Source organism: Propionispira raffinosivorans DSM 20765 (assembly GCF_000381065.1).
In the GTDB taxonomy this organism is placed as follows: domain Bacteria; phylum Bacillota; class Negativicutes; order Selenomonadales; family Selenomonadaceae; genus Propionispira; species Propionispira raffinosivorans.
In genome coordinates, this window is sequence record NZ_KB905853.1 from 1 (window position 1) to 99,457 (window position 99,457).

Genomic DNA, 99,457 nt, shown 5'->3' on the forward strand with positions numbered 1-99,457 from the left:
GATAAAGACCTCCCTGTTATTTTTTATGCGGTTGGCTAGACCTGCATTTATTGTAACAGGGATTTTTTTTCGACTAAAGTCAAAACCGTCGATTCCGCCGGCTAAGCCGGTGGTTTATTTCGAACAGTTAAAAGAAAAAGAAATGTGCCTGTGCAATTTATATACAGACACATTTCTTACTTGATTTCAATGTAAATCCATATTGATTTCAATGAGATTTCCATCAATATCCATTTCTATGACAAGGTATTGTATATCACTTATTTTCACCGAGAAATTGTCACCTAATGTTAAGCTTGGTGTAGAAATATCAACTTCAAAATCCATTGACGCCAAATTGGTTGCTGCATTGGCTGTAACCATGTTGGACAATTCAGAAATAGCACTTTGAGCCATTTCATCAAATGTTGCAACAGGCAGCCCCATCATCATGGTCGATGCTATTTTGCAGGCAGCTTCTGTCGTCATATTATAAGCAACATTACCACGAACACTTTTGGTAAAACCAACTAACACGGTAACACCCAGGCTCGGCATTGCTTTTTCTCTAGTAGATAATTTACCGCGTGTGATTGTTAGGAAACCAAGCTGCGGCAATACTGTTGTAATGGCATTGATAAAAGGGTTTACGAATTTCACATCCATTCGTCTTGCCTCCCTGCAAATCCAATACTCATTTCCAGATCACCAATCCGTGTTTTGGCGGTGATTTTAAACGATTTCAGCTTTGTATTTAAAATACGGATTTTATTGCCGCTTATCATCCCTGGGGGAGCAATTCGAATTTCGTTATCTTTTAATAAATCATTCAATTTTGAAATATAATTTCCCATAAGAATGTTAGCGGCTTCCTCGAAGGCATCTTGAGCCTCCTCATCAGATAAGTCTTCCTCATCACTAAGATTTAATACCAAACGAGCAAATTCAATCATTGTTATATCCGTGGCATAGATAATCATACGACCGGAAGGATTCCCCGTTAAACCAATGATAATTCCAGTTCCAGTAACGTCAAAGTCGACATCTCGAGTTTCTTCAAACATCATTTTACCCTGCAAACCAGATAATTTAAAAAGTTCGCGTTGGAAAATCTTCACCAGCGGTTTGATATAAGATTCTTCTAAAATAGTATGTAGGTTCATTTCATTTTGATAGAGCAATAATAATGTATCAATGAACTCATTAGGATCGACTGGCTTTTGCAAAAAAGAACGGATACCAGCAGCACGCCCTTTTATCATAAGAGAAACATCTTTCATCGCACTAATCATGAGTATTTTAGCGTTGGGGTCGAGTTTTAAAATATGACGACTCGTTTCGATACCATCTCTATCTGGTAAATTCATATCCATTGTAATGATGTCGGGTTTGTGTATCTGGTATTTTTCAACAGCTTCTTTACTATCTTTTGCATAGCCGCAAACCTTAAAATTGGTTTTTTCTAGCATTTTTGTTAACATCATATAACTAACTTTTGAATCATCAACAATTAAAACACGAACTTCTTTCAAAATTAAGCACCTCTCTTATCTTACTGTTTTATAATGAATTATTATCCTTTTTGTAAAGAAAAACCTGCCTGTTTGCAAAAAATATTCTTATTGTTTAAAAAATTATAGAAAAAAATAGTATGATATATTCTACCATTAAGCAGCAAAAAGAGCGACAAGATTTATCAAATCCTATCGCTCTTTTTATTTTTTTAAATGCTCAGTACTATTCATGAGTTCAATGCTTCGCTCTAAACCATTGTAAGTAAGGATATTAACCGCTGTATTATCTTGCCGAATTGACCATATGTAACGCAGAGGCATATGTAACGCTTCAGCGAGAATTGTACGGTTTACTGCCCCATGTGCAGCAATCACAATCGTTTGATCGGGGTGATCCTCACAAATAGAAAGGACTGCCTTGGTCGCGCGTTGCTGAAGCTGAGCAAAAGATTCTCCTCCTGGTATTTGAGCTGTATCGGGATTTGCAAAAAAGTGCTGCATCATGCCGCCCCATTTGGCGTTGATTTGATCATAGTTCAAACCTTCCCAATCACCAAAATTCATCTCACGCAATGCCGTTTTGCTTTGAACGGGTAGCTTAAATTGTGCAGCAATGCACGTAGCTGTTTTATGGGCACGTTTTAAATCACTTGAATAAATGGCATCAATTTTAGCTAAAGGAAAATTTTGGGCGAGACGCTCCGCCTGCTCAATCCCCGTTTCAGATAATTCTATATCAGACTGCCCCTGGTATTTGCCTAATGCATTCCATATCGTTTGTCCATGGCGGATTAAAATAAGTTTTGTCAAAATACATCACCTTTTCTTATTATTTGTTGCAGCGCATTCAGTAAAATACAATTATCCTGATGTGTTTTTACCGCAATACGAATATACTGATTCGTAAGCCCTGGATAATTGCTGCAATCGCGAATTAAAATATGATTTTCTAACAATTTTGCCCGTAAGGTCGCTGCTGTAAAATTTGTGCTTGCCAAATTGAGCAAAATAAAATTCACGCTTGGTCGATAAACTTGTAAAAATTTAATTTTACAAAGTTCTTCATACAGAAAACAAATTTCTTTATCTAAAAATTCTTGTGTATCTTTTTTATACGAAAGATTTGCTAGTCCCGCTACTCCCGCTTTTTGGGCTAGATGATTAACATTCCATGGGTCTTTCCCCAAATCAATTTGCGCGACAAGCTGAGGGTTTGTTATCGCAAAACCAAGCCGTAGCCCCGGAATCGCATAAAACTTTGTCAAAGACTGCAAAACCAACAAATTATCATATTTTTGGACAAGATGCCGACAGGTATAAAGTTCGACATCACTACGAAAATCAATAAAGGATTCATCGATAACCACAAAACAATGTTCTTTTTTTGCCGCAGCAATACATCGTTCAAGTTCATCAACCAATAAAAGATTCCCCGTTGGATTATTGGGATTACCTAAAAACAGAAGATCGACATCTTTTAGTTTTGCTAAAAGCAAGTTCCAATCTAACGTAAAGTTCAGCGCTGGACTTAAATAAAAATAAGAAATAGCCGCGCCACTAGCAACGGCTGCACGTTCATATTCGCTAAAAGATGGCACTGGCAGCAGTACTTTTTGGGGCTTAAGAATGTGGCTTAAAACATAGAGCAGTTCTACGGCACCATTTCCTAGCGTGATGGTATCAATCGCAATTTGATATTCTTTCGCAATCGCTGTTTTTAATTCCCGCCCATTGGGATCTGGGTAATGGATCAGCTGTTTAATCTGTGATTGGATTGTCCTAATTGTTGCTTCAGACATACCTAAAGGATTGATGTTTGCACTAAAATCAATAATTTGCTTCGTTTCTCCATCAGCCGCAAAATCATGAATATTGCCACCATGTTCAAATTTCTTTAAAGAATCCATTCTGCTCCTCCTCAATCAGACAGCCACCTGAGATCAAGTGGACCGTTTTTAAATAACATGCATTTGGTACCGCTTTTTGAATTTCTTCAAGAATGGCTTGCAGCGGCACGATTGTTTCTGTTTTAAATAAAAGACCGATTACAGTTCCGCTATGGGCGGTATTAACACCAATCGCCCCAAATTGTAGAGAAATTCGAATAATTTCCGACAACTGACTTTTACATAAAATCATCTGATTTGCCAACGCGCTGATTGTGGCAGCCTGACCAATTAAGTCAACTTTGCGATTATGCAGACCTTCTAATAATAAGGCTAAGGCTTCCTTTATTTGTGGTTCATTGTGGGCATTTAGTTTTAATAAATCTTTCCGCTGATGGAAAAATAACGTATCGACTAAACCGCCCGTATCGAACATAAGAATCGAAATAGGTGGTATCCACTTAAATTGTTCATGACAAAAACCAGTGACTTGATTCATTTGGACAAGACCCTTAAAAAAAATGCCATCTGTTGGCTCAATGGATACGGCAATGCTTGCAATTTCACGTTCCGTAAGTTTCTTTCCTAAAGACACAGCCGCCCCTTGACATACAGCAGCAATATCCGCACTGCTTGAGGCCATCCCTTTACTAGGAATTAAATCTGAATGCAAGGTCATTTGATACGGATATGACTTTACATGAAATTTTTGCAATACTTTCACTAAAGCGAGCTGCGATTTTTCCCCGAGCCCTATAAGCGGCCCATTCTGCTCTTCGATAAGAACCGTCGAATATTGATTGATTGGACATGTAATTAAAAAAGGTTTGCCGCTTTTTGTTCCTTGAAGCAGTTCCCCACAGGATCCGGGGACTTTTACACGTATTACCATACATATCTCCTACTATAAAATCTGTACCACAAGTACAAAAATACATAAAACTAATAATTCACTAAGTTCCGTAAGTGCCCCGTAAACATCGCCCGTTAGACCACCAAGAATTTTGGTACAATACCGACCAAATAAAAGGGCAAAGATAAAAACACCTACCATACTAATTATAGCAGAAAAACCACATGGAAGAATAAAAACAAATGTAAAAATAGCGGCATAAAACAGGGATTTCTTATTTGCATAGACAGCAAAGGCTTTACCCATTCCTTCCGGACGAGCATAGGGAAACAATGTAATGCCGATTACCATTGCCATACGAGCGATAATCGGCATTACAAATAATGCAACAATTAACTGACCACCAGACATATCCAAAAGCAGAGACCATTTCGTAAGCATAAATAACACAAAAGCCATCACTGCATTTGAGCCGACACAACTATCTTTCATGATTTCCAGCATCCGCTCACGTTCTCGTCCCGAAAAAATACCATCCATTGTATCCATGAACCCATCACAATGCAGACCGCCTGTTAATATAACAGATAAAATCAATAACAGTGAAGCTGTCAGGTGCGCTGGCAGATAGATATTAAAAACGGGTAATAAAACCAAGAAAACATAGGCGGCGGCAGCTAAAATCAAACCTAAAACAGCACCAATCAACGGGAAAAATTTAACACTTTTGCCAAAATATTCGGCACTCCATTCACTTTGCTGTCGAAGCTTTATTCGTGTTAAAAATTGCAAGCCAATAAAAAATGCATTCATAAAATCTGTCCTCCAATCATCCATACAACAAATGCTAAAAGAAGAAATAATATACTAACTCCATACATCATTTGAATTGTTTTTGTTATGTGTTTTGGTTGTAATTCCTCTTGCTTATTTCCCATATAGGCACGAAAAGATGCACTGCCAAAATAATAATTCAAACCACCCAAACGAATGTTCAGGGCACCAGCTACCGTTGCTTCACTGTAGCCTCCATTCGGGCTCGGATGTTTTTTCGCATCACGGCGCATCATCTGAAATGCATTTTTCCAATTCATCTGCAAAATATATGCAACTATAATCAATAAAATCGCGGTGATTCGCGCGGGAATAAAATTCAATACATCATCCAGACGTGCTGCCGCACAGCCAAAATGTAAATATTTTTCATTTTTATACCCAAGCATAGAGTCCATAGTATTTACGGTCCGATATAAAATTGCGAATGGTAGACCACCTAATAAAAAATAAAAAAAGGGAGAAATAATACCATCAACAATATTTTCTGCCACTGTTTCCACCGTCGCACGCGTAATATCAGGTACATTTAAATTTTGTGTATCACGACCTACGATCCAGCCAACTTTGAATCGGGCATTTTTTAAATCTTCCGCCAACAAATAATTTCGAATTTCAAGGCCAGCTTCCGCCAAACTACGCGGTGAAATCGTAAAACTGAGTAAAAGAGCATTTATTCCCATGAGAACTAAGCTATATGGACCAAATAGAAAACCAGCAGCGGTAAGTAAAAGATCACTTACCATATAAACAATTCCTAAACTACACACAACCATTACGATACCATTATAGAATTGTTTTTTTGCGCAATGGTTGTGCTTCAGTAAAAACTTTTCTAAAAACGAAATTAAGCTGCCAATTAGAACGACTGGATGAAACTTGGAGCGTGGATCGCCAAAAATACTATCGATAAAAAAAGCTGACCAAGCTATTAATAAGGTATTCATTGTTTTGTCGCCATAATTTCTTTCAGTAAATCCATGTTTAAATTCTTGCGTACGGTATCGGCTAAGCGATCATAGCTATCTTGCTTGGCACGGGCGGTATTGACTGTATTTTCTATAGGAGTAAGACCTTTGCGGACACGGATGGCATTTAAAATAGAACGGCGGTATAAATCATTATCAAAAATTCCGTGAATATAACTGCCCATGACCAGACCATCAGAGCGAACATATCCATCTAAATCATGTGCTTTTGTCTCAGAACGTTCTGTAATGATAAAAGGATTCGTAAAACCCTCCTGCAAAAATTCGGTACGTCCCATATGGATTTCATAGCCATGGAGATCGCTTGCGACAATGGTCGTATCGAGAAATTGAAACCCAGGACACTCAGCTACGACCTGTGTAGTCAGTTTTTCCGGAATAAATGTCGTTTCAATAGGCAATAAATCAAGTCCGACAATAGAATCCAAAGTAGATTCGGTATGATGTGGATCATAAATTGCCTTTCCGAGCATTTGATAACCACCACAAATACCAATGAGTGGTGTACCCTGGGCAATCAACATTTTTATGTTTGCTTCAATACCACTTTGACGCAGATATAATAAATCTTCTGTTGTATTTTTGCTGCCCGGTAACAAGATCAAATCTGGATTTCCTAAAGAATCCCCGGCTTGCACATAATAAAGTGAGACATCCGCTTCTTTTTCCAGACAGTCAAAATCGGTGAAGTTTGAAATTTTTGGCGTGCGGATAACAGCAATCTTAAGTTCACCATTTGAAGCCGTATGTATTTTCTCTTCGAGTGATACAGAGTCTTCATCATCAATTCCTAAATGATCGAGATATGGTATGACACCTAATACTGGTTTACCCGTTTTCTGTTCGAGAAAATCAATCGCTGGCTCTAGCAGTGTAATATCACCGCGAAATTTATTAATGATAAGTCCTTTCACAAGGGCCCGTTCTTCTTCATCAAGTAATTCTAATGTGCCAACAAGTGATGCCAGCGCGCCGCCACGATCAATATCAGCAATAAGTAAGACCGGTGCATTTAAAAGTTTAGCTACCCGCATGTTGACAATGTCATTGGCTTTTAGATTGACTTCAGCCGGACTTCCTGCCCCTTCAATGACAATCGTTTCATATTCCTTGCTAAGTTCTTTTAAAGCTTCTTTAACTACTGAAAATGCTTTTAAAGAATAACCGGTATGATATTCTTTGGCGGACATATTCCCAATCGGTTTGCCCATGAGAACAACCTGCGAACAAGAGTTCCCCGTGGGCTTTAAAAGCACTGGATTCATATTGACGATTGGTTCGAGACCAGCAGCTTCGGCTTGCGCAACTTGAGCGCGCCCCATTTCTTCACCCGTTTTTGTTACATAAGAATTTAAAGCCATATTTTGTGCTTTAAAAGGAACCACTTTAATGCCATCTTGATAAAAAATTCGGCACAAAGCTGTCGTTAAAATACTTTTCCCAACGTGAGAGCTGGTTCCTTGCAGCATAATGTGATTTGTCATATTCGTTCCTCCAACTTTACTGCGAGTTTTTTTATATCAACGGGAATTCCGCTAACTACAAGATATACACAGTCCGCAGCTTTTGCCATCATTTGATTACTTAGACCCGCAAGATCGCGATAAGCTCTGGCTAGAACATTTTCCGGTACAATTCCCATCCCCACTTCATTTGTAACAAAAATCACTTGCGCTGCACTTTTTTTGCTATAGTGAATGAGTTTTTCTATGTATTCTTTTACATAAGTAAATTGATCCTCCATCTTTTGCGGGCAATCTTTCGCGCATAAAAGATTGCTCAGATATAAGGTTAGGCAATCAAACAAAATCAGATCAGACTGCAGGGAGGCTTGTTCGATGGCTTGTTCGGCATCATAAGGTGCTTCATAGGTTACCCAATTTGCTGGACGACGCTCGCGATGCAGTTTTATCCGATATTTCATTTCTGAATCATAAATTTGGGCGGTGGCGATATATGATATTTTTTTGCCATAGGTCATAGCATATTTTTCAGCGAAAGAACTTTTCCCGCTTCTGGCACCACCCGTTACTAAAATAATCTTCCCCACCTACAAAACCTCCCGATGCGTTCTAGAAATTTTAAAGTCGAGACATTTTTTTATAAAACACGCCGCGGCTTTTGTATTGCCGGCAAAATGAATATGCAAATATGACCCTGTGATATTATCTTTTGCATAACCTGATTTGTAGGTCATATTATTGCGTGTTTTCGTAAATTCAAATGCCCACGGAAAATCCACGACCTTGTTTTCTGGCAATACCATCGAAGAAAAATGAAATTCATGACCTTGTAAGATACTGTTTTTCTCACAAATCATGGTATCTTGCAGTGCTTTTGCCTCGATATAACCAACCGTCTGTAATTTATCGTTCATTTTGCAGCTTGCTGGAATAAGACCCAGCATGGCAAACGATTTACCTGTAAAATCGATGATCTCTTTTGTCAAATACATAAAACCACCGCATTCAGCATAAATTGGCAGCCCCTGCTTTGCTGCGTGAATCAGTGACTGCTGCATGGACGAATTTGCTATCAATTGATCCACAAACATTTCAGGAAAGCCCCCACCGATGATTAAACCATCCGCTGGGGGTATTTCTTTATCTTGCAGTGGGCTAAAAAAGATAATTTGTGCTCCCATACTTTCCAGTACCGCCAAACTCTCTGGATAATAAAATGAAAAAGCCTCATCTTTGGCTACGGCAATCCGTAAAGAATATGGTGCACTACGAACCGTGTCTTCAATTTTCTTTAAACTGGGTGCTTTTTGGGCAATTTCATACAAACGTTTTACATCAACTTGTTCGGCAATGGTCTCGCCAATTATTTTCACCGTGGCCACGGCATTTGTTTCACCAATCGGCGTTAAACCTAAATGACGTTCCGGCATTTTCATTTCTTCCTTGCGATAAATGGCACCGAGTACGGGAATATCGAGTCGCTGTAATGCATCTGTAATCATTCTTTTATGGTTTTCGGAACCGAGTCGATTTAAAATAACACCAGCAAAATCAACATCAGGATCGTACAATTTAAATCCCAGGGCAATTGCTGCTGCACTATCGCCCATGGACTTCACATCAATAACTAAAACCACTGGTGCCTGCAGCTGTTTGGCGAGTGCTGCGGTTGAACTGATTCCTTTGCGCCCACCGTCATAAAGCCCCATAACACCTTCAATAATAGCAATGTCCGACTTTTGGGCCGTTTTATAAAAAATAGAATTTATTTTCCCGGTTGGTACAAGCCATGTATCAAGATTATGACCTGACTTACCGCTGGCTAGTTCATGATAGCCAGGATCAATATAGTCAGGACCGATTTTATAAGATTGGACATCATAGCCAAGTTTCGCTAAAGCAAATAAAACACCGGTAACAATGGTTGTTTTGCCAGAGCCGCTTTGTGTAGCAGCAATGACAATACGCGGAATTTTTTTCTCTGCCATAAAAACGCCTTCTTTATCGTTTGTTATCTAATATATACATAATTGCATTCACGACAGATACAGCAATTGGACTGCCGCCCTTTGTGCCAGCAACGGTAATATAAGGTACCAGAGAACGTTTCATTAGCTGTTCTTTGGATTCTGCTGCCCCGACAAAACCAACGGGAATACCGATAATAACAGCTGGACGAATGGAAGTTGTTTCCATTAGATGCAGTACTTCATAAAGTGCTGTTGGTGCATTGCCAATTGCGACAATGGCACCATCGAGTTTTTCACCAAACTGACGCATTGCTGCCATGGACCGCGTAATACCTTCTGTTTTGGCAGTTTTAGCAACTTCGGGACTCGCAATCAAGCATTCTACCATACCGCCAAAGGAAGCCAGCTTTTTTTTATTAATACCAGTCCGAACCATTTCGACATCGGTATAAATATTGCAGCCTTTTTTTAAGGCGTTTTTTGCCATTTCAATTGCTTGTGGATGAATTCGAATAACCGAGGAATACTCTACATCTCCGGCTGCATGAATCATCCGAGAATAGACTTTGATTGCCTCTTCATTTAAATTCAAGTTTTTTAAATAGGGAGCAATGATTTCCATACTACGTGTTTCAATCCCCATTGGGTCTGTCATAAATTCCATTTCATCATCCCTCATTCTATATCATCTTTTTTATTAAGTTTAAGACTTCATCATAGGTTGCAGCCGAAGTCTTATAGTCAATCGCGGGGCGGTCAATCATGACAATTGGCAGATCCATTTTGATAGCTGCTGTTATTTTTGTATCTGTGCCACCGATTTTTCCACTATTTTTTGTTACAATGACTTCAGCTCGATATTTTTTATATAGTTCGATATTTAGTTCATGGGAAAAGGGCCCCTGCATTGCGATAATATCTTTTGCCAAAAAGCCAAGTTCCATGCACTCCGTTAAGACTTGTGCATCTGGCAATACACGAGCAATTAAATGATGTTTTTCTAAGTAAGGACTTTGTTTGAATGTCTTCAAATTACGGCTGCCTGTTGTCAGAAAAATAGTTGCACCTAGCAAAGCCGACTGTTTGGCGGCTGCTTGATAATCATCGACTAAATGTAACTTATCATAAACGGGCATTGATAAAGCTGGTCGCTCATAACGGATATAGGGTATGTTCATTTTTTGGCAACCAAGAATTGCATTTTTGGTAACATTCACAGCATAAGGATGACTGGCGTCGACAAGAAGATTAATTTTCTTGTCGATGATGAATTGCTCCAGCTCTAGCAAATCAAGTGGTTTATCATTGATTTGTAGTTGTGTTTCAGCGAGAAGCTGTTTTCCGTATTCGCTTACGACGGAAGCAATCACAGGATACTTTGCTTGGATTAGTTCCTGTACCAGTTCTCTGCCATCTTGCGTGCCAGCTAAAACGAAAATCATAGGTGATAGCCTCTTGGTGTAATCATAAAGTTATCCGCCACATAGGTATTACTATTGCCAATGACGACTAAGGAAAACATATTAATTTCTTCTTTTGTGAAATTTTCCAAAGTAGAAATAACAGCATTTTCTTCTAGACGAGAAGCACTGTTGACAATTCCGACTGGTGTTTGTGGTGATTTATATTTCAGCATGATTTCACGAATTTCTTCAATGTTTTGCACGCGTTTTTTACTTTTGGGATTATACAGGGCAATTACAAAATCTCCCTGGGCCGCAAGGTCGGCGCGTTTTTTAATTAAATCCCAAGGTGTGAGCAAATCACTCAAACTAATGACAACAAAATCATGCATCAGCGGCGCACCTAAAATAGCGGCAGAGGCATTGACGGCACTAATCCCTGGAATGATTTTAACTTCCGGTCTTTGCTCTTTCGGCAGTTTTAGCAAAAGTTCCAAAACAAGTCCAGCCATGCCATAAATTCCCGCATCACCACTGGATACAACGGCTACAGTTTTCCCCGCTGCCGCATGATCAACAGCGATTTGGCAGCGATCGATTTCTTGCATCATAGCTGTTCCAATAACCTGTTTGTCTTTGATAAGATCTTCAATTAACTTAATATATGTATTATACCCCACCACAATATCAGCTTTTTGAATTGTTTCCAAGGCTTTTGGCGTCATATCCTCTAAACTTCCTGGTCCAATACCGACTACACTTATTTTTCCCATGCAATTGCCACCGTCACTTTCGTTAATTTTGTTTTATGAAGCAGAATTTTTTTTGATTGACTGGCAATGAGTACGGCTGCTTCACATACATTACCAATGCCAATTTGTTTTGTTACAAATGGAGAAATATCTAAGTTATATAGATCGATCATATGCTGCATCGGCACGTTTTCATAAAAATATAAAGGTACCGATAATGTTTTACTGGCAGCGATAAGACCTTGTTCATCTTTTTTAACTACCGTACTGGCAATACAAGCAATATCATGCATAGATTTTCCTATTTTCTCACAAGCACTCTGTATAGCTTGCAAAATTTCCGTTTGGGTTGTATCACGTCTGCAGCCAATACCAATCACTAGTTTCCGTGGTTTCAAAAACAACAGCCCCGCACCACTCGGAATATTAACTTGTTCGGTTAGGATAACACTTGATCTGCTAAAGCAAGTAGCTGCTTTTAGTTCCATTAATTTTGCATCTATTTGGCAGGCTTGGAGTTTTTTTATATAATAGGGTGCATTCGTCAGGGCCTGGTCGATAAAAAAGTCCACGGGATTCCCTTGAACGATTTCCGCATTGATATATTTTAAATGATCAAATGGTTCCATGCTCAAATTTAAGCTTTCTGCCAACAAATCAACCGCTATTTTTTCATTGACGTCGGTTGCTGTCGTAATAACTGGATCTGCACCTAAAAACAAAGCTAAATTTTTCGTTAAAGCATTTGCCCCACCAATATGACCCGATAATAAACTAATTACATGCTGTGCCTTTTCATCGAGTACAAGCACTGCTGGATCGGAACGTTTATCGATGATAAATGGTGCAAGTGTTCGTACGACAATTCCTGTAGCCATAATAAAAATCAAAGCATCATAAGAATGAAATGTATCCTTTAAACAGTTTGATAAAGAGTCATAGTCATGAAAATTCAACCTAGACAGTGTGTCATAGCGTCCTTTTTTCACAAAAAGGTCATAGTCAAATTGGCAGGCAATTTGATCCGCAAGTTTGGCACCACTTTGTGTAACAGCGAAGACGGCGGTTTTCATTTTGCATCACGATACATATGGCTAAATTCCGGCGCATATAATCTGGACAATTCATAATCCGTATCCAGACAGCGGCTGACTACGATCATTGCTGTGCGTGTTATATCTTGATCTTTTAATTCTTCCACAATGGTCGCTAAGGTGGCACGAATGATTTTCTCTTCCGGCCAGGAAGCTTTTTGTACTATAGCAATTGGTGTTGTTGAGTCATACCCACCGGCAATCAGTTCCTTCACGACATCATCTAACATGTGAACGCTTAAAAAAATACACATTGTTGCCCCATGCGCTGCGAGACTTGCCAATTTCTCCTTTTCCGGTACAGGCGTTCGTCCTTCATTACGGGTAATGATAACGGTCTGTGAAATCCCCGGCAGCGTGTATTCTTGTTTAAGTGCGGCTGCGGTAGCCAAAAAAGAACTGACACCAGGAATCACGGTATATTCAATTTGGCGGCGCTTTAACTCATCCATTTGTTCTTGGATTGCACCATAAATACTCGGGTCACCTGTATGTAGTCGTACCACCATTGCACCGATTTTAACCGCTTGTTCAATGGTTTCAATAACTTCCGGCAAGGTCATCGAAGCACTATTATATATTTTTGCCCCTTGTTTTGCTAAAGCCAATAAGGCAGGATTGACTAAAGAGCCAGCATAGATGATCACATCTGCCGTCTGTAATAATTTCTGACCTTTTACCGTAATGAGCTCAGGGTCTCCTGGACCTGCGCCAACAATAAATACTTGCATGCTATAATCCTCCTAAAATTTGCTGTTTTTTTGACATGTAATAATATGTATCGGATTCAAGGCCTGCGCCATATCATATGGGCCGACTTTGTTCAGTCTTGTTACCTGAACTTGAATTGCATCATAGGTATAGGAACTGCGTTGCTTCATATATGCGATGCTTTCATAAAGTGTTTGGATTGTAATACAATTTAAAATCAACCGTCCGTCTGGTTTCAAAAGGCTGTCACAACGATTTAAAATTTCAACTAAATACTTGCCGCTTCCACCAATAAAGATGACATCACAAGGGGGAATTTCACTCAATGCTTGTGGTGCAGCTCCTTCAATTGCGGTGAGATTTTCTACCGCAAATTTAGTCGCGTTTTTATGAATGAGTTCGATTCCTTCGGCCTTTTGTTCAACCGCAAAAACTTTACCTTGCTCTGCCAATAAAGCCGCTTCTATCGAAAGTGACCCCGTACCGGCACCAATGTCCAAAATCGTATCGGTTCTTTTAATCTTAGCTTTCGTTAAGGTTAATATTCGTATTTCTTGTTTTGTCATGGGAATATTCCCGCGAATAAATTCATCATCCGCTATACCAATCATATGTGTCATGCTGTCACCACCATAATGCAGTGTGAAAATTCTTTTGTTTGCACTGCGTTTTCTAATGTTGTTTCAATGATTTCTTCATTTTCATAGGATAATCTGGCACATAAATAGGCTTTTGTTGTCCGCGGCCAATTATGTCGTAATAAAAGTTCAGCAATCGTTTTTGAGGTATAGATTGTATCAGTTAAAATGCCTAAAATAGCACCTTCCGTAAAGTACAGCGAGTGTTCATCGGGCTTCCTCCCATGTAAACTTAAAAGCCGAGCGGCTTGCCATGGCAGAGCCAACCGGGCAAAAGCTAGCTGCATGGAACTGATTCCCGGGATCACTTGCAGCTTTTTTAAGGGGAAAGATCGTCTGAGTGCTGCCAACAGTGAATAATAACCAGGATCACCGGATACCATTACCACCACATCCTGTTTATAAAGCTGGGCCTGTATAAAAGAAATTACGGAGGGAATATCCCCTGTAATAATTTTGCTGGTAATGTCAGGAGCAGCTAATGTTTCTAAAGCACGTTTACTGCCAACTAGAACCTTAGCGTTATCAATGTGTTGTTTGGCTATCGGCACAATATATTCAGGTGCACCAGGACCGATACCAACAATAATTATTTTATAGTCCATCCTAAATCCTTTCCAATCTCCTTAGCCATAGCATCCATACCAAGAAGTTCACCATTTAATGTAATCAGAACCGTACCAACCGCCACCTCATTAAAAAGATACCGTTGGGCTCTCAAACTAGCTCGCTGTGCTAAAATATCGTAGAGCCCTTTTACATTGTAATTTTCAATGATCGAAATCGCAGCTTCGGTGGTCGTACTGGCCAAAACTTCGGCAATACCAACCGCCGGCAGTCCTAAAGCACCGGCATAGGCAGCAAGTGTTTCCAGTCTGGCATCGGCAATGCGATTATGGGTGTAAAAAATACCAGCGGCAACTTTGATTAATTTACCTAAATGACCAAATAGTAAAACGTGTTTTATTTTTTGTTGTGCAGCCACTTCCAGCATATGACCAATAAAATTACTGGTTTGAATCAGTGCTTCAGCGGGCAGATGACAATTTTCCAGAGCGATCTTTTCGCCTATTTTTCCTGGAACAAACACAAGACTGTCATAACCTAATGCTTTCGCGACACTGATCTGAGGTGATAAAGAGTTTTTGAAGCCATCTTCTGACATTGGCCGAACAATACCGGTTGTTCCAATAATGGATAAACCACCTTCAATACCTAGAACGGGATTCAATGTTCGCTTTGCCAGCTCTATACCATCTGGTATAGAAATTGTAATATCACAGCCTGTCTGCTCCCCTAAAATCTCACGGACCACCATTTGAATCATTTCCCGTGGCCCAAGATTAATCGATGGTTCCCCTACTGGTATTGATAAACCTGGTTTGGTCACGGTGCCAATACCCAATCCGGCAAAAAACCGTATCGTTGAGGATTCTCGGTTTATCTGAACTTGTGTAAAAACAGAAGCCCCATGCGTGATATCCGGATCATCACCAGCATCTTTGATGACTTCTGCTTTCGCGCCGCCAACCGTAAATTCAACAGTGGCAATCGGAACATGGATTGTTTCACCACTCAATGCCATAATGGTAACGTTTGATACAGTTTCACCCTGCAAGGCCAGCAAGGCCGCTTTTGTACCAGCGGCTGCACAAGCTCCTGTAGTAAAACCATTTTTCATTCTTTTTTCCAAAATAAAAACCCCCTGTCAAAAGGCAGAGGGTAACAAACTATATTTAATTAGTATTATTACCACCTGCCCATCGTCCGTAGGTCATATAGAATACATTACTGTATTCTTCATAACGGTGTTGCTGAACAGGCAGGTCTCCTGGCTAAAATCATTATGCTTTAAATCCTTCCCAAGGAAAGTTCCTCAGTGGCATTTATCAAAGCACTCCTTAATACAGTGGCGGGACCGCACCAGTATCACACTGGATTTCCCTATTAAGTAAAAATACACCTGTTCCATTATTATTCAATATTTTTAAATTACGAACCCAATACTTATTTATTCCCTGTAAAGGACATAAATCCTGCTTTTTATTCAGGGTTTATCGTTGTTTCTTCTTTACTTTTCAAAATGATTTGATTGTTTATTGTTTTTAACAGAATAAATTGAGTTTTTATGGATTCTGGGATTTTTTTATAATCAATATCACGAAGCACAAAATATGCCTGAGGATCTTTTTGCAAAATCATATTGAAATCTGGAATAGATGTCGGTGAAAAATATAATTCATTTCCATATACATTGCCATAAAAAGCAAAACCAGGTCTCAAAAATTTTGATATATATATGGGACTGTAAGAGTCATAAACCGGCATAAATTCTTTCACGGTTTCTGCGGATGAAAATTTCGGTGCAACCGCCGGAAAAACATAACCAAAAATGACAGCTGAAATACCAATCATACCTAAAATATGAATGCAAAAAGCATTTTTAATTTGATGATTCCATAAGAAATATGCCGTAAAGATCCCCATAAAACCAAGCACAAAACTAAGTAGAAACACTCCCATCGACAATTCTGGTAAGGTTTCCAACCCCTGGAATGCACCATATATGGCACCAGCTGTTAAGATAAAAATAATACTACCCCAAATATATTGGCGTTTTGCATAATAATACCCATCCCAAATCTGATCAATATGCCAGGCAACTAATATAGCAATGGCCGGATACATTGGTAAAATATAAGAAACTAGTTTTGTTTGAGCAACCGAAAAAAACAGAAACACAAAACCAGCCCATATATTCAAAAAAATAATTTCTTGAGACTGTTTATGCCCATTCACTATAGAATGATATACCGATTGTACAAGCAAAGCACTCCAAGGGAAAAATCCAATAAGCAGTACAGGAATATAATACCACCACCAAGTTTGGGTTGGATGTTCCGGCGAGGCAAAGCGCGTAAGATTATGGAAACCGAAAAATGTGTCGATAAAATCATTTCCATGCAAGTGGTACATCATACCATACCACGGTAAACAAACAAGAAAAATTAGTAATAAACCAGAAAACACTTTCATGTTACGTAAAACCGATAAATTACGGGTAATAACAAGATAGATCGCGGCAATGACCGCTGGCATAAAGCCAATAGGACCTTTTGTTAAAATAGCGAGTCCCATGAAAAGGTAAAAGATATAATATCGCCTTGTCATAAAACTAAGCAGCGATACAGTCATACAAAGTGTCAATGTAATATCCGTTACAGCCGCTTTACTCAAATAAAAATATTCGATACTTGTAGCTAAAATAAGCGCACTCAGCATAGCGGTACGATTATTGAATAATTTTCGAACAAAAAGATAAACGGAACTTAAACATACAATTGACAGCAAGGCGGACGGCAAGCGTGCGGCAAATTCACCACTGCCAAATATATGTGAAGCCGCAGCCACCAGCCAATAATACATTGGTGGTTTATCATACCAAAATTCACCATAAATACGAGGTGAAATAAAGTCATGATTCAAAAACATTTCTTTCGCAGTTTCTGCATAAACAGGTTCATCTGGATCTAATAAAGGAATGCCCCCCAAATTAAAAAAAATAATGATACTGGAAATTACAAGCAAAATAAAAAAGTCACAATATCCATTTTTAGTCATTTTTTCCTCCCAAAACACGTAAAATGTTTAAATACTTCGCTTTCCTATCGTGTAAGTTTACTGCTCAGAAAATCACGACCGAAAACTTTAATCATATAATAGAACCCGATCACAAAAGGAATATATTCCGCAATGATCCGCCAGGAAACAGCAACGATACCAACCGTTCCCGAGGGAACAAGATCGCCAAAGAGCAATATAAAACCACCTTCTGCAATACCAGATCCTCCCGGAGTAGGAGAAAAATATAAGAGAAGATTAAGAAAAACCATGCGGCCCATTATAATATACCAATTAGCTTCTACGCCAAGTCCCATAAGCAAAAAAGGAACTACGCTATAAATTGCCAGAAGACTAAGTCCAGATTCTAAAAAAATCCTACACATACTCAGTGGTGCCGATAACAACAATAAAACAGCTGCCTTTATATCATGATAAAAAGCAAATAGTTTTTTCCGACGACACCGGTTGATCCTTTTTGCTGTTTTTAAAACAATAAAATCCAAGAAATTTGTTTTGATTGCCCAAACGATAAAAACAATACCGCTTATAATGCAAATTGACAAGACGATCAATCCACTATCTGATATCCATGGCAAAATATTTGGATCATACCAAAAGATCACAGGCATACTAAGAAACAAAAATAAAATGGAAACCAGTAATCTTACAACCACTAAAATTGTGGCTTTGCCACTAGGAACTCCCGCGTGCCGCAAAAATATGAACTGTGCGATAGAGCCACCGCTGCCGGCCGGAGTTAAAAGTGCCAAAAAATAATTTCCAAATACAACCTGTACTGCCTGCGACAAGGTGATATTCTCATTGGAAATTCTAACTAGATGCATTAAACGAGTACCATCTAATAAAAGTCCCACACTAACGGCACAAATAGCAAGCATCACGGACCACGGTTGAAAGGAATCCAAATTACGTAAGGTATGAATATCAACTGTAAAATAAATAACGCTGCCAGATATGAGCAATACGGTGACAAGCATGATAAGTAGTTTTTTGTAAAATTTATGTTGACGAACATTACTCATGTAATAACTCCTTAAATGAAATCAAATTTACATGATTGTCTTTAATAGATTGTAAGACTACCGGCGATACAAGTGCTTGATATTCATCAGTCCAATGATACTGCCACCCATATTGCAGATCTAAAAGCTTAGAATTAAGACCTGGATGCATCATGATTTCGGATGTTCCTTCGGGCAGTGCTTTTAGGATACGCAGCACATATGCTTCAGACATATGCCCACCTGCCAGCATGCCAAAAAAATGATCCGGACCATTCAGATCATTTTTACGTATTTTCTGCCGTGCCAAAGAAGCTAAAAAAGTTAACCCGCATTTACCAAGGATTCTTTTATAATCCGTTTGGTAACCACCAGAAAAAAAGTAAGATTCTTCAGGAATACGCATTTTTTTTATATGATATTGTTTGGCAAGCGCTAGACAAATATTCGTTATTTTAGGTAAAACATGTAAATGCTGATGACTATCTAAATGGGTAATCGCAATTCCAGTCGAACGGATATGCTCAATTTGAGCTGTGAATTCTGCAGCTACTTCATCTAAATCAATAGCTCCCATGACATATTTTTTTATGAAAACCGTATAATCTTTAAAGAAAAAACCATCTTTATCCACCAGTGATTTAACCTTCGCTGGATTAAGCAGGGGTTTTTCTGCAACTAAAGTCAAATGCACCCCGATACCAAGCGATGGATTTTTCAGACTTAAATCGACGGCTTCCGTAAATGCATTTCCTGTTGGCATCAAAGAAGTACTCGTTAAGCATCCTTTCTGATGCGCTTGGACAATGGCTTGATTGATATTCGTATGCAAGCCAAAATCATCTGCATTGATAATTAAATTTCTCATAAAATTTCCCAGCCTTATTGTTCAACAAATTCGACATGACTTGCATAGGCACTGTGATTATGGATCGACTCATAATTTTCACATTCAATTGAAAACCAAGATACACCTTTAATCTGCCTTAATGCAATGACTAAGTCTCGCAAAATATCTTCGACAAATTTTGGATTTTCATAGGCAGTTTCTGTCACGTATTTTTCATCTTCTCTTTTAAGCAATGGATAAATTGGGCAAGAAGCCTGTTGTTCCATAATCGCTGCTAAATCTTCAATGGATATTGACTGCTGATCGTTGCCAAATTTTACTTTCACACGCATTAACCCCCGTTGGTTATGCGCTCCATACTTTGAAATTTCTTTACTGCAGGGACATAATGACGTAAAGGGAACATTTACAGCCATCGTAAACTCAATATGATCACCTTGAATTTTATTAGCAATAAACGAACAATCTAAATCCAAAACAGATTGACGTTTGCTGACAGGAGCTATTTTATCAATAAAATATTTGAAGTTAATTTTCAAATAAGCGGACTGTGCATCTAATTTTGCTAATGCTTCATCTAGTATTTGATTCATCTCTTGACTGCCAATCGGTTTCTTACTCCATTCACTGAGAATTTCTAAGAAACGACTCATATGAGTGCCTTTATATTCCATCGGTAAATCAACCGTAAATTTTATTTTAGCCAATACCGATTGAAATGACGAATCTTTTGTTTTTATAAAAAAAGGCAAATGAACATCATTGATACCAACTTTTTGAATTGCTATGCCTCGTTCATCGAAACGGCTTTGTACATCCTTCAAAATCTTCACTCCTAATTAGAGATAGGTCACAGGATCTTTGATTCCAGCCTCTTCAAAGCCTCTCAAACGGAGCTTACAGCTATCACAAATCCCACACGCATTTTCCCCCTCATTATAACAGCTGCGTGTCAAATGTAAAGGCGCCTGTAGTTTATTACCCAATAAAACAATATCTTTTTTGGATAAATCCAGTAAAGGTGTCTCTATTTTTATTTTTTTATGATCGGCGGCAGTAGCTTTTGTAGCATAATCCGATAAATCTTGAAATTTTTGAATGAATTCGGGACGGCAATCTGGATAACCAGAATAATCGACTGCATTAACACCAATATAAATATAAGGTGCATCAAGTACCTCAGCATAGCCCAGCGCATAACTTAGAAAAATTAAGTTTCTAGCTGGTACATAGGTTACTGGAATATCCTTGCGCGTCACATCACCGCTTGGAACATCAATCGTTGTATCTGTTAAAGCACTGCCCCCGATTTGATTCATATTCGTATCGATAATCAAATGTTTTTTGACATCAAAAAATGCAGAAACTTTTTTTGCACTTTCCAATTCAATACGATGCCTCTGGTGATAATCAAAACTAATTGGATATACATCCAACCCTTTATTTTTTGCAACAGCCATACAGACTGTTGAATCTAATCCGCCTGAAAGTAAAACAACAGCTTTCATTGATCTTATTCCCCCTAGTGATTATCCTATCATGTTTATTTTTGTTTTAAGTCTGAAATCATTTGTTTCATATCGTCAGCATTGTAAATTGCTGAACCAGCAACTAAAATATTAGCACCAGCTTCAATAACTTGTTTTGCCGTGATCAGATTGATACCACCATCTACTTCGATATCAATATTAAATTCATTCGTATCGATAATGTCACGCAGGCGTTCAATTTTATCTAAAATGGACGGAATGAATTTCTGTCCACCAAAGCCTGGATTTACAGTCATCAATAAAACCATATCTAAATCTGGTAAAACTTCTTCAATGAAAGCGAGTGATGTGCCAGGATTCAAAGCAATAGCAGCTTTGATATTGTGTTCTTTAATTCTTTGAACAATTCGATGCATATGTTTTGCTGCTTCCACGTGAAATGTAATGATATCAGCCCCCGCCTTAGCAAATGCATCAATTTGATTTTCTGGATTTTCGACCATAAGATGTACATCAAATGGTGCTTTTGTGGTTTTACGCAAAGCTGCGACCACTGGCGAACCTAACGTAATATTAGGTACAAATTGACCATCCATAACATCTATATGAACAAGATCGGCTCCTGCAGTAACTACGGTATTGATTTCCTCCCCCAATTTGGAAAAATCAGCGGAAAGAATCGAAGGTGCAATTTTTATCATATTTAAAACCCTTTCTTTTTGCTTTGTATTTCATGCAATATATTGAGATAAGCATCATAACGTACTTGAGATATTTTTTTGTCAAGGACAGCCTGTTTAACCGAACATGCTGGTTCAACATCGTGGATACAGGTATTATATTTGCAAGTATCCATGTAGGGCCGAAATTCAACAAAATAATCTTCTAAATCTGTTTTTTGAATGTAATCAAATTCCGTTGAACTAAATCCTGGTGTATCAACCACAAAACCGCCTTGTGCAAGCGGCAATAATTCCGCAACGCGTGTGGTGTGCTTGCCACGTTTTATTTTCGTGCTAATTACACCCGTTGCTAAATTTAATCCCGGTTCAATTGCATTTAAGAGGGTAGATTTACCGACCCCGGATGGACCAGCAAATACAGAAATCTTATCCTTAAGATGATTTTTTAAATCCAGCATGCCAATATTTTCCCTGGCGGATACTTTTACGATTTTATAGCCTATTTCATAATAAGGCTGCAAGATCTTTTCTAATAACACCAAATCAGCTAATTCAATTTTATTAATGCAAATCAGGATATTTTTTAACTTTGAGTATTCAGCTAACACTAAAAAACGATCTAAAAGCAACGGATGTAAATTAGGACTGGCTGCAGCAAAGGTTAAAATAACTTGATCGACATTTGCGACCAATGGCCGCTTTAACACAGATTGCCTTGGCAGAATTTTTTCGATAATACCCGTTTCATCATCTAAAAGATCGTATTCAACACGATCTCCAACGGCTAAAGAATAACGTTCTTGTTTAAAACGCCCTCTCAACTTACAAACGGTTACACCCTGTTCATGTTTTATATAGTAAAAGCTGTTAAATGCTTTGAGTACAACTCCAGTCAGCATTCATAAATTCCTCCTGATCTATAATCCATTCTACTGGTCTATTTTGTATCTTTAGGGGCATCAGCTGGTTTGCTATTTTTAGCGGTATCTTTATTCGTATCTTTACTGGCATCTTTGCCAGAATTTTTATTCGTGTTTTTATCGGTTGCTTTTTCAGTTTTTGCTATCGAAAAATCAACGCTGCTGCCTTCCGCAATATCAGTACCAGCAGCCGGTGTCTGATCTAAAATTGTTCCGGCAGGTTTACTGCTCGTTACCTCGGTAACGGTACCAGTTTTCAAATTCAAACTTTTTAGTTGTGTTTCAATTGAATTTAAGGTACTTCCCGAAAAATTAGGCAGTGTCACCTTACGCGATTTCGGCCCTTTACTGATAACCAGATCTACAGCAGATCCTTTTGTTATTTTTGTTCCAGATCGTGGTGTTTGATTTAAAACCGTTCCGGCAGCCTCATTCGAATATTCTTCGTCAACTTTTCCCAGCTTTAATCCCATATTTTTCAGTTTGGTCTCGGCAGCCACTTTCGTTAATCCATGCACATCAGGCATTTCGAGTACTTCACCGCCTTTGCTGATATAAACCGTCACCAGACGCTGTTCTTTAACGGTTGTGCCAGCAGCTGGATATTGCGATACAACTTCCCCGGCTGGAACATCCGCATCATACGTTTCCGCAATATTAACCCGCAAATTCTTAGTCTCGAGCATTTGCTTGGCAACCGTCATCTGTTTACCCACAACATCCGGTACAATAACTTCTGCATTGCTCCAAAACTTCCCATATGAGAGAAATGCCCCAGCAAAAAAGCCCAGAACTAAAATACAAATCAAACCCCATAAAAACTTTTTGGATTTAAGCAAATTACTCTGCGGCAATTTTTCCGCAGGTGCTAGATTGCTCCGACGCGATGGTAGTGAATCGGAAACACGCGGCAAAATCTGAGTTGCAAAAGGGTCTTGATTAGAAATGGCATTATTTTGCCTATCGCCATGTAAAAGTCCGGATTCGGCACGTTTGATATCACGAATCATTTCAGTACTATTAGCAAAACGATTATTAGGGTCTTTTTCCATAGCTTTCAATACGATCGCTTCCACAATAAGCGGTATGGTCGGATTGAGTTTCCGCACAGAAACAGGTTCTTCTTGTAAATGCTTTAAAGCAATACTGATTGGTGTTTCTCCTGTAAATGGTAACTGTCCCGTCAACATTTCATATAAAACAACGCCTAGTGAATAAATATCCGATTTTGCACTGATGGCACCGCCCTTAGCCTGCTCAGGCGAAAAATAATGAACAGAACCAACAATTGTACCACTATAGGTCATCGTGGAAGATGTCACGGCACGAGCAATCCCGAAATCAGTTACCTTAACTCGTCCAGTTGGTGTAACAAGAATATTGTGTGGTTTAATATCACAATGCACTAAATTATTTGCATGGGCATGTTCCAATGCTTCCGCTATTTCAAGGGCAATTCGCAGTGATTCGCTTACGGATAGTTTACCAGCACTTTGAATCAAATCTTTCAATGTTTGACCAGCAACATACTCCATAATAATATAATGGTTATTATTTTCTTTACCAACATCATATATATTTACAATATTGGGATGCGAAAGTTTAGCTGCACCTTGCGCTTCTCCACGAAACTTCTCAATGAATTCTTCATCATTGGAAAATTGTGAGTGTAAGATTTTGACCGCTACATAACGATCCAACAATTGATCATGGGCTCGATATACATCAGCCATTCCACCACCGCCAATATGCTCTAAAAGTTCATAGCGATGATCTAATATATGATTAATCATTGAGTCACCTCCTCAGTATGTACAATATTTGCAATAATACGTTTCGCAATGGGGGCAGCAGCAAGACCACCAAAATCCCCATTTTCTACGATAATGGCAAAAGCAATGTCTTGTGATGGCAAAACTGCCGATCCAATAAACCAGGCATGTGAATCTCCGCTGGAATTTTCAGCAGTCCCTGTTTTTCCTGCGACATCAATTCCTGATACGGCTGCTCTAGTAGCTGTACCTTGTTTTACAACGGATTTCATAAAAGATTCTATTGTATCTGCACTTTGTGCAGTTGTTGCTTCCAGCCATTTTTCAGTTCCAGTTTTTTTCAAGACAAATCCATCTGGTGATAATATTTCATCAATAAGATACGGTTTCATGATGGTTCCATGATTTATAAAAGCACTCGCGAGTAAGGCCATCCGCAATGGTGTAACCAGCACTGTACTTTGACCGATTCCAACTTGGGCAATTTCACCATCACTTAATTTTTTGAATTCGGGCAATGGTATTTTGGGTTCATCAATTTCATTATCAAATTTCTTTCTGAACCCAAATCGATCAAATGTATCCGCCAATTTGGCCTCGCCAAGCCGCAAGGCTAATGTAGCAAACGTCACATTACAAGACTCATTTAAAGCCTCTTGTAAATTAATTTTTCCATGTACTTCATTATCACTTTCATATAAAGTATAGGTATCATCAATCTTTAAAAACCCCGGACAATAAAACATTTCTTTTGTTGTCGTCACATTTTCTTTTAAGGCAGCATCGGCAATCATTGTTTTTAAAATAGAACCGGGGGGATATAAACCTTGTGAAGCACGATTGAGCAACGGACTGCTTGAATCACTGCGAAGCTGATCCCAATGTTGATCGATTGTATTTGGATCAAACGATGGTTTACTAACCATCGCTAAAACAGCTCCTGTTTTAGCATTTAAGATTACAATAGCACCTTTTTGATTACCAAGTGCATCATAAGCCGCTTTTTGAATGTTTGTATCTATGGTCAGCTTTACATTATTCCCCCTATCTTTGTTAAATAATTGTTTAAGAGGACCAAATCTTGCCAGCGGGCTGTTCATTCCGACAAGATCAGTATTCGCGTAGCCTTCAATACCGGCGTTGCCAATTTTTTCTCCTACATAACCGCTTATTGAAGCCGTTATATCCCTTAACGGATAGATACGAGAAAAAGTACCTTGTTCATTTTTTTTACTATAAGCAATTTTTTCACCATTGCAGTCTAAAATCATACCACGCTGTATATGTTTTTCCATTTCCATAGCCCGCCTATTTAATGGATTATTCGCCAAATTAGGACTTTCAAAAGATTGTAAATACGTTATATAACCAATTAAAATAAGAAACAAAGAAAACAATAACACAGTTACATTATAGATATATTTTTTCATTTTTCGATCATGCATTGTTATTCTCCTTTATTGATAAAGCAAATAACAAGCCGATTATAATAAAACTTGATACCATAGAACTGCCACCATAACTAATAAATGGCAGCGTAATTCCCGTTAATGGCAAAAGCTTTGTTACACCTGCTAAGATAATAAAAACCTGCAATGCTAAACTCGCTGCCAAACCTGATGCTAACAGCATATTCATTTCATTTTTGCAATGCAAAGCTATATTAATACCTCGATAAAATAACGTTAAATAACCTAATATAAGAAAAATTGAGCCAACTAAGCCAAATTCCTCAGCAATAGCAGAAAAAATAAAATCCGTATGCACTTCAGGAATCAAGAAAGGATAGCCACTCGAAAATCCACTGCCAAGTATACCGCCTGAGCCAAAAGCAAACAAAGACTGGACAATCTGATAAGCCTGCCCTGTTGGATCTGTCCATGGATGAAGCCAAATAGCAATTCTTACACGGACATGAGCAAATAAAAAATAACTAATGGTTGAAGAAAGTCCAAAAAAAATCAACGCTAGAAATACGTAGGATTTATTGCCAGTTGCCATATATGTCATTAAAATAGCAATTCCAAAAAAAAGCAATGCTGAGCCCAAATCATGTTGAATAACAAACATCAAAACAGCCATGCCCCAAATCACAACGAGTGGTGCAATAAAGCGCAGCGGCGGAAGCCGCAGCAATAAAAACTTATTACTTGGCAAAGCCAAAACATTTTTATGATCTGTTAAATAAGCCGCCAAAAAAATGATAATCATTATTTTGGCAAACTCGGAGGGCTGTACACTAAAGGGTCCCAGCAAAATCCAATTGCGGTTTCCGCCTATATCTGTACCGAAGAACAATGTTGAACACAAAAAGAGCAAACTGCATAGACCAATTATATACTGATAATTTTTTAGAAGAGCAATTTGTTTTGCCAAATAAAGAACAGCCATAAATGTAACCATCCCGCATAATGCCCATCTTAATTGGGGAATAAACAAACTCGGTTTTAAACGATCGATCATGATAAGCCCGATACTTAAAAAAAACATGACAAGCGGAAATAAATACAAGTCTGCCGAGCTCCTATATTTTCTGAGTAAATTATCAATAACAAAAGATAAAAAAATAACAGCACCAATCCATGGCAACGGTGTAAAATCAAACACCGGATATTTTTTTAACTCCAGAATAATAGTTCCAAATAAAAGTATTAAATTTGGAATCACAATAAGTTTTTGCCGCATGCTAATCATCATTATTTTCAAGAATAATGGCTGTGATATTATCCACACCACCTGCACGAAGTGCCTGATCTATTAATGCAGCGGCTTTATCGTCAATCGTTTCCGATTCCATAATCTTTTTCACTTCTGTCTCATTCACCATATTTGTAAGACCATCGGTACAAAGTAAAAATTTATCCTTTTTTTCTAAAGAAAAAGATCCTTTATCGACTTTGACATCGGCATCAATACCAACAGCCCTCGTGAGCATATTACGTTGTGGATGAACTAAGGCTTCTTCATGTGTAAGTGTACCATTTAGCACAAGATCCCAGACCAGTGAATGATCTTGTGTAATTTGAGCCAGCTGATTGTTCCGTAATAAATAAATACGACTATCACCTATATGTGCCCAAAAACAAGTATCGGCTTCAATATGTAATAAACTGGCCGTTGTTCCCATCCCAGCATATTCAGTATGGTTTTTCGCTTTTTCTAAAATACGCTCATTCGCTTTTAAAATTATTTTTTCTAATACATCTTGATCAATTGTTATAAGAAATTTCTCAGAAAAAAAGTCTTCAATCGTATTTATCAACAAATTACTGGCAATTTCTCCAGCTGCATGCCCCCCCATACCGTCTGCTACCGCATAGGTTTTTGGATTTATGCATACATAACTATCTTCATTTGTTTGTCGAATTAAACCAATATTCGTTGACGCTGTTATTTTAAGCATTATTGTCACCTCTCAAATTTAAAAGTAACCAAGCCAATTTTAATTATATCACCGGATTGCAGGTACGTTTTTTTCGCCAGCAGCTTACCGTTCAGATATGTATGATTTACACTATTTAAATCTTCAATGACATACAAATTATTTATTCGGTTAATAATTGCATGATGATGGGATATGTAGGTATCATCAATAACAATATCATTTTCTTTGCCTCGGCCAATCGAAAGTTCAGCATCAATCGCAAACTTATTTTGCGCAAGGCTGCTGTTTGAATCCACAACAAATAAGTTTGCTGTTGTGGATTCGGACTGTTTTTTTTCTAAAGCTGGATGCAAATCATGATAGATTAGTTTTAGCAGTAAATATATAAAATAATAAATAAAGAAAATCAATCCATATTGCAGAATCACTGAAAATAGATTCATAAAAAAAGCTATATCGGGCAAGTTAAATCACCTCATACAGAAGCACTGTGTTTCCAATTTTTATTTCATCCCCAAAACATAATCGTTGACAAGTGACTTTCTGAGCATTTACATAAGTTCCATTTAAACTGCCAGCATCGTAAAGAATATGACGATACTTTTCAAAAGAAATGTAAGCATGAAGTCTTGATGAATTAACATCCATAAGTAAAAATTCATTTTCTTCACGTCGTCCAATATGAATTCGTTTTTCACCTATCTCCAAATAAGAATTGATATCCGGACCCTGTTCAACTGTTAAAGCAGCAAATTTATGCTCTATCGGCAAATCCATAGAATCTTTAAAATTCGATCGTTCTAAAACAAGGGTGTGTGGTTCTTCGCTTGTTTTAGACTCTACATTAACACACTCACTCGTATAACAAGATTGTATATGGCAACTGCCTTTTTTTAAGGTAGTATCTTTTTTTAGCATCATAGATAGCTTACCATCTATCATAAAGTTTTGTTCAATCACAGCAATAACAGCTGCTTCATATAACTGATTTTGTGTTTTTTGTGAACAAATCCTTTGGTAATCCACCTCACTGGTATAAATGGAATATACATTCGGTGCATAAATATCACCCTGCAGTCTTTTCTTTTTGAGCAAAATTTCACGTCGTAATGCTTTCTCAATTTCTACCACTTGAAGATCGCTTGCAAATTTTTTATTAAAAAAGCCTTCGATTTTTGTTTCTAAAAAAGATTCCCATTTTAGAATTGACATATACTATACACCTCTAAATAACATAACTCATTATATTCCCAAACATTCATCAAGTCAAAGCTGATTTTCCGCCGCGTGTTTGTTTCTTAATTGTCCACAAGCTGCTTGAATGTCATTGCCCATTTCACGGCGAACCGTCACAGCAATATGATTGTTGTTTAAAATTTCCTCAAAAACTTTGATTTGATTTAAGGAAGGACGTTTTAAACCGCGTTCAACAACTGGATTAATCGGAATCAAATTCACATTGGCCATCTGCCCTCTTAATAAACGACTTAGTTCTTCAGCATGTTCCGCTTGATCATTTTCACCAGCGATCAAAATATATTCATACGTTACACGTCGTTTTGTGATGTTTGCATAATGTTTACCCGCTGCTACAACCGCGTGGATGTCAAATTTATCATTGATTGGCATCAATTTTGAACGTATTACATTATTCGGTGCATGCAAAGAAATCGATAAGGTAATCGGTAAATCTTCCTTTGCGAGTTCCTGAATCATCGGTACAATACCAGCTGTTGATACAGCAATATGACGATAACCTAAATTCATCGTATACGGTTCATGGCATAAACGGATAAAGTTTAGAACATTATCGTAATTTGCCAGTGGCTCACCAGACCCCATAATCACAATGGTATTGATCGATTGTTCTTCTTTATTTAATACTTCATTGATAAAAAGCGCCTGTGCTAAAATCTCACCTTGTGTTAAATTTCGCACCATACCCTGCAGCGTAGAAGCGCAAAACGTACAGCCCATATTACAGCCAGCCTGCGTAGACAAACAAACACTATTGCCATAAGATTGCCGCATTAAAACGGATTCGACAGCAACTCCATCGACAAGTTCCAGTAAAAACTTACTGGTTTTTCCATCGCGAGAATCCTGTTGTTCCAAAAGTTTTACGCGAAAAATATCAAGATTATCAGTTAAGGATGTTCGCAATGCAACCGGTAAATTCGTCATTTGCTGAAAATCCAAGACATGTTTTTGATACATCCACTCAACGATTTGCTTAGCACGATATGCCGGAAGCTTAAACTCTTTCAAGCAACCTTGTAATTGGGGTAAAGACATACCAAAAATATTTTGTTTCAAAATGTAAACACCTTTACTTTCGTTTCATTCGGGCAATAAAAAAGCCATCGGTACCAGCAATATGCGGCAGAAGCTGCACCATTGTGATTTCTTGTTTGGCATATGGTAAAAATTGACCCGTTTTTTCAAGTTCAAATTCCGGATGGTCGGCTAGAAATAAGTTCACGACGGTCTGATTTTCTTCTTTGGCAATCGTACACGTACTATAGACCAAAACCCCACCAGGTTTCACTGCTTTCGCAGCACTCTTTAATATTTCAATCTGCAATTTTGGCAGTTCAACTAACAAAGCCGGCGATTTTTTCCAACGAGCATCTGGTTTGCGGCGTAGTACACCAAGTCCTGAACAAGGTGCATCTACAAGTACACGATCCGCTTGTTGTTCATAGGCATCACCAATTTGCGTTGCATCCAATAATTCTGTTTGAATGATTTGAATACCCAATCGTTCAGCATTTTCATTGACTCGTTTCAGCTTATGTTCATAAATATCAGTGGCGAGCACACGTCCTTTGTTTTGCATCAAAGCAGCAATATGCGTTGTTTTGCCGCCAGGAGCACTACACGTATCAATAATGAATTCGCCTGGCTGAGGGTCCAAAACATGTGCTACCAGCATGGAACTTTCATCCTGAACTTGAAACAGACCTTCTGTTAATGATTTGATCTGATCCATTGCGGGATGACTTTGACAGACAAGACCTTCCGGGGTCCATTCGGATTCGTAACACTCCACTTGCTCTGCTGACAAAATATTCATTAAATCAGAACGGTTTGTTTTTAGGGTATTCGTACGAATCGATAAGGCTGCATTCGTATTATTAAATTCACATAGCTTAACAGCCATGTCATACCCAAATTCTTTAATCCAGCGTTTAACAAGCCATTCTGGGTGATTATAGGCTAGCGCCGCATATTTGGTCGCCTGTCCTTTTCCATTTGGATATACTGCTTTTTCAGGCTGTCGTACTGCATTTCGCAGCACGGCATTAACAAATTTCACGGTTCCAATATGTCCATATTTTTTTGCCAGTTCAACGGATTGATTACAAGCTGCTGATTCAGGCACTTTATCCATGAAAAAAATCTGATAAATTCCCAAACGCAATACATCTTGAATAATGGGAGCTATTTTTTTTATGGGACGATTAATATATTGGCTCAAAATCCAATCTAAGCTATCGCCAGCTTTAACACATCCATACACCAGTTCCGTCACAAAACGGCGGTCTTGATCCGATACCTCATGTTTACGCAGTTCACGGGTCAACGATACATTCGCATATGCATCATTTGTATGAACATCATTTATTATTTTCAATGCAATCTCACGAGCATTCATTTAATCATCCTTTTCAAGCAAAAAACGACGTATCTCTTTTTCTACTTCTATAATATCTACTTTTGTATTATAACAAGGTCCATTCGGGCGAATGTTTAATACACCGACTGCAGGTAAAGGGTATACATCTTGTATCCCACTTGTTAAATCGCGTTCGCAGGCAATCGCCAAGACGGCTAATGGACGAATTTGTTTCACGGTTTGCCTGGCTAAAGTTCCGCCAGTTACAACAAAAAAATGAAACCCAATTTTTTTTGATAATGTCACTAAGTCACCCACCGAACAGCCCCCACAGCACTGACAATTATTAGGGTCTCTCGTAATTTTATGTGGACAAGTCGCCAGTTGCAGACAATGTGGTGTAACCACGAGCAACCGATCAGCGGGAACTTTAATTTGACGTTGATGAATAATCTGATTACTAACCTCAATAAAGGAACGTTCTATCTTACGTCGATTGATACCAAAGATTTTACCCAGCATCAAAGCCGCTGGAAATAAAAAATTAATTGTTTTATAGGTTTGTTTTTGAAAAATATTAAGCGGCGGCAACCCTATAATAGATGCCACCATCCCCAAAATCCCTAAACCAGAAAACAAAAAAATCGAAGCAAAAAAGAAACCCAAAAGCAAAGGAAGATATTGATGTATCTGCATTAAGCCCAAAAAGCTAATTTTCCATATCGTATAGCTAATCAGTGCCATACATAACAGACTCAAACATAATAAAGCGAGAAATAAACGCTTATGAGGCCGCTGTATCGTATATACCATAGATAAACACCCTCTTATTCAAATTGATCGCCCAGCTGCAGACCGTGTCCACGTATATAATCTTTTGCAGCCATCTTTTTTTTATTTGGTGCCTGTAATTCAAGAATTTCTAAAAATCCAGAGCCAGTTGCCACACAAAAACCATTTTTAGTAAAACCAACAACCACTCCATAATCAGCATTCGAAAAATCTTGATCACTGACTGCTGTTTGCCAAATTTTAAAAGGCTTCATCTGAAAATTGCAATAGGCCCCCGGCCAAGAATTAAGCCCCCGTACCAAATTATGGATTTGCTGTGCCGAGTCTGACCAATCAATAGCTCCCGTAGTTTTCTTTAAAAGTGGTGCATAATTTGAGTTAGCATCATCTTGGCGAATTCGCTTCGCAGTACCTGCTTCAAGTTGTTTTACCGTTTCAATCAGTAAATTCGCCCCTGCATTCATTAATATATCATGAAGTTCTTCCGTATTCATATTAGCTGAAATAGGTGTTTTTGTTTTTAATATCATATCGCCTGTATCAAGTCCCGCATCCATAAACATCGTTGTCACACCGCTGACAGTCTCACCATTCACAATTGCCCAATGAATCGGAGCTGCACCACGATAACGCGGTAAGAGGGATGCATGAACATTAATACAGCCAAGTACTGGAATATCGAGGATCTTCTGCGACAAAATTTGTCCAAAAGCAACAACAACAATTAAATCCGGTTTTAATTCTGCCAGGATTTTTTCAAATTCCGGGGTCTTTATTTTTTCTGGCTGCAGCACTGGTAATCCAATCGATACAGCACACTCTTTTACTGGCGATGCCGTTAATTTTTGACCACGGCCTTTTGGCCGGTCCGGCTGGGTTATTACAGCAATGATATCACAGTGTTCATTCAGTTTTTCGAGGCAGGGTACAGCAAAAGCGGGTGTTCCCATAAAAATCGCTTTACTTCTTATCATTTGGACTCACCTCGTTGAATACTGAGCGCACGATCAATAAACAAAACGCCATCCAAATGGTCAAGTTCATGTTGAAAACAACGCGCCAATAAACCTTCACCAGTAATTTGCTGTTTTTTGTTGCGACGATTTGTAAATTCTACGGTCACCTTACTGGATCGTTCCACTTCTCCGAAAATATCAGGAATACTTAAACAGCCTTCTGTATCGATGGCTGTTCCTTCTCTTTCGACAATGACTGGATTGATAAGCTCTAATAGTCCATTGCCAACATCAATGACAACAACACGAATCGCTGTACCGACTTGCGGCGCTGCAAGCCCTACACCATTTGCCTCATACATTGTTTCTGCCATATCATCAAGTAATCTTCTTATTTTATTGTCAATCTTCGCCACCGGTTGACAAATTTCTTTTAAAACAGTATCGCCTGCTTTTTTTATTTCTAATAAAGCCATAGCCTATCTTCCTCCTAAAATCAAAACAACTATATATCCTTAAAATTCTATCATACAAACAAATAAAAATCCAATGAAACATATTACATTGTATTTAGGGGATTGATATCAAGCATGATATTATTTTTTATATGCAATTTTTGCTCCACCATAAATTTTTTGACAACAGCCGGTTGATTTGTTTTTATTAAAAGATTGATTCGGTATAAACCACGCAGATTGCTTATCATAGCTGGTGCCGGACCAATAATTTGGCTGCTATTTATATCTTTAAAAGAACTGCGAAATAACTTTACAAATTCAGTTGCCTCTGCCAAAGCTTTTTGTTCATCGGCATTTTGTATAGTCATTTTAATTAAATTGCTATAAGGCGGATAAAACAATTGTTTACGAAACACAATTTCATTTTTATAAAAAGCAAGATAATCTTGCTGCATTCCACAATGTACCGCATAATGCTCAGGGTTATACGTTTGAATGATTACTTTACCGGGTATATCACCTCGGCCAGCACGACCAGCTGTTTGTGTAATCAAAGCAAAACAGCGCTCTGCTGAACGAAAATCTGGAACGTTGAGGCTTGAATCAGCACTGATAATCCCAACGGCTGTTACATTGGGTATATCATGCCCTTTTGCTACCATCTGCGTCCCCAATAAAATATCATATAAGCCTTGTTTAAATTGAGTTAAAATCTCAGCATGGGCAAATTTCTTCGTTGTTGTATCACGATCCATTCGAATAATCCGAGCTTCGGGGACAAGCGTTCTCAATTCATGTTCGAGTCTTTCTGTACCTGTTCCAAAATATTTAATATAGCGGCTTCCACATTTCGGGCAAACATCTGGAACCACATCACTACTGTCGCAATGATGACATTGCAGCTTGCCATTTTGATGATAAACGAGCGGCAGTGTACAATCTTTACAGACAATTACATGCCCGCAAGAGCGGCACATTACAAAGGTTGAAAAGCCACGCCGATTCAGCATGATAATTACTTGTTCTTTTTTTGCAATCGTCTCTTCAATTAGTTTTTTCAAAGCACGTGAAATAATATTTCGATTGCCCTGTTTTAATTCAGCGCGCATATCAACGGTAGTTACTTGCGGCATGGGAATATTACCAATTCGTTTCGACAGAGTCAGCATCGTATACTCTTTATTTTGTGCACGGGCAAAGGTTTCAACCGATGGCGTAGCACTGCCTAATACTAAAATGGCTTTATGTATTCTTGCCAGAGCCTGTGCTACATCACGTGTATGGTAGCGTGGCGATTCATCTTGTTTATAAGAGGCATCTTGCTCTTCATCTAGTATAATCAAGCCTATATGATCAATGGGCGTAAACAAAGCGGAGCGAGCTCCAATAACAATACCGATTTCATTTTGTTTAATCCTTCGAATGGCATCATTTCGTTCACTAATTGATAAACGGCTGTGTAAAACAATGATATCTTGTTTAAAATAATACTTAAATGAGCTGACTAGCTGCCCTGTTAAAGCAATTTCCGGCACAAGTACAATAACATGCTGTCCGGCTTGGCGAACTTTATTAGCAGCTTCAATATAAACTTGTGTTTTGCCGCTGCCAGTAATTCCATATAGTAAAAAGGTTTTATTTTCCTTTTGTTCGATCGATTTTATCAATTCGTTTACAGCTGTTTCCTGTTCCCCTGTGAGTATGACATTTTTTTTCCCTTGAGAGGCAGTATGCTCATAACTGTCACGATATATCCGTCGTTCATTTATTCGAATCAGGTTTGCTTGTACTAATGCCTGAATTGTTGTCATTGTTATTTTTTCTGCTTTTAATTCAGAAATTGGAATTGATTTTCGATTTTGAAGCAATTGCAAAAGATTTTTCTGCGCAGGTTTGCGAGAAAAATCCGTTTCACAAAAAGTACTCTGGATCAGTTCAACAATTTTTTCATAACGATTTACGGTATTCTTTTTTACAGAATAATCTTTTAAAATGAATTTATGCTGTAAAAATAGAACAATTATAGCATCTATATCAAATTCAGGAAAATTTTTACGCAAATCATAAAGGCTCACCGGTTGGTGCAGCATAATGAAATTATAAACTTCCACATAGAAATTAACCTGCAAAATCGTTGCGTCCGGTTTTTGATCGCCAATTAAATAAACAGGTTTTATTTGAAGACCTGTTTTACCAGGCATAAACAGGCGCATAGCTTCCGCAAAAGAACAAAGATAAAAATCAGCCATCCATTTAGCAATTTTCAACATTTTGTCAGTAAACCATGGTTCCTCATCGACAATATCAATAATTTCTTTTAACTTTAACAAGTCAGTCGTCGCATCCGCCGCACTGATGTTTACAATAAAACCCTCAACTTTACGGTTGCCAAAAGGCACAAAAACACGCCAACCAGTCTGTAGAAAAGAAAATTTGTCTGGTATGGCATAAGAATAAGCTTTTGCGATACTTTTTACAGGAATATTTACAAATATATTTGCAACTTTAATCATAATTCATCACCAAACAATCATAAATAAAAGGGGCTCTGACGAGTCCCTTTTATTTAGAAAATTATTTCTTAAATTATAAGCCAGCTTGTTCTTTTAACGTCGCTGCTTTATCAATATGTTCCCAAGGTAAGTCAACATCTGTACGACCAAAATGTCCATACGCAGCCGTTTGTGCATAGATAGGACGACGTAAATCCAATGTCTTAATGATACCTGCTGGTCGCAAATCAAAATTTTTCTGGATTAATTCAACAATTAAAGACTCTTCTACTTTTGCCGTGCCGAATGTTTCAACCATGATTGATACCGGGCGTGCTACACCAATCGCATAAGCAAGCTGTATCTCACATTTATCGGCAAGACCGGCTGCTACAACATTCTTTGCTACATACCGTGCGGCATAAGCTGCGGAACGATCAACTTTTGTTGGATCTTTACCAGAAAAAGCTCCGCCGCCATGACGTGCCATGCCGCCATATGTATCAACGATGATTTTACGTCCAGTAAGTCCGCAGTCTCCTTGTGGTCCGCCGATAACAAAGTTACCAGTCGGATTGATGAAATATTTAGTTTCATCCGTCAGTAATTCAGCAGGGACAATCGGTTTAATTACTTTTTCAAAAATATCTTTTTCGATTTGAGCTAATGTAACATCCGGACTATGCTGCGTTGAAATAACAATGGTATCAATCGAAACTGGTTTTCCATCTTCATATGCCACAGTCACTTGTGTTTTACCATCGGGACGCAGATACGGCAATTCGCCATTTTTACGAACTTCTGATAAACGACGAGCCAATTTATGTGCAAGCGCAATCGTAAGCGGCATATATTCTGGCGTTTCATTCGTAGCATAACCAAACATCATACCTTGGTCACCAGCACCGATCGCTTCAATTTCATCCATCATAGTGCCTTCTTTTGCTTCTAAAGCTTTATCAACGCCGAGAGCGATATCTGCTGACTGCTCATCAATTGAAATCAACACCCCGCATGTATCTGCATCAAAGCCATATTTTGCTCTAGTGTAGCCGATATTACGAATTGTATTTCTGACAATTTTCGGAATATCCACATAACAATTTGTCGAAATTTCTCCGGCAACATGAACCTGCCCCGTTGTAATCAATGTTTCGCAGGCAACCCGCCCCGTTGGATCTTTTGCCAAAATTCCATCTAAAATGTTATCGGAAATTTGATCCGCGATTTTATCTGGATGACCTTCTGTTACAGATTCTGATGTAAATAATACACGTTTTTTAGTCATATTATACCTCCTTGTGATTGAATAAAATAAAAGAACTCTCTATAAAAGAGAGTTCTGACACTCTCATCTTATAGGCTTCGCCTACAGGATTTGGCACCGTTTTGATAAAATCAAATGGTTGCCGCAGTTTCATCGGGCCATTCCCTCGACTGCTCTTGATGAGTTCCATATTCAGCTATGTTTTTATAATAAAAGAACTGACTAGAAAAGTCAACTTAAATTTTGGGTAATGTTGTAATCTTATCTAAGATAATTTTTGCCAATAAATCCTTGTGAAGAAGTGGGAAATCTTCGCAGACTCCATTACGGTCAATGATTTTTACGATATTTGTGTCCGTATTAAAACCAGCATTCGGTGCGGTCACATCATTGGCAATTATATAATCAAGATTTTTTTTATGGAGTTTTATTTTAGCAAATTCGAGCAAATTCTGCGTTTCCGCAGCGAAGCCAACTAAAATCTGATTTTTTTGCTTTATTTGTCCGAGCTCAAATAAAATATCTGGATTTTTTTCTAAAGTCAAAGTCAAAGTAGAACTGTCTTTTTTTATTTTATTTTCAGCGATAGACGATGCCCTATAATCAGCAACAGCTGCCGCTTTTATAATGATATCACTATCGATAAATTCTTTTTTTACTGCATCACGCATTTGCAGTGCTGTTTCTATTTTGATTAGACGTATTGCAGCACTGGTTTGTAAGGCGGACGGTCCGGAAATAAGAACGACATTTGCCCCACGTCTTGCAGCTTCTTCGGCAAGAGCATATCCCATCTTACCACTGGAACGATTCCCAATATAACGAACTGGGTCAATCGGCTCTCTTGTCCCAGCAGCCGTTACCAGTACTTTTTTGCCACGCAAAGATACTGTTTCACTAAAATATTCTGCTAATACACCTACAATGGACTCTGGCGCGGGCAAACGTCCGACACCAGAGGTGCCGCATGCCAATTGACCACTGTCCGGTTGAATTAAATGATAGTGGGCATCTTGCAGCTTTTTCAGATTGGCTTGCACAATTGGATTCAGATACATGTTTGTATTCATTGCTGGTGAAAAAAACACCGGTGCCTTCGTTGCCATAAGTGTCGTCAAAAGCATATCGTCAGCAATACCATTCGCAGCTTTACCAATAATATTAGCGGTGGCAGGAGCAATCAGCATGACATCAGCTAACATTGCCAACGCAATATGTTCAACATTCCAATTGGTTGTTTCATTCCACATACTAACCACAACAGGATTTCCGCTCATCTCACGAAATGTAAGCGGCGTAACAAACTTTGCGGCAGCTTCTGTCATGATAACATGAACGATCGCACCAGATTTTTTTAGTCGACTGACTATTTCCACTGCTTTATAGACGGCAATGCCGCCGCTGACACCTAAAATAATATTTTTATCCTTTAACATAAATAAACCACCATTTATTTATTATTTAACGACTTCTTTTGTCCGTTCATAGGTAATACGGTCTTCAATAATTTCTTCTAAAGCATTTGTGACATTTTTTGTTGATTTCATACTTACTTTAAGTTCCGCACCATCTAAAAGTTCACGGGCCCGTTTTGCTGCCAAAACAACTAATGTATATTTACTATCGACTTTTTTTAACAACTCATCCATTGTTGGGTTTACCATATCCATATTTTCATTCTCCTTTATCTTCACAGATTTGACGAAGCAAATCTGTATTACGCAGCACATTGCATTTTTCAGCCTCAACAATAGCGGCAATTTTGTTAGCAGCTACTGTGATTTCATCATTGACCACAACATAATTATAGTATACACCCATTCGAATCTCATCGCACGCTGCTTTTAAGCGACGGGCAATGCTTTCATCAGAATCTGTGCCTCGTCCACGAATTCTTTTTTCCAATTCAGTCATTGAAGGTGGGATAATATAAATAAAAACGCCTTGCGGAAATTTTTTTTTAACATTCATAGCGCCCTGTGGATCTATTTCCAAAATGACATCCTGCCCATTTTTCAATACTTCCTGAACTCTGGCTAATGGTGTACCATAATAGTTTCCATACACTTGAGCCCATTCGAGCAGTTCTTCTTGTTCAATCATACGCTCGAATTCAATTTTATCCGTAAACCAGTAATTGATACCATGTGTTTCACCCGTACGAGGCTGCCTGGTTGTCGCTGAAACAGAATACGTAAGAGCTTTATGTTCATCCAATAATTTTTTGCAAATTGTTCCTTTACCCGTACCGGACGGTCCAGAAATTACAATTAAATTGCCTGTAAAATCCATCGTTTTAGTCTTCCTTTAATTTCAATTCCGTATCATCGCTGTCTTTTGTAATCAAACGATGTGCTACAGTTTCCGGTTGTACAGCCGATAAAATCACATGATCGCTATCCGCGATAATAACAGCTCGAGTCCGTCTTCCATATGTTGCATCAATCAGCATGCCCCGATCACGCGCTTCTTGAATAATGCGTTTAATTGGTGCAGATTCAGGACTAACAATTGAAATAATACGATTCGCTGATACAATATTACCAAATCCGATATTAATAAGTTTAATATCCATAGTCAAACTCCTCTCGGTCCCTACCGTTTTTATAATTTATTCTACATTTTGAATCTGTTCCCGGATTTTTTCGATCTCACTTTTCATTTCGACTACAAGTTTTGCAGTCTCCATATCATTCGCTTTTGAAGCAATCGTATTCGTTTCACGATTCATTTCTTGAACAATAAAATCCAGTTTGCGGCCAACCGCTGCCTTGCTATCCAAAATTGTAGCTCTAAATTGTTTAAAATGACTCTTCAGCCGTACAAGTTCTTCGGTAAAATTAATTTTCTCCGAAAACAATGCGCATTCTTGAATCAAGCGAGCTTCATCAATTTGGGTTTCACTTAAGACATCCTGCAGCTTTTTAAGAAGTTTCTCACGATAGCAAGTAAGGATCATCGGTACCTGCTGTTCTATTTTAGCTACATTCGCTTCTAAGTCATTTAGTCGCATGGTTAAATCATCTAATAAATGCTGTCCTTCCATTATACGCATCGAAACTAACTGGTCCAATGCCTTTTGGACAGTTTCTAAAATAACGGACTCTGCTACATCCAGATCAAATGAATCTTCATCAGGGCGTAACACATCTTGATAATTTGCTATCTCATACACATTATCCGGTGCTGGTATTTTCAGCAGACTACTGATTTCGCTTAAGGCATTATAGTAAGCGATTGCCAAATCTTTGTCAACTTTTATTTGCTTATGATGTCCCATAGCTTGCTCAAAAGAAATAAATATATCAATTTTTCCACGCGTAAGCGAGGCCGTAATCAATTTTTTGATTTTATCTTCTAAAGGATTCAAAGCTTTTGGCAAATGAATCATTATATCATTATATCGATAATTCACGGATTTAATTTCTACATGCAGTTTATATGTTTCATTATAATATTCACTCGAACCAAATCCCGTCATACTTTTTAACAAAAAAGAAAACACCCTTTCTATAATGTAAACAAGCATATAAAGAACTATATTCATCATATAGAGATGAAATCCCTTTAATTTAGACAAATTTATCTGATTTAAAGGAAAAACAGCCCATTTTAGTCTTTATATATAAGTTGCATTAAATATTCTATGTGGTACTCGTCAATAAGGGGGGATAGGCAATACATTATACGGAATATATGCCAGAGAAGACTTTTTCAGCAGGACCTGACATATACACGGTACCCGCTTGAGTCCATTCTACAAAAAGGAGCCCACCATCGAGTTCAATTTCTACATTTCTATCCGTTTTGTGATTGAGCACGGCTGCCACGATCGTAGCACAAGATCCCGTTCCACACGCTAATGTAATCGCTGCCCCACGTTCCCAAACACGCATTCGAATATGTCCGCGATCTTTTACTTCAGCAAATTCGGTATTGATTTTTTTAGGAAAATGTTCATTGATTTCAAATAAAGGACCTACTTTTTCCAAATTAATTTGTGCAATATCGTCGACAAAAACCACACAATGTGGATTGCCCATAGAAACACAGGTCATTTTATATTCCTTATCTAATATTGTAATCGGTTGTGCAATAACCTGTTCACTGCCAAAACCAGCAACGGGAATCTTATCAGCTGCTAAAATCGGCTCTCCCATGTCAACACGAATTAAATCAACGGTATTTTCTGCAGTCAAAATAATTTCCGGTTTTATAATACCAGCGCCCGTTTCAACGGTAAATAAAGTTTTTGTCGTAAGTTTTGCTTCATAAATATAACGAGCAAAACAACGAATTCCGTTGCCGCACATTTCAGCCTCACTGCCATCCGTATTAAAAATACGCATTTTAAAATCTGCATGATCCGAAGGCATCACTAAAATCAACCCATCCGCACCAATTCCATAATGACGATCACAAACTGTAATTGCCAAATTCGAAAAATCATCGATCTGTTCTTTAAAACAATCTACAATAACAAAATCATTGCCGCAGCCTTGCCATTTGCTAAATTTAAAATTCATTTTCATTGCCTCCAATGGTATCTACTAAATTCCTAGCTACATTTTAACCATATGGTATCTATTTTACTTGTTCAGACTCAAAGATGCAATGTCTTCCCCGAAATATTGCCCTTAAATTGATATATAGCAGCTACAATAAATTATAAATGCTTGGATTTGACCATTCAAAATTGAGATGCTATACTGATTTGACACTAGTTAGAATGGAGTTAATATTATGAGTTTAGATGGTTTTTCGATGTATCCTTTGGTTACAGAATTAAATAAACAATTAGCCGGGGGACGAATTGATCGGATCTCTCAGCCGAATAAACATACAGTTTTACTCGCAGTACGGCAGCCAGGTCAAAATTTCTCTTTGCACATTTCCATCAATCCACAAAATCCCGTAATCAATCTCATTACCCGCTCAGTTGAAAATCCAGCAGAACCACCCGTTTTCTGTATGGTATTGCGCAAACAGATAGAAGGTGGACGAATCGCTGAAATCAAACAGCATGTCCTTGATCGAATTGTTCTAATTGATATCGATACGTTAGGTGCTGGCGGTATTATTTTGACGAAAACACTCGTGATTGAATTAATGGGGAAATACAGCAATATGATTCTTCTTCATGAAACAAAAATCATTGACTGCCTTCGTAAAGTTGGCACGACCAGCAGTCGCGTTCGTCTTGTTTTACCTGGTTATGAATATGCCCTTCCCCCGAATCAGGACAAATTAAATATCATGACGGATTCCATCGATCTTTTAATTGAAGATTTGAAAAAATACCCTGAATTAAAACTAGTAAAGGCAATTGTCCAGACTGCAATTGGACTGGGTCCGGTAAGCGCCCGTGAATTTGTTTTTTCGGCGGGATTTTCAGCAAATATATTGGTTAGTGAACTAGATGAAGCAGATTTTACTTCTTTAAAAACCGCTATAACAGAAGTTCTTACCTTATTTCGCGAAAATCAAATTACACCGATGTTGTTTTTAGACGCAACTAATAAAATCGTCGCATCTGCCGGATTTCCTTTACATTATTTAGAAAATGTACTGCCAAAAACCTTTACTACAATGAGTGAACTAATTGATTTTTCAACAAAACTCACAGGAAATTATACACTACCGGACAAAGACCGTTTCCAAAAGCTTGTTCATGGCGAACTCACTAAATCAGCAAATAAAGCAACTGTTTTAGCAAAAGAATTGATTCAGGCACAAAATGCTGAGGACTACAAAATAAAAGGCGATATACTGATGACCTATCAGTATCAGTTATCGGATCATTTGGGAGAAATCGTAGAATTACCCAATATTTATGAAGAAGACCCCGAAAAACATCTCCTAAAAATACCATTGGATAAACGATACTCCATTATTCAAAATATGCAAGCTTATTATCATAAATACGATAAATTAAAACGTGCTCAAAATCTCCTGCAAATTCAAATTGAGCAATGTCAGCAGGATCTTAAATATTTGAGCAGTGTTGAAAGTTCTCTCGAATCGTCATCAACTTTAATTGAAATTGGTGAAATCAAAACGGAACTGATCGCCAGTGGTTATTTGCATGAACACATTAAGAAAAAAGCCAGTGAAAAACCATCCCAGCCATTTAAGTTCAAAGCCAGTGACGGAACCATCATTTTGGTGGGGAAAAATAACTATCAAAATGATAAGCTTACTTTCAAAACGGCACATCGTAAAGATATTTGGCTTCACACAAAGGATTTTCCTGGCTCGCATGTCGTGATTCGCTGCGAAAACGATGCTCCCGCACCCGATACATTGCTTTTAGCCGCCACTTTGGCAGCCTATTTCAGTAAAGCCAATCATTCTTCTAAAGTCCCCGTTGACTATACACCCTGCCGTTATGTAAAAAAACCGACTGGCGCAAAACCAGGGTTTGTTATTTTCACAAACCAAAAAACGCTCTATGTTACACCAAATGAACAGGAAATGGCACTGTTAATTTTACAAGACTTAAATAAAAAATAAACAAAAACCCTCCTCACTAGTTTTTACGGCTAGTTTGGAGGGTTTTTGTTTATCAACTGCAACTTCAGTCTTTAAATTCTTTAATAACAACCTGTTCTTTTTGATCAACCGTACCAATTTGAACGCTAACCACTTCTTTACTAGCAGTCGGTACGTTTTTTCCAACATAATCGGCTCGAATCGGCAATTCACGATGTCCCCGATCAACCAAAACCGCCAATTGAATCACCCGTGGGCGTCCCATGTCGATGATGGCATCCAATGCAGCTCGAATCGTCCGACCAGTATATAATACATCATCAACCAGGATAATTGTTTTATTCGTTATATCAACCGGCATCTGTGTTGGATGTACAATCGGTTGATAGGATAATGTCGAAAGATCATCACGATATAAAGTAATATCAAGAACACCTACCGGAACTTTGGTCCCTTCTATTTGCTCAATTTCGGTAGCAATCCGTTCTGCCAACGGTACACCACGCGTTCTTATACCTACTAGTAATATCTGTTCAACGCCCTTGTTTTTTTCGATAATTTCATGTGCTATACGTGTTAAAGCACGCGTAATAGCCTTGGCATCCATTAAAACGGTTTTATCAATTAAATTTGACATAAAACATCATCCCTTCAGAAAACACTCGATTATTTATTTTTTGTTCTAGTACGTAGTTTTATTAATATTTTAGCCATATCGTCTGGTATGGGTGCAGAAAAAAATAGTTTTTCCTTGGTAATTGGGTGAATTAAAGACAAGTTTTCTGAATGCAAAGCTTGTCCGTTAATCTTAAATGGTGATTTCGTTGTACCATATTTCGGATCTCCAATCAACGGATGTCCAATATGTGTCATATGAACACGAATTTGATGTGTCCGGCCAGTCATTAAAGTACATTCTACTAAAGTGTAATCGCCATATCTTTCTAAAACTTTAAATTGAGTGGAAGCCGGTTTCCCATTTTCAGCAACAATGGCCATTTTTTTTCGATCTTTAGGATCACGACCAATATCTCCATGAATAATACCCGATTCTTCCTTTATATTTCCTTTTACAATGGCTAGATATTGTCGATGGGCCGTTTTGCTTTTTATTTGTTCCGCTAAACTCGTATGGGAAAGATCATCTTTCGCCGCAATCATGACGCCAGACGTATCCTTATCCAGGCGATGCACAATTCCAGGACGAATTTCCCCGTTAATACCAGATAAATCCTTACAATGAGCCAAAAGTGCATTTACTAATGTTCCACTATAAATACCGGATGCTGGATGTACAACCATACCTCGTGCTTTGTTGATAACAATAATATGTTGGTCCTCATACAAAATATCAAGTGGCAGATCCTCCGCTTGAATTGAAATTGCTTGCGGCTCAGGAACGACCACTTCGACATGGTCTCCATTACATAATTTATAATTTGATTTTTGCATTTTCTGATTGACGGTAACATGACCATCCAAAACTAATTTTTGGACAAAAGATCTGGAGTGATCTGTTATTTGTTTAGCTAAAAAAACATCTAGGCGCTCTGGCGTTGTTGCAGTAAATTCATATTCATTCATTAATACGGTCATTGCATTCTTCCTTTAAAAAGTATTGTATATATAATCAGTCCAACTCCACAAACAATAGCAATGTCGGCTATATTGAAAATTGGCCATATTCTAAAATCAAAAAAATCAACCACATATCCGGTTTGAATCCGATCAATTAAATTCCCGACAGCCCCGCCTAATAAAAGTGCTGACCCTGCTTTTAATGGAAATTTCTCCTGCCGTAGTCTTGGATAAAAGAACATTGCCGCTAAAAGAATAAACACACCAATCAAAATAAAAAAGATGCGTTGGTTTTCCAATATTCCAAAAGCTGCTCCCGGATTTAAAATGTATGTAATATGAAAGATATGAGGGATTACCGGTATTGACATCCCCAGATTCATCATGGACTGAATATAAAATTTTGAAAATTGATCGACTAGTATAATAACCAGGCATAAGATTAATATTGGCACGCAACAACCCTCGATTCTTTTTATAATATATTATAGCATAGCTTCACTAAAATATGAATTTGCCAGATGAAACTTCATATTTGTTCCATATCATTAAAATAACAACGAGCTAAAAAGCCCGTTGTTATTTTTAATCTAGAGGAATTTCATTGTTATGTAAACCAACTTCTTGTAACGGCACATTCTCAGCAGTACTGCTTTGATCCGTTAAATCCAATAAATTAAGCTGTGTCACAAGCAATGTTTTCATTTTCGTCTGAAAGGAATCATATTGTCTTTGCATGTCTTGATATGAAAGGGTTTGTTGATGAACTTTTTCAGCCGCTTCTATCATCATTTTTTTGGCGTTAAGCTGCGCTTCCTGAACAATGTTAGCCGCTTCTTTTTGTGCATTCGTTTTTACTTCTTCAGCTGTTTTTTGGGCAATAAGCAACGTTTCATGTAGTGTTGCTTCCATTTGCTTAAAACGTCCTATATCATCTTGCATCTGATTGGCTTTTTCTTTAAGCTGTACATTGTCTCTATATAACTGTTCATAGTCTTTGATAACTCGATCGAGAAATGTATCAATTTCATCTTCATTATAACCACGAAAACTCCGTTTAAATTCTTGATTATGAATATCTAAAGGTGTAAGCATAAGCTCCGCTTCCTCTACCATTTATTTTATATATAGCGTCTAAGTAAAATTCCAGTCCGGCCTTTTTTTGTCTGACCACGGACTTCTGCAACCTCAATACGGCCTCTACCGCGCATTGATATGATATCGCCTTCTTTTACCATATGAGACGAACTTTTTACAGATTGCCAGTTCAATTTTAATTTATCGGCTTCAATATCACTCACAATTTTACTGCGTGATGAACCAAAACCTGCTGCTGCAATCGAATCCACTCGAAGCGAAGCAACCGTGGCTTTAATTTCTTTACAACGCTCTTCACGCGCTTCAATATCAGAAAATCTCCCAACTTCCGTCGTGATAGCTGACGAACCAATTTGCGTATAATTTTGCAAAATAAACTCGCCCATTTTCACATCCGCTATGATCTTCACATGATCGGCTTTAATAAGCAAGTCCCCAATTTGACCACGGTCAATTCCCAATCCAATGAGCGAACCTAAAACATCCCTGTGGGCAATATGATAAAATTGTGCATTCCATGATGCTTTAACAACCGTCAAGTCAAAAGATGGTGTGCCAAGAAAGTCCTCATGAACAAAAGCCGCCTTTTGGCGTTCAGCACCCGGGTAACCACCGTCAAAAACAAGTTTCAACGCTGGATAATTGGCAGCGATTGTTTCAGCAATTTCGCAACCATAAGGGTCTAAAAAAAACGATGTTTTAAATTTTCGGCTTTTGTTCACAGCTTCGGCAAGATCGACCAATTTAACAGCCGTTTCAGCACCCTCTGTTCCTTTATAATACCGGATAATTTTTTCACGATCTGCTGCCATATTACGATTTCCCCATTGCTTTCGATTTATTTGTTGCCGCTTCAACAGCATCAATCAATGCTGCTCGAACTCCTTTTTTCTCTAAGACATGGATACCAGCAATTGTTGTCCCGCCCGGTGAAGTCACTTTGTCTCGAAGAACAGCCGGATGTTCACCTGTTTCTAGCACCATTTTGGCTGCACCCAAAAGTGTCTGTGCTGCCAGCGTAATGGATATTTGACGAGGCAAACCTGCATTGACGCCTGCATCTGCTAAAGCATCAATCATAACAAAGACATATCCCGGACCACTACCGGACAGTCCCGTCACTGCGTCAATAGCGCTTTCTTGTAAAATCACAGCTTTACCAACTGCATTAAATATAGATTCTACTGTTTTGCCATTTTGCTCTGACGCATTTTTCCCCAAAGCAATAGCGGACATGCCCGCGCCTACGGCAACTGGTGTATTTGGCATTACACGCACAACTGGCTGCTGCACGAAATACGTCTCCAATGATTTCAAAGTGAGACCAGCAATCACGGAAATAACGATCGTATCCGCATTCACTAGCTTTACAATCGACTCAATTGCTGCTTGAGCTGCCTGCGGTTTAATTGCCAGTACAACAATGTCCAGTTTTTCTAAAAACGTACTGGCATTAACCGCTGCTTGAGCACCATATAACGTATGTAACTGTTCACATCTTTTGATTTTATGATCCGAAACATATACTTCGCTGGGCGCAAATAATTTATTTGCCAGAATTCCGCCAAGCATCGCTTCAGCCATAGCTCCGCCACCAATAAATCCTATATTCATGATATCACTCCTATTTTTTCAGCCAAGGCATGTCTGTGTCTGAGGCTTTGTTATCTTGCTGTGTATACGTTACATCCACGTTACTTGGTGCACATAAAAACACATTATTCCCCACTTTTTTTATATCACCAGAAAGTGCATACGTCGTACCACTAATAAAATCAATAATCCGTTTTGCAACTTCACTATCTGTATTTTCAAAATTAACCACAACTGGTTTTTTATTTTTCAAATAATCGGCTACCTGTTGTGCATCATCAAAAGATAAAGGTTCAATGACTATAACATTCATTTGTCTTGCCACCACATTCGTATTATTTGTACTACTCGTCGCATGGAAATTCACTACATTATTCTGCGCATAGGAGGATGTTTTTTTTGATTTGAATTCATTGGCTGCTGTTTGTTCTTCGGTCGATTCCCCTTTTTGTTCTTGAGTCTCCACTTCCTTATCGACAGAATCAATTAACCCTAGTTTACCACAAAATTTATCTATAAACGACATGCTCTATTTCCTCCTATTAATATTGACGCGGTCCGAAGATTGCTGTTCCAATTCGAACCATATTAGCACCTTCTTCAATGGCAGCCGTATAATCATGACTCATCCCCATAGACAACCATTTTAGATCCGTCTTTTCAAACTTATGCTGTTTCATATCTGTATATAAATGAAACATATTTTTAAAAATAGGTCTGACTTCTTCTAAATTATCACAAATTGGTGCAATGGTCATCAGTCCACATACGTGAAGAGATTCCATTTGGTCAACATCACGCAGCAGATCCGGCAGGTCTTCTGCATAAATACCAAACTTGCTTTCTTCTTTTGCAATGTTGACTTGCAGCAAAACATCCTGAATTTTATTAATTTTCTTTGCTTCTTTATTAATTTCTACGGCAATTTTTTTACTATCAACCGAATGAATCATATCAAATAAATGAACAGCCTGTTTCACTTTATTCGTCTGTAGATGTCCAAGCAAATGCCATTCAACTTCACGATCCAGTGTTGCCGCTTTGCTGATTGCTTCTTGAATGCGATTTTCACCAATGGATAAAACGCCTGCCTCAATTGCTTCTTGCATGTCAGCAACTTCATGATTTTTAGTTACAGCAATAAGTTTTACAGAATTCGAATCGGCAGTCACCGTTCTTTTCAATAAAGAATCTTCTATTTTATTTTGTATTTCATTTAAATTTTCTCTTATCACAAAAACGCCTCCATACTTTAACAAATATTCGAGAATAAGTCTAAATATCCTCTAAATATGCAAAATATAGCGATTTTATTTTAAACAAAGCATCGCGGCAATTCGACCTGTCTTCCCCTGATCAGCCCGATAAGAAAAAAATACATTCGAATTACAGGCTGTGCAAGTATCAGCCATATCAATATGTTCCGCTAGTATGCCAACTTCTTCTAATTGTATTCTATTTGCTGCCCAAAGATCAAGTTTCCATTTCTTCTGAAATGGTATAAGAATCGTGTTTGCATTCTTTGGAAAAGCCTTGCAAAACTGAAGCTGTACATCGAGACCTACTTCATAACAACACGGTCCGATCGATGGGCCAATGCCAACTAAACACTTTTTGGGATCTGTTTGAAAGGCTGCTTGCATTGCCTGCACTGTCTTTTGTGCTATTTTATGAACCGTGCCCTTCCAGCCAGCATGACTAATGCCAATCGCATGGTGTTCAGGGTCAAAAAACAGAACTGGCGTACAATCCGCAAAAAACAACATCAATGGTAAGTTTTTTATATTTGTAATTAAAGCATCTGTTTCTTTAATTGCATCCTCATAGGATGTTGCACCACGACCAGCATCTGCTGCCGTAACTTGCATAATATTGCTGCTATGTACCTGTTCACATGTACATAAATTAGCACTTGATAGAAAAAAAGCATTACAAAACCGGTGCCTGTTTTCCAATACGGATTTTTTATCATCCCCATTATGCATTGCTAAATTCATTTTATCAAAAGGTGCTTTACTCACTCCACCAAAACGAGTTGATATGGCATGTTCCATACCCTCTTGCGGAAAAATCGAAAATTGACCAACTTGTATAGTATCTTCTTTCTCCAGTAATGAAAAGCTCATATTTCACCTCCAGATTTTAATGACAAACACCACAGCGTTTACAGCCATCAAAACACTGCACTGTATGTTTTCTCTGTTTTGCATTCTCTATTTCACGATATAAATATGACTTATTAATCCCCAAATCCAATGTGTCCCAAGGGAAAACTTCATGTTCACTACGTTCACGATATAAATAAAAAGCACTGTCAAGGTTTGCTTCTTTCATTGCCTGTTTAAAACTTTTACTGCCACCCAATTGATGTGCTCGATAAAGGACGTGTGATAGTCTGCGATCACCACGAGCTAAAATCCCCTGTATATAAGCTTCTTTTGGCGATTCAATGATCACATCAATCTGTTTTGTATTTTTAAAAGAATTTTTTATATATTTCAAATCATGATCACTTTGTTTGATATCCCCCATTGGCAGCCATTGAAAAGGTGTGACTGGCTTAGGAATAAAAGGATTGATACTTAATGTCAATTTTCCATGACAACCTAAACTGTTCATGTAGGCTTTCACTTCCGTTGTCATGGTGAGAATAGCCTCAATATCTTCGCTCGTTTCAAATGGCAATCCAATCATAATATAAAGCCTAAAATTGGCAACACCCGCATTTGCGCCAAGTTCAATGGCTTTAAATAAATGTTCTTTTTTGATTCCCTTGTTAATGATCTCACGCATTTTATCACTGCCTGCTTCTGGTGCTAATGTTAATGTTTTTAAACCACTGTGTACCAAAGAATCTACAAGGTCTTTCGTGACAGAATCCGCGCGAAAAGAAGCTACGGACATGGGCATACCTAAGTCTAATATTTTATGGCACAATGTATTTATTTCAGGATAATCGGATATGGCCGCACCCATAAGTCCGACTTTTTTACCATATGTTTGCGCTTCGATAAGCATTTTTTCAATACTTTCTAAAGACCTGTTGCGAGGTTTACGAAATGCATAACCAGCCATACAAAAACGACAATGCCTGCCACAGCCACGAGCAATTTCAATTAAATAAAGATTAAATTCCGTATCATTGGTACGAATAACCGTGTGGGCATCATACGCATCTAAGTCTTGAACCCATTGCCGATGAATTTGACTTGGCACTTTGTCATCGTGTGTAATCTTCGCAACTATACCATCGTCTAGATACTCGTGCGTATAATATCTAGGCACGTATACGCCAGGAACATTCGCCAATCGCAAAAGAATAGCTTCACGTGTGAGATTATCTGCTTTTGCTTCATAATATGCATCTAAAAACAAATGGATCGTTTCTTCACCTTCACCAATAATAAAAGCATCAATGAAAAGGTTCAGCGGCTCAGGATTAAAAGTTGCACAAGCCCCGCCAGCAATAACAATCGGATCATCATTCGTACGTTTTGCAGCTAAAAGTTCCACTTTACCCAATTCCAAAATCTTCAATACATTAAAATAATCCATTTCAAAAGATACCGCAAAACCAATTAGGGGAAATTCATATAAAGGTTCTTGATTTTCGATACTCATAAGTGGTGTATTCGTCCGAATATATTCTTTTTCAATCAGTTTTTCCGGCAAAAAAAACCGTTCACAAGCCGTGTCTTTCCGATTGTTCATTTGTTGATACAAAATATGTATACCTAAGTTCGACATCCCTACAAAGTAAGAATTCGGATACACTAAAGCAAATTTGCTGCGTATTCCAGCGGGGAACACACTCACGCCATCCTCATTATTTAATATTTTTTGTAAATTTGCTTTTAATTCCCAAGACAAATTTTCTCACTCCAAACCAAATTAAATATGTTAAGAAAAACAGCCCACATAGTGTGAGCCGAATTTTTATATCTTACTATTCTAATTTTTTGATTTTGTCGAATCATTCTTTTTTGATTCGATCAATTCTTCTAATTCCTCTTTAAAATTACTGATATCTGTAAATTTTCGATAAACAGAGGCAAATCGAATATAGGCAACATCATCAAAGGCCTTAAGCTTTTCCATGACAAGTTGTCCAATTGCCTCAGTCGAAACTTCACGATCCATAGGATTACGTAATTCTTTTTCAATCTCATCTGTCAAATTAATGATTTTCTCCATAGAAACAGTTCGTTTATCACAAGAACGAATCAATCCATTCAATAATTTATTTCGATCAAACAGCACTCGGCGACCATCATTTTTTATAACCATTAAAGGAATTTTTTCAATAACTTCATAAGTTGTAAATCGTTTGCCACAACTCGTACATTCACGGCGGCGTCGAATCGTATTTCCATCATCTGCGGCGCGAGAATCAATTACACGGCTATCTGCCGTTTTACAAAACGGGCAACGCATTTAAGGCACCTTCTCTCCTTAAGATAAACACTTTTTCTATTATAACATACTTTATTCCTAGAAATAGCAGGACCATTTAATCATGTTTTCTAACGATTTTCCGATTTGTTTTTTTTGAAACATCCGACTTTTTCAGGCTTTTCTCAACTGAATGTTCCTGGGGGCGAATCAAACATTTTGGACCATAGCCTATTAGGTCTTCCCGTTTTGCTTTAAGCAAAGCGTTATACACAATGAAACGATTTTTAGGATCGCGATATTGCATCAAGGCTCGCTGCATTTGTTTTTCTACCGGATCTTTCGCAACATACACCGTTTCGCCAGTTAGTGGATTCATTCCCGTGTAATACATACAGGTTGACAACGTGCCTGGTGTTGGAATGAAATCCTGTACCTGTTCCGGACGATAGTTGAGATCACGAATAAATTCCGCTAGTTCCACAGCATCTTTTAAGGATGCTCCTGGATGACTCGACATAAAATATGGTACTAAATATTGTTTTTTATTGATTTTTTGATTCATTTTTTTAAAAGCATCGGCAAAACGTACATAGACCGTTTTACCAGATTTTCCCATCAGGTTTGTCACTTTTTCGGAAATATGCTCTGGTGCGACTTTTAATTGTCCACTAATATGATATCGGCATAATTCCTCTAAAAAATCATCTTTAACAGCCATAAGATAATCAAAACGAATACCTGAACGGATAAATACTTTTTTAACCTTTGGCAGAGCTCGTAAAGCTCGTAAAAGTTCTATATAGTCGGTATGACTTTTAGTAAGATTTTTACAAGGGGTTGGCGCTAAACATTGCTTTTCACGGCAAGTGCCGCGCTCGAGCTGGGACTTACACGATGGTACATGAAAATTAGCAGTTGGCCCCCCAACATCATGTATATAACCTTTAAACTCTGGCAGCTTTGTTAAAATCTCAGCTTCCGCTACAATCGATTCTTGGCTTCTTGATTGAATGATTCGACCTTGGTGGGAAACAATCGCACAAAAATGACAGCCACCAAAACAACCGCGGTGGCTGACTAAACTAAACTGCACTTCTTGTATTGCCGGAACACCGCCCATTGCTTCATAAATTGGATGATACGTTCGCTGATATGGCAAGGCATAAATTTCATCCATCTCTTCCATAGTTAAGGGAAGTGCTGGAGCATTTTGAACCAGATATTGATTACCCGATGCTTGGACAATGGTTTTTCCACGAATCGCATCTTGCTCAAAATATTCGACTTTAAAAGCTTCACTAAAAGATTGCTTGTTTTTACTAACCAATTCGCAAGATGGCACTTCAATCGCATCCCAAACATAATCAAGATTGGATGTAACATAACAAGTTCCCTTTACGGTAGTAATTGCTGCAATTTCAATGCCCTGATGTAATTCCGCGGCGATTTCTAAAATTTGTTTTTCGCCCATTCCATAAATTAATAAATCGGCTCGACTATCAAATAAAATAGACCGACGAATCGTATCCGACCAATAATCGTAATGGGCAAAACGCCTTAAGCTAGCTTCAATGCCACCAATAATAATTGGCACTTTCCCAAAAATCTCACGCAATCGATTACAATAAACCACCACAGCGCGATCTGGTCTATGACCTGAGTGTCCGCCCGGTGAATAAGAATCCGTATGGCGAAATTTTTTTGATGCTGTAAATTTATTTAACATAGAATCAAGATTTCCGCTCGAGACAAGAAATCCTAATCTTGGTTTACCTAATTTTTTAAAATCATCCGTACTTTTCCAATCAGGCTGCGCAATAATACCAACTTTATAACCATGTTTTTCTAATATACGACAAATAATTGCTGGTCCAAAACTTGGATGATCAACATATGCATCACCTGAAATAAAAATAAAATCCAGCATATCCCAATTTCGGTCTTGCATATCCGCTTTACTAATCGGTAAAAAATCTTTCATGTTCGTCTCCTGTTATTCAACCGTTTCCTCTTTTTGATTCGTGAATTTTTTTGTGAGGACATCCCCTGTTTTCCCTATTTCACCCAAACTTTTACCATTATAGGTGACTTGGACTGCTCCGGCGTTACCAACTGTCATAACCATTTCTTTATCTGCTTTCCACGACAAGGATTCACCATCTTTTGGTGTTCCTTCATAAATGGTTTTATCATCAGCAATCACTTTTGTCCAGCATTTTCCGTTAAATTTTGCGGTTAGCTCAACACCTTCATATTTTTTTTCTGATGTTACCGCTTTTTCTTTAACTTTAGGCACTGCTACAGTAGCTGCCGGTGCCTTTGTTACGGTTTTTTCCGAAGAATCATCACTGCTGAATCCCCAATAAAGTCCACCTACGACCAATCCTGCGAGCACGACACCGATTAATGCTTGTTGTGTTTTGCGAGATTTTTCCACACGTTCTTTAAAATCATTTTTATTTGAGGCAGCCTCTACTTTTGTTGATGCAGGTGGTTTTAGAATCTGCGGTTTTACTGTTTCTGTCACAGGAATTGCTTCTTGTGGCAATGCGGCATTTTTTTCTTCATAATATTTTTTTAACATTTCCGTTCCATCAAGATTTAAATAATTAGCATATGTTTTGATAAAGCCCTTTAAGTAAACTTCTCCCGGTAAAACATCATAATCTGCTTTTTCAATCGATTCTATATATAAAGCACGAATGCTCGTATCACGCTCGATATCTTTAATCGTTAGATTCTGTTTTTCTCTTTCCTTTTGTAAAATCTCACCTAACATATACAATAGTTCCTCCCCTAATTTGATTCATAGTTAAAGTACCCACTATACAATTTACCTTTATACTACATTATACATGATGGTGCCAAAATTTACAGCTTATTTATTAAAATAAGCCGCTGTGACTTGATCACTCGTCATGAGAATGTCTCTGCCTTTACTGCCCGAACTGGCACCCACGATATGCATTTCTTCCATCGTGTCAATTAATCTGGCAGCTCGAGTATAACCAATACGAAACCGTCTTTGCAGACTAGAAGACGAGGCCTGACCTGTCTCTAAAACAATATGAATCGCTTTTTCCAGTAATTCATCTTGCTGAACTTCTTGTTTTTTTTCAGTTTCATCTAAAACAGCACTTTCCGTAAAACTGATAATTTCCTCATTTTCTTCAATTTCGGCTCCTTGCTGCCGAATAAAATCCAACAAAGATTCTACTTCCGTATCACTTACAAAAGCACCCTGGACACGAACTGGTTTTGAAGCACCAATCGGATAATAAAGCATATCCCCTTTACCTAATAATTTTTCAGCTCCACCCATATCGAGTATTGTTCGTGAATCAATTTGTGAAGAAACTGAAAAAGAAATTCGCGATGGAATATTAGCCTTGATGATTCCAGTAATAACATCCACGGATGGCCTTTGTGTCGCTAAAATCAAATGAATTCCCGCGGCTCTGGCTTTTTGCGCTAAACGGCAGATTGCATTTTCCACATCGCTGGGAGCTACCATCATCAAATCTGCTAATTCATCAATAATGATGACGACAGCTGGCATTTTATCGATTTCGACACTACGATTGTAGCGTTCCATATCTCGAACACCATGGCTGGCAAATTTCGCATACCGTTTTTCCATTTCCTGTACAGCCCAATTTAAAACCGAAGCCGCTTTTTTTGCATCGGTCACCACCGGAACCATTAGATGGGGAATTCCATTATAATTCGAAAGCTCAACCATTTTCGGATCGATTAAAATAAATTTAACTTCATCCGGTTTCGCCTTAAAAAGTACACTGGTAATAATCGTATTGATGCAAACACTTTTCCCCGATCCGGTAGCCCCCGCAACGAGCAAATGTGGCATTTTCGCTAAATCGGCAAAAATAGCCTGTCCACCAATATCCATACCGAGTCCTACGGTAAGTTTTGATTTTGCAGTTAAAAACAGTTCACTCTCCAAGACTTCTCGCAGCTGCACACCCGACAATTCTTTATTTGGCACCTCAATACCAATTGCGGCTTTGCCTGGAATTGGCGCTTCGATTCGTACGGAAGGCGCTGCCAATTTCAAAGAAATATCATCTGCCAAATTTACAATTTTACTTACTTTAACACCTGCAGCCGGTTCTAATTCATAACGCGTAACGGCTGGACCGTGACAAGCATTTACAATAGTTGCTTTGACATTAAAACTTTGCAATGTCTCTTCAAGGATTTTTGCGTTAACAGCAATTTCTTTTTCTAGTTTAGAATTTTTCTGCTTGACTGCTTTACTTAAAATAAACCGAACATTCGGCAGCTGATATTCGCGAATGGCACCAGTAACTGCAGTTGAATTTGGTTCACCAGCTAGTGTGGTTTCGTTTTCAGATAATAGCTCAACGGGATTTTTTATTGGTGATGCCCCTTCTAAAACAGTTTCTTTTTCTAAATCCAATTTTTTATCTTCCATGTATTGAATCGAAAATTCTACAGGCTTTTCAATTGGTTCTGGTAGAAATGTATCTACATCTTCTGTCGGATTCACTTGTACTGGTGTTTCAATCAATGGTTTCTCAAAGTTTTTATCAGCTTCTTGATTATAAAACGAATTTTTAAATTTTTCTTCTACTTCAACAAATTTATCATAGGTAGACGAAACTGTTTTTTTAGCTGTTTTAATGCCCTGCGAAGCCTGCTGTTTTGTTTTAAGCAGCCCCACCGCTAAAGACCACGTTGTCGAAAGCAAAATTGCCCCCATTACCAAAGCAAATAAAATAATAATGCCGCCATCAATTCCGAAAAACTTGCGCAATACTAATAAAATGCCGCCACCAATCAAACCACCGCCCACTGGCAGGCTTTCCGGCAGAATTTCACTACCTGGTAAAATCACAAAATGATGATACATTGCTAAAAGCGAAAAAAATAATGCCATAATCCCGAAAAACCGTGTTGAATAAACAATCGGGTGATGTTTATATATATATTGCAGACCAATCAACATAACAACTGCCGGAATAATATACGCTCCAATACCAAACATATATAATAAAATCTTGGCAAAAAAGCTGCCGATAAAACCAACATTAAATCCTAATAAACCGATCAAAGAAAACAATCCAATTGTAAAAAATGCAATTCCAAACAATTCATATTTTTTATTTGAATTTGCTTTAGGCGCTGTCGTATTTTTTTTTGTTGAAACTTTTTTCAATTTTGTCACCACTTTTCTAAAACCATTAACTAAAATTTAGATCATGAAATCTCCAAAGCGGCTTTGGCTAATTTGTCTGCCAATTCATTGCCTTCAACTCCAGTATGACCACTGATTTTCCGAAATGTTACCCAGCCAAGATAATCTGCCATAAAAGCTGCATACTGTTTTGTAACATCATTATTCGTTTTCCAGCGTCTTTCAGCCCACTCCGAGATACCAATATAATCATGATAGATGACAATTGATTCTAATTTTTCTTTTTCTGCCCATAAAACAGCTTGTATACTCGCTTCAACTTCACCAGCAACGTTATGAAGTTTTGCAGCTGAGATAGAAGTTCCCAGCCCGTTTGCTGTATGAATCAACTGCCCCTGAAAAAAAACGGCAAATCCCCAACTATAACGGTTATTACGATAAGACCCATCGACATAGATATGATGTTTTTCTTCAAGTTCATTCACAGTGACTTTAGACGGCGGAACAATGGTTAATTTAGTACCCATATAATTTTGCGCTTCATCCATTGTAGCAAAACCTTTATACAACGCACCAGAATAACTATGGATTTGCTCTTTACATTCTAGCCAAGATGAAAAAATCCCAGTTTGGCGACCATTTTTAACAGCATAATATTTTTTCTTTTCTGGCATAGTATACACTCCTAACCGGAAAATGTTCCGAAAAACTAGATGCACTACATTTATCGAATGAGATGAAGCCCCGCTTTTTAGCAGAGCTTCTTTATTTTAAAGCTATTATTTTAACAAATTCATAGCACAACGATTGGCCTCATACATTACACGTTCTTCATCCATCGTTACTAATATGCCTTTATCAAGTACAATGTTCCCATTAACCAATACCGTATCGACCGAACTTGAATTAGCCGAATATGCTAATAAAGATACAATGTCATGACGCGGACACCATTTTGTACCTGACATATCAAATAATGTCAAATCAGCTTTATAACCTTTTTCAATTTTGCCTACCTTTGACAAACCAACTGCTTTGGCACCATATTCAGTTGCCAATTGAATGCCTTTTGCGGCTGGTATTGCCAAAGGATCGTACTGATTCACCTTATGCAATAAGGTAGTCAACCGCACTTCTTCAAGCAAATCGAGATTATTATTACTCGATGCTCCATCTGTACCAAGACCAACGCAAATCCCTGCATCGAGCATTTTGGTTATCGGTGCAACACCACTGGCTAATTTCATATTGCTGCCAGGATTATGAGCAACACGAACATCATGCTTTTTCATAATAAGAATATCCTCATCGGATACATGTACGCAATGCGCTGCTAGTACTCCGCAATCAAAAAGTCCTAATTCTTCCATTAAAGCAATCGGTGATTTTTGATATTCTTTTATGCAATTTTCAACTTCACCAATGGTTTCCGATAAATGCATATGAATCTCGGCCCCCAGTGATTGGGCTTCTTTTACTACTTTTTTGATATAATCCGGAGGACAAGTATAAGGTGCATGCGGACCAAACATAACGGTAATACGCCCATCGGCACGATTATGATACGTCTGGAAAAGTTCTTTATTTTCTTCTAAAGCCTTATTTCCATTCGGGGCAGACCCAATTAAGCCACGTGATAAAACAGCTCGAATTCCAGTTTCTGCTACAGCTTCACCAACTTTTTCCATGTCGGCATACATGTCGGCAAAAGTTGTTGTACCTGTTTTGATCATTTCGGCAATCGCCAGCATAGCGCCCCAATAAATATCATTTTTACGCATTTTAGCCTCAATTGGCCAAATTTTATTTTGCAGCCAATCCATAAGCTGCATATCATCCGCATAACTGCGCAGCAGTGTCATAGAAGCATGAGTATGGGTATTCACCAAGCCTGGTGTCACCAATTTATTTGTCCCATTAATTTCGCGGTCAATATGCCAATCTGGAGCAATCGTACCGACTTTAGCAATAAGATCATCTTCAATAGCTATATCCGTTTCTTTGACGGTACCATCTGGTAATAAAATGGTTGCTTGTTTTATTAAAATATTCAACGGAGTTTACCTCACTTTCGTTATTGATAAAAAAATCTGAAACAATTCATACTTTTTAGGACTCTGATAAGTAAGACGATTGTGCCACAGATAATTCATCAATGGAAAGCCCTAAGGATGCCAATTTGATTGCAGCAATTTTTTGGTTAATTTCATTTGGCATCAAGCAAACATGAGCCCCCATATTTTTATGATTATTTAAAATATGAAGTGCTGAGAAAAATTGGACAGCAAACGATAAATCCATAATTTCAGCTGGATGACCATCACCCGCAGCAAGATTAACCAGACGACCTTCTGCCAATAAATATAGTTTACGATTATCACTTTGAACAAATTCTTCTATGTTTTTTCTTACCGAACGAGTTGATATGGATACTTCATTTAATTCCACTTTATTGATTTCAACATCAAAATGACCAGCATTAGCCATCATAGCACCATTTTTCATTACAGCAAAATGTTCCTTGCGAATAATATCGTTGCAGCCAGTCAAAGTCAGAAAAATATCACCAACCTTAGCAGCTTCTTGCATTGGCATCACACGAAAACCATCAAAAACAGCTTCAATCGCCTTAATCGGATCAATTTCCGTAATAATAACACTAGCACCGAGGCCCTTAGCACGCATAGCAGCACCTTTACCACACCATCCATACCCTGCAATTACTACATTTTTCCCTGCAATTACCAGATTTGTGGTGCGCATAATACCATCCCAAGTCGACTGTCCCGTACCATAACGATTATCAAATAAATACTTGCAATACGCATCATTGGCAGCAATCATCGGGAATTTTAATTTACCTTCGGCTTCTAATGCTTTTAAGCGGATTACACCCGTAGTCGTTTCTTCAGAACCACCGATAATATTCGCAGCAAGTTCAGCTCGTTTACTATGTAAAAGGGAAACCAAATCACCGCCATCATCAACAATCATATCAGGTTTTGTATCTAAAGCTTTATTTAAAAAGACATCATATTCTTCGTTTGTGCAATCATACCAGGCGAACACAGTAACTCCGTCCTCAACTAGTGCTGCCGCAACATCATCTTGTGTTGATAATGGATTACTTCCCGTTACCACAACTTCCGCTCCGGCATTTTTAAATACCAGCCCTAAATAAGCCGTTTTCGCTTCCAAATGCATCGTAATGACCATCTTTTTCCCAGCGAATGGTTTTGATTTAGAAAATTCTTCGTTGATCGTACCTAAAACTGGCATGAAATTTTTCACCCAGTTGATTTTATCGTGACCTTGTGGTGCTAAAGAGATATCTCTTATCATTGATTTCATTATCTATTTTCCTCCATTTTGTCTTTTAATTGTTTAATTTCTTCTTGATAATTCGGTTTTAATACACCATATTCGGTAATAATCCCCGTAATATATTGATTCGGTGTTACGTCAAAAGCTGGGTTAAATACAGCAATGCCATAGGGTGCTGATTGTATGCCCTGAAAATGCGTTACTTCAAATTCACCACGTTCTTCAATGGGAATCTGTTCCCCTGTCGCCATTGAAAAATCAAATGTTGAAGCCGGAGCAGCTACATAAAAAGGAATCTGATGCATACGTGCCAATAATGCAACACTATAGGTACCAATTTTATTAGCAGTATCCCCATTGGCTGCAATACGATCCGCACCAACAATAACAGCATCTACCATTTTGTTTTTCATAACCCATCCGGCCATATTATCGGTAATTAGCGTAACTGGAATATGATCTTGCTGTAATTCAAACGCCGTAAGTCGCGCTCCCTGTAAAAGCGGTCTGGTTTCATCCGCAAAAACACGTTTAATATTGCCTTCTGAAAAAGCTTGACGAATTACGCCTAATGCCGTTCCCCATTCCACAGTAGCTAATGCACCGGCATTGCAATGTGTCAAAATTGAAACAGGCTCTTTAAATAAAGCCGCACCAAATTCAGCCATTGTATGATTGACACGTTTATCCTCCGCAGCAATAAAAAGGGCCTTCTGTTCTAATAAATTCAGTAAGTTGGGAAGCTCAATCAGATCAAACTGTTCTTTTATAACGTTCATCATTTGATCCAAAGCCCAAAACAGATTAACAGCCGTTGGCCTGGTTGAACGTAAAAAACCATCAACTGATTCCATATCTTGTAAAAACAGCAAACGATCTGATTTTGTAGCTTGTCTCGCTCCCAAAACAAAAGCAAAAGCGGCAGCTGCACCAATCGCTGGTGCACCGCGTACTTCCAGTTTCTTGATTGCTTCACCAATCCGTTCATAATCCGTACATTTTAGATATTCAACTACAGCTGGCAATTTTGTTTGATTCAATAAGGATAAAGACTGTCCATCCCATAACATGCTTTGCACTACTAAATCACCTCGTTTATTTGCTTTTGATTATAATGTAAAACCGCCAAATTCGCTTAAAGTTTCCGCACAAGTGCAGTTTGATTCTTCTAAATTAACAAGTTCAATACTTTTCATAATTAGATTTTTTATAGTATCAACATTTGCTGCCATTGTCTCTAAAACTTCACCATGTGTCAAACTATTTTTCGAAATACCCGCCGCATAATTTGTTACCATTGAAATAGTCGAATAACACATTTCCGCTTCATGCGCTAAAACCACTTCTGGAACATTCGTCATCCCAACTAAATCACCACCTAAGATAGCAAACATTTTAATTTCAGCTGGTGACTCAAAGCGTGGCCCTTCTGTGCAAACATAAACACCTTGGTTATGGATGCTGATTCCTAAAGTATCCGCTGCCGTGTGAATCGTCTTACGTAAATCAGGACAATATGCCTCGGTAACATCTAAATGAACAACTCCACGCTTGCCACCTTCATAGAACGAACTGATTCTATTTTTCGTGAAATCAAGAAATTGATCAATCAGAACAAAATCCCCCGGTTTCATCAACGGATTCAACGAGCCAACTGCTGTTGTAGCAATGATTTTCCGTACGCCAATTTTTTTAATAGCCCAAATATTTGCCCGATAATTTATTTTGTGTGGTGGTATTGAATGATGGTTTCCATGTCTCGGAATAAAAGCAATTTTCTTTCCTGCATAGTTACCAACCTTATATGTTACATCACCATAAGGCGTAATCAGGCTTTCTTCACTCACATTATTCAAAATTTTCGGGTCATATACACCCGTTCCACCAATAATAGCAATCTCTATCATTTACATACCACCTTTTTTTCTATATGCCAATTATAGCATAACTAGATATACATTTTCCAATTGACGATGTATTTCCATAAAATTAGGTATAAAGTACTATAGTGTTGCAGGCACAGCAGCATGCCCTATATAAGGATACTTCTTTTCGCTTTTTTAATCAGCCTCTAGTTTATCTTCTAATGTTTTATAACTGGTTAAATCCAGTTGAAGCGGCGTAACTGAAATATAACCTTGTTTTACAGCAAAAATATCCGTCACATCATCATTTTCGCCATCTGAAATCTCACCGCCCATTTGGTAGACTCGATGTTGTTCAACATCAAGTTCACAGTTAAAAGCATTAATATACTTCCGTACACCAAGTTTCGTAAACACAAATGTACTCATATTTCCCTTCAAAACCTGAGGAAAGTTCACATTATATAAAAACGGATGCGTCTCTTCCTGAAACCATGTAAAAATTTGATCTCTTATTAAAGCTGCCGCTTGTGAAAAGTGAATGGTAGACTTCGCATCCAGTGAAACAGCAATTGCTGGTATATCATGTATATACGCCTCCATGGCAGCACCAACTGTTCCTGAATACAAGATATCCGTACCTAAATTAGAGCCTTTGTTGATTCCAGAAACAATTAAATCCGGTTTTTCATCGAGCAGGGCCTCCACAGCCAATTTTACACAATCTGCCGGTGTTCCATAAATTTTCCATCCACTTAGCCCTTCTGGGCTCATTTTGTAATCATCTACTCGAATTGTATCATGTACTGTAATAGCTTGAGCCATACCACTTTGTTCCATTGCCGGTGCTGCAACGATCACATCGCAGACTCCTTGTAAAACTTCATATAAAGCTCGAATTCCTGGAGCAAAAATTCCATCATCGTTCACGAGTAAAATCCGCATAAAAGCACCTGCCTAATTGTTTTATTTTATATGTATCAAATCAGTTTCTATCTAAATAAAAATCTTTAAAGATTCATTCCATTCTTTTATAAAGTATAAATCAATAAAGTGTTTTACATAAACATGTTCATCTAATATTAGATGATAATTTAAAATCAGTCAATATTGTATCAACAAAATTACAAAAACTGAAGCATTCCTTATGGATATCTAATAAAATCATCTAGCACGAAATTGCCTATTAAATAAATGATCTATATACGTCCGTAGATTCCAAGCAGAAAAATATCCTTTAATTCATTAAATTTACATGAATTAAAGGTTTTTAAGATGTAAATCACGAAATCTGTATAAATAGTATTTGGAAGGAGGTAATGATTTATGGAAAAATCATTATGGTCTGTTGATTTTCATTCGCACGATCTATCGTTTGGCTCAGGTATTGTAACTTTTATAGAAAACACGGTTGTTGGCGGAGATTTATCCTTTTATTACGTTGGTACCTATTCTGAAAAAAATGATGAATTGTCAGCCACTGTAACAATAACACAATTTTCACCAGGTATATCAGTTTTTGGTCAGTTAAAAGAATGTACAGTTATTATTACTGGGAAACGAGAACATAGTAAAATTTCTTTTTCAGGGTATGTGGATCAACACCCGGAATTAGAAGTTGTCGCTTATATGGAAAAATTGACAAATATATAAAAGCTGTCCCATTTTACAATGTAAATACCTGATAACAAGGAGTGTTAATATATGAAAAGGATTTCTATCTTAACCTTGGTATTACTGTTTTTATTATCGTCTCCTGTGTTGGCGGCAATTCACTGGCACTGGATTGGATATAATGTTGGTAACACGTTTTATTTCGATACAGCTACAATCCATTATTCTTATTTAGAGAATAATAAAACCGTTCAAGATAAAAACATAATTTCTTATTCACTTAAAACAGCCTTAAATGAACAAAGCCGTTTTAATCTTGCGAAATATATGAATAAAGATGAGAAAAGTCCTACTATCCCTTGGGAAACTGTTGCGTATATGATTACACAACAAAATATTAATGTAGCCAATAAAACCATAACAAACAACTCGGTTCAATGTTTTGACAAGAATCATGTTCTTTTATTTTCATATAAATTCAAACCAGCTGATGTTCAATTTCAGGAAGTTATGCTAGATACGTTTAATGACCAAATCTATCATCATATTGTACGTTACGCCGCTAAACACAATGGCGAATTAGAAAATCACCGATGAGAAAGAACACTTTAATTATAACGATGAGCGTGTCTTTTTCCTTCATTAATAATAAACACAATAAAAAAGCAGCCAATACGAGTACATTTCTGTACCTGTATTGGCTGCTTTAAATCAACACACATTTTATGAATATTTATTAAATTACTTATCTTCTGCGAAGAGTAGTGATAATTTGTTGTTTCTAGATAACAGCATTCCTGTAAAATTTATTTATTATCTTTTATCCACTTAAAAAGTAATTCTATGATTTATATAGTAATCCACTCATTTTATTTTTTAGCACTACTTTAGAATCTTTTTTAGGAGGAAAGCAAATGTGTTTAACCTGCAGTATCGTTAATGGAGAATTTTTCCCAGTTGGTGGAATAATTTATAAAGATAATTATGTTCTTTTACACCATTGTATTGACTTGCAAATTCCGGGATATTTGATTCTTTCACCGTTACGGCATATCGAGTCTTACAGTGATTTAAGTCAAAATGAGATGTTACATATTGGAATTGTTACAAAGGCAGTAGTAGCAGTTTTAAAACGTATAGATGGTATCGAAAAAGTGTATCTGGCAAGTTTTGGAGAAGAAACGACGCATTTTCATTTTCATATTTTTCCTCGATATAAATGGATGTTAAATCATTCTGCCGAGGAGATACGTACAGATAATATGTTAGATGGAGCAAAACTACTAAGCTTTTGTCGAAAAAAATACAAAATACAACCAACGTTTATAAATAAAGAAGATATTCTTCCTGTAATTGAACAAATTAAACAAGTATTCGCTAATCCGGATTGTTAAATGTATTTCCAGAATAAAAAAGCCGCCTCCCATTAAAGAGGCGACAACAAAATGTCAACAAATTCAATTTTATAGTGTCATTAGCCCTTATAAATCAGGGGTTTTGAGAAAATTACATTTGACCAATCATTTTATGTGTCTGAGGAATGACCCGAACATCTTGCAAAACCTCTAATGCACATTTTTGATACTGCAACACATCATCTGCCGAACAGGCATTACAGCCATTAACAGGCGTAACTGGTTGTATAATAAAAGGTATTGAAGAATCTATATCTTTTATCAAATCAATTGCTTTATGAAATTCTTCCCAAGTGGTCTCGGCTGAAACAACTAATTTAATATAAAGTTCTTTCTGTTTGGCAAGCATTAAAAAATCACGATGCTCATTCCATAGTTCTTTACCGGTAATACTAGGCAGTTTGATATCCATACTAATTATAGCAATATCATCAATTACCTTAGCAAGCTCTTCCACTAATGTCCCATTTGTTTCCAAAAAAAGTTTACAGTCTAAGTGTGCTGCTAATGCATGAATAAAATCGGCCCTATATAACGGTTCCCCACCAGTAAAGCTTATCGAGTGATGCGGAGTAAGCAATAAATGGTTAATATGTTCCGCTAACAAAGCCACTGGCACCGGATTTTTAAGTTGAATAAATTGTCGCAGCCCCGCATCTTTTTCGGTCATACAATATTTATAAGGTGCGTGCGAAACCAATGTATCGCAATATTTACATTTCAAATTGCATCCTGAAAAACGAACAAAGACTTGTCGATAACCGACATATTTGCCTTCGCCTTGAATTGATGAAAAAACTTCTACTATATTTGCTTGCACTATCATTCACCCTTACTATATGAAACTGCAGATTTTTGTGATTCCCAAACTTTTACAGTTTTTACTTTAGAATTTGCTTCAAACAACGGACTATTTTCCAATTCATTATAAATATAAATTGCAATGTTTTCTGCTGTAGGATTATTATTTTCTTGAAATATCGGCAACTCATTTAGATATTGATGATCTAAGCGATCCATTATTTTATTAACTTCTTGCTTTAATTCTTTAAAATCAACTAACATCCCAAGTTCATTCAATTTATTTCCTACAACCGACACTTCAATACTCCAATTATGTCCATGAAGTCGATTGCATTTTCCCGGATAGCCAACAATACGATGTGCAGCTTCAAATTCAACAATGACGGTTAATTCAAACATACGATCATATCCCCCTTAAAATTTAATTTAGTAACAAAAAAAGATGAGCGCATACACTCACCTTTTTTTGTCAGCATTTTTATGCGATTTATTTGCTTGTCTCGCGGTTTGCCAAAGAAGCCTCTTTGGTTGTCCCCATGAGTTCATCATAGCTTAAAGCACGCGTATGTTTCGTGTGACTCCATTCATGGTCATTTCGATGAAAGAAACCAATAAATACAATTGGTATCCAACTATAAATAAATAATGGATACAAAAGTAAATAAAACCACGCTTTCATTTTCACATGAATTTTGAGTAAAATAATAATTGGCAAGATATATTGTCCCAACATAATAAATGTCATCAATTCCGATGGCATAAAATTATAAACATTCGTATAAAACGGTGGGAACAATAATTGCACATAACTAATAATGATAAAAAAGGTCGACAAAATTAGAAAATGTGGTTGTAACAAATGAAGACAACCATCTAAAATACGAATATCCCGTTTTTGTATTCCGGCTTTAATCATCTTAGGAATAAATCTATGTGCCACATCAAATTGACCCTGTGCCCAACGTTTTCTCTGATTCCAAGACTGCATAAAGGTCAATGGTTTTTCATCATAAACAATGGCATCATGCGCCCAAGTTGTCTTAATTCCTTCAGCTAGTGCCTTCATTGTAAATTCCATATCTTCAGTAAGACAAGTGGCACCCCAGCCATGCTTTTTCAAAACTTCTGTCGTTATACACATACCTGTTCCACCAAGAACCGATGATAAGCCTATATTCGTTTTTGCTAAATGCCAAATATGGTCGATAACCCAAAATGAAATAGCAAATGTTCCTGATACCCATGTATCATATGGATTTTTTGCATCTAAATAGCCTTGTACTAATTTATCACCTTTACATAAACGATTATTCATCTCAAACAAAAATTTAGGGTGTACAAGATTATCTGCATCAAAAATCGCTACTGCATCATACTGACGTTCTAACGTGAATAATTTATTAAACATCCACTCCAGAGCAAAACCTTTACCACGGTTTCCCTCACTTGAACGTTCACAAACAATAGCGCCATATTCTTTTGCAATCGAAGCAGTATGGTCTTCACAATTATCGGCAATGACATAAATATCATATAATTCTTTCGGATAATCCAATGTTTGCAAATTATCAATAAGCTGCCCAATAACTTGTTCTTCATTGTGTGCCGCTACAATAACTGCAAACGTTTTTTGTGGTGTAAGGATCTTAATTTCTTTTTTTCGCCACATTCCACAAAAACCAATCATAAAATAATACATCGTAAAGAGAAATATAATGATCTGTATTGGAACCATTATATAATCGAAAACATAATTCATGGATTTTTTTCTCCTTTAAAATCCTGATAAATCAGAAAAACTAATTTAGTCCACTCTGTTTAATAAGCATACGAATTAAACCTTGCTAGTTTCTTTTTCGCCTGTCATCAATGCAAAGGTTGTATTTAAAATACCAAATACAGCATAACTTAAAAATATGTCAAATAAAACTGCATTCAAAATCGCATCTCTCGAAACAAAAAGCACAACGATTGCCAAAATAACGGATAAAGCAATTGGAATACTATGCATTTTTTCCCCATGACCTTTAAAATCAGGATAATGGACTTTGCTAACCATTAAATAACCAACAATCATAATAGTTATAGGAAAAGCAATGCCAAAAGGTGCAGGTTGTATACCTAAAACAAGACATAGCATAATAAATGTTGCAACCAGACAACCGCCAGCTGGAATAGCCAGCCCCATGAAATAGCCATGAACATTATTCGTATTAACATTAAACCTAGCCAAACGCAGAGCCCCACAGGTTGTAAACATAATAGCAGCGGCCCAGCCGAAATAACTAAATTGATGAAGATAAAATACATAGGACAGAAATGCTGGTGCTACACCAAAGGATACTAAATCACATAAAGAATCTAATTCCCTGCCAAAATCACCACTTACACCAAAAAATCTTGCAGCCCGTCCATCTAGTCCATCGGCTATCAGTGCTAAAACAATAAAAATTGACCCTGCAAAAAGATTTCCCTGAAAAGTGGAAATAATCGAACACATACCTAATACCAAATTCGATGATGTCAACATATTAGGGATTAAAGTTTTATACATTATTTTCTAATCCTCCCGATAATCGTTTCTCCGCCCACGACCTTATCACCTTTTTTAACTACTATTTCTACATTTTTTGGCATGACAAGTTCCGTACAAGAACCAAACTTAATCAACCCATAACGTTCCCCTTTTTTTAGAACATCATCCAATGTAACCCAAGACACAATACGTCTTGCTAAAATACCAGCAATTTGTGTAACGGTTACGCGTAAATTTTCGTTTTCCAAACCAATCATATGCCGTTCATTTTCAAAGCCAACAGTATCTTTATAGGCTGGTCTAAACCGTCCGCAAGTATATTGTTGACATTTGATTTCCCCTGCAATTGGACTACGATTAATATGAACATTAAATACTGACAAAAAAATAACAACCTTATTACAAGGTTCATTTACAAAATCATCATTTTCCATTTCCAGAATATCCATTACCTTACCATCGGCAGGTGAAACAACTAAAGATGTATCTAAAGGTATGGATCTTTTGGGATTTCTAAAGAAAAACACAAAAAAAGCCGCAAATACACCTGGAACTATTGCCCAATACGGACTAATGGTAAAACCAATAATGAGTGCAATAAGAAATGCTATTCCAATAAACCCATAGCCTTCTTTTATTACAGGAACTTTTACCATAACAGTCACCTCCATTTTAGTACCATGTATTTTATATACTGATTACTAATTTTAAAATTACAAATAATTATATGAATTATATAATCCAATTATTTCTCAAGTAATTATAATCCACGCCTTATGCTTTGTCTACTACTTTTTCTGTGCATAAACTTTGATTACAAAACGTGGCAAAGCCATAAGCCGTCCCATTCGTTTCGGCTGTAAAAGGCCGCGAAACAGCCATTCTAATTTTGCCTTTTGCATCCAAAGCGGGGCTCTTTTCATGACGCCTGCCATAACATCTAAGGTTCCGCCAACACCAATGGATACTGGAATATTTAGTTCCTGCAAGTGTTCATACAGCCATTTTTCTTGTTTAGGTACTCCTAGTGCAGCTAAAAGTAAATCCGGGTGTGCATTTTTGATTTGATCAATAATTTCCTGTTCCTGTTCTTTTTTAAAATATCCATCTCGTACACCGACGATCTGTATACCCGGATATTCGGCTTCGGCTTTAATTTTAGCCTTATCTGCTACACCGGGAGCTGACCCAAAGAAAAAAACCCTTCTATTTGTTTGGGGTGCACGTGCTAATAAATGCTGAGTTAAATCATACCCAGCTACTCGTTCTGGCATCGCAACACCCAACTGACGAGCTGCCCAAACCGTACCGGCACCATCCGGGACAACCAAATCCGCATGATTTAAAATATACTTCAATGATTCGTCTTGATCAGCCATCATAATCATTTCCGCATTCGCTGTAGCAATGAATGCAGGTTTCTGCGCAGCCATCAAATTTTCCACAATATCAATAGCTTCGGTCATTTTTACAGAATCTACATTTATATCTAATATAGCAACTTTCTTTTGTGACACGATGATACTCCTCTACATAAGTTAATCAACAAATTCTTTATCTACCCTACATTGTACCACAACATGGCAAACTGAGCAATTCGCTGCATTGTTACCATATCAAGAAATAAAACACAAGATATTTTTATAAAATCATATCTTGTGTTTTATTCAATAATTATATCAATTTACTTTTTTTTCGCAACAATCGCCGTACGAATGGAAAGTTCTTTTAATTGTTTTTGGTCAACTTCTGATGGCGCCTGTGTCATGACACAAGATGCACTTTGTGTTTTAGGGAACGCAATGACATCACGAATAGAACTGCATTTTGCCATAATCATAAGTAAACGATCAAGTCCAAAAGCTAGACCACCATGTGGTGGTGTTCCGTATTCAAAAGCATCTAAGAGATAACCAAATTTTGATTTGGCTTCTTCTTCAGAAAGCCCAATTGCTTTGAATACAATTTCTTGTAATTCAGCATTATAGATACGAAGGCTGCCGCCACCGATTTCAGTACCATTAAGAACCATATCATATGCTTTTGCTTTTACTTTTCCTGGGTCCGTGAGCAAATATTGTACATCTTCATCACGTGGAGCCGTAAACGGATGATGCATCGCCGTCCAACGATTTTCATCTTCATTATATTCAAACATAGGGAAGTCAACAACCCATAAGAATGATAAAGCATCTGGATCAATCAGATTCATTCTGCGGCCCATTTCAAGTCTTAACTCACCTAGGGCTTGAGCAACCGTTGCTGGTTTATCTGCAATAATTAAAAGTAAATCACCTGTTTCAGCTTTTGCAGCTGTTTGAATATTAGCCAATATTTCATCTGAGAAGAATTTTTTTATTGGTGATTTTAAGCCATCTTCTGTATAACAAATCCAAGCTAATCCTTTTGCACCATAATTGCTTACATAATCAACAAGACCATCCAGTTCGCGACGTGCGATACCAGCATGCCCTTTAACATTGATTGCTTTTACCTGACCGCCATTTTGCAGTACAGATTCAAATACTTTAAAATCAGAGCCTTTTACAACATCTGATATATTAACCAATTGCATATCGAAACGAAGATCCGGTTTATCAGAACCATAACGATCCATTGCATCTTCCCACGTTAAACGTTTAAAAGATGGTGGTACTTTTGCCCCGATGGCACGATCAAATAATTCAATAACCATACCTTCCATCATAGTCAAAATAGACTCTTGATCAATAAAGGACATTTCAATATCAAGCTGTGTAAATTCTGGTTGACGATCCGCCCGTAAATCTTCATCACGGAAACAACGAACAATCTGGAAATATTTTTCATAACCAGCAACCATTAAAATTTGTTTAAACAGCTGTGGAGATTGTGGCAGAGCAAAAAACTTACCCGGATTTACACGACTTGGTACCAAATAATCACGTGCACCTTCTGGTGAACTTTTGGTTAGCATTGGTGTTTCAATTTCAAGGAAGTCATTGCGATCAAAATAATCACGCATAATTTTTGTTACACGATGACGAAGTATAATATTTTTTTGCATTTCTGGTCTACGTAAATCAAGATAACGATATTTTAAACGAAGAGTTTCATCTACTTCAATCCCATCTTGAATGTAAAACGGTGGTGTTTTAGCTTTATTTAAAATACGAAGTTCTACGCAATATACTTCAACTTCGCCTGTTTCCATATGTGGATTGGTTGTTTCAGCGGATCTGGCACGAACTTGTCCACGCACAGCAACAACAAATTCAGAACGCAAAGCTTCTGCTTTCTTAAATGAATCCAAACCCATTTCCTTTTCAGAAAATACAACTTGTACAAAACCTGAACGATCTCGTAAATCAACAAAAATCAATCCGCCATGATCACGACGTCTTGCTACCCAACCGCATAAAACTATTTCTTGCGTTACTTGCTCTTTACGTAAATCTCCACAATGATGTGATCTTTTTAATCCTTCTAATGTATCCATATTTAATCCTTCACCTCAGCATATAGCTTATTTACAACTTCTTTTATTGCAATTTTTTCCTGATCACTTGTTATCATATCTTTTAAGATAACACATGAGTCATTTACTTCATTTTCACCCAGCATTACTACATAACGAGCCATAGCTTTATTAGCTTGCTTCATTTGAGCTTTTAGGCTTCTGCCAGCAAAATCCATACTTGCTTTAATGGACTTTGCTCGTAAGTCACACAAAAGTTTAAAAGCTGGTTTTTGAGCGGTCGCACCAAGCGCAACAACAAAAACATCCATTGCTTGTGACACTTCAGGCAATAAAGCCTGTTTTTCCAGTGCCAGTAAAACACGTTCTAGACCAACGGCAAAACCAATCGCTGGTGTTGGACTCCCACCACATTCTTCAATAAGACCATCATAACGACCACCGCCAGCTACTGCACTTTGTGCACCGAGTGGAGCATATTGAATTTCAAATGCTGTTTTCGTATAATAATCAAGCCCGCGCACTAGTCTTGGATCTAATTCAAACTCAATACCAGCTTCTGTCAAGAGTGATTTAACTTGTTCAAAATGATCTGTACACTCATCACAAAGACAGTCCGTAATATTCGGAGCCCCCATGGATAGTTCTTTACAATGTTCATTTTTACAATCTAAGATGCGCATTGGATTACGATCATAACGAGACCGGCAATCTGAGCATAATTCTTCCAATTTATCACGGAAAAATTCCTGTAAACGTTCTCTATATACAGGTCGACAGTTTGGACAACCTACTGAATTCAGTGCCAATTTCAAGTCATTTAACCCCAAAGTTTTTAAAAACTGTACAGCAAGCATAATTATTTCAGCATCAATAGCAGGATTCAGTGTTCCAAGAGCCTCTACCCCAAATTGATGAAATTCACGATACCGCCCCGCTTGTGGACGATCATAACGAAACATCGAACCAATATAAAACAACTTATTTACAGCTATATCAGCATATAATTTATGTTCCAAATAAGCACGAACCGTAGCTGCTGTATTTTCTGGGCGCAACGTAAGACTGCGCTTACCACGATCTATAAAAGTGTACATTTCTTTTTCTACAACATCGGTAGTTTCACCGATACCGCGTAAAAACAGTTCTGTATGCTCAAAAATTGGTGTGCGAATTTCCTTATATCCATATAAATCACAAATATCGCGCACTGTCTTTTCAACATATAGCCACTGTCCAATGGTGTCAGGTAAAATATCCTTTGTTCCGCGTGGACCGGTAGTCAACATAAAAAGAATTCCTCCCTAGTTACTAAACGCAGTATTCAATAAAATTGTGCGTTTTTCTATATATTTATCTACATGATTAAGATATGTAGTTAAATCCTTGGCGTTGAAGGATGTCTGCATCCTTTCGGTTATTGGATCGATAACTTTTGTAGTCGCGGCCGGACCGATACCAATAATTGTTTGATGTTCTTCCATAATTTGAATATTATAAAAACCTTCTGACCCACTCTTGCTGCAACCGACATTTTCCAAATTCCCACTCATATAACCTTGTCGATATAAATAATATGGCTCCATTTTTAGTTTTTCAACCGCATCCATAGCAATGGCGAACATAGCTTGCGCTGTTTCATCATCGGGTAGATCTTTACATCCGCCATTCATCTTTAGCTGAGAACCTTTTTTTAAGGCCAAAGCATGCAATGTAATGTCATCCGGATTCAGTGCAACGATTTTTTGCATCGTATCTTTCATATCTTCACAGGTTTCACCTGGAAGGCCAATAATCAAATCCATATTGATATGCTGCATTTTAGCCTTACGGAATTTATAAAACATTTCTATTATAGCCTCTGGAGTGTGGTTTCGTCCAATTCGTTTTAAAGTTTTTAGCTGCATAGTCTGCGGATTCACACTAACTCGATTGACAGAATGATTCATCATCGCAGCAATTTTATGATCTGTAATCGTATCCGGTCGACCAGCTTCCACCGTAAATTCGACTGTTTCCACACCATAAAAAGAATCTTTCACTAAATTCAATAGCACCGTGAAGTCCTCATCGGGCAGACTCGTTGGTGTTCCACCACCGATATAGATACTTTGTACAGACAAGCCCTGTTGTATAATCAAAGACTGTGCTGCGACAATATCCTGTTTTAGTTTTACCATAAATTGATCTAAAATTTCTTTCTTCGGTAAAACATAGGATGGAAACGAACAATATAAACATCTCGACAAACAAAATGGGATTCCTATATATACACTGACTAATTTAGGGTTTGATGTAGCAAGAAAAGAGCGCTGTTTAAACGCAAGTTTTGTTATAAGTTCGGCTTTTGCTGTGCTTACTTCATAATCGTTTTGCAAACGACTCATAATAGCAGTTTTCGTTAACCCCTGGTCAATATAATGATGAACAATTTTAGTTGGTCTGACACCATGTAAGATCCCCCATGGTGCAGCCTCAAATTGAAAATGCTTGCGAAATAGATGATATAAATTGAGCTTAATCAAGCGCCGAGAAGATGCAAGTTTACGCTCATCATGCTGCCCCTCAGCTTCTATACAAAAATCATGTTCAATCTTGGATGAGTCAACAAGCCGTATTTTCGTGTTAACTCTTACAATATCATCCAGCATAACCTGGTTATCAATTGCTAAAGACTCATAGGCAAGCGGCTCATTGGTGGCCTCATCAAGATCAATCTTAAATAACGTTAAGATTTCCTTGACGATTTTCACAACAACTTCCTCTTGGCTATTTAGATAAAAATGTTTAATCTTCACGTTTTTTCTGGCACTCCTGACAATAGCCATAGAATTTTACCTGATGATCAATAATCTGGAATTGGCTTTTTTCCGAAATATCCAGTTCTAAAGGTTCTAATAAATCATCCGCAAACTCTTTGACCGTTCCACACTTAAGACAGATTAAATGATGATGCTGATGTTCTTTCGCATCTGTTTCATTTAATTCATAACGGCTGCGTCCATCACCAAAGTCCATTTTTTGTAATATATTGATATCACTCAATAACTCTAAACTACGATATACGGTAGCTAATCCAATTTCGGACTGATTTTGTCTTAGGATTCCATGTACATCTTCTGCACTTAAATGTTCACCAGCACGCCCCAGAAAAATCTGCAAAACTGTCTGTCTTTGCGGTGTTAGCTTATATTGACGTTCTTGCAGCCTCTTTTTCAAGTCATCCATTGTAATTTTCTTAGCCATTATATAATTCCCCTCTATTAATTTAAGATCACTCTTCAACACAAATCACTAGATTCATTGTCCAAATAAGTCTATTTTACCAAAAATATGCAAAAAACACAAAGAAAAAGATTTTATTGCCTGCTATCTTCAGAAAGGTATGGGTTATCTTTTCTTTCCCAGCCAATTTTTGTTCGTGGTCCATGACCCGGATAGACGACTGTATCATCATCGAGTATCATCAATTTTGTCTTTATATTATATATCAAATCCGTCATAGATCCTCCCGGAAAATCACAACGTCCAACCGATTCAGCAAACAATGAATCACCGCTAAAGAGAATTTGACGCCCCGCCAAACAAATACCTCCCGGTGAATGTCCTGGTGTGTGTAAAACTAAAAGTTTTTCTTCGCCAAAAGATATTTGATCCCCTTCATGTAAAAGCTGTGCCTTTGTATTTGATAAAACTGGCAGACCATGAAAAGCAGATAGGTTTTGTTTCGCATCACCCAGCATTGCCAAATCCCCTTCATGAATTTTAAGTACAGCTTGTGTCGCCTCGACAACTGCATCATTTGCACCGATATGATCCGCATGACCATGCGTATTCACGACATATTTAATATTTAAATGTTCGGCTTCAATATATTGTAAAATACGATCTGGCTCATCACCTGGATCAATAACAATCGCTTCTTTTGTTTTTTCACAAGCAACAATATAACAATTAACACCTAACTCTCCTACTATCAGAGAATGTACTTTCATCTGCATCACTCCTCTTTATTCGACACTAATGTACGGGATACACTATATACATCTTTTAACCGTCTAAATTTGGTCATAATCTGCTCTACCTGTAATGAACTTTTAACTTCAAGTCCCATTGTTACGGTAGATGTCTTATTGTTTTTGTATGTCCGGGCATTGATTGAACTAATATTTATTTTAGATTCGGATGGAACCGACATAAGATTTGTCAAAACACCGGCTTTGTCATTGCAGGTTATATCAATCGTTACCGTATAGACTTTATCTAAGCCAATATCCCAATTGACTTCAATCACACGGGCAAAATCGTTGTTTTCATTGATCACATTTGGACAGTCGGATCTATGCACAGATACACCGCGCCCTCTTGTAATATAACCTGTGATCGGATCACCTGGGATTGGATTGCAGCACCTTGCTATACGAACAAGAACCCCGCCTTCGCCTTCCACTAAAATACCATGGCTTGATTTCTTCTTTTCGCCATGCGGTTTGAGTTTCTCCAGCATTTGCGAAATATCTGGAGGGGTGGCTTGTTGCAGTTCTTTTTTATAAAGCTCAATCAATTTCCCTAAAATACCATTAATTGTGATTCCGCCATACCCCAAGGTCGCCAGCAAATCGTCTTCCGTTAGAATGTTGAGCTTTTTGGCGACATCTTTTAATCTGTCGTTTTTCAAGAGTTCTTTTGGTTCATAACCCAGACGCTTTGCCTCTTTATCAATCAGATCCGATCCGCGCTCAATATTTTCTTCACGTTTTGCTTTTTTAAACCACTGCCTGATTTTATTACGGGTTTCCGTTGACGCCACAATATTGAGCCAGTCACGACTTGGTCCATTGTTTTGTTTATTCGTGATGATCGATAAAATATCACCATTTTTAAGCTTATATTCAAGTGGTACAATTTTTCCGTTTACTTTCGCTCCCACACAATGATGCCCAACATCCGTATGGATTCGATACGCAAAATCAAGTGGAATCGACCCCTTCGGTAAGTCAATGACATCACCTTTGGGTGTGAAAACAAAGACCTCATCCGAAAACACATCCACTTTAAGTGCTTCCACATATTCACGTGGATCACTAAGTTCTTGCTGCAAATTAACAAGCTGCCTAAGCCATGACATTTTTTGGTCATACTCTTTGCCAGCACCAACACTTTTACCGCTTTCTTTATATTTCCAATGTGCTGCAACACCATATTCAGAAACTTTATGCATCAAAAAGGTTCGGATTTGAATTTCAAGTGGATAACCTTCAGTCCCAATAACCGTTGTATGAAGTGATTGATACCCATTTGATTTTGGCATAGCTATATAATCCTTAAAACGCCCCGGCAATGGTTTCCAAAGGGTATGAATGATACCTAATACTCCATAACAGTCTTTTACACTGCTGACTAAAACCCGAACAGCGGACAAATCATAAATTTCACTAATATCTTTATTATCACGCTTCATTTTTTTATAAATACTATAGAAATGTTTGGCCCGGCCTTGGATTTCGGTTTCAATATCTGCTTTTTCCAAATAAATACGCAATTTTTGAATGGACTTATCAATAAATTCCTGCCGTTCTTTTCTTTTTTGTTTTACCTTTTCCACAAGATTATAATACGTTTCCGGTTCTAAATACCGAAGGCACAAGTCCTCCAGTTCCCATTTAATATTAGAAATCCCCAAACGATTTGCCAGTGGTGCATAAATTTCTATAGTTTCTTTCGCAATTCTTTTTTGCTTATCTTCCCGCATGAATTTTAGTGTACGCATATTATGAAGACGATCGGCCAATTTAATTAAAATCACCCGAATATCTTTGGCCATTGCCAAAAACATTTTACGATAGTTTTCCAGCTGTTGTTCTTCTTTAGATTTATATTCAATTCGACTCAGTTTTGTTACACCATCGATGAGCATAGCAACTTCTTCTCCGAATAAATCTTTCATCTCTTCGATTGTATACGTTGTATCTTCAACAACATCATGCAATAATGCTGCACTGATTGTCAGTGCATCGATCTGAAGTTCTGTCAAAATAGCTGCAACACTCAGTGGATGATAAATATATTCTTCACCAGAAACACGTGTCTGTCCGGCATGCGCTGCATGCGCTAAATCATAAGCCTTACGAATTAAATCAACCTGCGCATCCGGCTGATAATGAAGTACATCTTGAATGATTGCATCAATTGTAATCGGTATAGTCTCTTTTTCTTTCATTTTATTCAACCCCATTATCACACAGTAAAATTGTTTCAATCTATTATAACATTAATTATCAGGATACAACGGCTTATTTATTGATGTCAATACATTATTCTCTGACATATTCATTATTTCATGTTTGAAGTCGTTAAAATCTGCTTTTTCATTTATCCCTTCAGCATACGAAGGTGCCTGCATCAAATCCAATTTCATCTCTGGCTGAACTTGAAAAGATATCGCATCGCCCGCTGGCAGCGTTTCACGCCAAATTAAATTCAACTCCTCTAAGATTAACAAACATAATTCGACACAAAATTCAGCGATCATTTCATGATAGCGTTGATTAAATGTTACTGCAATTTGTTGATAGGTCATTGCCACACGGCCTTGCGCTGTTTTGTTTTCCTTTAAAATTAAATAAACTTTACCAACAGTCGTTCGTCCCGGTGCCCGCCCCGCTAAAACAAGTTGATTAACAGCTACATCTTTTTCACCAAATAAAACGTGAACCGCCGCCACTTCACCATCACGTCCAGCTTTTTCAAAGTGCTGCTGAAAGCACACTTTATGAAATGGCAGCTCATATTGCACCACATGCCGAATATTGGGGAAAGTAAACCGATCACTACAAGAATTTGTCGTGATAATCGCTTGAATTTTTCCTATTTGAAACCATTGTTCTATTTTATCACACCAAAGAGCGGTCAGTCCGGCATGATAAAATGCAAGGTTCGAGTATTGACTTCGCAGTTTGCGCGCAACTTCCCAAGCTTTTTGGCGGCTATTTACGAAAATAAGCATTTGTTCTTTTTTTTCTAAAATTGATTTTAAATAATTAATTTTAAACTTTTCATTTCTATTATCAATAAATTGCAGATTTCCAGCACTATGCTCACCACATAAAACCGTTTCAATGGATAAGCATTTTTTGATCTGCTCTTCTTCAGCTGTATTTAACTGTTTCGTAACAGCTAAAACTACAGGCTTATTCAAGCCACTAATAAACAGCTCCATGTTTTTATAAAAAGCTTGTCCGTCATTTTGCAAAAGATACTGACATTCAGCAGCCACAAAAAAGCCGATTGCCTTGCCTGCCTGCAAAAATGGTAAATGAGTTTCTAAAAACTCTGGTGTCACCAATAAAAGGTCAATTGTTTGATTATACAACGCTTCCAGCAAACAGGCCCGTTCATGAATCGGCAACAGTCCCGTTCCTATATATACAGTCAGATCCAGTTTCGCCATTTGCATTTTAAGTCGATGATACGAATCATTTACGAAAGATCGTAGTGGATAAACAACGATTGTCAGCTTGTGCTGATTGATGGCTTGCAAAGCTGCATAAACTTGAATACTCTCTTGCTGGAGAGTATGTTCCGCTATCAACAAAGTGTTTTTATTGTTTTGCAAGTTATGTAATGTATCACTAATCAAAGCAGGACCATCCGCTGCCCAGGTCAATACATTACGAACTTCGTCCATTGTTATGTTTTTATATTTTGCCGCATCATAATTTTTTAGTTTATACTGAAAGACTAAAACATGAACTACAAGCATTGTGTCTTGCGCCGCATGAATTGCCATAATTTGCGCCTTATACAAAAGTCCTTGCTTGATTGGATTTATAAGTGCTTGGGCAATTTCTGCTCGCAAAAAACCAATTTTTTGTTTTTCCTGTGTACAAATAAAAACTTGGTTTTGCTCCACGATGACATTGGCAACATCTCCAATCGCCAGTCCACGAATGGCTGTCTGACACGTAACACAAACACTGCCTTCTATTTTTGTAAAAAACTGCTGGACAGGAAGACTTTCTTTGCAGTTTGAAGGCAATTGGGAATTTTCTTCATAAAAGAGGTCCAAGTCCGTACTTTTCTTTTCATACGTCCGTATCGCCTGTGTTTTTAGCTGAATGGATACATGACCCTGCCATTCATTCAATTCTGGTTGAAAGGCAATATCGGCTGTATTGACTTGTTTTAATCTTTCAGCTTCTTCTCCCATATTCCAGGCAAGAGCCGTTGCCTGAACTTTGTCTTGTTTTAGTTTGAACCGGAGATGTGTTCCCTCTTTGCCAATTTGCCTGATATCAAAAAGTTCTACATTGTCACAAGCAAAAGTAGGCCGTGGATTCCCCATTCCATAAGGCTCCAAACATGAAAGTTCATCTAAAAACACACGGTTAACATCACGTACATTTAAATTTTCTTCAATATCCAAAACAGGTATATAATCTTGCTCTGTTAATCTTTCCGCGGCTAGCTGATTCAGGCGCTTGCGTAATTCCGGAATGTTCGCAGGTTTTACAGTAAGACCAGCCGCTTGCGCATGCCCACCAAAAGCTTCCAGTAAATCCTTACAGGCAAAAAGTGCCTCATACATATGAAAGCCACGAATACTCCGACACGAACCTTTACCAACCCCGTCATGGACTCCGATAATCAAAACCGGTTTATAATATTTTTCAACAATCCGTGATGCTACAATACCGATTACACCGGTATGCCAATTCTCCCCCGAAAGCAATAATACCTTTTCTTGTGTAATATCAATCTGTGTTAAAAGGTGTTCGACTTTTGCCAAAATTTCTTTTTCCACGACTTGCCTTTTTACATTTTCATCATCCAATTGTTTGGCAATATTGTTGACCTGATTTTCATCTTCTGACAGCAGCAATTCGACTCCAATCAACGCACTATCAAGACGCCCCGCTGCATTTAACCTAGGTGCCAGCATAAATCCAACATGACCGGTGTCAATTTTTTTATCAGATAAATTGCAAATTTGAACTAAAGCCTTAATCCCTATATTTTTTGAATGATTTAGCTCTTCTAGGCCACGTTTTACAATCAGCCTGTTTTCACCTAATAGCGGTACAATATCCGCTACGGTTCCCAGTGTCACAATATCAAGATCTTCGACAAATGAAATATTTTTTATCGTTTTCCAGAGGGCTTGACATACTTTAAAAGCAACTCCCACACCAGCAATATTTTTGTCTGGATACTTGCAATCCAATTGTTTGGGGTTGATAATCGCCAAAACCTTTGGTAACTCTGTACCAGGAAGATGATGATCCGTAATGACGATATCTATCTTTCCTTCAACTGTTGCAACTTCTTCCAATGCACTAATGCCACAATCCACTGATATTAAAAGTTTTGTGCCCTCGTCACAAAGCTGTTTTAAAGCTTCGGTATTAAATCCATAGCCTTCTGCCTGACGATCCGGTATATAATAATCGACACTGGCTCCTAGCCTTTTAAGGGTTCGAACCAATAATGCAGTCGCCGTAATTCCGTCCACATCATAATCACCGTACACCGTTATGTGCTCCTGCTGAACAATCGCGCTTTGAATCCGCTTTACCGCGATTGTCATACCTTTTAATAAAAAAGCGTTTTCAAAAGATTGCTTTTCACTATGTAAAAATTCATCGGCCACCACGGGGTCTGTGATACCACGATGCAATAATACGCCTGCAATTATTTCTGATATCTGTAAACTCGCCGCCAGTTCTCCTCTGATTTTTGTATTACTATCCATAAAATTCCATTTTTTTTGCATGCAGGCAGTCCCTTTCACTTTATCTAAAATATAAATTCAACGTATAAACTATCGTTAACTTATAAACATTCGTGATATTTTCCTAAAAATCCTTTTCACCATGAATAAAAATAAAACACAGGCGATGATAGCACCTGTGTTTTATAAAAATCATCTTATTTTCTTTATTTTGCCGTAGCTGCTTTTTGTTTTGCCCGTTTCGCTTCAGCCCAGCCCCTAAATGTGACCCACAGTGGACTTGCAATAAAGATGGATGAATATGCCCCGCAGGTAAAACCAATTAAAAGTGCAAAGGCAAAATCTTTTGTTGTATCTCCACCGAAATAATACAATGCTAATGTCGTAAACAGTACTGTACATACGGTATAAATAGAACGCGTCAACGTTTGATAAATGCTTGTATTAGCAAGTTCATCAATATTGCCACCTTTTCTAAAGTGCAGCTTCAAATTTTCACGAATTCGGTCGAAAATAACAATTGTATCATTAACTGAATAACCAACGATTGTCATAAGTGCCGCTACAAAAGAAGAATCAACTTGTTTTTGCATAAGTGAAAAAACACTCAATACAATCAAAATATCATGCACTAAAGCGAGTACCGCGGCGATCCCAAATCTAAACTCAAACCGATAGGAAATATATAACACAATGAGCAGCCATGAAAGCAGCGTTGCCCATAAAGCCTGTATCATAAGTTCCGACCCCATTGTTGAGCCTACTTTTTCCTCACGCAGCACATTATAATTGCCCAGCGAATCTTTTAACGAAGCCATAACCGCTTTCCGATCATTTTCTTCCAAATCCACCGTTCGTATCATAACATTTTGTGAAACAGCCGCACTACTGTCTTCACCAGCCAGCTGAATTGTACTATTGTCTAATTTATACGTTTTAAGAACATCACGAACATCCATAATAGATACAGGTTTATCAAATCTTAAATCGATGATTGTACCACCTGTAAAATCGATCCCCAAATTAAAACCTCGCGTAAACATACAGATGATCCCCGGAATAATAATCACAAGAGAAATGATGTACCACCATTTTCGTTTGCCGATAATATCAATTTTTTGCATTATTATTCACCACCTTAGTTGGGTTGGATGCACCATAAATCGTTGGATGCGTAAATAAATTCGCTCCAAATAAAAGTTTTAACATGTATTGGGTAAAAGTCGTTGCTGTAAATAAACTCAATACAGTCCCAAGACCCAATGTAATAGCAAACCCTTTAACCGTTCCTGTTCCAAAAAAGAATAAAACACCTGAAGCAAGAATGGTCGTCATATGAGAATCCAGTATCGTCGTGAACGCACGCTTAAAGCCAGCATCCATCGACATACGCAATGTCTTACCAAAACGATACTCTTCTTTAAAATGTTCAAAAATCAGAACATTGGCATCAACCGCCATCCCGATTGACAGGATAATCCCGGCAACCCCTGGAAGTGTCAGCGTTGCATCCAGCATCTTTAATAAAAAGAGCAGCATAATTACATAGGCCATTAAGCTAATATCGGCAACAAGTCCCGGTAACCGATAAAATAAAACCATAAATAAAATAACTGCACCAATCCCGATCGCAAAAGCAAATTCGCTCTTATCTTTCGAATCTTGTCCGAGTGTCGGGCCTACAGTTCTTGTTTCAATGATATTTACTTTAACTGGCAATGAGCCTGAACGAAGCAATATTGCTAAATTCTGTGCTTCTTCCAATGTTCTAGAGCCAGTGATTACGGCTTTACCACCAGTAATTGCTTCCTTAACATTCGGTGCTGTGAGCACTTCTTTATCGAGGAGGATTGCAATTTTCTTACCAATATTCTTGCTTGTCAGATCCGCAAACTTCTCACTGCCTTCAGCACTAAATTCCAGTGAAACCAAATTTTGATTTGATTGATCAATTTGCGCCTGCGCATCTTTTAAATCCGTACCGTTCATGACTGTATTACCAGCTTCATCCTGAAATTCCAGCATAGCTGTTTTTCCCAGAACCTGAATTGCTTTATCTGGATCTTTAATCCCTGGCAATTCAACAATAATACGTTTTTCGCCTTCACGCTGTATTACTGGCTCCGTAAGTCCCAGTTCATTTACACGCTTTTCAATGATTTTGACTACACGCTGCATAGCATCTTCATTTACCTTTGCTTCTGGTGTATCTACAGCTTCGAGAACAACATGTGTTCCGCCCTGTAAGTCAAGACCTTGTCTGATCGAATACGCCAACGGCGATATGTAAAAACTAAATATGCCGATAATCGCAAGAACGACAACCAAAAGCTTAATGAAATTATCTTTCCTCAACTGTTTATCCCTCCAATATTTTTCCAATCTCAACCATACGTTTCTATTATAGACGTCACATTATACGTATGTCAATTCACCAAATGCAGCTATTTATACAGCAGCTTCTGCTTTTTTTATAAAAGCAATAACTTCTTTAAGCACATCCTCTTTACTTAAAGAATCGGTTTGTATATATAAATCTGCATGTGCCTTGGCATCACTTAAGCGTTCATGCTGGGCCGTGAGACGACTTTCATCCCAGTAAACGATGCGGCGTTTTTTGATGGCGGCAAGACTGGCATCGATCATAATCAAAATATCCGGATGGTGTTTATTCCAGAATTTTTTAATACAGGAATGTTCTTGCGCCACATTGTACGCATTAAAACCAGCCTCTTTCAAATTTGTAACCAATGTGGTTTTACCTGAAGCACATACTCCAACCACAGCTATAAGTGACATAATAAAGCATCTCCTAACCTACACTGGATAAGTAATACTTACGTGTCCGATCTTGTTGCTCTCTTGTTGATCGCATATCCCCATAACTACTACGGTCATATCATCACCTGGTTTATCGTGGTCCATTCGCAAAGCATACTCTAGAATGCTTTTAGCGATAAAATCAACATCTTCCACAGCATTGTCTTCGATTATTTTCAAAATATAAGATAATTCTGCCTGTGGTCCGCCTCTTTTTCGACCTGCGGCCTGTATACCATCCGTATAAGAAACAATTAACATTCCTGCTGCCAGTGGCAGTTCATAAATTAAAGGTTTCATATGCCGATGTACCCCGATCGGGTTGACATCATCGTCATATACCGTTTGATAATCATCTGTCTTCACAATAACAGGACAGTTCGAATTGCGGCTGATCACTATTGTTTCCGTTTCCAGATCGGCGCTAAGCACCGTCAAAGTACACGAAACTTTTTTATCTTTCATTGCATACAAATAATCATGAACAGCTCTGGCCACGGCTCCATCACGTGCCCCGTCGGCAATCAAAGATACAGCTTTATGAATTACCCAGCTGCTCGTATGATGCGCTGAAAGGCCGCTTCCTTGTCCATCAGCCAAAATAGCAGATATGCCCCCATGCGGTCGTTCGGCAAATTCACAGCCATCACCAGAATAATCAACGGCATATTTTGAAGTTTTTGCGATTGCCATTTTTATTTCCATATCAATCTCCGCCTATCAGAAAGAAGGCAAAATGTAAATTTTACATTTTGCCTTCTTTAGAATTTATCAAACCACTTGCTGTCAATATCGCATCCATTGAACAATCATGTTCTTCAATTGGGACTTTGTTAACGATTTGACAATCAAGTGCAATGCCCAAACAAAAAGCTTGATTTGCCCGCATGATAAAACGGTCATAAAAGGCTGCCCCCATACCAAGTCTATAACCAGCTGTATCGAAGGCAACACCTGGTATAATCATCAAATCGATATCCTCTGGATTGGCAAACTCCATATCATGTGAATTTATCGTTAAGATATCAAAATCACCTTTACTCAATTGATCGACATCAAAAACAAATACTGCATCCATCAAACCATTTTTATCATGAATATAAGGAATGCATATTTGTTTACCATCTTGCAAAGCATAACGCATCATTTTATCGGTTTGTACTTCATCCGGCATTGCTGCATAAAACATAATGCACCGTGCTTTTTTATAAACAGATAAACCTATTAATTGTTCAAACACAATATCACTTTGTCTATGTACAATTGTTTGACTTAACTTGCGGCGTTTTTGTAAAACGCACTTCCGCAAAGCTTTCTTTTCTAAAGCCATGTTCATAAAATCACAGTCTTCTATGGTATATTTTTTATTTCTTTTCTTGTGAAACATTGGCATTAATTGATGATCTTGCAACTTCAATTTCGACTTTATCAGCAATTTTCACAGTGACAATATTATCTTTAATGCTCGTAATCTCACCATAAATACCACCAACGGTCATGATGCGATTACCTTTATTGATATTGTCGAGCATCTCTTTACGACGTTTTTGTTCTTTCTTTTGTGGTTTGTATAAAAGAAAGTAAAAAATAATGACCATGATCACAATCGGACCATAGGATGCAAGCATTCCCATCATTTCAGGATCCATATCTACAAAACTCCTTCCAAATTGGTTTAATTATATTCAGCTATAAAGGTTAAATTCGACAAATTTCATATAGTTCCTGTTTAATGAATATAATTCGCTAAAAATTTATTTTGAAACTCAACAAAACGGTCTTCCAGAATTGCTTCACGCATCTTTCGCATAAACTCTAATAAAAAATACAAATTATGGATTGTCATCAACCGAAGGCCAAAAATCTCATTGACACGAACTAGGTGACGAATATAGGCTCGCGAATAATTACGGCAGGCATAACAGCCACACTGCTCATCAATTGGTCTAAAATCGCGAGTATATTCCGCATTCTTTATAACAAGTCGACCCGTCCAGGTCATTGCTGTACCATTTCTGGCTACACGAGTTGGGAATACGCAGTCAAACATATCAATCCCCCGCTCAACACCTTCAACTAAGCAGTCCGGTGTACCAACCCCCATAAGATAGCGTGGTTTATCTTTTGGCAGCTGGCAAACCGTATGTTCTAGTATCTCATACATAAGCTCTTTTGGTTCCCCAACGCTTAACCCACCAATTGCATAGCCGGGAAAGTCCATCTCTTTTAAATCATTCACACTCATCGTACGAAGATCTTTATACATGCCGCCTTGAACAATTCCAAATAGTCCTTGATCGGTACGAGTCAGCGTATCCTTACAACGTTTCGCCCATCTTGTCGTCCGCTGCGTCGATTGTTTTGTATAGTCGTGATCAGCTGGATACGGAACGCATTCATCAAAAGCCATGATAATATCTGCGCCAAGATCCATCTGTATTTTAGTCGCTACTTCCGGCGATAAAAATTTTTTAGAACCATCAATATGGGAACGAAAGGTAACGCCATCTTCGGTAATCTTGCGAAGATCGCCCAAACTAAAAACTTGAAATCCACCACTATCTGTTAAAATAGCTTGATCCCAGTTCATAAATTTGTGCAATCCGCCCGCTTCCTTGACAAGATCTTCACCGGGGCGTAAAAATAAATGATACGTATTGCTTAAAATAACCCCTGCGCCCATATCCTTTAACTCTTCCGGCGATACGCTCTTAACCGATGCCTGTGTACCAACCGGCATAAACATTGGTGTATCAAATGAACCATGCGGTGTATGAATTTTCCCCGCCCGCGCTCCTGTTTTTGAACACTCTTTAATCAATTCATATTTTATTGCTGTCAAAATAAGCCCCCCAACTCAATTTTGCGGTTTACTCGATCATAAAAACGTGCACCCACAATGTTATATTTAAACGCAATTCTCTGCATTTACTAAAATATAGTGTAAACCATTCCGCTCTTTACTAAAACGAAAAACTTTTTCTATACATAATAGAAAAGTATAACAGTAAGTTGCGTTTTTTTCAATCTTTCCGCGAAAGCAAGCTATAATTCAGTTATTTTTCCATAAACAAAAAAATAGTTTGCACAGATTTCAAAACCTGCACAAACTATTTTTTTCTGCGCATAACGGAAGCAATCCGATCAATGTGCTTAACTTTCTTGCCTTTTATTTTTCAACTACGCGAAGGAATTTCCACTTCAAATGTAGCCGCCACATCCTTTAAATATTTTATAATCTCAATATGCTGCGGACAACTTTTTTCGCACTTTTTGCAGCCAATACAATCTGAGGCCTTTCCGTTTACTTTTGTATAATTATCATAATATACTCTTTGTATAGAAAAAGCATTGCTCGCAGACTGTTTTTCCGTATTGTATAAGGCAAAATATTTTGGAATAGCTATATGTTTTGGACAACCATCTACACAATACTGACAAGCTGTACAGGGAATAACAATTGATTCATTAATAATTGCAACAGCCCTATTTAAAATATCATATTCAGTTTGTGTAAACGGTTTAAATTCTTGCATATAACCCGTGTTGTCTAACATTTGATCCTGATCAGACATGCCGCTTAACACCATCATAATTCCCTCATGACTGGCCACATAGCGAATAGCCCATGAAGGTATTGAAAGATCTGGCTGATAGTCTTTAAATAATTTTGCTGCCTTTGCCGGTACATTTGCCAGCATCCCGCCCTTTACTGGTTCCATAACAACAATCGGTTTATTATGTTTTCTGGCGACTTCATAGCATCGTCTTGACTGAATGCTTTCATTCTCCCAATCAAGATAATTAATCTGCAATTGGACAAAATCCACTTCAGGATGTGTCGTCAATATTTCATCTAATAAATCGGAATTATCATGAAAAGAGAAGCCAATCTGTCTAATTTTCCCTTCATCCTTCTTCGCTAAAATGAAAGCAAAACTATTAAATTTTTGCGCTGTTGCATAATTTGTCACACCTAAGTTATGCAGCAGATAGTAATCAAAATATTCTACACCACATTTTTCTAACTGTTCAGCAAAAATCCGTTCTTGATCCTCCTGCTTTTTCAAAAACATAGTTGGCAGCTTATCAGCTAAGGTAAAGCTGTCTCTTGGATGACGTTTAACCAAAGCATCCCGAATAGCGATCTCACTTTTTCCACCATGATACATATAAGCTGTATCAAAATAGGTGAATCCTCTGCTCAAAAAAGTATCGACCATTTTATTTAATGCATCCAGATCAACGTGAGTCGGATCTTCCTTACTTTGTACTGGCAGGCGCATAAAGCCAAAGCCTAGCTTTTTTGTTTGCATACAAACATTCCCTTCAAAATTCTGTTATTTTAGCGGAGTGCATTACACATTTTTTGTTATCTCCACATGATCGATTTCTTCACCCGATGGTAAAAATGACTGTAATCGCAAAACTTTTTCATCAACCTCTAATGTCATATAATTATCCGTTTCTGGCTGTGGAGCAACTACCTTGTCAAAAGGATGATCCCCCCATAGATTCGGATAACGGACATTCCCCGCAACCCCAGTAAGAATATAAAGTGGTCCACGCTCATTCGGCTGGAAATTATATAAGCGCTCACGACGACGATACGTATGAAGATGTCCCGTAAGTACCACATCAATGTTATATTCATCAAATAACGGCATCCAATATTTCCCAATGTCTGATATACCGGATTGTCTATCGCTTTGCCGGGTTTTAAATTTATAAATCAATACATCTTTATGCATTAAAACGACCTTCCATTTTTTCGTGGTCTGCGTAAGATCGTTCACAAACCATTCTTTTTGAATTTCAAATAGTCCCGGCTGAAACTGCTCCATTTCATCAAACTGCGTATTTAAAACAATAAAATGTACCAATCCATAGTCAAAAGAATAAAACTGGTTCTGTCTTTCAGGAAAGCCATTTGGCGGCAAAGAAAAAAGATGGAGATACGCCTCCGGCATCCGGACCTTCCAATCCAGATTATATGTTTCATGATTTCCTAAAAGCGGTACGAGTGGAATCGTATCTATCATACCAGCAACGCCGTCAAACCAAGCCCGCCACTGGGTATGGTCTTCACCATTATCGACCAAATCGCCCATATTAACAAAAAATGCCGCATCAGGATTCGCTTTTTGGGCAAATTTCGCAAGATTTTTCCAATCACTATAATCACTCGACTGTGAATCTGGAAAAATCAAAGCTTTAAAGGCGAGCCCAGCATCCGTTTTTAAACCATGCCAATCACTACGCTTGTTGTCATCACCAACGCGATATTCGTACTCTTCACCTGGGTTTAAATTATCTAATTCTGCCACGTGTATATAAGTCGTTGTTTTGTCATCAGAAAATTCCTCATCCGTTGCCGTACTTGATTTTAGAGCTTCTTCTCCTTTTGTGCGATATTCTACAACAGCCGCCTTTTCAGGAAAGTCAGACTGCCACATAATTGTTCGTGAAACCGCACTATCTTTTGTAATAATCTGTCGAACCGCGACCGCATCCATGTCCCCCATTGGCAGATAATGCCCCGCAATCGTTTTTGCTGATTGAACCGCCTGCTCTGACCAGGATCGAACTCCTGGTATAAAGGTATACACCCCAGCAGCACCTACAAGAATTCCACTCATAAGCTTAACAAATTTACGCCGGGATAATTTGTTGTTTTCTATATTCATAGCTTACTATTCCACCTTAATTTCACTTCCAAACTACGTCGTAGTAATTTATAATGAATTTTTATAAAAATGTGTGCATAAGAATCGCGAAACAAAAGATGTCGTATATTTTTTATATCTCTATCCTACCACTTAGAGTTCAGTCTATGTCAAGAATATTTTTATTATTTAATCGCTAAAAAATAAAACCCCCTGAATCTCAATAAGAACAGGGGGTTCAACTATTTTTTAATTTTTTGGTTTAGTATTATCATCGCATCACCAAAACTGAAAAATCTATATTTTTCTTTAATGGCTTCTTCATAGGCTTGTAAGATAAATTCCTTATCAGAAAAGGCACTAATCAACATCAATAAGGTTGATTTTGGTAAATGGAAATTTGTAATAATAGCATCGACAATTTTAAATTCATAACCTGGATAAATAAAGATTTCGGTCCAGCCGCTTTTTGCTTCGATGAAGCCTTTGCTCTCACTCGCAGATTCCAAGGTACGTATCGAAGTAGTCCCGACGGCAATGACTCGGTCCCCTCGCGCCTTCGTATCGCATATTAATTTTGCGGTTTCCTCTGGTACACAATAATATTCTTTATGCATAACATGGTCTTCTATTTTTTCAACATTTACTGGACGAAACGTGCCAAGACCAACATGCAAGGTAACAAAACCAAGGTTCACGCCCATAGCTTTTAATTCTTCTAGCATTTCTGTCGTAAAATGCAGTCCAGCTGTCGGTGCCGCCGCGGAACCTTTTTCTTTAGAATAAACGGTTTGATACCGCTCTTTATCGGCTAATTCCTCATGGATATAAGGCGGCAGTGGTGTTTCACCCAATCGATCCAAAATTTCTTCAAAAATACCTTTATAGTGAAACTTTACAATTCGTCCACCAAAATCAGTATGACTCATGATTTCACAAGAAAGCTCTGTCCCAAAGGAAATAATATTGCCAGCCAATGCCTTTTTTCCCGGTTTAACCAAAGTCTCCCATTCGTCGCCATTGATACGCCGCAGTAGGAAAACTTCAACCTTCCCGCCAGTACTTTCACGATGACCAATGAGCCGTGCTGGCATTACTCTGGTATCATTAAAGATCAAAGTATCGCCAGGAACGAGTTGATCTTTTAAATCATAAAAGTGATGATGTTCAATCGTTTTAGCGGTTTTATCAAGTACCATTAACCGAGAATGATTTCGCGGTTCACATGGTGTTTGAGCAATTAATTCTTCTGGTAAATTGTAATCAAAATCTGACAATAACATAGTAGTATTTACTCCCTTAATGAACTTTTAATAGATTTTTTTTATTTCTATATTTTTATAATAATGATTTAGTATATCTTTAAAATCACCATTTTTGTTAACAGCAAATTTTTCAGCCATGGCTTTTGCGCCCCATTGTGACAAACCAAGTCCATGACCCCAGCCAAAGCCCGAAAATGAAATAAATTCACCGGTCCGACCATGGACACGGCGGATATTTTCCGTATCCGTAATGAAGTTTTTTTCTTGATAAGGCGGCAGTTCTACTTTTATTTCTTTTTTATAATAATCCCCCAAAGGAACATCAATTTTTTTATCAGCTGGTACAATCATACTGATATCAAATAATGTGCTTTTTAAAGAGAATATATTTCGTACTTGATTTCCGGTAAGCCTTACAATATCCTTATCACCTATAAAACGTATTGTTTTGATACGACCAGTTGCGGTTCGATCCGCTGCATTTTGTCCTGATTTTTGCAATGGTGAAAGCTCAATTGCCTGCAAATTGCCAATAGGATGTCCAACGGCAGTCAGTTTTCTCTGAATCTCCAATGGTGTTATATCCAGTTGCCAATGATGATTTGGTGCCTGGGCGTCATCATCTAAAACGGAACGTAAATATGGCAGGTAAGTACCCCAAACATCCTCACTATTTTCGGTATAACCACCTGAAGTCGTATGAAATGGTGCATAAATCGGCTTATTATTATATAACATAACTATACCGGTCGTGTCATCAACTGCTTTGATCGTATTTGCTTTTTCAGCTTTTTTACCAGTATATACTTGGCAGTGTGTCGTGGCACACAGATCAAAACCATCCTCTTCATGTTTATGTAAACTATATAAAGCAAACGTCCGTGCTGCTACAGCCTGTGCTTTCAATGCTTCAGCAGACCATGAATCGGGCATTTCACCAAGAACTACACTATATAGGTATTGATCCAGTAAAATTTTATTAATTACCGTCATACCACCTATCACAGCATTGATTTCCATTGTTCCACGATAGCTCTTCTTATTTATTTCGATCCCTTTATCTTCATCCGGAGTTTCTAATTCAATTCCTATATTTTGACTTTTTAAGGGCTGATCATTTAAAAAGAGTTGTTTATTTTTAAATACAATGAACAGTTTTACATTCGCATCATATTTTTTGATAATTTTGTGAGTATCCGAATCTAAAAGAACAAAGGGTGCATCCGCTGATACAAATATGCTCGATTGTTTCTCCCATAAACCAATTTTCACGTCTGGACTTTGCCTCGCACCCTGAACACTAGCTTCTGAGGTTAAAGGCATCCATACCAATATAAAAAGCAAACATATAATAAGTTTCCCTATTTTCATGATAGAATCCCCCACTTTTACGATGTTAAACTTTCTAATTGTTTTTGTTCTTGTTTTTTCTTTTTCCGCCAAGCCTTGCTATAACGTTCTTCCTCGCTAAAAATACAGCCACAATAAGGTTGACGATAAAGTTCCATTTGCAAACTTAGATCAACACCCGTTTGCCAGCCAGGACGAAAATCTTCATAAAAAAAAGAGATTTCTTCTTCTATGGCAATGGTCTCTGCTGTTTTTTTCATCACATCATGCTGTTGATAGGGGCTTACAAACAACGACGCCGTGAATGCATCATAGCCATTCGCTTTGGCAAATTTGGCGGCTTGACGAAGCCTCCAGGTATAACACATTTGACAACGACCATTCGGCACTATTTCTGCAGTCAAAGCTTTCGTTAAAAATTCCCGCAATTGATAGGTATCATCCACAATAATGTCCAGGTTAACTTTTTCAGCAAATTCTTTTGCCGTTTCCAAGCGATGCCTGAATTCTTTATAAGGATGTATATTCGGATTAAAAAAATAGCCCGTTAATTCATGTCCCAATTCACGCAACCTCTGTACTGGAAAACACGAACATGGACCACAACACATATGCAGTAATATTTTCATTTTAATCAAACCTCTTTTACGCCATAATTAATCTTTCGGATAAGGAATATTCAAGTGTTCATAAGCTGCTATAGTAGCAACACGACCACGTGGTGTCCGATTTATGAACCCTAATTGCAAGAGATATGGTTCATACACATCTTCAATTGTATCGGTTTCTTCACTGATGGCTGCCGCGATTGTATCCAAACCAACGGGTCCGCCAGCAAATTTGTGGATCATCGCATTAAGCAGCATACGGTCCGTATGATCCAGTCCCATTTTATCAACTTCCAACATCACCAAAGCCTTATCGGCTATATCATCCGTAATAATTCCATCTGCGGTAATTTGAGCAAAATCCCGCACCCGTTTCAATAGTCGATTTGCAATACGTGGTGTCCCACGTGAACGCCTTGCTATTTCAATGGCACCACGATCTTCAATTGCAATCTCTAAAATTTCTGCTGCCCGTTTAATAATATGTACAAGGGCATCGGGTTCATAATATTCAAGACGAGAAATAACCCCAAAACGATCGCGCAACGGCGCTGCCAAGGCACCCGCTTTTGTCGTTGCACCAATTAAAGTAAACGGTGCTATATCAAGTCGTATAGACCTTGCACTTGGGCCTTTACCAATAATAATATCGAGCGCAAAATCTTCCATGGCCGAATATAATACTTCTTCAACATTTCGTGACAAACGATGAATTTCATCAATAAACAAAACATCTTTTTCACCCAGATTTGTCAATAATGCGGCTAAATCTCCCGCTCTTTCAATAGCCGGCCCTGAGGTTACACGAAAATTGACGCCTAATTCATTCGCAATAATAGCGGCTAAGGTAGTTTTACCAAGGCCTGGTGGACCATATAAAAGCACATGATCCAAAGGTTCGCCTCTAGATAAGGCAGCCTGGACAAAAATAGACAGATTTTCTTTTACTTTATCCTGCCCGATATATTCCATAAACTTTTTTGGTCTTAAACTATATTGCCATTGATCAACATTCTGCTCATCGCCCACAACAATCCGTTCGTCTTTATCTTCCATTGCTACCTCCTAGCAAATTCCTTTAATGCAAATTTAATGACATCTTCTACTGTTTTAAAATCCATTGCCTTACGCAGCAATGGCGCTATTTCTGCCTGCGTATACCCTAGTGCAAATAAAGCCTGACTTGCCTCAGAAATGACATCTGTTCCACCATCCCCAGTATCAATCACATCGAACATAACAACATCATCTGCAGTTTGCACTTTATCTTTAAGTTCTAAAATTAAACGTTCAGCTGATTTTTTCCCAATTCCAGGAAGTTTCGTTAATACACCAATTTGTTTCTGTTGGATTGCTTTCGAGAGGTTTTCTACTGTAATCGCCGACATCATCCCCAATGCTACTTTTGGACCTATACCAGAAACCGATAAAAGTTTAAGAAACAAATCATATTCTGCCTGCGTATAAAATCCATATAAAAGCATTGCATCTTCACGTACATTCAAATATGTAAATAAAGTAACCGTACTGCCCACGGACAGTTTGGCTCTTGTTGAGCCGGCTATAAAAACGCGATACCCGACTCCATTCACGTTTATTAAACAATAATCAATCAATAAATGGCTGATTTTTCCGTTTAAATATCCTATCATATAACATACCGCCTCCTTACTTAGCTGCATCAATCCGACAAAGCACTGTGTATTATTATATATCATAATGTGTTTTTTTGCGAATTCTGCACTTTAGCTCTTCTAAAAAAATAGCAACGATAAAACAAATATCATTTGTCCTACCCTTGCATTTTCTGTTATATAAGTTGCATCATATATAGAAACTTTAAATAATTAAAGTTTATTTCTCCACACAATACTGTTCATGCAATGGGTTGTACAAATAGCGACTGCCAAGGCATCGGCAACATCATCGGGATGGGGTGCTTTGGGCAGATTCAAAAGTTTTTGTACCATAAAAATAACCTGATCTTTCGTTGCCCGTCCATAGCCAACAACGGCCTGTTTTACCTGGAGCGGTGTTCGTTCAACCAATTCAATTTCATGTTTTGCTGCCGTCAAAAGTACGACACCACGTGCCTGTCCAACGGGAATCGCCGTGGTTACATTTCGATTGAAAAACAGTTCTTCAACGCCCATGACATCCGGTTTATATTTTAAGATAAGAGCATCTATTTCATTATAGATCTTCAATAAGCGTTCTTCCGGTTTACTTTTAGGACTTGTAAGCACGGCACCATAATCAATTGCCCGTAAATGATTACCCTGCATTTCTACTAAGCCATAGCCGCAAATCGCCGTTCCTGGATCAATACCTAAAACCAACATATTTAAATTCCTATTCCTCAAACTAAATTCTTTTACCTCAATCTAACATCACGCAAAAGTTTAAGACCATATGTTCTATCATATCATATGCAACGAATTCAAACAACAGAAAACAATAAACCCTCACTTTAATTTTCGAATAAATCAAAGTGAGGGTTTATTGTTATTTATTCTTCTTCATCAATGTCATAATTCGAATAAACATTTTGCACATCATCATGTTCTTCGAGTGCTTCAATAAGATTCATCATTTTTATTGCATCTTTTCCTTCAATTTTCACAGTAGTATCTGGAACCATTGTAACTTCCGCTTCTACCGTTTCAATTTTATTGTCTTCAAGAACTTTCGCAATTGCTTCAAAATCCTCTGGAGCAGCTATGATTTCGAACGAATCATCTTCTGCTTTGAAATCGTCGGCACCAGCATCTAAGACCAACAGCATAAGTTCCTCTTCTTTATCATAGCTTTCTCTATCCACAATGAACACAGCTTTTTTCTTAAACATCCAGCCCACACAGCCTGTTTCACCAAGATTACCACCATTTTTAGAAAACAAATGTCTGATATCAGCTGCGGTACGATTACGATTATCCGTCAATATATCTATCATAACAGCCGAACCAGCAGGTCCGTAGCCCTCATAAAATAATTCTTCATAGCTGCTGCCATCAGCGGCACCCATACCCTTTTGAATCGCTCTTTGAATATTTTCTTTGGGAATATTATTCGCTTTCGCTTTTGACAAAGCTAATTTCAATCGCATATTACCAGTAACATCACTACCACCCATTCTTACTGCAACAGTAATTTCACGGCCGATCTTCGTTGTAACTTTACCACGAATCGCATCATTTGCCCCTTTTTTACGTTTAATGTTTGCCCATTTAGAATGTCCTGACATAAAAGTAACCGCTCCTTTTTATTAAACTAACTTAGTTATTCTATCATATATGTTTTATTTTCGCAAAATTTAAGCGATAACCAAACGATAATATTTTTTCTTTCCCTTTTTGACAAGTAAAGATTCTTCTATGAATAATTCTTTGCTTAAAGCAAAATCAACATCTGTTATTTTTTCGTCTTGCAGTGATAAACCATTTTGTTGAATTAAACGTCGTCCTTCACTTTTTGAAGCAAAAACACCTTCACGTGCCAAAATATCCAATAACTTCAAGCCAAAATCTGCTTTTGAAAGTTCAATGGTTGGTACATTATCTAAATTTCCAGTTCCATTAAAAAGTGCTTCTGTGGCCTGCTGTGCCGACAATGCTTCGGCTTCGCCATGAATGAGTTTTGTAACTTCAAATGCCAAAACCTTTTTTGCATCATTAATGGCTTGATCTTGAAGTGATCCCAAACGTTTCACTTCTTCCATCGGTAAAAATGTCAAAAGTGCTAAACATTTTTCAACATCTGCATCCGTAACATTTCTCCAATACTGATAAAACTCATAAGGCGATGTTTTTGCTGGATCAAGCCATAAAGCGCCTTTTTCTGTTTTACCCATTTTTTTACCTTCACTGGTTGTAAGTAAAGTAAATGTTAAACCAAATGCTGCTTTAGCTTCTTTACGACGAATCAACTCTACGCCAGCGATAATATTAGACCACTGATCATCGCCACCCATTTCTAATTTACAATCATAACGATGATTGAGTTCCATAAAGTCATATGCTTGCATGATCATATAATTAAACTCTAAAAAAGTTAACCCTTTTTCCATTCTTTGTTTATAGCACTCAGCTGTAAGCATGCGATTGACGGAAAAATGTGGTCCGATGTCGCGAAGCATCTCAATATAATTTAATTTTTTAAGCCAGTCACCATTATTAACCATAAGTGCTTTTCCATCACTAAAATCAATAAAACGCTGCATTTGTTTTTTAAAGCATTCACAATTATGTGCAATAACCTCATCCGTCATCATTTTGCGCATATCCGTTTTACCAGAAGGGTCGCCTACTGTTGCTGTGCCCCCGCCAATCAAACAAATAGGACGATGTCCAGCTTGCTGCATATGAGCCATGACCATCATGCCTAAAAAATGGCCGACATGAAGACTATCCGCCGTCGGATCAAAGCCAATATAAAAACTCACTTTCTCTTTATCAAATAATTCACGAATTTCATTTTCATGCGTTACCTGAGCAATAAAGCCACGTTCTTTTAGCGTATCAAAAACACTCATATTTCTTCCTCCATTATGTATTATTTTAAAATAAAAAAACTCGTCCCTCCGAAAAGGGACGAGTAATATTCACTCGTGGTACCACCCAAATTTAATTTGCCAAAGCAAATATAACTTTGCAGCCTATAACGCGACCAGCCGGATCTGCCTACTAAATTTCAGCTTACAGTTCAAAGGTGTATTTCAATGTTTTAGCTTGCTATGTCACACCACACCATAGCTCTCTGCTAAACTAAATACATTTACTCTTCCTCATCATCACATTTTAATATATGACGCTTATTATAACAAATTTACTATAGAGAATCAAGTTCTTTTATGACATAGAAAAAGCACCTAATAAACGCTATTAAGAATTCATTAAGTGCTTAAGAAACTGGCTCCTTGAGTAGGACTCGAACCTACGACCGATCGGTTAACAGCCGATTGCTCTACCAACTGAGCTATCAAGGAATAAAACTGGCAGTTTTCTATCCTCCCAGGGCGTTTCCACCCAAGTACTTTCGACGTTCAAGTGCTTAACTACTGTGTTCGGTATGGGAACAGGTGGGTCCACTTGGCTATCACTACCAGATATTCTTTTTTTTAGATAGTGCTGCCCTTAGCTTTCGCCTCAGATCGCTTTATCTTAAGAGTTTGTTCTCTCAAAACTATACAGAAGAAAGAAATGTTCGCATTTTAGTTTTCGTTCTGGCTTTAAGTCAAGCCCTCGACCTATTAG

Annotated in this window: 99 protein-coding genes, 1 tRNA gene, 1 rRNA gene, 2 riboswitches and 1 other annotated feature; of the genes, 5 read left to right on the top strand and 96 right to left on the bottom strand. The window is 37.8% G+C overall.

From position 1 onward, the window contains the following. Positions 1-184: hypothetical protein (locus tag F606_RS23485; RefSeq protein WP_033368356.1), on the top strand; the 184-nt coding region annotated here is incomplete at its 5' end. 2 nt (positions 185-186) lie between these two features. Here the strand turns inward: F606_RS23485 and F606_RS0111900 are convergent. The 44 genes from F606_RS0111900 to dapF form a co-directional block, all read right to left on the bottom strand. Continuing rightward, positions 187-645 carry a chemotaxis protein CheX gene (locus tag F606_RS0111900; protein ID WP_019554118.1) on the bottom strand — a complete coding sequence of 153 codons (459 nt, stop codon included), beginning with the start codon at positions 643-645 and terminating at the stop codon, positions 187-189. Next, positions 636-1,511, bottom strand: coding sequence for a response regulator (locus F606_RS0111905; protein ID WP_019554119.1), 876 nt, complete (start codon positions 1,509-1,511; stop codon positions 636-638). Before F606_RS0111905 ends, F606_RS0111900 begins: the two co-directional genes overlap by 10 nt. Before the next feature lie 183 nt (positions 1,512-1,694). Then, positions 1,695-2,303 (bottom strand): alpha-ribazole phosphatase, encoded by a 609-nt coding sequence (gene cobC, locus F606_RS0111910; protein ID WP_019554120.1) that lies wholly within the window; start codon positions 2,301-2,303, stop codon positions 1,695-1,697. Further along, positions 2,300-3,400 carry a threonine-phosphate decarboxylase CobD gene (cobD, locus tag F606_RS0111915; RefSeq protein ID WP_019554121.1) on the bottom strand — a complete coding sequence of 367 codons (1,101 nt, stop codon included), beginning with the start codon at positions 3,398-3,400 and terminating at the stop codon, positions 2,300-2,302. Before cobD ends, cobC begins: the two co-directional genes overlap by 4 nt. Further along, the gene (locus F606_RS0111920) at positions 3,378-4,271 is read right to left on the bottom strand and encodes a GHMP family kinase ATP-binding protein (protein WP_019554122.1); all 894 of its coding nucleotides are present in this window, start codon (positions 4,269-4,271) and stop codon (positions 3,378-3,380) included. The genes cobD and F606_RS0111920 overlap by 23 nt, the downstream gene beginning before the upstream one ends. Positions 4,272-4,283: 12 nt before the next feature. Then, a complete protein-coding gene (gene cobS, locus F606_RS0111925; protein WP_019554123.1) occupies positions 4,284-5,045 on the bottom strand; it encodes an adenosylcobinamide-GDP ribazoletransferase in 762 nt (253 codons plus the stop codon). Continuing rightward, complete coding sequence (cbiB, locus tag F606_RS0111930; RefSeq protein WP_019554124.1) at positions 5,042-6,013, bottom strand: adenosylcobinamide-phosphate synthase CbiB; 972 nt, start codon at positions 6,011-6,013, stop codon at positions 5,042-5,044. The genes cobS and cbiB overlap by 4 nt, the downstream gene beginning before the upstream one ends. After that, positions 6,010-7,539, bottom strand: a complete 1,530-nt coding sequence (locus F606_RS0111935; protein WP_019554125.1) for a cobyric acid synthase — start codon at positions 7,537-7,539, stop codon at positions 6,010-6,012. Before F606_RS0111935 ends, cbiB begins: the two co-directional genes overlap by 4 nt. Further along, entirely contained in the window at positions 7,536-8,105 is a 570-nt protein-coding gene (gene cobU, locus F606_RS0111940; protein ID WP_019554126.1) for a bifunctional adenosylcobinamide kinase/adenosylcobinamide-phosphate guanylyltransferase, read from the bottom strand. The genes F606_RS0111935 and cobU overlap by 4 nt, the downstream gene beginning before the upstream one ends. After that, positions 8,106-9,506, bottom strand: a complete 1,401-nt coding sequence (locus F606_RS0111945) for a cobyrinic acid a,c-diamide synthase CobB (protein WP_019554127.1) — start codon at positions 9,504-9,506, stop codon at positions 8,106-8,108. A gap of 13 nt (positions 9,507-9,519) precedes the next feature. After that, entirely contained in the window at positions 9,520-10,152 is a 633-nt protein-coding gene (locus F606_RS0111950) for a precorrin-8X methylmutase (RefSeq protein ID WP_019554128.1), read from the bottom strand. 16 nt (positions 10,153-10,168) lie between these two features. Continuing rightward, positions 10,169-10,930 carry a cobalt-precorrin-6A reductase gene (locus F606_RS0111955; RefSeq protein WP_019554129.1) on the bottom strand — a complete coding sequence of 254 codons (762 nt, stop codon included), beginning with the start codon at positions 10,928-10,930 and terminating at the stop codon, positions 10,169-10,171. Continuing rightward, the gene (gene cobJ / locus F606_RS0111960) at positions 10,927-11,664 is read right to left on the bottom strand and encodes a precorrin-3B C(17)-methyltransferase (RefSeq protein ID WP_019554130.1); all 738 of its coding nucleotides are present in this window, start codon (positions 11,662-11,664) and stop codon (positions 10,927-10,929) included. Before cobJ ends, F606_RS0111955 begins: the two co-directional genes overlap by 4 nt. Further along, positions 11,652-12,716 carry a cobalt-precorrin 5A hydrolase gene (locus tag F606_RS0111965; RefSeq protein WP_019554131.1) on the bottom strand — a complete coding sequence of 355 codons (1,065 nt, stop codon included), beginning with the start codon at positions 12,714-12,716 and terminating at the stop codon, positions 11,652-11,654. The genes cobJ and F606_RS0111965 overlap by 13 nt, the downstream gene beginning before the upstream one ends. Continuing rightward, positions 12,713-13,468, bottom strand: coding sequence for a precorrin-4 C(11)-methyltransferase (cobM, locus tag F606_RS0111970; protein WP_019554132.1), 756 nt, complete (start codon positions 13,466-13,468; stop codon positions 12,713-12,715). Before cobM ends, F606_RS0111965 begins: the two co-directional genes overlap by 4 nt. A gap of 12 nt (positions 13,469-13,480) precedes the next feature. Beyond that, entirely contained in the window at positions 13,481-14,068 is a 588-nt protein-coding gene (gene cbiT, locus F606_RS0111975; protein ID WP_019554133.1) for a precorrin-6Y C5,15-methyltransferase (decarboxylating) subunit CbiT, read from the bottom strand. Beyond that, positions 14,065-14,691: a precorrin-6y C5,15-methyltransferase (decarboxylating) subunit CbiE gene (cbiE, locus tag F606_RS0111980; protein ID WP_019554134.1), complete on the bottom strand. Its 627-nt coding sequence runs from the start codon at positions 14,689-14,691 to the stop codon at positions 14,065-14,067. The genes cbiT and cbiE overlap by 4 nt, the downstream gene beginning before the upstream one ends. Beyond that, positions 14,676-15,779: a cobalt-precorrin-5B (C(1))-methyltransferase CbiD gene (cbiD, locus tag F606_RS0111985; RefSeq protein ID WP_019554135.1), complete on the bottom strand. Its 1,104-nt coding sequence runs from the start codon at positions 15,777-15,779 to the stop codon at positions 14,676-14,678. Before cbiD ends, cbiE begins: the two co-directional genes overlap by 16 nt. A 111-nt stretch (positions 15,780-15,890) precedes the next feature. Next, a riboswitch (cobalamin riboswitch) is annotated at positions 15,891-16,068 on the bottom strand. Positions 16,069-16,129: 61 nt separating this feature from the next. Beyond that, entirely contained in the window at positions 16,130-17,707 is a 1,578-nt protein-coding gene (locus F606_RS0111990) for an ArnT family glycosyltransferase (protein WP_019554136.1), read from the bottom strand. Between the two features lie 44 nt (positions 17,708-17,751). After that, positions 17,752-18,753: a lysylphosphatidylglycerol synthase transmembrane domain-containing protein gene (locus F606_RS0111995; protein ID WP_019554137.1), complete on the bottom strand. Its 1,002-nt coding sequence runs from the start codon at positions 18,751-18,753 to the stop codon at positions 17,752-17,754. Next, entirely contained in the window at positions 18,746-19,600 is an 855-nt protein-coding gene (locus F606_RS0112000) for a ChbG/HpnK family deacetylase (RefSeq protein ID WP_019554138.1), read from the bottom strand. Before F606_RS0112000 ends, F606_RS0111995 begins: the two co-directional genes overlap by 8 nt. A gap of 14 nt (positions 19,601-19,614) precedes the next feature. Continuing rightward, positions 19,615-20,406 (bottom strand): GTP cyclohydrolase FolE2, encoded by a 792-nt coding sequence (gene folE2 / locus F606_RS0112005; protein WP_019554139.1) that lies wholly within the window; start codon positions 20,404-20,406, stop codon positions 19,615-19,617. 15 nt (positions 20,407-20,421) lie between these two features. Beyond that, positions 20,422-21,090, bottom strand: a complete 669-nt coding sequence (queC, locus tag F606_RS0112010; RefSeq protein WP_019554140.1) for a 7-cyano-7-deazaguanine synthase QueC — start codon at positions 21,088-21,090, stop codon at positions 20,422-20,424. A gap of 35 nt (positions 21,091-21,125) precedes the next feature. After that, positions 21,126-21,773 carry a ribulose-phosphate 3-epimerase gene (gene rpe, locus F606_RS0112015; protein ID WP_019554141.1) on the bottom strand — a complete coding sequence of 216 codons (648 nt, stop codon included), beginning with the start codon at positions 21,771-21,773 and terminating at the stop codon, positions 21,126-21,128. A gap of 2 nt (positions 21,774-21,775) precedes the next feature. Beyond that, positions 21,776-22,654: a ribosome small subunit-dependent GTPase A gene (gene rsgA / locus F606_RS0112020; protein WP_019554142.1), complete on the bottom strand. Its 879-nt coding sequence runs from the start codon at positions 22,652-22,654 to the stop codon at positions 21,776-21,778. Between the two features lie 38 nt (positions 22,655-22,692). Continuing rightward, positions 22,693-24,468 (bottom strand): Stk1 family PASTA domain-containing Ser/Thr kinase, encoded by a 1,776-nt coding sequence (gene pknB, locus F606_RS0112025; protein WP_019554143.1) that lies wholly within the window; start codon positions 24,466-24,468, stop codon positions 22,693-22,695. Then, positions 24,465-25,892: a peptidoglycan D,D-transpeptidase FtsI family protein gene (locus F606_RS0112030; RefSeq protein WP_019554144.1), complete on the bottom strand. Its 1,428-nt coding sequence runs from the start codon at positions 25,890-25,892 to the stop codon at positions 24,465-24,467. The genes pknB and F606_RS0112030 overlap by 4 nt, the downstream gene beginning before the upstream one ends. After that, complete coding sequence (locus tag F606_RS0112035) at positions 25,885-27,144, bottom strand: FtsW/RodA/SpoVE family cell cycle protein (RefSeq protein ID WP_245542118.1); 1,260 nt, start codon at positions 27,142-27,144, stop codon at positions 25,885-25,887. Before F606_RS0112035 ends, F606_RS0112030 begins: the two co-directional genes overlap by 8 nt. Then, the gene (locus tag F606_RS0112040) at positions 27,134-27,850 is read right to left on the bottom strand and encodes a Stp1/IreP family PP2C-type Ser/Thr phosphatase (RefSeq protein ID WP_019554146.1); all 717 of its coding nucleotides are present in this window, start codon (positions 27,848-27,850) and stop codon (positions 27,134-27,136) included. Before F606_RS0112040 ends, F606_RS0112035 begins: the two co-directional genes overlap by 11 nt. Positions 27,851-27,855: 5 nt before the next feature. Next, on the bottom strand, positions 27,856-28,275 hold the full coding sequence (locus tag F606_RS0112045; protein ID WP_033368359.1) for an FHA domain-containing protein: 420 nt from the start codon (positions 28,273-28,275) through the stop codon (positions 27,856-27,858). Between the two features lie 22 nt (positions 28,276-28,297). After that, positions 28,298-29,044, bottom strand: a complete 747-nt coding sequence (locus tag F606_RS0112050) for an FhaA domain-containing protein (RefSeq protein ID WP_019554148.1) — start codon at positions 29,042-29,044, stop codon at positions 28,298-28,300. Between the two features lie 54 nt (positions 29,045-29,098). Then, complete coding sequence (rlmN, locus tag F606_RS0112055) at positions 29,099-30,148, bottom strand: dual-specificity RNA methyltransferase RlmN (RefSeq protein ID WP_019554149.1); 1,050 nt, start codon at positions 30,146-30,148, stop codon at positions 29,099-29,101. 13 nt (positions 30,149-30,161) lie between these two features. After that, complete coding sequence (rsmB, locus tag F606_RS0112060; RefSeq protein ID WP_019554150.1) at positions 30,162-31,490, bottom strand: 16S rRNA (cytosine(967)-C(5))-methyltransferase RsmB; 1,329 nt, start codon at positions 31,488-31,490, stop codon at positions 30,162-30,164. Further along, entirely contained in the window at positions 31,491-32,264 is a 774-nt protein-coding gene (locus F606_RS0112065) for a DUF116 domain-containing protein (RefSeq protein WP_019554151.1), read from the bottom strand. It lies immediately after the preceding gene. A gap of 14 nt (positions 32,265-32,278) precedes the next feature. Beyond that, complete coding sequence (gene fmt, locus F606_RS0112070; RefSeq protein ID WP_019554152.1) at positions 32,279-33,217, bottom strand: methionyl-tRNA formyltransferase; 939 nt, start codon at positions 33,215-33,217, stop codon at positions 32,279-32,281. After that, positions 33,214-33,675: a peptide deformylase gene (gene def, locus F606_RS0112075; protein WP_019554153.1), complete on the bottom strand. Its 462-nt coding sequence runs from the start codon at positions 33,673-33,675 to the stop codon at positions 33,214-33,216. Before def ends, fmt begins: the two co-directional genes overlap by 4 nt. A gap of 83 nt (positions 33,676-33,758) precedes the next feature. Then, on the bottom strand, positions 33,759-36,170 hold the full coding sequence (priA, locus tag F606_RS0112080) for a primosomal protein N' (RefSeq protein WP_019554154.1): 2,412 nt from the start codon (positions 36,168-36,170) through the stop codon (positions 33,759-33,761). 73 nt (positions 36,171-36,243) lie between these two features. Beyond that, complete coding sequence (gene metK, locus F606_RS0112085; protein ID WP_019554155.1) at positions 36,244-37,437, bottom strand: methionine adenosyltransferase; 1,194 nt, start codon at positions 37,435-37,437, stop codon at positions 36,244-36,246. Between the two features lie 60 nt (positions 37,438-37,497). Further along, a riboswitch (SAM riboswitch) is annotated at positions 37,498-37,602 on the bottom strand. Positions 37,603-37,652: 50 nt separating this feature from the next. Continuing rightward, positions 37,653-38,852, bottom strand: a complete 1,200-nt coding sequence (gene coaBC, locus F606_RS0112090; protein ID WP_019554156.1) for a bifunctional phosphopantothenoylcysteine decarboxylase/phosphopantothenate--cysteine ligase CoaBC — start codon at positions 38,850-38,852, stop codon at positions 37,653-37,655. Between the two features lie 21 nt (positions 38,853-38,873). Next, positions 38,874-39,080, bottom strand: a complete 207-nt coding sequence (gene rpoZ, locus F606_RS0112095) for a DNA-directed RNA polymerase subunit omega (RefSeq protein ID WP_026329373.1) — start codon at positions 39,078-39,080, stop codon at positions 38,874-38,876. 10 nt (positions 39,081-39,090) lie between these two features. Continuing rightward, positions 39,091-39,708, bottom strand: coding sequence for a guanylate kinase (gene gmk, locus F606_RS0112100; protein WP_019554158.1), 618 nt, complete (start codon positions 39,706-39,708; stop codon positions 39,091-39,093). A 4-nt stretch (positions 39,709-39,712) separates the two neighbouring features. Then, a complete protein-coding gene (remA, locus tag F606_RS0112105; protein WP_019554159.1) occupies positions 39,713-39,991 on the bottom strand; it encodes an extracellular matrix/biofilm regulator RemA in 279 nt (92 codons plus the stop codon). A 36-nt stretch (positions 39,992-40,027) separates the two neighbouring features. Next, positions 40,028-40,909, bottom strand: coding sequence for a YicC/YloC family endoribonuclease (locus F606_RS0112110; RefSeq protein WP_026329374.1), 882 nt, complete (start codon positions 40,907-40,909; stop codon positions 40,028-40,030). A gap of 190 nt (positions 40,910-41,099) precedes the next feature. Continuing rightward, on the bottom strand, positions 41,100-41,942 hold the full coding sequence (gene dapF / locus F606_RS0112115; RefSeq protein ID WP_019554161.1) for a diaminopimelate epimerase: 843 nt from the start codon (positions 41,940-41,942) through the stop codon (positions 41,100-41,102). Positions 41,943-42,159: 217 nt separating this feature from the next. Between dapF and F606_RS0112120 the strand changes: the two genes are divergently transcribed. Next, positions 42,160-43,929, top strand: coding sequence for an Rqc2 family fibronectin-binding protein (locus F606_RS0112120; protein WP_019554162.1), 1,770 nt, complete (start codon positions 42,160-42,162; stop codon positions 43,927-43,929). A gap of 64 nt (positions 43,930-43,993) precedes the next feature. On the opposite strand, the gene pyrR is transcribed toward F606_RS0112120, so the two are convergent. From pyrR to surE, 20 genes are all read right to left on the bottom strand, one after another. After that, entirely contained in the window at positions 43,994-44,545 is a 552-nt protein-coding gene (gene pyrR, locus F606_RS0112125; protein WP_019554163.1) for a bifunctional pyr operon transcriptional regulator/uracil phosphoribosyltransferase PyrR, read from the bottom strand. Positions 44,546-44,574: 29 nt separating this feature from the next. Continuing rightward, positions 44,575-45,504 (bottom strand): RluA family pseudouridine synthase, encoded by a 930-nt coding sequence (locus tag F606_RS0112130; protein WP_019554164.1) that lies wholly within the window; start codon positions 45,502-45,504, stop codon positions 44,575-44,577. Then, positions 45,501-45,941, bottom strand: coding sequence for a signal peptidase II (lspA, locus tag F606_RS0112135; protein ID WP_019554165.1), 441 nt, complete (start codon positions 45,939-45,941; stop codon positions 45,501-45,503). Before lspA ends, F606_RS0112130 begins: the two co-directional genes overlap by 4 nt. Positions 45,942-46,071: 130 nt before the next feature. Next, positions 46,072-46,581, bottom strand: coding sequence for a DivIVA domain-containing protein (locus F606_RS0112140; protein ID WP_019554166.1), 510 nt, complete (start codon positions 46,579-46,581; stop codon positions 46,072-46,074). 26 nt (positions 46,582-46,607) lie between these two features. Further along, positions 46,608-47,396: a YlmH family RNA-binding protein gene (locus tag F606_RS0112145; protein WP_019554167.1), complete on the bottom strand. Its 789-nt coding sequence runs from the start codon at positions 47,394-47,396 to the stop codon at positions 46,608-46,610. 1 nt (position 47,397) lies between these two features. Beyond that, positions 47,398-48,198 (bottom strand): pyrroline-5-carboxylate reductase, encoded by an 801-nt coding sequence (gene proC / locus F606_RS0112150; RefSeq protein WP_019554168.1) that lies wholly within the window; start codon positions 48,196-48,198, stop codon positions 47,398-47,400. A 10-nt stretch (positions 48,199-48,208) separates the two neighbouring features. Further along, complete coding sequence (locus F606_RS0112155; RefSeq protein WP_019554169.1) at positions 48,209-48,703, bottom strand: cell division protein SepF; 495 nt, start codon at positions 48,701-48,703, stop codon at positions 48,209-48,211. Between the two features lie 16 nt (positions 48,704-48,719). Beyond that, the gene (locus F606_RS0112160; RefSeq protein WP_019554170.1) at positions 48,720-49,412 is read right to left on the bottom strand and encodes a YggS family pyridoxal phosphate-dependent enzyme; all 693 of its coding nucleotides are present in this window, start codon (positions 49,410-49,412) and stop codon (positions 48,720-48,722) included. Positions 49,413-49,487: 75 nt separating this feature from the next. Further along, a complete protein-coding gene (gene pgeF, locus F606_RS0112165) occupies positions 49,488-50,303 on the bottom strand; it encodes a peptidoglycan editing factor PgeF (RefSeq protein ID WP_019554171.1) in 816 nt (271 codons plus the stop codon). Between the two features lie 16 nt (positions 50,304-50,319). Continuing rightward, positions 50,320-52,047 carry a TIGR03960 family B12-binding radical SAM protein gene (locus F606_RS0112170; RefSeq protein ID WP_019554172.1) on the bottom strand — a complete coding sequence of 576 codons (1,728 nt, stop codon included), beginning with the start codon at positions 52,045-52,047 and terminating at the stop codon, positions 50,320-50,322. Positions 52,048-52,128: 81 nt separating this feature from the next. Then, positions 52,129-52,611 carry a transcriptional regulator NrdR gene (gene nrdR, locus F606_RS0112175; RefSeq protein ID WP_019554173.1) on the bottom strand — a complete coding sequence of 161 codons (483 nt, stop codon included), beginning with the start codon at positions 52,609-52,611 and terminating at the stop codon, positions 52,129-52,131. 76 nt (positions 52,612-52,687) lie between these two features. After that, on the bottom strand, positions 52,688-54,553 hold the full coding sequence (locus F606_RS0112180; RefSeq protein WP_019554174.1) for a YgiQ family radical SAM protein: 1,866 nt from the start codon (positions 54,551-54,553) through the stop codon (positions 52,688-52,690). A 12-nt stretch (positions 54,554-54,565) separates the two neighbouring features. Continuing rightward, positions 54,566-55,351, bottom strand: a complete 786-nt coding sequence (locus F606_RS0112185; RefSeq protein ID WP_019554175.1) for a helix-turn-helix domain-containing protein — start codon at positions 55,349-55,351, stop codon at positions 54,566-54,568. A 99-nt stretch (positions 55,352-55,450) separates the two neighbouring features. Next, on the bottom strand, positions 55,451-57,772 hold the full coding sequence (locus tag F606_RS0112190; RefSeq protein WP_019554176.1) for an FtsK/SpoIIIE family DNA translocase: 2,322 nt from the start codon (positions 57,770-57,772) through the stop codon (positions 55,451-55,453). A 41-nt stretch (positions 57,773-57,813) separates the two neighbouring features. Next, positions 57,814-58,425: a ribonuclease H1 domain-containing protein gene (locus tag F606_RS0112195; protein WP_019554177.1), complete on the bottom strand. Its 612-nt coding sequence runs from the start codon at positions 58,423-58,425 to the stop codon at positions 57,814-57,816. Between the two features lie 105 nt (positions 58,426-58,530). Continuing rightward, a complete protein-coding gene (locus F606_RS0112200; RefSeq protein WP_019554178.1) occupies positions 58,531-59,805 on the bottom strand; it encodes an amidohydrolase in 1,275 nt (424 codons plus the stop codon). Between the two features lie 55 nt (positions 59,806-59,860). Continuing rightward, positions 59,861-61,102 (bottom strand): adenosylhomocysteinase, encoded by a 1,242-nt coding sequence (locus F606_RS0112205; RefSeq protein WP_019554179.1) that lies wholly within the window; start codon positions 61,100-61,102, stop codon positions 59,861-59,863. Next, positions 61,102-62,154 carry an S-methyl-5-thioribose-1-phosphate isomerase gene (mtnA, locus tag F606_RS0112210; RefSeq protein ID WP_019554180.1) on the bottom strand — a complete coding sequence of 351 codons (1,053 nt, stop codon included), beginning with the start codon at positions 62,152-62,154 and terminating at the stop codon, positions 61,102-61,104. The genes F606_RS0112205 and mtnA overlap by 1 nt, the downstream gene beginning before the upstream one ends. A 30-nt stretch (positions 62,155-62,184) precedes the next feature. Continuing rightward, the gene (mtnP, locus tag F606_RS0112215) at positions 62,185-62,982 is read right to left on the bottom strand and encodes an S-methyl-5'-thioadenosine phosphorylase (protein ID WP_019554181.1); all 798 of its coding nucleotides are present in this window, start codon (positions 62,980-62,982) and stop codon (positions 62,185-62,187) included. 153 nt (positions 62,983-63,135) lie between these two features. Beyond that, on the bottom strand, positions 63,136-63,885 hold the full coding sequence (gene surE / locus F606_RS0112220; protein WP_019554182.1) for a 5'/3'-nucleotidase SurE: 750 nt from the start codon (positions 63,883-63,885) through the stop codon (positions 63,136-63,138). 381 nt (positions 63,886-64,266) lie between these two features. On the opposite strand from surE, the gene F606_RS0112225 reads away from it, so the two are divergent. The 3 genes from F606_RS0112225 (at position 64,267) to F606_RS0112235 (ending at position 65,948) form a co-directional block, all read left to right on the top strand. Next, positions 64,267-64,593 carry a GrlR family regulatory protein gene (locus tag F606_RS0112225; protein WP_019554183.1) on the top strand — a complete coding sequence of 109 codons (327 nt, stop codon included), beginning with the start codon at positions 64,267-64,269 and terminating at the stop codon, positions 64,591-64,593. 51 nt (positions 64,594-64,644) lie between these two features. Next, positions 64,645-65,151, top strand: coding sequence for a hypothetical protein (locus F606_RS0112230; protein WP_019554184.1), 507 nt, complete (start codon positions 64,645-64,647; stop codon positions 65,149-65,151). Positions 65,152-65,468: 317 nt separating this feature from the next. After that, a complete protein-coding gene (locus tag F606_RS0112235) occupies positions 65,469-65,948 on the top strand; it encodes an HIT family protein (RefSeq protein WP_019554185.1) in 480 nt (159 codons plus the stop codon). A gap of 112 nt (positions 65,949-66,060) precedes the next feature. Here F606_RS0112235 and F606_RS0112240 read toward each other — a convergent pair whose 3' ends face one another. The 32 genes from F606_RS0112240 to rrf form a co-directional block, all read right to left on the bottom strand. After that, positions 66,061-66,789 (bottom strand): 7-carboxy-7-deazaguanine synthase QueE, encoded by a 729-nt coding sequence (locus F606_RS0112240; protein WP_019554186.1) that lies wholly within the window; start codon positions 66,787-66,789, stop codon positions 66,061-66,063. A gap of 2 nt (positions 66,790-66,791) precedes the next feature. Further along, the gene (queD, locus tag F606_RS0112245; RefSeq protein WP_019554187.1) at positions 66,792-67,172 is read right to left on the bottom strand and encodes a 6-carboxytetrahydropterin synthase QueD; all 381 of its coding nucleotides are present in this window, start codon (positions 67,170-67,172) and stop codon (positions 66,792-66,794) included. An 88-nt stretch (positions 67,173-67,260) separates the two neighbouring features. Beyond that, entirely contained in the window at positions 67,261-68,532 is a 1,272-nt protein-coding gene (locus tag F606_RS0112250; protein ID WP_019554188.1) for a glycosyltransferase family 2 protein, read from the bottom strand. Between the two features lie 75 nt (positions 68,533-68,607). Further along, a complete protein-coding gene (gene pssA / locus F606_RS0112255; RefSeq protein WP_019554189.1) occupies positions 68,608-69,327 on the bottom strand; it encodes a CDP-diacylglycerol--serine O-phosphatidyltransferase in 720 nt (239 codons plus the stop codon). Then, positions 69,327-69,965, bottom strand: a complete 639-nt coding sequence (locus tag F606_RS0112260) for a phosphatidylserine decarboxylase family protein (protein ID WP_019554190.1) — start codon at positions 69,963-69,965, stop codon at positions 69,327-69,329. Before F606_RS0112260 ends, pssA begins: the two co-directional genes overlap by 1 nt. Positions 69,966-70,097: 132 nt before the next feature. Next, positions 70,098-70,826: a WecB/TagA/CpsF family glycosyltransferase gene (locus F606_RS0112265; protein WP_019554191.1), complete on the bottom strand. Its 729-nt coding sequence runs from the start codon at positions 70,824-70,826 to the stop codon at positions 70,098-70,100. A gap of 167 nt (positions 70,827-70,993) precedes the next feature. Beyond that, positions 70,994-72,787, bottom strand: a complete 1,794-nt coding sequence (gene aspS, locus F606_RS0112270) for an aspartate--tRNA ligase (protein ID WP_019554192.1) — start codon at positions 72,785-72,787, stop codon at positions 70,994-70,996. Positions 72,788-72,789: 2 nt separating this feature from the next. After that, positions 72,790-74,055, bottom strand: a complete 1,266-nt coding sequence (gene hisS, locus F606_RS0112275; RefSeq protein WP_019554193.1) for a histidine--tRNA ligase — start codon at positions 74,053-74,055, stop codon at positions 72,790-72,792. 15 nt (positions 74,056-74,070) lie between these two features. Next, a complete protein-coding gene (hemZ, locus tag F606_RS0112280) occupies positions 74,071-75,564 on the bottom strand; it encodes a coproporphyrinogen dehydrogenase HemZ (protein ID WP_019554194.1) in 1,494 nt (497 codons plus the stop codon). Continuing rightward, positions 75,554-76,012, bottom strand: coding sequence for a Fur family transcriptional regulator (locus F606_RS0112285; protein WP_019554195.1), 459 nt, complete (start codon positions 76,010-76,012; stop codon positions 75,554-75,556). Before F606_RS0112285 ends, hemZ begins: the two co-directional genes overlap by 11 nt. 113 nt (positions 76,013-76,125) lie before the next feature. Next, on the bottom strand, positions 76,126-76,761 hold the full coding sequence (locus F606_RS0112290; RefSeq protein ID WP_026329379.1) for an MBL fold metallo-hydrolase: 636 nt from the start codon (positions 76,759-76,761) through the stop codon (positions 76,126-76,128). Positions 76,762-76,766: 5 nt separating this feature from the next. Further along, positions 76,767-78,986 carry a RelA/SpoT family protein gene (locus tag F606_RS0112295; protein WP_019554197.1) on the bottom strand — a complete coding sequence of 740 codons (2,220 nt, stop codon included), beginning with the start codon at positions 78,984-78,986 and terminating at the stop codon, positions 76,767-76,769. Positions 78,987-79,037: 51 nt separating this feature from the next. After that, complete coding sequence (recJ, locus tag F606_RS22345) at positions 79,038-82,517, bottom strand: single-stranded-DNA-specific exonuclease RecJ (RefSeq protein WP_211210071.1); 3,480 nt, start codon at positions 82,515-82,517, stop codon at positions 79,038-79,040. 185 nt (positions 82,518-82,702) lie between these two features. Continuing rightward, entirely contained in the window at positions 82,703-83,620 is a 918-nt protein-coding gene (gene secF, locus F606_RS0112305) for a protein translocase subunit SecF (protein ID WP_019554199.1), read from the bottom strand. Then, the gene (gene secD, locus F606_RS0112310; protein WP_019554200.1) at positions 83,607-84,851 is read right to left on the bottom strand and encodes a protein translocase subunit SecD; all 1,245 of its coding nucleotides are present in this window, start codon (positions 84,849-84,851) and stop codon (positions 83,607-83,609) included. The genes secF and secD overlap by 14 nt, the downstream gene beginning before the upstream one ends. A gap of 93 nt (positions 84,852-84,944) precedes the next feature. Next, a complete protein-coding gene (locus F606_RS0112315) occupies positions 84,945-85,295 on the bottom strand; it encodes a hypothetical protein (protein ID WP_019554201.1) in 351 nt (116 codons plus the stop codon). 18 nt (positions 85,296-85,313) lie between these two features. After that, positions 85,314-86,021: a PP2C family protein-serine/threonine phosphatase gene (locus F606_RS0112320; RefSeq protein ID WP_019554202.1), complete on the bottom strand. Its 708-nt coding sequence runs from the start codon at positions 86,019-86,021 to the stop codon at positions 85,314-85,316. Positions 86,022-86,061: 40 nt separating this feature from the next. Then, positions 86,062-86,646 (bottom strand): 5-formyltetrahydrofolate cyclo-ligase, encoded by a 585-nt coding sequence (locus F606_RS0112325; RefSeq protein WP_211210072.1) that lies wholly within the window; start codon positions 86,644-86,646, stop codon positions 86,062-86,064. Positions 86,647-86,680: 34 nt separating this feature from the next. Next, entirely contained in the window at positions 86,681-86,965 is a 285-nt protein-coding gene (gene yajC / locus F606_RS0112330) for a preprotein translocase subunit YajC (protein ID WP_019554204.1), read from the bottom strand. A gap of 80 nt (positions 86,966-87,045) precedes the next feature. Then, positions 87,046-88,158, bottom strand: coding sequence for a tRNA guanosine(34) transglycosylase Tgt (tgt, locus tag F606_RS0112335; RefSeq protein ID WP_019554205.1), 1,113 nt, complete (start codon positions 88,156-88,158; stop codon positions 87,046-87,048). Positions 88,159-88,492: 334 nt separating this feature from the next. Continuing rightward, a complete protein-coding gene (locus F606_RS0112340) occupies positions 88,493-89,632 on the bottom strand; it encodes an aldo/keto reductase (RefSeq protein ID WP_019554206.1) in 1,140 nt (379 codons plus the stop codon). A gap of 42 nt (positions 89,633-89,674) precedes the next feature. After that, entirely contained in the window at positions 89,675-91,003 is a 1,329-nt protein-coding gene (locus F606_RS0112345) for a purple acid phosphatase family protein (protein ID WP_019554207.1), read from the bottom strand. A 221-nt stretch (positions 91,004-91,224) separates the two neighbouring features. After that, positions 91,225-92,265, bottom strand: a complete 1,041-nt coding sequence (gene queA / locus F606_RS0112350; protein ID WP_019554208.1) for a tRNA preQ1(34) S-adenosylmethionine ribosyltransferase-isomerase QueA — start codon at positions 92,263-92,265, stop codon at positions 91,225-91,227. 27 nt (positions 92,266-92,292) lie between these two features. Then, complete coding sequence (locus F606_RS0112355) at positions 92,293-93,618, bottom strand: SpoIID/LytB domain-containing protein (protein ID WP_019554209.1); 1,326 nt, start codon at positions 93,616-93,618, stop codon at positions 92,293-92,295. A 17-nt stretch (positions 93,619-93,635) separates the two neighbouring features. Further along, positions 93,636-94,226, bottom strand: coding sequence for an epoxyqueuosine reductase QueH (locus F606_RS0112360; protein ID WP_019554210.1), 591 nt, complete (start codon positions 94,224-94,226; stop codon positions 93,636-93,638). A 27-nt stretch (positions 94,227-94,253) separates the two neighbouring features. Further along, entirely contained in the window at positions 94,254-95,261 is a 1,008-nt protein-coding gene (gene ruvB, locus F606_RS0112365; RefSeq protein WP_019554211.1) for a Holliday junction branch migration DNA helicase RuvB, read from the bottom strand. Positions 95,262-95,263: 2 nt separating this feature from the next. Continuing rightward, positions 95,264-95,857, bottom strand: coding sequence for a Holliday junction branch migration protein RuvA (gene ruvA / locus F606_RS0112370; protein WP_019554212.1), 594 nt, complete (start codon positions 95,855-95,857; stop codon positions 95,264-95,266). A gap of 195 nt (positions 95,858-96,052) precedes the next feature. Beyond that, complete coding sequence (gene ruvC / locus F606_RS0112375; protein ID WP_019554213.1) at positions 96,053-96,547, bottom strand: crossover junction endodeoxyribonuclease RuvC; 495 nt, start codon at positions 96,545-96,547, stop codon at positions 96,053-96,055. 167 nt (positions 96,548-96,714) lie between these two features. Continuing rightward, the gene (locus tag F606_RS0112380) at positions 96,715-97,449 is read right to left on the bottom strand and encodes a YebC/PmpR family DNA-binding transcriptional regulator (protein WP_019554214.1); all 735 of its coding nucleotides are present in this window, start codon (positions 97,447-97,449) and stop codon (positions 96,715-96,717) included. A 69-nt stretch (positions 97,450-97,518) separates the two neighbouring features. Then, entirely contained in the window at positions 97,519-98,736 is a 1,218-nt protein-coding gene (gene tyrS / locus F606_RS0112385) for a tyrosine--tRNA ligase (protein ID WP_019554215.1), read from the bottom strand. Between the two features lie 51 nt (positions 98,737-98,787). Then, positions 98,788-99,004: a binding site (T-box leader), on the bottom strand. Positions 99,005-99,113: 109 nt separating this feature from the next. Next, a tRNA-Asn gene (locus F606_RS0112390) sits at positions 99,114-99,189 on the bottom strand. 4 nt (positions 99,190-99,193) lie between these two features. Continuing rightward, positions 99,194-99,310: ribosomal RNA gene (rrf, locus tag F606_RS0112395) — 5S ribosomal RNA — on the bottom strand. Positions 99,311-99,457: the final 147 nt, after the last annotated feature.

Bases quoted from the DNA above. Each gene is read 5' to 3' on its own strand.
- F606_RS0111935 (WP_019554125.1), bottom strand. From the start codon at position 7,539: ATGACAAATCACATTATGCTGCAAGGAACCAGCTCTCACGTTGGGAAA.
- nrdR (WP_019554173.1), bottom strand. From the start codon at position 52,611: ATGCGTTGCCCGTTTTGTAAAACGGCAGATAGCCGTGTAATTGATTCT.
- queA (WP_019554208.1), bottom strand. From the start codon at position 92,265: ATGTTATTGTCAGATTTTGATTACAATTTACCAGAAGAATTAATTGCT.
- F606_RS0111965 (WP_019554131.1), bottom strand. From the start codon at position 12,716: ATGAAAACCGCCGTCTTCGCTGTTACACAAAGTGGTGCCAAACTTGCG.
- cobM (WP_019554132.1), bottom strand. From the start codon at position 13,468: ATGCAAGTATTTATTGTTGGCGCAGGTCCAGGAGACCCTGAGCTCATT.
- F606_RS0112285 (WP_019554195.1), bottom strand. From the start codon at position 76,012: ATGGCTAAGAAAATTACAATGGATGACTTGAAAAAGAGGCTGCAAGAA.
- F606_RS0112320 (WP_019554202.1), bottom strand. From the start codon at position 86,021: ATGGAAATAAAAATGGCAATCGCAAAAACTTCAAAATATGCCGTTGAT.
- F606_RS0112030 (WP_019554144.1), bottom strand. From the start codon at position 25,892: ATGCATGATCGAAAAATGAAAAAATATATCTATAATGTAACTGTGTTA.
- F606_RS0112230 (WP_019554184.1), top strand. From the start codon at position 64,645: ATGAAAAGGATTTCTATCTTAACCTTGGTATTACTGTTTTTATTATCG.
- F606_RS0112295 (WP_019554197.1), bottom strand. From the start codon at position 78,986: ATGAAAGAAAAAGAGACTATACCGATTACAATTGATGCAATCATTCAA.
- F606_RS0111995 (WP_019554137.1), bottom strand. From the start codon at position 18,753: ATGAGTAATGTTCGTCAACATAAATTTTACAAAAAACTACTTATCATG.
- F606_RS0112250 (WP_019554188.1), bottom strand. From the start codon at position 68,532: ATGAATTATGTTTTCGATTATATAATGGTTCCAATACAGATCATTATA.
- F606_RS0112155 (WP_019554169.1), bottom strand. From the start codon at position 48,703: ATGTCGTTTATAGATAAATTTTGTGGTAAACTAGGGTTAATTGATTCT.
- rsmB (WP_019554150.1), bottom strand. From the start codon at position 31,490: ATGAATGCTCGTGAGATTGCATTGAAAATAATAAATGATGTTCATACA.
- F606_RS0112050 (WP_019554148.1), bottom strand. From the start codon at position 29,044: ATGTCAATTCTAAAATGGGAATCTTTTTTAGAAACAAAAATCGAAGGC.
- secF (WP_019554199.1), bottom strand. From the start codon at position 83,620: ATGCAAAAAATTGATATTATCGGCAAACGAAAATGGTGGTACATCATT.
- F606_RS0112045 (WP_033368359.1), bottom strand. From the start codon at position 28,275: ATGAATCTATTTTCAGTGATTCTGCAATATGGATTGATTTTCTTTATT.
- rsgA (WP_019554142.1), bottom strand. From the start codon at position 22,654: ATGCTGACTGGAGTTGTACTCAAAGCATTTAACAGCTTTTACTATATA.
- gmk (WP_019554158.1), bottom strand. From the start codon at position 39,708: ATGGATTTTACAGGCAATTTAATTGTAATTTCTGGACCGTCCGGTACG.
- yajC (WP_019554204.1), bottom strand. From the start codon at position 86,965: ATGGATCCTGAAATGATGGGAATGCTTGCATCCTATGGTCCGATTGTG.
- rpoZ (WP_026329373.1), bottom strand. From the start codon at position 39,080: ATGGTAAACCCAACAATGGATGAGTTGTTAAAAAAAGTCGATAGTAAA.
- cobJ (WP_019554130.1), bottom strand. From the start codon at position 11,664: ATGGGAAAAATAAGTGTAGTCGGTATTGGACCAGGAAGTTTAGAGGAT.
- aspS (WP_019554192.1), bottom strand. From the start codon at position 72,787: ATGGATACATTAGAAGGATTAAAAAGATCACATCATTGTGGAGATTTA.
- F606_RS0112260 (WP_019554190.1), bottom strand. From the start codon at position 69,965: ATGGTAAAAGTTCCTGTAATAAAAGAAGGCTATGGGTTTATTGGAATA.
- ruvA (WP_019554212.1), bottom strand. From the start codon at position 95,857: ATGATAGGATATTTAAACGGAAAAATCAGCCATTTATTGATTGATTAT.
- cobS (WP_019554123.1), bottom strand. From the start codon at position 5,045: ATGAATGCATTTTTTATTGGCTTGCAATTTTTAACACGAATAAAGCTT.
- F606_RS0111900 (WP_019554118.1), bottom strand. From the start codon at position 645: ATGGATGTGAAATTCGTAAACCCTTTTATCAATGCCATTACAACAGTA.
- surE (WP_019554182.1), bottom strand. From the start codon at position 63,885: ATGCGGATTTTACTCGTGAACGATGATGGAATTTTTGCTCCAGGAATT.
- metK (WP_019554155.1), bottom strand. From the start codon at position 37,437: ATGACTAAAAAACGTGTATTATTTACATCAGAATCTGTAACAGAAGGT.
- F606_RS0112040 (WP_019554146.1), bottom strand. From the start codon at position 27,850: ATGCTTAAAATAACAGCGTCAACGAATATTGGTTTAATTCGACAAACA.
- dapF (WP_019554161.1), bottom strand. From the start codon at position 41,942: ATGAATTTTAAATTTAGCAAATGGCAAGGCTGCGGCAATGATTTTGTT.
- pknB (WP_019554143.1), bottom strand. From the start codon at position 24,468: ATGATTAATCATATATTAGATCATCGCTATGAACTTTTAGAGCATATT.
- cbiT (WP_019554133.1), bottom strand. From the start codon at position 14,068: ATGACACATATGATTGGTATAGCGGATGATGAATTTATTCGCGGGAAT.
- fmt (WP_019554152.1), bottom strand. From the start codon at position 33,217: ATGATAAGAAGTAAAGCGATTTTTATGGGAACACCCGCTTTTGCTGTA.
- F606_RS0112120 (WP_019554162.1), top strand. From the start codon at position 42,160: ATGAGTTTAGATGGTTTTTCGATGTATCCTTTGGTTACAGAATTAAAT.
- pssA (WP_019554189.1), bottom strand. From the start codon at position 69,327: ATGTATAAAACTTTAATCCCTAATATGTTGACATCATCGAATTTGGTA.
- F606_RS0112180 (WP_019554174.1), bottom strand. From the start codon at position 54,553: ATGAAAGATTTTTTACCGATTAGTAAAGCGGATATGCAAGACCGAAAT.
- priA (WP_019554154.1), bottom strand. From the start codon at position 36,170: ATGATTAAAGTTGCAAATATATTTGTAAATATTCCTGTAAAAAGTATC.
- F606_RS0112065 (WP_019554151.1), bottom strand. From the start codon at position 32,264: ATGGTATATACGATACAGCGGCCTCATAAGCGTTTATTTCTCGCTTTA.
- cobD (WP_019554121.1), bottom strand. From the start codon at position 3,400: ATGGATTCTTTAAAGAAATTTGAACATGGTGGCAATATTCATGATTTT.
- queD (WP_019554187.1), bottom strand. From the start codon at position 67,172: ATGTTTGAATTAACCGTCATTGTTGAATTTGAAGCTGCACATCGTATT.
- F606_RS0112205 (WP_019554179.1), bottom strand. From the start codon at position 61,102: ATGAAATCAATGATAAGAGATATCTCTTTAGCACCACAAGGTCACGAT.
- F606_RS0112380 (WP_019554214.1), bottom strand. From the start codon at position 97,449: ATGTCAGGACATTCTAAATGGGCAAACATTAAACGTAAAAAAGGGGCA.
- F606_RS0111945 (WP_019554127.1), bottom strand. From the start codon at position 9,506: ATGGCAGAGAAAAAAATTCCGCGTATTGTCATTGCTGCTACACAAAGC.
- F606_RS0112140 (WP_019554166.1), bottom strand. From the start codon at position 46,581: ATGCTTACACCTTTAGATATTCATAATCAAGAATTTAAACGGAGTTTT.
- ruvC (WP_019554213.1), bottom strand. From the start codon at position 96,547: ATGTTGGTTTTAGGTATTGATCCAGGAACGGCGATTTGCGGCTATGGC.
- cbiE (WP_019554134.1), bottom strand. From the start codon at position 14,691: ATGGACTATAAAATAATTATTGTTGGTATCGGTCCTGGTGCACCTGAA.
- coaBC (WP_019554156.1), bottom strand. From the start codon at position 38,852: ATGTTAAAGGATAAAAATATTATTTTAGGTGTCAGCGGCGGCATTGCC.
- F606_RS0112345 (WP_019554207.1), bottom strand. From the start codon at position 91,003: ATGAATATAGAAAACAACAAATTATCCCGGCGTAAATTTGTTAAGCTT.
- F606_RS0112130 (WP_019554164.1), bottom strand. From the start codon at position 45,504: ATGACCGTATTAATGAATGAATATGAATTTACTGCAACAACGCCAGAG.
- F606_RS0111990 (WP_019554136.1), bottom strand. From the start codon at position 17,707: ATGACTAAAAATGGATATTGTGACTTTTTTATTTTGCTTGTAATTTCC.
- remA (WP_019554159.1), bottom strand. From the start codon at position 39,991: ATGGATATTAAACTTATTAATATCGGATTTGGTAATATTGTATCAGCG.
- F606_RS0112145 (WP_019554167.1), bottom strand. From the start codon at position 47,396: ATGGCAGCAGATCGTGAAAAAATTATCCGGTATTATAAAGGAACAGAG.
- F606_RS0111920 (WP_019554122.1), bottom strand. From the start codon at position 4,271: ATGGTAATACGTGTAAAAGTCCCCGGATCCTGTGGGGAACTGCTTCAA.
- tyrS (WP_019554215.1), bottom strand. From the start codon at position 98,736: ATGAGTGTTTTTGATACGCTAAAAGAACGTGGCTTTATTGCTCAGGTA.
- pyrR (WP_019554163.1), bottom strand. From the start codon at position 44,545: ATGTCAAATTTAATTGATAAAACCGTTTTAATGGATGCCAAGGCTATT.
- F606_RS0112225 (WP_019554183.1), top strand. From the start codon at position 64,267: ATGGAAAAATCATTATGGTCTGTTGATTTTCATTCGCACGATCTATCG.
- F606_RS0112360 (WP_019554210.1), bottom strand. From the start codon at position 94,226: ATGAAAATATTACTGCATATGTGTTGTGGTCCATGTTCGTGTTTTCCA.
- F606_RS0112325 (WP_211210072.1), bottom strand. From the start codon at position 86,646: ATGGCTTTAGAAAAGAAAGCTTTGCGGAAGTGCGTTTTACAAAAACGC.
- pgeF (WP_019554171.1), bottom strand. From the start codon at position 50,303: ATGAGCTTTTCATTACTGGAGAAAGAAGATACTATACAAGTTGGTCAA.
- mtnP (WP_019554181.1), bottom strand. From the start codon at position 62,982: ATGATAGAGATTGCTATTATTGGTGGAACGGGTGTATATGACCCGAAA.
- F606_RS0112290 (WP_026329379.1), bottom strand. From the start codon at position 76,761: ATGAAAGTACATTCTCTGATAGTAGGAGAGTTAGGTGTTAATTGTTAT.
- ruvB (WP_019554211.1), bottom strand. From the start codon at position 95,261: ATGGAAGATAAAGACGAACGGATTGTTGTGGGCGATGAGCAGAATGTT.
- recJ (WP_211210071.1), bottom strand. From the start codon at position 82,517: ATGGATAGTAATACAAAAATCAGAGGAGAACTGGCGGCGAGTTTACAG.
- F606_RS0111950 (WP_019554128.1), bottom strand. From the start codon at position 10,152: ATGGAATTTATGACAGACCCAATGGGGATTGAAACACGTAGTATGGAA.
- queC (WP_019554140.1), bottom strand. From the start codon at position 21,090: ATGAAAGCTGTTGTTTTACTTTCAGGCGGATTAGATTCAACAGTCTGT.
- F606_RS0112235 (WP_019554185.1), top strand. From the start codon at position 65,469: ATGTGTTTAACCTGCAGTATCGTTAATGGAGAATTTTTCCCAGTTGGT.
- proC (WP_019554168.1), bottom strand. From the start codon at position 48,198: ATGAATATAGGATTTATTGGTGGCGGAGCTATGGCTGAAGCGATGCTT.
- def (WP_019554153.1), bottom strand. From the start codon at position 33,675: ATGGCTTTATTAGAAATAAAAAAAGCAGGCGATACTGTTTTAAAAGAA.
- cbiB (WP_019554124.1), bottom strand. From the start codon at position 6,013: ATGAATACCTTATTAATAGCTTGGTCAGCTTTTTTTATCGATAGTATT.
- F606_RS0112355 (WP_019554209.1), bottom strand. From the start codon at position 93,618: ATGAAAATAGGGAAACTTATTATATGTTTGCTTTTTATATTGGTATGG.
- F606_RS0112340 (WP_019554206.1), bottom strand. From the start codon at position 89,632: ATGCAAACAAAAAAGCTAGGCTTTGGCTTTATGCGCCTGCCAGTACAA.
- F606_RS0112185 (WP_019554175.1), bottom strand. From the start codon at position 55,351: ATGTTAGGTGAGATTTTACAAAAGGAAAGAGAAAAACAGAATCTAACG.
- F606_RS0112195 (WP_019554177.1), bottom strand. From the start codon at position 58,425: ATGCCAGAAAAGAAAAAATATTATGCTGTTAAAAATGGTCGCCAAACT.
- F606_RS0112035 (WP_245542118.1), bottom strand. From the start codon at position 27,144: ATGATGATTAGCATGCGGCAAAAACTTATTGTGATTCCAAATTTAATA.
- F606_RS0111955 (WP_019554129.1), bottom strand. From the start codon at position 10,930: ATGATTTTCGTTTTAGCTGGCACGCAAGATGGCAGAGAACTGGTACAG.
- rpe (WP_019554141.1), bottom strand. From the start codon at position 21,773: ATGATAAAAATTGCACCTTCGATTCTTTCCGCTGATTTTTCCAAATTG.
- F606_RS0112000 (WP_019554138.1), bottom strand. From the start codon at position 19,600: ATGAGAAATTTAATTATCAATGCAGATGATTTTGGCTTGCATACGAAT.
- hisS (WP_019554193.1), bottom strand. From the start codon at position 74,055: ATGTTGACTACCGGTCCACGCGGAACAAAGGATATTTTACCTGACACC.
- F606_RS0112315 (WP_019554201.1), bottom strand. From the start codon at position 85,295: ATGTCACTTATAGCTGTGGTTGGAGTATGTGCTTCAGGTAAAACCACA.